The organism is Rhizobium anhuiense (assembly GCF_003985145.1).
Classification (GTDB): domain Bacteria; phylum Pseudomonadota; class Alphaproteobacteria; order Rhizobiales; family Rhizobiaceae; genus Rhizobium; species Rhizobium anhuiense.
Window position 1 is genome coordinate 170,240 of the sequence record NZ_ML133528.1, and the last position, 87,921, is coordinate 258,160.

At 62.2% G+C, this 87,921-nt stretch carries 92 protein-coding genes, 1 tRNA gene and 1 pseudogene (1 of these 94 running past the window's edge); 54 read left to right on the forward strand and 40 right to left on the reverse strand.

Going from position 1 to position 87,921, the window contains the following annotated elements; all coding sequences use genetic code 11:
- Together EEQ99_RS20735 and EEQ99_RS20740 are read left to right on the forward strand one after the other, a co-directional pair.
- Positions 1-21: the 3' end of a nuclear transport factor 2 family protein gene (locus EEQ99_RS20735; RefSeq protein WP_028756129.1), read on the forward strand. 342 nt of this gene lie to the left of the window's left edge; only the last 21 of its 363 coding nucleotides appear in the window; its start codon lies beyond the left edge, outside the window; the stop codon is at positions 19-21.
- On the forward strand, positions 14-394 hold the full coding sequence (locus EEQ99_RS20740) for a TfoX/Sxy family protein (protein ID WP_127431013.1): 381 nt from the start codon (positions 14-16) through the stop codon (positions 392-394). The genes EEQ99_RS20735 and EEQ99_RS20740 overlap by 8 nt, the downstream gene beginning before the upstream one ends.
- A gap of 42 nt (positions 395-436) precedes the next feature.
- Here the strand turns inward: EEQ99_RS20740 and EEQ99_RS20745 are convergent, their stop codons facing one another.
- The 3 genes from EEQ99_RS20745 to EEQ99_RS20755 form a co-directional block, all read right to left on the reverse strand.
- Positions 437-1,474 carry a 4-hydroxyproline epimerase gene (locus EEQ99_RS20745; protein WP_028756127.1) on the reverse strand — a complete coding sequence of 346 codons (1,038 nt, stop codon included), beginning with the start codon at positions 1,472-1,474 and terminating at the stop codon, positions 437-439.
- 60 nt (positions 1,475-1,534) lie between these two features.
- Positions 1,535-2,785, reverse strand: coding sequence for an NAD(P)/FAD-dependent oxidoreductase (locus EEQ99_RS20750; protein ID WP_127431014.1), 1,251 nt, complete (start codon positions 2,783-2,785; stop codon positions 1,535-1,537).
- Positions 2,786-2,864: 79 nt separating this feature from the next.
- Positions 2,865-4,142 (reverse strand): alpha/beta hydrolase, encoded by a 1,278-nt coding sequence (locus EEQ99_RS20755; protein WP_127431015.1) that lies wholly within the window; start codon positions 4,140-4,142, stop codon positions 2,865-2,867.
- Positions 4,143-4,350: 208 nt separating this feature from the next.
- On the opposite strand from EEQ99_RS20755, the gene EEQ99_RS20760 reads away from it, so the two are divergent.
- Positions 4,351-4,734, forward strand: coding sequence for a hypothetical protein (locus EEQ99_RS20760; protein WP_028755437.1), 384 nt, complete (start codon positions 4,351-4,353; stop codon positions 4,732-4,734).
- 504 nt (positions 4,735-5,238) lie between these two features.
- Here the strand turns inward: EEQ99_RS20760 and EEQ99_RS20765 are convergent.
- The 6 genes from EEQ99_RS20765 to EEQ99_RS20790 all read right to left on the reverse strand — a co-directional run bounded on the left by EEQ99_RS20765 (position 5,239) and on the right by EEQ99_RS20790 (position 9,485).
- A complete protein-coding gene (locus tag EEQ99_RS20765; protein WP_048338230.1) occupies positions 5,239-6,120 on the reverse strand; it encodes an aldo/keto reductase in 882 nt (293 codons plus the stop codon).
- 272 nt (positions 6,121-6,392) lie between these two features.
- A complete protein-coding gene (locus tag EEQ99_RS20770) occupies positions 6,393-7,028 on the reverse strand; it encodes a TetR family transcriptional regulator (RefSeq protein ID WP_127431016.1) in 636 nt (211 codons plus the stop codon).
- 19 nt (positions 7,029-7,047) lie between these two features.
- The gene (locus EEQ99_RS20775; RefSeq protein WP_127431017.1) at positions 7,048-7,719 is read right to left on the reverse strand and encodes a class I SAM-dependent methyltransferase; all 672 of its coding nucleotides are present in this window, start codon (positions 7,717-7,719) and stop codon (positions 7,048-7,050) included.
- Between the two features lie 425 nt (positions 7,720-8,144).
- Positions 8,145-8,447 (reverse strand): hypothetical protein, encoded by a 303-nt coding sequence (locus EEQ99_RS20780; RefSeq protein ID WP_127431018.1) that lies wholly within the window; start codon positions 8,445-8,447, stop codon positions 8,145-8,147.
- 154 nt (positions 8,448-8,601) lie between these two features.
- A complete protein-coding gene (locus tag EEQ99_RS20785; RefSeq protein ID WP_127431019.1) occupies positions 8,602-8,973 on the reverse strand; it encodes a cell surface protein in 372 nt (123 codons plus the stop codon).
- A gap of 191 nt (positions 8,974-9,164) precedes the next feature.
- Positions 9,165-9,485, reverse strand: coding sequence for a hypothetical protein (locus tag EEQ99_RS20790; RefSeq protein WP_127431020.1), 321 nt, complete (start codon positions 9,483-9,485; stop codon positions 9,165-9,167).
- Positions 9,486-9,713: 228 nt separating this feature from the next.
- Here EEQ99_RS20790 and EEQ99_RS20795 point away from each other — a divergent pair, with 228 nt between their 5' ends.
- Complete coding sequence (locus EEQ99_RS20795; RefSeq protein ID WP_028755443.1) at positions 9,714-10,415, forward strand: class I SAM-dependent methyltransferase; 702 nt, start codon at positions 9,714-9,716, stop codon at positions 10,413-10,415.
- A gap of 86 nt (positions 10,416-10,501) precedes the next feature.
- Here EEQ99_RS20795 and EEQ99_RS20800 read toward each other — a convergent pair whose 3' ends face one another.
- On the reverse strand, positions 10,502-11,089 hold the full coding sequence (locus EEQ99_RS20800; RefSeq protein WP_127431021.1) for a hypothetical protein: 588 nt from the start codon (positions 11,087-11,089) through the stop codon (positions 10,502-10,504).
- Between the two features lie 280 nt (positions 11,090-11,369).
- On the opposite strand from EEQ99_RS20800, the gene EEQ99_RS20805 reads away from it, so the two are divergent.
- Complete coding sequence (locus EEQ99_RS20805) at positions 11,370-11,795, forward strand: hypothetical protein (RefSeq protein WP_127431022.1); 426 nt, start codon at positions 11,370-11,372, stop codon at positions 11,793-11,795.
- Positions 11,796-12,028: 233 nt separating this feature from the next.
- Entirely contained in the window at positions 12,029-13,513 is a 1,485-nt protein-coding gene (locus EEQ99_RS20810; protein WP_127431023.1) for a SecDF P1 head subdomain-containing protein, read from the forward strand.
- A 124-nt stretch (positions 13,514-13,637) separates the two neighbouring features.
- Here EEQ99_RS20810 and EEQ99_RS20815 read toward each other — a convergent pair whose 3' ends face one another.
- Positions 13,638-13,934 (reverse strand): eukaryotic translation initiation factor eIF-2-beta/eIF-5 family protein, encoded by a 297-nt coding sequence (locus tag EEQ99_RS20815; protein ID WP_127431024.1) that lies wholly within the window; start codon positions 13,932-13,934, stop codon positions 13,638-13,640.
- 11 nt (positions 13,935-13,945) lie between these two features.
- The gene (locus EEQ99_RS20820; protein ID WP_127431025.1) at positions 13,946-14,128 is read right to left on the reverse strand and encodes a hypothetical protein; all 183 of its coding nucleotides are present in this window, start codon (positions 14,126-14,128) and stop codon (positions 13,946-13,948) included.
- A 201-nt stretch (positions 14,129-14,329) separates the two neighbouring features.
- Here EEQ99_RS20820 and EEQ99_RS20825 point away from each other — a divergent pair, with 201 nt between their 5' ends.
- Positions 14,330-14,851 carry a hypothetical protein gene (locus tag EEQ99_RS20825; protein ID WP_127431026.1) on the forward strand — a complete coding sequence of 174 codons (522 nt, stop codon included), beginning with the start codon at positions 14,330-14,332 and terminating at the stop codon, positions 14,849-14,851.
- Positions 14,852-15,181: 330 nt separating this feature from the next.
- On the opposite strand, the gene EEQ99_RS20835 is transcribed toward EEQ99_RS20825, so the two are convergent.
- The 3 genes from EEQ99_RS20835 to EEQ99_RS20845 form a co-directional block, all read right to left on the reverse strand.
- Positions 15,182-15,258: transfer RNA gene (locus EEQ99_RS20835), tRNA-Arg, on the reverse strand.
- Between the two features lie 122 nt (positions 15,259-15,380).
- Positions 15,381-16,901 carry an ATP-binding protein gene (locus EEQ99_RS20840; protein WP_028755455.1) on the reverse strand — a complete coding sequence of 507 codons (1,521 nt, stop codon included), beginning with the start codon at positions 16,899-16,901 and terminating at the stop codon, positions 15,381-15,383.
- Between the two features lie 345 nt (positions 16,902-17,246).
- Complete coding sequence (locus tag EEQ99_RS20845) at positions 17,247-19,244, reverse strand: methyl-accepting chemotaxis protein (protein WP_127431027.1); 1,998 nt, start codon at positions 19,242-19,244, stop codon at positions 17,247-17,249.
- Between the two features lie 417 nt (positions 19,245-19,661).
- Between EEQ99_RS20845 and rpmH the strand changes: the two genes are divergently transcribed.
- From rpmH to EEQ99_RS20885, 8 genes are all read left to right on the forward strand, one after another.
- Complete coding sequence (rpmH, locus tag EEQ99_RS20850; RefSeq protein WP_008524438.1) at positions 19,662-19,796, forward strand: 50S ribosomal protein L34; 135 nt, start codon at positions 19,662-19,664, stop codon at positions 19,794-19,796.
- A 21-nt stretch (positions 19,797-19,817) separates the two neighbouring features.
- A complete protein-coding gene (rnpA, locus tag EEQ99_RS20855) occupies positions 19,818-20,219 on the forward strand; it encodes a ribonuclease P protein component (RefSeq protein WP_028755457.1) in 402 nt (133 codons plus the stop codon).
- Entirely contained in the window at positions 20,219-22,012 is a 1,794-nt protein-coding gene (gene yidC, locus EEQ99_RS20860; RefSeq protein WP_047617137.1) for a membrane protein insertase YidC, read from the forward strand. Before rnpA ends, yidC begins: the two co-directional genes overlap by 1 nt.
- A 154-nt stretch (positions 22,013-22,166) precedes the next feature.
- Positions 22,167-22,820, forward strand: coding sequence for a ribosome biogenesis GTP-binding protein YihA/YsxC (yihA, locus tag EEQ99_RS20865; RefSeq protein WP_028755459.1), 654 nt, complete (start codon positions 22,167-22,169; stop codon positions 22,818-22,820).
- Between the two features lie 267 nt (positions 22,821-23,087).
- Positions 23,088-23,297: a cold-shock protein gene (locus EEQ99_RS20870; protein ID WP_003545000.1), complete on the forward strand. Its 210-nt coding sequence runs from the start codon at positions 23,088-23,090 to the stop codon at positions 23,295-23,297.
- A gap of 133 nt (positions 23,298-23,430) precedes the next feature.
- On the forward strand, positions 23,431-23,655 hold the full coding sequence (locus tag EEQ99_RS20875; protein WP_047617282.1) for a hypothetical protein: 225 nt from the start codon (positions 23,431-23,433) through the stop codon (positions 23,653-23,655).
- A 120-nt stretch (positions 23,656-23,775) separates the two neighbouring features.
- Positions 23,776-24,051 carry a hypothetical protein gene (locus tag EEQ99_RS20880; RefSeq protein ID WP_024323874.1) on the forward strand — a complete coding sequence of 92 codons (276 nt, stop codon included), beginning with the start codon at positions 23,776-23,778 and terminating at the stop codon, positions 24,049-24,051.
- A 121-nt stretch (positions 24,052-24,172) separates the two neighbouring features.
- Positions 24,173-25,249, forward strand: coding sequence for a sensor histidine kinase (locus tag EEQ99_RS20885; RefSeq protein ID WP_047617141.1), 1,077 nt, complete (start codon positions 24,173-24,175; stop codon positions 25,247-25,249).
- 63 nt (positions 25,250-25,312) lie between these two features.
- Here the strand turns inward: EEQ99_RS20885 and EEQ99_RS20890 are convergent, their stop codons facing one another.
- From EEQ99_RS20890 to EEQ99_RS20900, 3 genes are all read right to left on the reverse strand, one after another.
- Entirely contained in the window at positions 25,313-25,867 is a 555-nt protein-coding gene (locus EEQ99_RS20890; protein WP_028755461.1) for a fasciclin domain-containing protein, read from the reverse strand.
- A 127-nt stretch (positions 25,868-25,994) separates the two neighbouring features.
- Positions 25,995-26,714 (reverse strand): anti-sigma factor, encoded by a 720-nt coding sequence (locus EEQ99_RS20895; RefSeq protein WP_127431028.1) that lies wholly within the window; start codon positions 26,712-26,714, stop codon positions 25,995-25,997.
- Positions 26,711-27,250, reverse strand: a complete 540-nt coding sequence (locus EEQ99_RS20900) for a sigma-70 family RNA polymerase sigma factor (RefSeq protein WP_025554809.1) — start codon at positions 27,248-27,250, stop codon at positions 26,711-26,713. The genes EEQ99_RS20895 and EEQ99_RS20900 overlap by 4 nt, the downstream gene beginning before the upstream one ends.
- Before the next feature lie 143 nt (positions 27,251-27,393).
- Here EEQ99_RS20900 and argB point away from each other — a divergent pair, with 143 nt between their 5' ends.
- A complete protein-coding gene (gene argB / locus EEQ99_RS20905; protein ID WP_025554810.1) occupies positions 27,394-28,281 on the forward strand; it encodes an acetylglutamate kinase in 888 nt (295 codons plus the stop codon).
- A 71-nt stretch (positions 28,282-28,352) separates the two neighbouring features.
- Here argB and EEQ99_RS20910 read toward each other — a convergent pair whose 3' ends face one another.
- Complete coding sequence (locus tag EEQ99_RS20910) at positions 28,353-29,123, reverse strand: isocitrate lyase/PEP mutase family protein (RefSeq protein ID WP_127431029.1); 771 nt, start codon at positions 29,121-29,123, stop codon at positions 28,353-28,355.
- On the reverse strand, positions 29,120-30,220 hold the full coding sequence (locus tag EEQ99_RS20915) for a bifunctional transcriptional activator/DNA repair enzyme AdaA (RefSeq protein ID WP_127431030.1): 1,101 nt from the start codon (positions 30,218-30,220) through the stop codon (positions 29,120-29,122). The genes EEQ99_RS20910 and EEQ99_RS20915 overlap by 4 nt, the downstream gene beginning before the upstream one ends.
- 102 nt (positions 30,221-30,322) lie before the next feature.
- Here EEQ99_RS20915 and EEQ99_RS20920 point away from each other — a divergent pair, with 102 nt between their 5' ends.
- The gene (locus EEQ99_RS20920) at positions 30,323-31,030 is read left to right on the forward strand and encodes a pyrimidine 5'-nucleotidase (RefSeq protein ID WP_047617147.1); all 708 of its coding nucleotides are present in this window, start codon (positions 30,323-30,325) and stop codon (positions 31,028-31,030) included.
- 169 nt (positions 31,031-31,199) lie between these two features.
- A complete protein-coding gene (locus EEQ99_RS20925) occupies positions 31,200-31,838 on the forward strand; it encodes an EF-hand domain-containing protein (RefSeq protein WP_025554967.1) in 639 nt (212 codons plus the stop codon).
- A 78-nt stretch (positions 31,839-31,916) separates the two neighbouring features.
- On the opposite strand, the gene EEQ99_RS20930 is transcribed toward EEQ99_RS20925, so the two are convergent.
- Entirely contained in the window at positions 31,917-32,783 is an 867-nt protein-coding gene (locus tag EEQ99_RS20930; RefSeq protein WP_047617285.1) for an LOG family protein, read from the reverse strand.
- 194 nt (positions 32,784-32,977) lie between these two features.
- Between EEQ99_RS20930 and dapD the strand changes: the two genes are divergently transcribed.
- The 3 genes from dapD (at position 32,978) to EEQ99_RS20945 (ending at position 35,716) form a co-directional block, all read left to right on the forward strand.
- Positions 32,978-33,838: a 2,3,4,5-tetrahydropyridine-2,6-dicarboxylate N-succinyltransferase gene (gene dapD, locus EEQ99_RS20935; RefSeq protein WP_047617151.1), complete on the forward strand. Its 861-nt coding sequence runs from the start codon at positions 32,978-32,980 to the stop codon at positions 33,836-33,838.
- A gap of 101 nt (positions 33,839-33,939) precedes the next feature.
- Positions 33,940-35,133: a succinyl-diaminopimelate desuccinylase gene (gene dapE, locus EEQ99_RS20940; RefSeq protein ID WP_047617153.1), complete on the forward strand. Its 1,194-nt coding sequence runs from the start codon at positions 33,940-33,942 to the stop codon at positions 35,131-35,133.
- Positions 35,120-35,716: a hypothetical protein gene (locus tag EEQ99_RS20945; protein ID WP_047617155.1), complete on the forward strand. Its 597-nt coding sequence runs from the start codon at positions 35,120-35,122 to the stop codon at positions 35,714-35,716. Before dapE ends, EEQ99_RS20945 begins: the two co-directional genes overlap by 14 nt.
- 6 nt (positions 35,717-35,722) lie before the next feature.
- Here EEQ99_RS20945 and truA read toward each other — a convergent pair whose 3' ends face one another.
- The 6 genes from truA to EEQ99_RS20975 form a co-directional block, all read right to left on the reverse strand.
- Complete coding sequence (gene truA / locus EEQ99_RS20950) at positions 35,723-36,529, reverse strand: tRNA pseudouridine(38-40) synthase TruA (protein ID WP_127431031.1); 807 nt, start codon at positions 36,527-36,529, stop codon at positions 35,723-35,725.
- A complete protein-coding gene (gene fmt / locus EEQ99_RS20955; RefSeq protein WP_127431032.1) occupies positions 36,529-37,464 on the reverse strand; it encodes a methionyl-tRNA formyltransferase in 936 nt (311 codons plus the stop codon). The genes truA and fmt overlap by 1 nt, the downstream gene beginning before the upstream one ends.
- Positions 37,465-37,484: 20 nt before the next feature.
- On the reverse strand, positions 37,485-37,907 hold the full coding sequence (locus tag EEQ99_RS20960) for a type II toxin-antitoxin system VapC family toxin (protein ID WP_025554650.1): 423 nt from the start codon (positions 37,905-37,907) through the stop codon (positions 37,485-37,487).
- Positions 37,904-38,188, reverse strand: a complete 285-nt coding sequence (locus EEQ99_RS20965; protein ID WP_127431033.1) for a FitA-like ribbon-helix-helix domain-containing protein — start codon at positions 38,186-38,188, stop codon at positions 37,904-37,906. The genes EEQ99_RS20960 and EEQ99_RS20965 overlap by 4 nt, the downstream gene beginning before the upstream one ends.
- 65 nt (positions 38,189-38,253) lie before the next feature.
- Positions 38,254-38,769, reverse strand: a complete 516-nt coding sequence (def, locus tag EEQ99_RS20970) for a peptide deformylase (protein ID WP_025554647.1) — start codon at positions 38,767-38,769, stop codon at positions 38,254-38,256.
- A gap of 97 nt (positions 38,770-38,866) precedes the next feature.
- Complete coding sequence (locus tag EEQ99_RS20975; protein ID WP_127431034.1) at positions 38,867-40,363, reverse strand: globin-coupled sensor protein; 1,497 nt, start codon at positions 40,361-40,363, stop codon at positions 38,867-38,869.
- 205 nt (positions 40,364-40,568) lie between these two features.
- Here EEQ99_RS20975 and EEQ99_RS20980 point away from each other — a divergent pair, with 205 nt between their 5' ends.
- The 3 genes from EEQ99_RS20980 (at position 40,569) to EEQ99_RS20990 (ending at position 45,383) form a co-directional block, all read left to right on the forward strand.
- Complete coding sequence (locus EEQ99_RS20980) at positions 40,569-41,795, forward strand: DNA recombination protein RmuC (protein ID WP_127431035.1); 1,227 nt, start codon at positions 40,569-40,571, stop codon at positions 41,793-41,795.
- 115 nt (positions 41,796-41,910) lie between these two features.
- Positions 41,911-42,810 (forward strand): ribokinase, encoded by a 900-nt coding sequence (locus EEQ99_RS20985; RefSeq protein WP_025554389.1) that lies wholly within the window; start codon positions 41,911-41,913, stop codon positions 42,808-42,810.
- 242 nt (positions 42,811-43,052) lie between these two features.
- Complete coding sequence (locus EEQ99_RS20990) at positions 43,053-45,383, forward strand: methyl-accepting chemotaxis protein (RefSeq protein WP_127431036.1); 2,331 nt, start codon at positions 43,053-43,055, stop codon at positions 45,381-45,383.
- Between the two features lie 79 nt (positions 45,384-45,462).
- Here the strand turns inward: EEQ99_RS20990 and ptsN are convergent, their stop codons facing one another.
- The 7 genes from ptsN to lptC form a co-directional block, all read right to left on the reverse strand.
- On the reverse strand, positions 45,463-45,927 hold the full coding sequence (gene ptsN / locus EEQ99_RS20995; protein ID WP_003570770.1) for a PTS IIA-like nitrogen regulatory protein PtsN: 465 nt from the start codon (positions 45,925-45,927) through the stop codon (positions 45,463-45,465).
- Between the two features lie 73 nt (positions 45,928-46,000).
- Positions 46,001-46,576 carry a ribosome hibernation-promoting factor, HPF/YfiA family gene (hpf, locus tag EEQ99_RS21000; RefSeq protein WP_025554397.1) on the reverse strand — a complete coding sequence of 192 codons (576 nt, stop codon included), beginning with the start codon at positions 46,574-46,576 and terminating at the stop codon, positions 46,001-46,003.
- Between the two features lie 291 nt (positions 46,577-46,867).
- Positions 46,868-47,791, reverse strand: a complete 924-nt coding sequence (locus EEQ99_RS21005; RefSeq protein ID WP_127431037.1) for a DMT family transporter — start codon at positions 47,789-47,791, stop codon at positions 46,868-46,870.
- A 78-nt stretch (positions 47,792-47,869) separates the two neighbouring features.
- Positions 47,870-49,429, reverse strand: coding sequence for an RNA polymerase factor sigma-54 (gene rpoN / locus EEQ99_RS21010; RefSeq protein WP_047617170.1), 1,560 nt, complete (start codon positions 49,427-49,429; stop codon positions 47,870-47,872).
- 315 nt (positions 49,430-49,744) lie between these two features.
- Positions 49,745-50,521: an LPS export ABC transporter ATP-binding protein gene (lptB, locus tag EEQ99_RS21015; RefSeq protein ID WP_003556077.1), complete on the reverse strand. Its 777-nt coding sequence runs from the start codon at positions 50,519-50,521 to the stop codon at positions 49,745-49,747.
- 40 nt (positions 50,522-50,561) lie between these two features.
- A complete protein-coding gene (locus EEQ99_RS21020) occupies positions 50,562-51,197 on the reverse strand; it encodes an LptA/OstA family protein (protein WP_047617172.1) in 636 nt (211 codons plus the stop codon).
- Positions 51,198-51,211: 14 nt separating this feature from the next.
- A complete protein-coding gene (lptC, locus tag EEQ99_RS21025; protein WP_025554407.1) occupies positions 51,212-51,877 on the reverse strand; it encodes an LPS export ABC transporter periplasmic protein LptC in 666 nt (221 codons plus the stop codon).
- 224 nt (positions 51,878-52,101) lie between these two features.
- Between lptC and sppA the strand changes: the two genes are divergently transcribed.
- The 3 genes from sppA (at position 52,102) to EEQ99_RS21040 (ending at position 53,833) form a co-directional block, all read left to right on the forward strand.
- Positions 52,102-53,052, forward strand: a complete 951-nt coding sequence (sppA, locus tag EEQ99_RS21030) for a signal peptide peptidase SppA (protein WP_028755465.1) — start codon at positions 52,102-52,104, stop codon at positions 53,050-53,052.
- 29 nt (positions 53,053-53,081) lie between these two features.
- Positions 53,082-53,381, forward strand: coding sequence for an integration host factor subunit beta (locus tag EEQ99_RS21035; protein WP_003544934.1), 300 nt, complete (start codon positions 53,082-53,084; stop codon positions 53,379-53,381).
- 119 nt (positions 53,382-53,500) lie between these two features.
- Complete coding sequence (locus tag EEQ99_RS21040) at positions 53,501-53,833, forward strand: LapA family protein (protein ID WP_127431038.1); 333 nt, start codon at positions 53,501-53,503, stop codon at positions 53,831-53,833.
- A gap of 13 nt (positions 53,834-53,846) precedes the next feature.
- On the opposite strand, the gene EEQ99_RS21045 is transcribed toward EEQ99_RS21040, so the two are convergent.
- Together EEQ99_RS21045 and EEQ99_RS21050 are read right to left on the reverse strand one after the other, a co-directional pair.
- The gene (locus EEQ99_RS21045; RefSeq protein ID WP_127431039.1) at positions 53,847-54,299 is read right to left on the reverse strand and encodes a GNAT family N-acetyltransferase; all 453 of its coding nucleotides are present in this window, start codon (positions 54,297-54,299) and stop codon (positions 53,847-53,849) included.
- Positions 54,300-54,336: 37 nt separating this feature from the next.
- On the reverse strand, positions 54,337-54,792 hold the full coding sequence (locus EEQ99_RS21050) for an SRPBCC family protein (RefSeq protein ID WP_127431040.1): 456 nt from the start codon (positions 54,790-54,792) through the stop codon (positions 54,337-54,339).
- Between the two features lie 106 nt (positions 54,793-54,898).
- Between EEQ99_RS21050 and EEQ99_RS21055 the strand changes: the two genes are divergently transcribed.
- The 6 genes from EEQ99_RS21055 to olsB all read left to right on the forward strand — a co-directional run bounded on the left by EEQ99_RS21055 (position 54,899) and on the right by olsB (position 61,400).
- A complete protein-coding gene (locus EEQ99_RS21055) occupies positions 54,899-55,501 on the forward strand; it encodes an NUDIX hydrolase (protein WP_097543232.1) in 603 nt (200 codons plus the stop codon).
- 121 nt (positions 55,502-55,622) lie between these two features.
- Positions 55,623-56,720: a class I SAM-dependent methyltransferase gene (locus EEQ99_RS21060; RefSeq protein WP_047617178.1), complete on the forward strand. Its 1,098-nt coding sequence runs from the start codon at positions 55,623-55,625 to the stop codon at positions 56,718-56,720.
- A complete protein-coding gene (locus EEQ99_RS21065) occupies positions 56,717-57,577 on the forward strand; it encodes a TrmH family RNA methyltransferase (RefSeq protein ID WP_028755471.1) in 861 nt (286 codons plus the stop codon). Before EEQ99_RS21060 ends, EEQ99_RS21065 begins: the two co-directional genes overlap by 4 nt.
- Entirely contained in the window at positions 57,574-58,077 is a 504-nt protein-coding gene (lspA, locus tag EEQ99_RS21070; RefSeq protein ID WP_047617180.1) for a signal peptidase II, read from the forward strand. Before EEQ99_RS21065 ends, lspA begins: the two co-directional genes overlap by 4 nt.
- A 55-nt stretch (positions 58,078-58,132) precedes the next feature.
- Positions 58,133-60,412, forward strand: coding sequence for a PAS domain-containing hybrid sensor histidine kinase/response regulator (locus EEQ99_RS21075; protein WP_127431041.1), 2,280 nt, complete (start codon positions 58,133-58,135; stop codon positions 60,410-60,412).
- Positions 60,413-60,521: 109 nt separating this feature from the next.
- The gene (olsB, locus tag EEQ99_RS21080) at positions 60,522-61,400 is read left to right on the forward strand and encodes a l-ornithine N(alpha)-acyltransferase (RefSeq protein ID WP_028755474.1); all 879 of its coding nucleotides are present in this window, start codon (positions 60,522-60,524) and stop codon (positions 61,398-61,400) included.
- Positions 61,401-61,429: 29 nt separating this feature from the next.
- Here the strand turns inward: olsB and EEQ99_RS21085 are convergent, their stop codons facing one another.
- Together EEQ99_RS21085 and EEQ99_RS21090 are read right to left on the reverse strand one after the other, a co-directional pair.
- Positions 61,430-62,419 (reverse strand): helix-turn-helix transcriptional regulator, encoded by a 990-nt coding sequence (locus EEQ99_RS21085; protein WP_047617183.1) that lies wholly within the window; start codon positions 62,417-62,419, stop codon positions 61,430-61,432.
- A 229-nt stretch (positions 62,420-62,648) separates the two neighbouring features.
- The gene (locus EEQ99_RS21090; protein WP_028755476.1) at positions 62,649-64,934 is read right to left on the reverse strand and encodes an NADP-dependent malic enzyme; all 2,286 of its coding nucleotides are present in this window, start codon (positions 64,932-64,934) and stop codon (positions 62,649-62,651) included.
- A 113-nt stretch (positions 64,935-65,047) separates the two neighbouring features.
- Between EEQ99_RS21090 and mutS the strand changes: the two genes are divergently transcribed.
- From mutS to murJ, 4 genes are all read left to right on the forward strand, one after another.
- Positions 65,048-67,774, forward strand: a complete 2,727-nt coding sequence (gene mutS, locus EEQ99_RS21095) for a DNA mismatch repair protein MutS (protein WP_127431042.1) — start codon at positions 65,048-65,050, stop codon at positions 67,772-67,774.
- Between the two features lie 12 nt (positions 67,775-67,786).
- On the forward strand, positions 67,787-68,062 hold the full coding sequence (locus tag EEQ99_RS21100) for a hypothetical protein (RefSeq protein WP_047617185.1): 276 nt from the start codon (positions 67,787-67,789) through the stop codon (positions 68,060-68,062).
- Positions 68,063-68,197: 135 nt separating this feature from the next.
- Positions 68,198-71,104, forward strand: coding sequence for a [protein-PII] uridylyltransferase (locus EEQ99_RS21105; RefSeq protein ID WP_127431043.1), 2,907 nt, complete (start codon positions 68,198-68,200; stop codon positions 71,102-71,104).
- Positions 71,105-71,120: 16 nt separating this feature from the next.
- Positions 71,121-72,701 carry a murein biosynthesis integral membrane protein MurJ gene (gene murJ / locus EEQ99_RS21110; RefSeq protein WP_127431044.1) on the forward strand — a complete coding sequence of 527 codons (1,581 nt, stop codon included), beginning with the start codon at positions 71,121-71,123 and terminating at the stop codon, positions 72,699-72,701.
- 110 nt (positions 72,702-72,811) lie between these two features.
- Here the strand turns inward: murJ and EEQ99_RS21115 are convergent.
- Positions 72,812-73,240 (reverse strand): annotated as a pseudogene (locus EEQ99_RS21115) (YcbK family protein).
- On the opposite strand from EEQ99_RS21115, the gene EEQ99_RS34665 reads away from it, so the two are divergent.
- The 17 genes from EEQ99_RS34665 (at position 73,215) to trmB (ending at position 87,630) form a co-directional block, all read left to right on the forward strand.
- Positions 73,215-73,376, forward strand: coding sequence for a hypothetical protein (locus EEQ99_RS34665; RefSeq protein WP_164735948.1), 162 nt, complete (start codon positions 73,215-73,217; stop codon positions 73,374-73,376). The pseudogene EEQ99_RS21115 and the gene EEQ99_RS34665 sit on opposite strands and share 26 nt — an antisense overlap.
- Positions 73,377-73,426: 50 nt before the next feature.
- A complete protein-coding gene (locus tag EEQ99_RS21120; protein WP_028755482.1) occupies positions 73,427-73,825 on the forward strand; it encodes a VOC family protein in 399 nt (132 codons plus the stop codon).
- Between the two features lie 162 nt (positions 73,826-73,987).
- Positions 73,988-75,052 carry a tryptophan--tRNA ligase gene (trpS, locus tag EEQ99_RS21125; protein WP_127431045.1) on the forward strand — a complete coding sequence of 355 codons (1,065 nt, stop codon included), beginning with the start codon at positions 73,988-73,990 and terminating at the stop codon, positions 75,050-75,052.
- Positions 75,053-75,160: 108 nt separating this feature from the next.
- Positions 75,161-75,652, forward strand: a complete 492-nt coding sequence (locus tag EEQ99_RS21130; RefSeq protein ID WP_028755484.1) for a universal stress protein — start codon at positions 75,161-75,163, stop codon at positions 75,650-75,652.
- A gap of 106 nt (positions 75,653-75,758) precedes the next feature.
- The gene (locus EEQ99_RS21135) at positions 75,759-76,325 is read left to right on the forward strand and encodes a NifU family protein (protein WP_028755485.1); all 567 of its coding nucleotides are present in this window, start codon (positions 75,759-75,761) and stop codon (positions 76,323-76,325) included.
- An 89-nt stretch (positions 76,326-76,414) separates the two neighbouring features.
- Entirely contained in the window at positions 76,415-77,077 is a 663-nt protein-coding gene (gene tsaB, locus EEQ99_RS21140; protein WP_127431046.1) for a tRNA (adenosine(37)-N6)-threonylcarbamoyltransferase complex dimerization subunit type 1 TsaB, read from the forward strand.
- Positions 77,074-77,574, forward strand: coding sequence for a GNAT family N-acetyltransferase (locus EEQ99_RS21145; protein ID WP_174824480.1), 501 nt, complete (start codon positions 77,074-77,076; stop codon positions 77,572-77,574). The genes tsaB and EEQ99_RS21145 overlap by 4 nt, the downstream gene beginning before the upstream one ends.
- Positions 77,575-77,656: 82 nt before the next feature.
- The gene (locus EEQ99_RS21150) at positions 77,657-78,085 is read left to right on the forward strand and encodes a Fur family transcriptional regulator (protein WP_127431047.1); all 429 of its coding nucleotides are present in this window, start codon (positions 77,657-77,659) and stop codon (positions 78,083-78,085) included.
- 27 nt (positions 78,086-78,112) lie between these two features.
- Entirely contained in the window at positions 78,113-78,910 is a 798-nt protein-coding gene (olsA, locus tag EEQ99_RS21155) for a lyso-ornithine lipid O-acyltransferase (RefSeq protein ID WP_127431048.1), read from the forward strand.
- A gap of 49 nt (positions 78,911-78,959) precedes the next feature.
- A complete protein-coding gene (gene miaB, locus EEQ99_RS21160; protein ID WP_047617196.1) occupies positions 78,960-80,366 on the forward strand; it encodes a tRNA (N6-isopentenyl adenosine(37)-C2)-methylthiotransferase MiaB in 1,407 nt (468 codons plus the stop codon).
- A gap of 18 nt (positions 80,367-80,384) precedes the next feature.
- On the forward strand, positions 80,385-81,437 hold the full coding sequence (locus EEQ99_RS21165; RefSeq protein ID WP_028757284.1) for a PhoH family protein: 1,053 nt from the start codon (positions 80,385-80,387) through the stop codon (positions 81,435-81,437).
- Positions 81,437-81,952, forward strand: coding sequence for an rRNA maturation RNase YbeY (gene ybeY, locus EEQ99_RS21170; protein ID WP_028757285.1), 516 nt, complete (start codon positions 81,437-81,439; stop codon positions 81,950-81,952). The genes EEQ99_RS21165 and ybeY overlap by 1 nt, the downstream gene beginning before the upstream one ends.
- Positions 81,949-83,094 (forward strand): hemolysin family protein, encoded by a 1,146-nt coding sequence (locus EEQ99_RS21175; protein ID WP_047617198.1) that lies wholly within the window; start codon positions 81,949-81,951, stop codon positions 83,092-83,094. The genes ybeY and EEQ99_RS21175 overlap by 4 nt, the downstream gene beginning before the upstream one ends.
- 234 nt (positions 83,095-83,328) lie before the next feature.
- Positions 83,329-84,933 (forward strand): apolipoprotein N-acyltransferase, encoded by a 1,605-nt coding sequence (gene lnt, locus EEQ99_RS21180; protein WP_028757649.1) that lies wholly within the window; start codon positions 83,329-83,331, stop codon positions 84,931-84,933.
- Between the two features lie 150 nt (positions 84,934-85,083).
- The gene (locus EEQ99_RS21185) at positions 85,084-85,503 is read left to right on the forward strand and encodes a helix-turn-helix domain-containing protein (protein ID WP_028757650.1); all 420 of its coding nucleotides are present in this window, start codon (positions 85,084-85,086) and stop codon (positions 85,501-85,503) included.
- 178 nt (positions 85,504-85,681) lie between these two features.
- Positions 85,682-86,920, forward strand: coding sequence for a methionine adenosyltransferase (gene metK, locus EEQ99_RS21190; protein ID WP_018485328.1), 1,239 nt, complete (start codon positions 85,682-85,684; stop codon positions 86,918-86,920).
- An 8-nt stretch (positions 86,921-86,928) separates the two neighbouring features.
- Positions 86,929-87,630 (forward strand): tRNA (guanine(46)-N(7))-methyltransferase TrmB, encoded by a 702-nt coding sequence (gene trmB, locus EEQ99_RS21195; RefSeq protein WP_097543225.1) that lies wholly within the window; start codon positions 86,929-86,931, stop codon positions 87,628-87,630.
- A gap of 3 nt (positions 87,631-87,633) precedes the next feature.
- Here trmB and EEQ99_RS34915 read toward each other — a convergent pair.
- Positions 87,634-87,921 (reverse strand): hypothetical protein (locus tag EEQ99_RS34915; RefSeq protein WP_210212244.1); only part of this gene is annotated, 288 nt, incomplete at its 5' end.

Here is an 87,921-nt window from a genome sequence, read left to right on the forward strand (position 1 = left end):
GCGCCACAGCCGCATGAGTAGCGAGGCGACACGCAGGCTGGCGCTCGACTTTGCGGGCCAGATCGCTCCAGCCGGCTCCATCGATGTCCGACGCTTCTTCGGCGGATCCGCTCTGGTCCGAAACGGCGCGCAATTCGGATTCGTCATGAAGGGCATCTTGTATCTCCGCGTCGACGATGCGATGCGCGCGGAGTTCGAGGCCGATGGTTCCGAACCGTTCAGCTACCGAGCGGCCGGCCGGGAGGTGACGGTTCGCCGCTACTACGCAGTCCCGGCCCATGTGATCGATGATCCCGCATTGCTGCACGCGTACTCGCAGCGGGCATTGCACGCTACGCCCACGGCCGGCCACAAACTCTCCGACACGATGCTCGCTTTCAACCCATCTGACTAATGCCGATGCCAGGCCCGGCCTTCGCCGGATCGAGCCTGAGCGTCAAATCTCTCCCGCCGAGGGTCCCCAGACATCCGTCAGGGCGAAGCCGTTCGGATGCGGGTCGAAGGGGTCGAGGGCCACCTGGGTCAGGCCGAAGGTGAAGCCGCGGCCGGTGATGGTGGGGATGACCGCCGGGCGGCCGGCCACCTCGGTCACCGCCTGTAGCCCGACCTCGAATTCCGAGCCGATGATCGATTTCGAGGTGAAGGTGTCGCCGACCTTGGCCTTGCCGCGGGCATAAAGGGTGGCAAGATTGGCGGAATTGCCGGTGCCGCAAGGCGAACGGTCGGCCCGGCCGGGCCACATGGTGGTGCAGGTGCGCACCGTGCCGTCGGCTTCGGTATCGCGGAACATGACATAGGCGACGCCTGATATCGCCGGGATCTCGGGATGGACGACCTTGATGTCGCGGTTGATCAGCTCCTTGAGGATCATGCCGGCCTGGACGAGGCCGGCGGCATTGGCCTTCTCGATCGTCAGGCCGATCTGGCCGACATCAACAAGGGCATAGAAAATGCCGCCATAGCAGATATCGGCCTTGATCCTTCCCCAATGCGGCGTGTCGACGCCGACATCGAGCTCATGCACGAAGGAGGGCACCATGGTGAGCTTGACCTTCTCGCAGCGCCCGTCGCGGCAGGTTGCCGTCGCCTTGACGAGGCCGGCGGCGGTTTCGAGCGTGACGATCGTTTCCGGCTCCTGCATCTCGACGATGCCGGATTCGAGCAGGGCGGTGGTGACGCAGATCGAATTCGAGCCGGAGCTCGCATGCGCCTGGTCGGGCTGCAGGATGACGAAGGCGGCATCCGCGTCAGGATGCCGCGCCGGCAGCAGCAGATTGACCGAGCCGATCGGCGCGCCGCGCGGCTCCAGGCAGAGGAAGCGGCGAAGCTCATCGCCCTTCGGATCGGTGTTCAGCCAATGCAGCTGGGCGGCGATGGTGTCGCCCGGGATTTTCGGCACGCCGCCGATCGCCACGCGGCCGATTTCGCCCTCGGCATGGACATCCAGCAGCTGGATTGTGCGCTTCCATCTCATATCGAAAACTCCAGTTCGGACGTGACGGGTGACGCCGCCATCGACGCGGATCGTTCCAAGTTAATACCGGTCTATGCGGAACGGGGTCAAATCGACGGATGGTTTCGCCCCGGTCACCATATCGGCGATCACAAGCGCTGTCGTTGCCGAAAGGGTCAGGCCGAGATGGCCGTGGCCGGTCGCATAGAAAACACCCGGCATCTTCGAGGACGGCGAAATGATCGGGATCGTATCGGGCAGCGCCGGGCGATGACCCATCCATTCCGTCGCCTCCTCGACCTTCAGGCCGGGCAGCGCACGCTGGGCATGGCGCACCAGCACCCGGGGGCGGCGGAAATCCGGAGCCGCGTCGAGACCGGCGAGTTCGACATTGCCGCCGACCCGGATGCCGCCCGCCGTCGGCGTCACCATGAAGGCGCGATGCGGCCAGATCACCGAATAGCGCATGGAGATGCCGGGCTTCATGATCTGGGTGTGATAGCCGCGTTCGGTTTCGAGCGGGATCGGCTCGCCGAGGTTTTCGGCGAGGAAACGGGTGTGGACGCCTGCGGCAAGCACAACCGAACCGGCCTCGATGCGCCTGCCATCCTCGAGGAGAATGACTGATGTGCCATCGCCCCGGCGCTCGATATTCCTCACCCCGCCGGAAACGAAGGCAGCACCGGCGGCCAGGGCGGCCTCGGTCAATTTGACCACCAGCCTGTAGGGATCGCGGATCGACTTATTGTCGGGGAGCAGCACGGCTTTGGCGATCGCCGGTGATAGTGCGGGTTCGTAATATTGGATGGCGCCGTTGCTCAAGACCTCGTATTCGAGGCCGTAGCGCTGCATCATGGCGAGGTGGCCGCGATCGGCTGCAAATTCCGCCTCGGTCTCGTAGATCGCCAGGCATCCTTCCTCGGTCATCAATTCAGGCGCGCCGATCGCCTGCAACATCTGCCTGAAATCGCCGAGCGCACGGTTCGACAGGCTCATGCCGGCATCCTCGATCGCTCTCAGCCGCGAGGGCCGGCCGGCGGCGAGGAAGCGCAGGAACCAGGGCAGCATTTTTGCCGCATAGGAGGGCCGCAGCCAGACCGGGCCTTCCGGATCGAGCAGCCAGCCGGGGATCTTCTTCCAGGTCGAGGGGCCGGAACCGGCGGCAAAATCCAGCGCGATGCTCGCCATATTGCCGAAAGAGGTGCCGCGTCCCGGCTCGCCCTTGTCGATCAGCGTCACCGCCAGGCCCCGCCGCTGCAGCTCGAAGGCGATCGAGGCGCCGATCACGCCCGCGCCGACGACAACCACGCTCTTCTTCGTCTCATCCGCCATGAATCAACCCATCGCACGGCAGACAGGATTGCCGTCGCGACTCTGATATATCAGATCTTCGATGATGCCTATGGAATTTTTACTGGCTTTCGGGGAGACCGGCACCGACGCTGTCGCCGACCGAACCGACGGTATTGTTCATCGACTGGCCGAGACGTTTCAGCTGGGCGTCGTAGTTGCGCCGGGTGCGCGGATCGAAGATCGCGATCGGCGTGCTGACGGCGACGCTGACGGCACTTCCGGCGGTCTGGGCAGCGCCCATCGCCACCGCGCCGACGGCTTCGCCGAGCCCGACATTGGAATCGGTGATCGTCTGGCCGGCAATCAGCCGGTCGCCGATCAGCTTTACCACTTCGGGGCTTTCGGCGAACTTGCCGTGGTTCAGCCGGTCGCCGCCCTTGAGCTTGGTGAGGTCGAGCACGGTGATGCCGGCCGCCTCGAGCTTGCTGCGATAGGGCTCGGCGGAGGGATCGATCTGGCCGAGGCGATCGACATTGCCGGAGATGCGCCGCGACAGCGCCAGAGCCCGGTCGTCCTGCGAGACGAAGATGGTGAAGTGCGGCTTCTCCTTGCCGAGACTTGCGAACTGGCGGCCGAAGACGTCGACATCGAGATCGGGCGAAGCGAGGATGACGTTGTTGATCTTCGAAGCGACGTGACCGTTGCGGATCGCCATCTGCCTGAGCGCCTCGACGGTGAGCCACGTGCCCATCGAATGGGCCATGATGGTGACGTCGCTGACGGCGGGATTGGCGGCGGTGCGGGTCAGCAGCTCCTCCAGCGCGTCGCGGGAATAATTGGTGCTTTCCTTGTCGTAATTATAATCAAAGATGCTGGCGCGCGACGGCCAGGTGAAGACGACCGGCGCGACGTCGGCATGCGAATCATGGACGATCTGTGCGAAGCGGTAGACGGCGTCCTCATACCGATTGTTGAAGCCGTGGACGAAGACCAGCACCCGCCGGCTCTTCGGCATGTGGCTCTTCAGCCAGGTCTCGCCTGCCCGCTCGCCTTCCAGCGGATCGACGGAAACGGTGACGAAATCGCGCAGCGGATCGGCCGGCAGCCGATTTGGCCATTGCACCTGGCCGACCTTGCGATTGGCGTCCGGCGGAATGGAGACGTCGACGGCATTGACGGCGAGCCCGGTGCCGCGTTCGCCGGAGAACAGCACGGCGGGATTGTCATCGGCAGCCCGCGTCGTCGCGACGAGCAGATCGACCTTCGAGGTGCCCGGCGGCACGCTGCCGGCCGCCTGCATGACACCGACCGGCCTGCCGCCGCAGCCGGAAAGCGCCATGATTGCCACCAGAAGACCTGTCAGAGCCGCACGCGAGCCGCGCCTTTTGCCGATCATGACCAAACTCCAATCGGTTCACGCACCGGACAGGCGGCGCCCGTTCAAATAGTCCGACGAGGCTTGCCGAGTCAAACCGCGCGGGCTGGAAGCCTTTTGTTTGCGCAATCCCGGACCCGGACCGCGGCGCAGTTTTGCGGGCTTGCTCTTGAACTTTCTGCCGTCCACGGCGTTTTTCCCGATCGCATTCAATCGATGGATCACGGTGATGAAATTGCTCGGGATCACATGCTTATCGACGTTGGTGCTGATGCCTTCGCTCGGCTCGACCGAGACGCTCGGCGAGGCCGAGATCCGCCGCGATATCATCGGCAGGACGGTCTACCTCTCCACCCCGCTCGGCGGCGAACTGCCGCTGATCTTCCGCTCCTCCGGCAAGGTCGACGGCAACGGCAAGGCGATCGGTCTCGGCCGCTATTTCAAGCCCAGCGATAGCGGCAGATGGTGGATCGACGCCAACCGCCTCTGCCAGAAATTCCAGAGCTGGAATAAGGGCAGGCCGATGTGCTTCGCACTCGAACGCACTGGCGCCAACAAGGTCAAATGGACCCGGGATAACGGCAGGACCGGCGTGGCACGGATCGGCAATTGATCGATTTCGATGGGGAAACGAAAAAAGCCCGACGCGGGAGGAGGTGCGCCGGGCTCTTGATCCTGACTGACAACTGGGAGGAGGAGTGTTGTCAGTCCGATGTAAGAGCGCTGGGAGGAGGAGTGCGCTGCTTACGAAGATAGTAATACCCAATTCTTTTGATCGGGAATAGCGAAAATACCGCAATGCAGCAATGCAATCAGCGCATGGCTTGCCTCTAAAATAACAGGCCAGCGCCTCATTTTACGGCATGTTTGACCATGTGGTCAAAATTCTGCCGAAAATTGCGGCCTGGGAGATCGGCGAGGCTGGACCCTCATCCGCCTGCCGGCACCGACCGGGGTCGAGCCACTGGTCTCGACCCGTCCTTCGGACCCCCCGCAAACGGGGCGAAGGGGATATACCGCGCCCTCTCCATTCCCACCTCGGCTCTCGCATGGCAGGTCCCCTCGCCCCGTTTTTACGGGGAGAGGGTTACGGTGAGTGGCAGCCACCGGGTGCAAATCAAGCCGCCTTGAACACCCTCCGACCCTCGGCATCGAGAGCCGAGAATTCCTCGTCCGACAGCGTGATATCAACCGCCGCAACGTTTTCCTCGAGATGCTTGACCTTTGAGGTGCCGGGGATCGGCAGCATGACCGGGCTGCGCTTCAGCACCCAGGCGAGCGCGATCTGGCTGGGGGCGGCATTGTGCTTTCTGGCGATCGTATCGAGCAGCGAACCCGGCTTGGCGAGATCGCCGGCGGCGAGCGGATACCACGGGATGAAACCGATATTGTGCTTGGCGCAATAATCGAGCACGTCCTCGCTGGTGCGGTCGACGAGATTGTAGCGGTTCTGGACGGTCGCGACCTTGAAGTGCTTCGACGCCGCTTCGATGTCGGCAACCGACACTTCGCTCAGCCCCGCATGGCGGATGAGGCCGGCATCGAGCAGCGATTTGATCGCGTCGAACTGTTCCTTGGCCGGCACTTTCGGATCGATGCGGTGCAACTGCCAGAGATCGATCTGCTCGACACCGAGATTACGCAGGCTCTTATGCGCCTGCTGGATCAGATATTCCGGACGTCCGACGGGCAGCCAGATGTTCGGGCCGTGGCGGGTGAGCCCGCCCTTGGTGGCGACGACGGACTTGGCGGCATAGGGATGCAGTGCCTCCTTGATCAGCCATTCGGAAATATCGGGGCCGTAGGAATCGGCCGTATCGATGAAGTTGACGCCAAGCTCCGGCAGCCGCTTCAGCGTGCGGATAGATTCGGCATGATCGGCGGGCTCGCCCCAGATTCCGTCACCGGTGACGCGCATGGCGCCGTATCCGAGACGGTTGACCTCGATCTCGCCGCCGATCTTGAAGGTGCCTGACTTGGCTGCGTTGTAACTGGACATGGTCTTTCCTCTCTTGGGTCAATAGATCACTGAAAGTCGATGAAACGGTCGGAGATGCCTGGGCTTTTGGGATGCCTTCGAGCGCGAATGCGCCCTGATCGAAAGGAATGCCGGCATGGTGATGACCCGCCCATCGAGATGATGAATGAGAATGTGGTCGCTGCGACGCTTGCACATATAGGATGGCACTGCAGGGATAACAGTGACGGCGATGAAAACATTGCCGTCGGACGGACGCGCAGCGCGTACAGGCGACTGCGAGGCGCCCTACGTCAAAGCCTGGTCTTCGCCTGGTCGCCGAACTCCGCCAGCATTTTCCAAAGCTCGGCGAAGATCTCATGCGCGAAATCCTGCGGCGAGGCGCCTGCCGGGCGCTGCTGCCAGAGTTCGCCGCCGACGCGCAGCGCGCCGATGACGATTGCCGCCAGGACGCGCATCCGCGACCGCTGCTCCGAGTCATTTCCCCTGCGCAGCAGCAGCGCCTCGGCGAGCTTCTGTTCGAGCTTGGCGTATTTCAGCTGGTCGCGGGCTTTCAGCGCCGGCGTGCAACGGATGAGTTCGCCGAGCGCCAGGCCACGCTCGTCGACGGAAGCGATGACGGTTGTGGTGATCGCGGCCTCGACCGCCTCGACGGAGGATTCCTCTGCAGGCCTTGCGGCGATTTCCGCCATCAGCCGATCGGCAAAGCTATCCTGCCAGGCGAAAACCACCTCTTCCTTGGAGGGGAAATAGTCGAAGAAACTGCGCTTGGAGACATCAGCCGCCTCGGTGATGTCTTCGATCGTCGTGGCGTCGAAGCCGCGCTGGAGAAAGAGGGCCATCGCCGCGTTTTCGATGCGCTCGCGCGTCTGCCGCCGCTTGCGTTCCCGCCGGCCCTCCCCTGTCTCCGTCCGCTTGCTCTCAGCCATTCCTGCCCGGCATCACAGCTCAGCCGCCGGTTTCGTTGGAAAAAGCGGCGACATCGTCGATTTCGGTCTCGCTGTTGCGATAGCTGAAGCGCTCGCGCGACAGTTCCAGCGGCTTACGGCGCGAAATCCTGTAAACGGAGGCCGGCGGCAGGTTGCGTACCGTGCCGCCGATGCGCACCGCCTTCAGGCCGAGACGGTCGAGGATCGGCCGCGGCACCGGGCAGCGCGGACCGTAGGTAAATTGATAGACCGCCCCGCCCGGCCGCATATAGGCGAAGGCGCCGGCCATGATCGAGGCGATCTTGCGCGGCGACATGGAGAGCAGCGGCAGGCCGCTGACGACAGCGCCAACCGGTTCGCCGTCGAAAATATCGGCATGAGCGAGCTGGGCCGCGTCCATCTGCAACACACGCGCCGTGGGGAAACGCGCCTGCAGAGAGTTTATGAACTCCGGACCGTATTCGATCAGCGTCAGATCCGCCTCACTGACGCCGCGCGCCAAAAGCGCCCGGGTGAAGACGCCGGTGCCCGGGCCGAGCTCGATGATCGGCCCGTCGAGTGCGGCAATTTCACTGGTCATGATCCTGGCCAGCGAATCGCCCGACGGCGCGATGGCCGCGACGCGAAGCGGATTGCTGATCCAGGAGCGGAAAAAATGCAGGAAATCGGAGCATGCGGCCTTTGCGGTCATGACTATCCCACCTGTCTGAAATTCGATTGATTATGAAAAGCGACCATCGCGGCGAGCATGGCAATTCCAAGGCAGACAGGTCAATCGCTCTTCGATGCGGCTTATTGCAGCGCCGGCATCCAATATTGTTTGATTCTGTACTTATTGCATTTTTGCATTTGATGCAAGATATGGGCGTGACCGTTGCGGAAGGCCATGTCGTGGGCTGGGGTCCCGCCCCTCATCCGCCTGCCGGCACCGACCGGGGTCGAGCCACGGGTCTCGACCCGTCCTTCGGACCCCCGCAAACGGGGCGAAGGGACCATGCCGCGACCTCTCCGTTCCCACTAACCTTTCGCGGGGCACGTCCCCTCGCCCCGCGAGCGGCGAGAGGGTTGGGGTGAGGGGCAGCCACAAGCGCGAACAGGAGGACTACCGCACTGGCCTCAGTAGTTGCAACTGGAACTGCTCGTCGGGTTGAAGCCGAGCTTGCAATCCATGTTCAACGGCTTCTTCGGGTTCATCATATAATGGGTCGAGCCCGTGGTGTCCGAGGCGCGCGCGCCGATCGAACCGGTCGTGCGCCGGTCGCGCTCAACCCTGGTTTCCTGGCCGGCAACCGGACGCGTGGCTGCACCCTGCTCCGTCGCGCTCGACTGGAGGGGAGCTGCCGTGACCGAGAAAGCGGAAAGGCCGAGCATTGCGCCGAAGGCAGCGGCCATCAGGCAGTTCTTGAACGTGGTGGTCATCATCGTCTCCTTGGGAGGATTCAGGGAATTTGCGCCCCGGAGTTAGGAAGGCGATCTGTCACATACTACGGCGCCGAAACAGAGGTCACGGATATGTGAGTGGCACGCCGAGCAAGAAAAAGGCGGCTCGTCGCCGCCTCTTTCCTGTGCCGGCTCAATAGCCGTTATCACACGGCATGCTGCCGGGGCCGATCGATCCAGAAAACTTAGGGTTGCACATTTCCGGGGCTGCCGGCCTGTTCACCGGCTCGCGGATAATGGAGCCCGTGGTGCCGGCTTCGACGCCGAAGGCGGCCAGCGGATACCAATAGCCATCGGAATGGCGGCGGGTGCCGGGGCGTTCGGTGCGGAAGCCCTGATAACCATGCCAGGATCCGGCATGTGGTTTATATTGCACCGTTTTTACCTCCGAAATACCGGGCGGGAAAGCCGTCTGGACGGGAGCCGCCTGCACTGATGCAATCGAGGCGACGGCGAGAAGGGTGGCGAGCGCGGCGGTGGAAGGGGCAAGTCTGAGCATTTTCATGATAAACCCTCCTTACTGGATTTATCTCGGGAGAATGCCTTCCCCACCGGCGGAGTTCCGTGGCTCACATGCAATTCCAAAACTCGTGATTGCAGGCGATCCGGCGTGACTAAATCGCCGAAAAACGTGAAAAGTCGCGATCAGAAGAGGAGCTCAAAGAGCAGCCGGGCTGCAACGTGAATTCTCTGTTCTCAATTCGCGTATAATGTCCGGTAGCCCTGGCCGGAGAGGCAGGCGACATATTGACGATGGGCGGCGGCGCGCGCCGTGGTTTCCGCCTCAAGTTCATCGGCCCCGGCATAACCGGTCAGCTGGGCGCGCAGCTGATACTGCTTCCGCGCCTCGTTATACATAGCGTTGCCGTCGGTCATGCAAATGCCGTGCGCAACAGAAGGCGGGTTGACCGGCACGCCGACTGCCAGGAGCACGGGATCATTGGCATGGTCGACACAGCCGGCAAGCGCCGTCATCATCGCCAGGGCAGCCAGAGCCCGAAAAATTCCCACCATCATGCATTCCTCCGGCCGAAGCGCCTCTGAGATCATCAGAGCTGCGGATACATCAGGAAGGTTGCGCGAAACTAGGCAAATCACCCTTTCAGACAAAAGCCGCCGCTTGTCTATTTCGGGCATGCGGGCCAAGAATGGCGGGCGCCCCGAATATGTTTAAAATATTGCTAAATTATTACATTGATGCTTACTTACAATAGTAGACACTAATCTCTCCGGGGGAGGAAGATTATGGCTTCGCCGTGGGTAAACGACGCACTGTCACATGCACAATCAGCGTTTTCCAGCAAGATCAACACGGATATCCTTGAGGTTGGGGGCGGCTCTCGCACGCATATCCCACTAAAAGGCGCGCGATATACGGTCCTGGACATCTCCAAGGAGCAGCTCGAGAAGAACAAGGACGCCGCGGAAAGGATCCTCGGCGATGCTCAAACCATCGACTATGGAGATCGCCGCTTCGACGCCTGCGTGTTCTGGGACGTTCTCGAGCATTTGGAAAACCCGCGCTCCGCCTTGTTGAGAGCCCATGATACCTTGTCTCCCGGCGGTCTGGTGTTCGTCAAAGGTCCGATCCTCAGTTCCGCCAAGGGGATCTTCACCGATCTCACACCCTGGTGGAGCCATGTCCTGTTCTATCGCTACGTGCTGCGGCAGAAAAACGCGGGGAAGCCGGGCTATGCGCCGTTTCGCGTCGAGCACGCCGCCGAGGCATCCCATTCGGAGATTGCCCAGACATTGAAGGAACTCGGCATGGATATCGTCTTCGTCGGCGAATATGTGTCGACCCAGGTGCATGCGCTCAAGGACAGAATTCCCCCGCTTTATTGGCTCTATGAGGCTTTCGGCCTTCTGCTGCGCGCAGTTTCGGCCGGAAGGATCGGGGGACGGGAGACGGAGTTCCTGATCGTCGCCAAGTGCCTTCGACAGTAACTCCCCACCAAAATCTATATAGCACTGCGGAATCCCGAAATTGGCTGCACTATTGAAATCATTCCATATTTCCTGATGCCGACGCCTCACGAAGCGCGGCGAATTTCGGAATCCCGAAGTGGGGGAATTTCGGGATCCCGAAGTGGCGTTTTTTTCTTCCTGCCGAGGCGCCCGCGTTTGTCGGCGGCAATCTTGCGGTCGGTCTCGGACCATTTCCGGCATCTTTCGGCCGTGCACCGCTTCCACTCGTCGGTGGGCGGCGCGCCTTCATGATCACCGACAAAGGTGAGCGTGAACCGGTTGGGATGCGCGACCCCGCTGCCCGCCCGGCCGCGGCGAACTTTTATCAGCCCCTTATATTCCAGCTCATCGAGCGCATCGGCCACATATTCGCCGGTCACGCCGTAGGAAACGAACTGCGGATGGGTCACGACAAGCTTGCCGTTTTCCAAGGCGGCGTGCGACGTGTGCTCGATGACGATGCGGAAAAAGGCGCGGCAGGCATTCGCGCTCAATGTCGTGAAGGCCGCAGATTCCAGCAACTGAATGGTGAACCATTGCCAGCGAAGGCACCCGTTATCCGTGCCGCTTGGCGGAGCAGTATGCTTGCGCACCATCGCCCGCGTCTTTCCCTGACTGGTTCGGCTTTTGTCGCGAGGGTTGAATTTGACCATCAGCCCCTCGCCCGCGTTGCCGGTCGATCCTTCGGCAATCTACTCACCCTGCGAGACCGGGAATTCTGTTCATAAAGCGGGCGACGGCCCAGGCTCGTCCCGGCGACCAACTCGCCGATAAGGAAAAATTTGCTCGACATCCGGCATTCCATGGTTGCAATCACGGCAACCTAGCGCAAGAACGATCCATGAACTAGGAAAATATTCTTAGTTTCGATCTTACATCGTTCGGTTGCGTCTGCTAGGATCAGGGCGCTGAATCTCGAAGGGTAGGAGCGCGATGCGAATGATCGGCATGGGAAAAAAGAGCGTGGTGGTTTGCGGCAAGCGATTGCTGGTCTTGTTTTCGATCTTGCTGGCAAGCGCCGTCCAGGCCTTTCCCTGCGATCAGCCGGTCGTGATCTCGAATTGGTCGTTCTGTGCGACCGGCAATGTGAGCGCTGAGGGCGGCGCCGCTGATTGGAAAATCGTTCCCGCATGGACTCACCAGGACGCCATAAGCGCGTATTTCGGAAACGATCCGCGGCTCCTGGCAAACCACGGGCTTTGCAACGCCAAATTCCGTCGCGTCGTCCTCTGCCAGCCGGGATGGCAAACGGGCAACCCGGATGAGTGCTCATACCTGGTTTGCAGCGGCTATTACTCATCCTTGTTCGGGAAGGAAGAAAGGGAAGCCTATATGAAAGACCATCCGGACGAGCAATAGTTTTTCGATTCGCTGTCTTGGGGGCCTTTCGCTTCGCTGTCTTGGGGCAGAGACCGGAGCGGCCGCTGAGAAGTTAACCTTAATCTCCCGATCTCGATGTTGAAAACCTGAAGCGGCTTCGCGCAAAACGATTATTGCGACAGGGGTACTACCCATCCTCTTCATCGGCAAATATGCTCGCTACCCGCAGCCGGAAGATGCCGCAACCTTCAATGTTCAGAGGCCTTGCCAGCATGACGTCATTGTACAGGAAGAGTTTTGTCTGGTTTTTCCTGTGCCTCACACTCTCCCATCCAGCATGGTCCGCCGACGGCATCGAGATCCCGGGCTACGCGCCGGCGACGGGCGTCGAGCGCAGCTACCACGTTCAAAAAGCAACTGAGACCGATATGTCGTTCTGGTTCGACAAGCCAGGCGCCTCGGCCATGACGATGCGCGGCGCGTTTCGCCGGCGTATGACGATGCCGTCGCGGGATGAAGACGGCATGCGGGTCCGCTGGTCCCTCAGCGCCGATTTGCCGGCAGGCACCGCTGGCCTTGCCGATAGTTATCAGATGAACCTGCTCTATCGGACTTCCCTCACAGCCTATGGCACCGCCACGCTCGAATTCGAAACCGACCTGAACGGCAACCCGCGCACTCTCTCCGATGCCGATCAGATCGTGGCGCATATGCGGGAGATGGCCGCCGGCGGCGCTCCCGCAGCCGGCGGCTCCGCGGCACGGGAAAGCGGGGGCTATGACATCATCGCCAAGATAGAGGCGAACCCTCTGCTGATTGTTGCCGCCCTGGTGCCGGAGGCGCAACTGCTTGCCACAGGGCAATCCTATCAGGCGGAGACGATGGAAATGGGACAGGCCTCGGTGGCATCCCGAGACGAGGACTATGGCGGCGTCAATGTCCCGGTGACCTCGACCTGGACCCTGAAATCGACCGACGCAACCGCAGGCACGGCAACCCTTTCGCTGTCGGAGGAAGCCGATGCCGCAGCGTTCAGCCAGTCGCAGCAGCCGGTGATCGCAAATTTGATGAGCAGCTTTGCCGAGCGGGCAAAGAGCCTGACGGCCGATCAGCTGGCTTCCGTCAAACGCGCCAGCAAGAACCGAAGCGTCGAACTCGTGGTGTCCCTGAACGATGGCTCGACGCTCGAAGCGTCGGAGATCGTGACCGTTACGACGGGAGACGCAACGTTTCGCACATACACCCATATCCAACGCGAGGACATGCCGGCCAAGCTGCCGCTGCCTGCCGTGCTGACGGCAAAAGACTTGCAGACGCCTGATTTGGGCATCGAGCCGCTGCCATCGGCCAAGACCGGGCCGGGCATCCTGGATGAGCTTTCGACACCTCCTGCGCCGCCAACGGCATCACAAGATATGGCCGCTGCCGCAGATGATGACGGGGCCAAGGCAATCGCACCTGTCTCGCTTGCGGTGAAGAGTGCGGAGGTAGCTCTGTCCCCCGTGTCCTACGACCACGGACTGAATATCATGCTCACCCCGGAAGGCGCTGCCGCATTCCGCGATTTCACCCAGGCGGCATTGGGGCGACAAACGCAGATGCTGATCAACGACAATGTCGTCATGGAACCCTGGATGAGGGAGCCGATCATGGATGGCCGCATTGTTCTGTCGGGAACGGATCGGAAAGATTTGGAAGCGCTGGCGGAACAGCTGAAGGCTCCCGGCGCCAAGATTGTCGTCCGGCTACGCCCATGAAGGCGCCACCTGTGCAGTCTGCCTTCCCGGCGGCATCATCGGCCGCGCCCTGGTCAGCTGCCCCTCACTTCAGCCGCCGGGTCAATCGCCGATGGCAAAGTGAACGGGGGAACGACGCGGGGCTTCAATCCTTTGCTTCGGGGATCAGACGTATCAAAGTTCCATCCCTCGCCGCAGCACTGATTGCCGTTGCGATCTGCCGGAGCGGTCCATCGGCGACGAGCATATCTGGCGCAGGGTGTTTTCCGGGACCCGGATCGATAAAGGCCGAACACCGGTGATCCGAGTCGAGCATCGCCATGAACGATGTCGCGACGATTGCTTCGCCGCAGGCGGCGCATCGAAGAATGTACGAACCGCCATGGACGATCGATTCGGTTTCATCCAATCCGCAGGACGGGCAGGCCAACATATTGTTCATTGCGGGTGAGACTACGAGGCTGCGGCTAGAATGATGGCGATCACGAGCAGCAAAGGACCCATCCACTTGAAGTGACGAACCACCGGCGGCCGGCTGGCCGGATTGCCGGGAAAGGGCAGATAACCAAAGCCGACGGACGCCATCCACAGGCCGGCGCAAAACATGATGATTTCATCGATATAGGCTGCGATCATTGCCTCTCTTGCCTCTGGATCGGCGCTGCGATTTCCGTCTCCACGCCCGATGCCACTCATCCTACCCATGCGAACGGCCAGACGGAAGAGAAGAGTGGAGCCCAGAGATTAAACTTGGGGTAGCATAGTTGCTTCGAATCCCCTAGGCATTCGAACTCGCAACACACGAATCCGCTACAGCCACTTTCTCGGGAATGATCCATGCACAACGCCAAATTTATTCGCTCCGCCGCCTTCTCTGTGTGCGTCGCTTTTGCGGCATTTCAGGCCGGACAGGTTCTGGCCGAGTCGGCCAATGACAAGTTCTTTGACGCAGCCCTTTGCAATCCACCCTATACGATGACATCGGCAATGAAGATCTATGATGTCGTGGAAGCTTTGGCCAAGCCGGACACGTCGTCTCTGGGTGCGGCGATCTACAAACTCCCGAACCAGATAGTCCGCGACGGCTTTAAGTCGACCGAGGTTTTCTTTGCAAGCAACGCGGTTGGAATACTGGTCGAAGGTGAACGCGCCGACGATCTGGCCGCAAAATACGGCTTGAAGCGCGAGACCTCGGACCTGCTGGGGACATCCACCAAGGGCTATTCGCGCGAGCTGCCGGCAGATCTGCAGCCGGAACCGGGAATGGCCGGACCCGGAAAGGTCTCCATCATTGCCCGCCAAGGCAACGCCCTGCCAGGCAAAACCTTGCTGGCGTGTGAATTCGTTCAGGAATTTTAAGAAGCGCATAAGCGCGTAAAACAGCGGCACCAACCCCCTTTCGAAATGCACATACCGCCAGTTCGCTGATCGAGAAGAGCATCTCGGCCATGCCGCACGCCACGCGGATGAATCGCCCTTGAGGGCCCGGATCAGTGGGTGGTTATTCAGGCGACCCAGGCCGCAACATGAGCGTTGGTCAAAGACTGGCCGACCGGGGCGCGGCAGGCGTTCATCGACGCTGCGATCGAAGCCGGAGGAATGAAGCCAAGGGTTCTGGCACATGATGCCGCCCGTGTGCACCCAGTCATACTGGGTGCCTGCGGCTCTGGGCTAAGTAATTGGGAAGAATGGCGCACCCGAAGAGATTCGAACTCCTGACCCCCAGATTCGTAGTCTGGTGCTCTATCCAGCTGAGCTACGGGTGCGTGCAAAATGCGGCGGTGCCGCTTGCGTGGCGATCCTCTAAAACGTCCTTCGGGACAATGCAAGAGCATTTCTGAAAAAATCGCGTCTTTGCCTGTTCGCGGCTGTGCCTTGCCGGGCGAGGTCACTTTTCCAAATGCGTCCGGCTGCGGTAATCCTCCAGCGAAACCGGGCGATCGGGGATCTCGATGCGGAACTGGGTGCCGACCGTCGGCTTTTCCACCAGCGCGATCGTGCCGCCATGGGCCAGCACCAGCTCGCGGGCGATGGTGAGGCCGAGGCCCGTGCCGCCGGAGCGGGCGGAACCGCGGAAGGCGGCAAAGAGGTTTTGGCGGGCCTTCAGCGGCATGCCCGGACCGGTATCGTCGACCGTGATGCTGACGACGCTGCCGACGCGCTGGGCGGCGACGGTGATGCGCCTCAAGGTACCCGGGGCGCCCTCGCCCGGCGCGGTCAGCGCCTGCAGCGCGTTGCGGCAGAGATTGTGGATGACGCGGAAGAGCTGTTCACCATCGGCATCGACCTTGAGCTCGGCGCCGATCTGCTCGACGAATTCGATGCCGCTCTGCGGATCGATCGCCAGTATGTCCTTGACCTCCTGGGTCAGTTCCAAAAGCAGGATATGGCGACGGCGCGGCGCCGATTCGCTCGCCTTGCCGTAAGACAGCACCTCGGTGGTATAGCCGACGGCGCGGTCGATGGTGCGCAGCAGCTTCGGGGCGAAGCTCTTGACCATCGGATCGTCGACATCGACGAGACGGTCCGACATCAGCTGCGCCGACGCCAGGATATTGCGCATGTCGTGATTGATCTTGGAGACGGCAAGGCCGAGAGCGGCGAGGTTCTTCTGCTGCTTCAGCGTCTTCTGCAGCTCCATCTGCATCGAGGTGAGGTTGCGGCCGGCGACCGCCAGTTCGTCGCGGCCGCCGTCGCCGATATAGATATGGGCCGGGTTTTCCGGATCGGAGGAGAATTGCTGCATGCTGCCGGTCAGCCGGCGGATCGGGCCGATCAGGATGCGGTTGATCGCAAAGAAGATCAGCGTCGCGGTGAAGACGGAGATCAGCACCGACAGAAGGAGGACGTTGCGGGAATAGGCGAACATCGCCGTGCGCAACTGCCTGTCCCTCATCACCACCTCGACGCCGGTGTTGGTGTCGCCGACGGGGCCATAGACGCGGATCATCCTGCTGCCGCCGAAGATCAGCGTGTCGAGCGCATCGCGTATCGCCGTCATTGGCGGCACGTCGGTGAGATCATAGGCTTCATCGACGGAGGTCGGCATATCGGTGGTCGCCAGCAGCCGCGAGGTGCCGTCCTTTCGCAGCACGATCGCCTTGGTGCCGGTTGCCTCCAGCGTTTCCTTCTGCAGCGCTCGCGGCAGCTCGACCGGCTGCAGCCCGTCGATGACGATGGCGGCGGCGGCGGCCGTGTTCAGCCTGTCTTCCAGCCAGCGTATGCGCATGCTGGCAACCGAGGGGAAGAAGATCAGGATTTCGGCGAGCATGATGAAGAAGACGGTGAGCCAGAGCAGCTTGCCGGAGAGCCCGCCGAACATGCGGGCAGACGGGCACGGCGCCCTCGCAGCCTCGCCGGCCGCAGGGGTCTCCGCCGAAGGATTGTCACCCTGGTCTTTCATCGGCATTCGTGTCTCGCCCGATCGGCAGCATTTGCGCCGCCCTTACCGCTGGAGCTTTATATTAGACCAAGATGCTCCGCTTTCAAATCTTTGCGAGCAGCGTCACGTCGTCACAAAGAAGCGTCCAGCTTGGAGAAGGAAGGCCCTTCCCCAACCTTTGCCCACAAGAGGGAGGGACCAATTTGCGGCGCCCACGCGGCAAATATCAGCCTTTCCGCGGGTGAAACGACGAAGTGGGAAGCGCCGGTGCGACAGGTTAGGTTTGGGGCGAGGTCTTTGCCCGGCGCGGGCCGGGCAGAAAAAACCAACGCCGCCCGGAGGCGGCGTTAAAAGGCGCGTGATCAGTAAAGCTTAGAACTCTTCCCAGCTCTGTTCGGCGGGCGCCGCGTTGCCGCCGAAAGCGCGGGTGACCTTGGCGATCGCCCGGCGGGCAGGCGAGGCGACCGGCCGGTGCGGCTCGTTGCGGACGAGCGCCACAGGCGCCGGCGCACCGTCCGACAGTTTGAAGCGGGCAATGAGGCTCACCAGCCCATTGGCTTCGGCCGACAGCCTGTGCGTGGCGGCGGAGGTCTCTTCGACCATCGCGGCATTCTGCTGGGTTACCTGGTCCATCTGGTTGACGGCGGTATTGACTTCCTTGAGGCCGGTCGACTGTTCGGTCGCGGCTGTCGCGATCGAATGGATATGGTCGTTGATGGCGATGACGCGGGTGCCGATTTCGGCGAGCGCCTCGCCGGTCGCCTGCACCAGCTTGACGCCGACCTGCACCTCGTCGCCCGACTTGGTGATCAGCGCCTTGATGTCCTTGGCCGCGGTTGCCGAACGCTGGGCCAGTTCGCGCACTTCCTGGGCGACCACCGCGAAGCCCTTTCCGGCCTCGCCGGCGCGGGCGGCCTCGACGCCGGCATTCAGCGCCAGCAGGTTGGTCTGGAAGGCGATCTCGTCGATGACGTTGATGATCTGGCTGATTTCGCGCGACGCCTGCTCGATGCGGCCCATGGCCTCGACGGCATTGCGCACGACGACGCCGGAGCGGCCGGCATTCTCCTTGGCTTCGGACACCATGATGGTTGCTTCATGCGCCCGCTCGGTGGAATTCTGGACGACAGCGGTGATCTCATCGAGGGCGGCCGAAGTCTGTTCGAGGGCAGCCGCCTGCTGCTCGGTGCGCTTCGACAGGTCGTCGCTGGCATTGCGCAGTTCGGCGGTGTTGCCGTTCATCGCTTCCGTCGTCTCGCGCACTTCGCGCATCGTCGCCTGCAGGGTGACGAAGGTATTGTTGACGTTCTGCTGCAATTCGGCGAAGGCGCCCTGGAAGCTGCCGCGCATCGTCTGGGTGAGGTCGCCTTCGGCAAGGCTTGCGATGACGCGGCGGGTCTCGCCGATGCCGGCATCGACGCTCGCCAGCAGCGTGTTGATGTTGCCGGCGAACTGGTTGAGGTTCTCGTCCTCGTAGTCCTTATCGATGCGGTGGCCGAAATCGCCGGCCGCGGCCGCAGCCACGACGACGGACATGCTCGACTGCAGGTCGTCGCTCTTGGCGCGCATCGCCGCCTCCTGAGCGTTCAGGCGCTTGATGGCAAGGCCGTTCGCCTTGAAGACGGCGACCGCTGCGGCCATCTCGCCGATTTCATCCTGGCGTCCGGCGAAAGGAACCTCGGCCTCGAAATTGCCGTCGGCAACCTCCTTGATCGCATGGGTGACGCGCTTGATCGGGCGGCTCAGATGGCTGGTGCCGATGTAGAAGCCCATGCCGATGCCGGCCGAAATGCCGATGCCGGTGATGCTGAGGACGAGCATCAGCACCCAGGAGCGGAAGCTTTCGATCTCGGCGTTGACGGTCTGCAGCGCGGCCTTGTCGATGGCGACGACCGCGTCGATTTCCGCCTGGAACGCCTTGCGGTTGGCGCGGTTGGCCTCATTGTTGCCCTGTTGGCTGGCGGCCTCGGGGCCGACCTCGGTACCGAGGCGGGCCGTTTCCGCGCGGAAGGTGCGGAATTCCGCAGCGCGGGCGACAAGCTTGGCAAAACTGTCCTTCTCATCCTCGGGAACGAGCGGCGCCCAGCCCGCGATGACCTTGTCGATCTCGTCGAGGCCGGCCAGCAGGCCCTTGGCAAAATTCGGCGTATCCTTGATCGTCTTGGCGGCATAAATGCCGCGCGATTCCATCACCACCGCCGTCACGAAACGGTTGAGACGTTCGCCGGCATAGGCGCGGGTGGCGGCCTGTTCGTAAGCCGTCAGGTTGCGACTGTATTCGTGCATCGCGGACAATGCCGTTGCGCCGATCAGAAGCGCGACCGCGCCCATCACGCACACCAGCAGATTAATTTTGCCACGGATCTTCAATGCAATGCCCTCCTAGCTACGCCACTGCCTGGAAAGCAAATTCCAGCCCATGCGCTGAATATCGGCGACATTTATTAAAGTTAGATTTCCAATATTTACGATTATGCCGAGGGAAAATTATCCCTGTTGGACGCGGTCGCGGGACGTAACCCCCTGCAAACCAGGCTTATCGATCGCTTGCGGCACCAAATTACAACCGCTCGGAGCAAGCGGAAATTCTTAACACCAGAGTGCGAAAATTACTTCGGGCCGACGGCGCAAAGTGAAATTATCGGGTATAATTGACTTTCTAAGCCTTCATCCGTATAAGCCGCCGCACGTCCGGTCACTCAGCCTTTTTGGCTCGCCCGTTCGAAAAACAACGCTCCTTGCATTATGCAAATTCAAGAAGGGCCGCACTCCGCGGTATTCAAATAAATGAAGCGTACCTACCAACCATCCAAGCTTGTTCGCAAGCGTCGCCACGGCTTCCGTGCGCGCATGTCCACGAAGGGTGGCCGCAAGGTCATCGCTGCCCGCCGCGCGCAGGGCCGCAAGCGTCTTTCGGCTTAAGGCCGGATTGCCCGGTAAGAGATGGCGGGCGAATTGACGACCAGTGAGAAGAAACACACTGTCGGGCGGCTGAAGAGCCGCCCGCAGTTTCTTGCCGCGCGCGAGGGCGAAAAACGCCGGGGCGGCCTCTTCCTTCTCGAAGTCCTCGACCGGAAGGAACCCGACAGCCAAGCCCGTGTCGGTTTTACAGTCACCAAAAAACATGGCAACGCGGTCGAACGGAACCGTATGCGCCGCCGCCTGAAAGAGGCGGTGCGGCTTCATGCGGGGTTTGCAATGCAGCCCGGACACGACTATGTGGTTGTCGCGCGCAGGGACGTGCTTCAGGCGTCCTTCAAAGAATTGGCCGCGGAACTGAAATCCCGCGTGGAAACCAGGCCGAAACACCGGCGCTCCGGAGACGGACGCCCCAGGAACGTATGATGGAAAACAACCGCAATTACTTCATTGCGATCGCTCTCTCGGTGCTGATCGTCCTCGGCTGGCAGTTTCTCTATATGAATCCGCGCATCGAGACCCAGCGCAAGGCGCAGGAAGCCCAGAAGGCGCAGCAGCAGACCGAGCAGGCGCAGCAGCCCGCAGCAAGCGGTCAGGCGCCGGCCCAGCCGAGCGGTGCGGCCCCTTCCAGCCAGGCGGCCGCGACGGCGACGCTCGAGCAAGCGCTGCAGAAGTCGCCGCGCATTGTCATCGATACCCCGGCACTTTCCGGTTCGATCAACCTTGCCGGCGCCCGCCTCGACGATCTGAAGCTCAAGGGCTATCACGAGACCGTCGACGACTCGAGCCCGATCATCACGCTGTTCAGCCCGGCCGAAACCAAGGACGGCTATTTCACCGAACTCGGCTATATCGGCAGCGATGCGACGGGCAGCGTTCCCGGTCCCTCGACGCTCTGGACCGCACCTGAGGGCGCCAAGCTCACCGAAAAGACGCCGGTGACGCTGACCTATACGAACGACAAGGGCCTGACCTTCACCCGCACCATCTCCGTCGATGAACGCTACATGTTCACCGTCGCCGACAAGATCCAGAATGCCGGCCAGGCGCCCGCTTCGCTGAATTCCTACGGCCGCGTCACGCGCTACAACAAGCCGACGACGCCATCGGTCTACGTCCTGCATGAAGGCTTCATCGGCGTCATCGGCGATGACGGCCTGGTGGAAACCAAATATACCGCCGCCGAGAAGGAAGCCGTGAAGCCGGCCAAATCCACCGGCGGCTGGCTCGGCATCACCGACAAATACTGGGCCGCGACGATCGTCCCGCCGCAGGCCAGTCCCTATGAGGCAAGCTTCTCGCATTTTCCCGACGGTCAGCCGCGCTATCAGGCCGACTACAAGGAAGATGCCTTCACCGTTGCGCCGGGCCAATCGATCGAGCTGAAGAACCTCGTCTTTGCCGGCGCCAAGGAAGTGCCCGTCATCGACGGCTATGAGGCGAGCTACTCGATTCCGAAGTTCGACCGTCTGATCGACTGGGGCTGGTTCTATTTCATCACCAAGCCGATGTTCAAGCTGATGGACTTCTTCTTCCGCTACTTCGGCAATTTCGGCGTGGCGATCCTGTGCACCACCATCGTCGTCAAGCTCCTGTTCTTCCCGCTCGCCAGCAAGCAATATGCTTCGATGGCCAACATGAAGCGCATGCAGCCGAAGATGGAGGAGTTGAAGGCGAAATTCGCCGACGACCGCATGGGGCTGCAGCAGGCGACGATGCAGCTCTACAAGGACGAGAAGATCAATCCGATCGCCGGCTGCTGGCCGGTGGCGCTGCAGATCCCGATCTTCTTCTCGCTCTACAAGGTGATCTACATCACCATCGAGATGCGGCATGCGCCCTTCTTCGGCTGGATCAAGGATCTTTCGGCGCCCGATCCGACGACGATCGTCAATCTGTTCGGCCTGCTGCCCTTCGAGGCCCCGACCTTGCTGCATCTCGGCGTCTGGCCGCTGATCATGGGCATCACCATGTTCGTGCAGATGCGCATGAACCCGACCCCGCCCGATCCGACCCAGGCGATGATCTTCAACTGGATGCCGCTGGTGTTCATGTTCATGCTGGCAAGCTTCCCGGCCGGCCTCGTCATCTACTGGGCCTGGAACAACACGCTCTCGGTGCTGCAGCAGTCGGTGATCATGAGGCGCCACGGCGTCAAGGTCGAACTCTTCGACAATCTGAAGGGCCTGTTCCGACGAAAAGAAGCGCCATCGAAATGACGCCTGCCAAGCCCCGCTCCGGCGGGGCTTTTCTTTTCCGGGCGTCGGAGAAGGACGCAGGGTAAGACCCTGCAAGCCGCCTCTAAAGCTTGACATCTGCCCGCAAAACCATGAAGCCCGGTAAGACACCCAACCCAGAGATTGCAGAGCCCGCATGCCCGACACCGAAAAGCCGCTCTTCGGCCACCCATGGATCTTCATCCGCGGCGTGCCATCCCTGAACTTCCTGCCGCCGGAAGGGCCGCTGGAGGTGGCCTTCGCCGGGCGCTCGAATGTCGGCAAATCCTCGCTGATCAACGCACTGGTCGGCCAGAAGGGCCTGGCGCGCACCTCGAACACGCCGGGACGCACGCAGGAACTCAACTATTTCGTTCCCGACGGCTATTCCGGCGAAGGCGGCGACCTGCCGCCGATGGCGATCGTCGACATGCCGGGCTATGGTTATGCGCAGGCGCCGAAGGAGCAGGTCGACAAGTGGACCAAGCTGGTTTTCGATTATCTGCGCGGCCGCGCGACGCTGAAGCGCGTCTACGTGCTGATCGACAGCCGCCACGGCATCAAGAAGAATGACGACGACGTGCTTGACCTGCTCGACAAGGCTGCCGTCTCCTACCAGATCGTGCTGACCAAGACCGACAAGATCAAGGCGGCCGGCGTGCCGAAGCTGCTGGCCGAAACAGCCGACAAGATCCGCAAGCGCCCGGCCGCCTATCCCGGCGTGCTCTCCACCTCCTCGGAAAAGGGCGATGGGTTGGACGATCTGCGCCAGGCGATTGGCGAAACCGTCGGCATCGCCCGCTGGAAGTAGAAGGCGCACGCGCCCCGGACGCGGAGCCCTGTTTGGTGTAAAGGTCTCCGCGGCACCCATAAGTTGAAGACAGCGCAATCGGAAAACTAACGGTTGACGACGCAAGCTTGATGAGCTAGATAGCGAGCATCGAATTTTGCTTGCTGGCTTGGTTATCGCGCGATTGGCACCGCGCTCTGAACGAACTTCCTTTCAAAAATCGCTATCATCATCCGCATCGCCTTGGCGTTACGGTTCTTCAATATTGCTATGAAAGGGTTCATCATCATGGCCACTGGCACAGTTAAATGGTTCAACTCCACCAAAGGCTTCGGCTTCATTCAGCCTGACAATGGCGGCGATGACGCCTTCGTTCACATCTCCGCCGTCGAGCGCGCCGGAATGCGCGAACTCGTCGAAGGCCAGAAGATCGGCTTCGATCTCGAGCGCGACAACAAGTCGGGCAAGATGTCCGCCTGCAATCTCCAGAACGCTTAATTCGGTATCTGCTTCCCTTTGACCACGGATGTACTGGCACTGCCGGAAGCACGTTATCAATCCAAGGCCAGGCGATTTGCCTGGCCTTTTTTGTTTTCGCTCGCGCGTCGAGCCCTCCAATATCGGAGCCAACATGACTGAGACATACAGCAAATCTCGCCAGCGGGCGGAGATTGCCTTCGGCAACGTCCATACCCAATTCTTCGCGAAGAACCAGGCGGCCGAAGAGCTTGAATCCGACGCCCAATCGCAACAGGCGAAGACGTTGCGGCTTCGGGAAGCCCGGCTTGCTAGGGAACAGAGTGACCGGGTATCGGCAACCTCGGCCCTCATTGCCAAACGCGCCAGGGCCCGCTGAGATCACAACCCGATCGACAAGGCTCGGGATTTAAACCGCATCTGAAATGACGGGCTTGCAGATCGCGCGCTGCAGCATGCCGAAGGCGTGCTGGCATTCACTCGCACCAAGGAAGCGTCAATGGCAGAGACTGCGAACGAACTTCAATCGATCAATACGGCCTGGCAGATCGCCATTCAGGAGATCCTGCGCATGGTGATCAGAGACATGTATCACGGCGGCGGCGAAGCGTCGTTCAGGACCCATATCAAGCGTATCGAAGAAGCGGCCGTCGACAGCATCTACACGGATTTGCGGCTGCGCGGGACAGATGAATGGACGGAAGTGCTGGTCAAGGAAAGGGCGAGCAATTTCGTCACGACCCTGCTGACGTCATTTACCTATGACCGGGCCTAAATCATCCTGTGGCCGGCAATCGGCGGACGTGCCGCCGATCAACGCTTGCGTCCCCGCAGGTTTTAAAGCAACCCTAGTTCTCCTGCTGTGCGGGAGCAGCCGCGTCCAAGAGTAAGATTTGATGACCGATAGCAAAGACCAGCCGATTTCGCCGGAAGGCGTCGGCAACTTGCCCCATCTTGCCGAAGCCCTTGATGACGACCGGTTTCGACACTTTCTCGATCATGTGCCATTCGCAGTGGCTGTCTCCCAACTCAGTGGCGACGAGCTGCTGATTTACGTCAACCTCGAATTCGAACGGCTGACGGCGCTTGAGGCAATCGAGGTCCAGGGAAAACCTTGGCCGGAAATTAAACTGAACTCCACCGCTGTCTCCGGAGAGGCGTCGCTCACGGCCGCTGTGACAACTGCGGAGGATTATATTGGCGCCTTCTCGCTGGTGGCCGAACCCGACAGCACCGTCATTGTCGATGTCTGGTCGAATACGATCGTCGACGATGACGACACGCCACTCTTCCGATTGGTGGCCTTTGCTGCCCGCAATGAGGCGACGGCCGCTGAGAGCTTCAGCGAACTGCTGACGGAGAAAGATGTCCTTCTGCGGGAACTTCAGCATCGCGTGAAGAACAATCTTCAGATGATCACGGCGCTCATCCGAATGGAGGCGCGCAACGCTCAACAGAATGAGGAAAGCGAGAGGTTTGCACGGCTTGCCGGGCGGATTGAAGCCTTGGCCCTGCTCTATCGCTCGCTGTCAGACGAAGAGAAAGGCGCCACTGTCGATCTTGGCACCTATGTCAGCCAGATTGCCGCCTCGGTGATGGCGGCCCACGCGGTGGAAGGGATCCGGCTGGACATGAAGGTCGATACCTGGCCGGTTTCGGTCGATGTCGCCATGCCGGCCGGCCTCGTCATCAACGAACTCCTCACCAATACGCTGAAGCATGCCTTCGTGGGGCGTGATGGCGGCGAAATCACGCTCCGCTGTGTCGTCAGCGATACCGGGTGCAGGATCACCGTTGCTGATAACGGGGTCGGCCTTCCCCAAGATGTGACCTGGCCGCAGCCGGGAAAACTGAGCGCGATGATCGTACAGTCGCTGAAACAGAATGCCCGCGCCGAGGTTGAAGTAAGCTCGTCCCCTGGCACCGGCATGAGTGTCTCCCTCGTCTTCCCGAGAGCGGAAGCGGCCCAATAGCCACCTCGTCAATTTGCGTTAGGGGCGCCTCAACAGCGCCCCATGCCTTCGTCGATACGAGACTTACATCTTCGGCAGCAGCACCTTGTCGACGACGTGGATGACGCCGTTCGACTGTTTGACGTCGGCGATGGTCACATGGGAAACGCCGCCGTTTTCATCGGTCAGCGTGATCTTGCCCTTGCTTTCGCGGGCTTTCAGCACGCAGCCGCCGACGGTCTTGATGTCGTGCTCGCCGCCGTCATCCTTGATCATCTTGGCAACGGTCTTGGCCATCGCATCGGCGGCAACGACGTGGCAGGTCAGAACCTTGGTGAGCGTCGCCTTGTTTTCCGGCTTCAGCAGCGTTTCGACGGTACCCTTCGGCAGGGCGGCGAAAGCTTCGTTGGTCGGCGCGAAGACGGTGAAGGGACCCTTGCCCTCGAGCGTGCCGACGAGGCCGGCGGCCTTGACGGCTGCGACCAGCGTCGTGTGATCCTTGGAATTCACGGCGTTCTCGATGATGTTCTTGCTGTCGAACATTGCAGCACCGCCGACCATCGGGTTCTTGGCGGCAGCAAAGGCGACAGCCGACATGGCGGTGGCGAGCGCGAAGCCGCGCAATACGGACTTGATCATGATTTTCTCCTCACCGGACCCCATCCGCCGGCTTTATGCCTGAGCGTCGTCCGGACATTTCGAACTACGACGGTCCGCGCCGAAGAGTTTCAGACAGGAGAAAATGATTTTTACGGCCGGCGTGATTTTACGGCCGGTGCAGGGGGCCGCTTGCGATCACCGGGCCGGTCGCCTGGCCGGTCGGCGAGCCGCCGAAGGGCTCGAGGCTGACGGCGAGCGTTGCACCATCGGCGATATGGCTGCGCAGATCGGCGGGAATGACCAGTTCGCCGCTTTCGCCCGGCTGGAAGACGCCGAGCGATTTCGGCAGGCCGCTGCCGGGCACCAGCCAGAGTTCCAGCGACTTCTCTTCCGGCTTGCCGGCCGCGACCGGCACGATCTTCAGCCGGCCGCTCTGCAGCTCATAGGAGGCAAGAAGATTGATGGCGTTGTTCTGGCCCGAAAGCGACGCCACCAAAGGCGCCGGCCCCTGCGGCTGCGGCACCACGCCGGAGGCGAAGATGACGGCACTGACGGCGACGATGACGCAAGCAAAGCTCAGCGAGCGCCAGAAAACGGCGGAATTCCAGAGCCCATGCGAAAAGGATGCGGCCTTTTGGCTATCGCCGAAAAGCCGCGCCTCGATCTGCTTGAAGGTTTCCCGGTTCGGAGCAACACCTTCATACTCGTCATTGAAGGCGGAAAGATTGGTTTCCCAGCGGCTGACGATCGCCGCGAAAGGCCGATCGTGGCGCATGCGCTCTTCCACCACCCGGCGGTCCTGCAGCGACAGGACGCCAAGCACATATTCGCCGGCGAGAACCTCGTCGCGGGAGCGGTCTCCCTTGCTTTTGTCGGGCGATGTCATCGTTCCATGCACTCTCTCAGTTTCAAGAGGCTGCGCCTGAGCCAGGTCCGCATCGTGTTCAGCGGGACACCAAACTGATCGGCCAGTTCCTGATAGCTCAGCCCTTCGACATAAGCCCGTTTCACCGCGACCGCACGATCAGCTTCCAACTCTTCCATGCAGGTGTCAATCCGCCTTCCTTCATCCTTCGTCACCGTCTGCATTTCCGGGTCGGGTCCGGCATCGGCAAGATCGTAGGCACTGTCGAGTTCGTCGGCGACAGGCTTGCGCGCCCGCAGCGCATCGATCGACCGGTTGCGGGCGATTGCGGCCAGCCACGCCGACGACGAACCCGTGGCAGCCTGGAAGCTCCGAGCCCGTTGCCAGATGCTGATATAGACTTCCTGCAGGGCTTCTTCGGCTTCCGTGCGATCCTTCAAGATACGCAGGCAGACCGCAAAAAGTTTCGGTCCGGTTTGGTTGTAGAGGGCCACGAAAGCCCTGCGGTCGCCGAGTGCGACGCGGCCGATCAGGTCTGCGATCTCATCGCCTTGCATGGCGTTCCTCATCTCAAGCTTGCGTGCGCCGGGCGGCGAAGTGCTCCGGCTCCGCGCCAGATACGAAAAACTATTACCCTCTGGATTATTCCCTCTGTCAGAAACTTGCGATAAAAGGCCGCGATCAATTCTGCGGGGTTCCCATGAACGAAACCGAAAGCGAACTGCAGGCACGGCTTTTGGCCAAGGCGCTGCCCTTCATGCAGCGTTACGAGAACAAGACGATTGTCGTGAAATATGGCGGCCACGCCATGGGCAATCCCGAGCTCGGCAAGGCCTTTGCCAGCGACATCGCGCTGTTGAAGCAATCGGGCGTCAACCCGATCGTCGTTCACGGCGGCGGCCCGCAGATCGGCGCCATGCTGAACAAGATGGGCATCGAATCGAAATTCGAAGGCGGGCTTCGCGTCACCGACCAGAAGACGGTCGAGATCGTCGAGATGGTGCTCGCCGGCTCGATCAACAAGGAAATCGTCGCGCTGATCAACCAGACGGGCGAATGGGCGATCGGCCTTTGCGGCAAGGACGGCAACATGGTCTTCGCCGAAAAGGCACGCAAGACCGTGAAGGATCCGGATTCGAACATCGAGCGCGTGCTCGATCTCGGCTTCGTCGGCGAAGTGGTCGAGGTCGACCGCACGCTGCTCGATCTGCTCGCCCGCTCCGAGATGATCCCGGTCATCGCGCCGGTGGCGCCTGGCCGCGACGGCGCGACCTACAATATCAATGCCGATACCTTCGCCGGCGCCATCGCCGGCGCGCTGAACGCCACCCGGCTGCTCTTCCTGACCGATGTGCCCGGCGTGCTCGACAAGAACGGCCAGCTCATCAAGGAGCTTTCCGTCGCCGAGGCGCATGCGCTGATCGCCGACGGCACGATTTCAGGCGGCATGATCCCGAAGGTCGAGACCTGCATCGATGCGATCAAGGCCGGCGTCCAGGGTGTCGTCATCCTGAACGGCAAGACCGCGCATTCCGTGCTGCTCGAGATCTTCACCGAGCACGGCATCGGAACGCTGATCGTTCCCTGATCGAGGCTTGCGCCCTTCGCTGCGAAGGGCGCATCGTCCTGATCTCGCGACTATCGCCAGGGATATCGGCGTCAAAGCTGGCTATAGATCGCCGCCGCTTCCTGCTTCAGCTTGTCCATCATCGACCGGTAAGGTCCCGGACCATAGCTGATGCGGCCGACGCCGAGCCCAGCCAACGTTTTCACGTCAGGGACGCCCGTCCTCATCATGACGTTGACCGGCAGCGGCGATGCCGCACAGATTTTCTCGATCAAGGCGGGATCGATCAGACCCGGCACGAAGAAGCCGCTGCCGCCGGCCGCCGCATAGGCCCTGCCGCGCTCGATCGCCTCATCCACCAGACCGGCATGTTTGGCAAGATCGCTCTCGGCGAGGAAGAGGTCGGTGCGGGCGTTGATGAAGAAAGCGATGCCTTTGGCTTCGGCCATGGCGCGAATGGCGCGGATGCGGGCCGCCTGCCTGTCGATGGGATAGAGCCCGCTGCCGGCGACCACCTGATCCTCGAAATTGATGCCGACCGCACCGACCTCCACCAGTTTTGCCACATTGGCCGCAGCCCCCTCAGGCTCGGCCGAATAGGCGCCCTCGAAATCGACCGAAAGCGGCAGGTCGATGACCGAGGTGATGGATTTCGCGGTCTCGACCAGCACCGACATCGGCAACTTCTCGCCATCGCCATAGCCATGGGCAGCAGCGACCGACCAGCTTCCCGTCGCCAGCGCCTTGGCGCCGGCATCGGCAACCGCCTTGGCCGACCCGGCATCCCAGATATTGTAGAGAACGACCGGGTCGCCCTTCCGATGCAATGTGCCGAATGCCTTGGCCTTTTCGTTCTGGTTCATGCTGTCTCCTCCATATCAGGTACTTGATCAGGTGCCTGGTCAGCTGCTTGCGCGCTGATTTTCTGTTCATGCCGCAGCAGCCATTGCTTGCGCCATAGTCCGCCGCCATATCCCGTCAGCGATCCGTCCGCGCCGAGGATGCGATGGCATGGCACGATGATGGCGAGCTGGTTGGCGCCATTGGCACGGCCGACGGCGCGCACCACTTCCGGCCGTTCCATCTCTCTTGCGAGATCGCCATAGGCGCGCGTCTGGCCGGCAGGGATATCGATGAGCTTTGCCCAGACATGTTTTTCGAAGGCCGTGCCGCCAAGCGCCAACGGCGTCTTGAAGACCGTCAGCCGCCCCTCGAAATAGTCCCTGATCTCAGCCTCGATCTGGTCGATAACAGGCGTGCGGCCGATTGCGACCGAGGAGCGGACGCGCTTTTGCAACGCCTCGAGCTCGGTCGGCAGCGCCTTACGGTCATGAAATTCGAGGAGATGCAGGTGCGTCTTGTCGGCAACCGCGATCATCGGGCCGAGCGGCGTGTCGAACCAGTCGGCAAAAAGCAGTTCGCGGTTCTGCGACAGCGCCGGCGCCTTGCCGATGAGCCGCTGAAAAGCCGCTCGAAAACCACTTGGGGATTCATATCCCGCATCGAGCTGCGCATCGATGACACGCGCGCCGTCGGCCAGTTGCCGCGCCGCCTCGCCGAGCCTGATATAGCGGACGATATCGTGGAAGGTCATGCCGAGCGCCCGTTTGAAGGCGCGGCGCACGGTCGAGGGATCGTGACCCCGGCGCACGAGTTCATCCTCGCTCCAGCGCAGTTGCGGCGCGCGATCGAGCTCTGCCAGCAGTGCGTCGACGATCGGCTCCCTGCCCGGCTGCTCCAGCGGCCTGCAACGACGGCAGGGGCGGAAGCCGGAATGCATGCAGGCGGCGATCGTGTCGAAAAAGATGGTATTTTCCCGCTTCGGCTTGCGTGCCGGGCAGGTCAGCCGGCAGAAGATGCCCGTCGTCTTCACGCAGACATAGGCCTGGCCCTCATAATCGGCGCTGCGCGCGATCAGGGCGTCATAAAGCGTATCGTCATCGGGGCGTTCGAAAAGCATGCCGGCTTTCTAGCATCCTCGGCCGCGGCCGTCCGCCGAAAATCGGGCGTCTATTTCTTCTTGTCGATTTCCTTGGGCGAACAGCCGTGCCATAAGACCGCCATGACAAAGATCGACCGCAAACCTGATAAAGCCGATTTCGCGCACGTCACAGATTGGGTCTTCGACCTCGACAACACGCTCTATCCGCATCATGTCAATCTGTTCGCGCAGATCGACAAGAACATGACGGCCTATGTCGCGGCGCTCCTGCAGATGGAGCGGGAAGAGGCGCGCAAGCTGCAGAAGCAATATTACCTCGACCACGGCACGACGCTGCAGGGCCTGATGATCCATCACGGCATCGACCCGAACGACTTCCTCGAAAAGGCGCATGCGATCGACTATTCGGCGCTGACGCCGCAGCCGGAACTCGGCGAGGCGATCAAGGCGCTGCCGGGGCGCAAGTTCATCTTCACCAATGGCAGCGTCAGGCATGCCGAAATGACGGCGGAGGCGCTCGGCATTCTCGAGCATTTCGACGATATCTTCGACATCGTCGCCGCCGACTACGTGCCGAAGCCGGCGCAGGCGACCTACGACAAGTTCACGGCGTTGAAGCGCGTCGAAACCGGCAAGGCGGCCATGTTCGAGGATCTGCCGCGCAACCTGACGGTGCCCAAAGCGCTCGGCATGCAGACCGTGCTGCTGGTGCCGCGCAATCTCGAAGAGACGGTCGTCGAATGGTGGGAAAAGACCAGCGGCGAAGAGGATCATATCGATTTCGTCACCGACGACCTCGCCGCCTTCCTCGGCAAGATTACCGGCTGACAGCCAGTCTTTATTTGATCCATGTCGTTGTCCCAAAACCGCTGCACAGTTTTGGCCGACCTGCATTGATTACGAAGTTTTCACTTAGCTTACCGATGTTTAACTGGGTCTTTCGGGGCTGCTGCCGTAGCTTCTTTCGTGAGGGGACACCTTACGAAAGGCAAACACGATGTACCGCAACAAGCTGATACTGGCAGCGCTTTCCTCCACCCTCATCTTCGGCGCAGCCGCCGGAGCAGGCTATGCCGCACCCGGTGACGGGCCGCGTCAGCATCCCGGCAGGCACGGTCCCATGCACGGTGGGGGACCTGCCGCCTTCCGCGAAATCACCTATGTCCGCATGCTCAAGCAGTTCGACACCAACAAGGACGGACAGATCTCCAAGGACGAGGCGACCGCCGGCATCGACAAGGTCTTCGCTGCGATCGACACCAATAATGACGGCTCGCTGACCCCGGGCGAAATCCAAGCGTACCAGAAAGCGCAGATGCAGGCGATGAGAGATCAGCGCAAGCAGGAGGCTGGGGAAAACAAGGATGCGAACGCCGCAGCCGAGACGGCGGACAATGACGACCAGGGACGGCCGCCTCGCGAAGGCCACGAGGGTCGCGACGGACATCGCTGGATGCGCCATGGCGGCAACATCATGCGTGCCTCGATCATGATGCACCGGGTCGACACCGATCAGAACGGCCAGATCTCCAAACAGGAAGCCGAAGCCGCCATCGACAAGCTGTTCACCCGGATGGACCGCAACAAGGACGGCGTCATCTCGATCGACGACATGCCGGACCGGCCGCTTCTGTAAGGCCGGACAAACCGATATCTTTCCCCGCTCCGGCGGGGAAAGAGTGGGAGGTTCGGCGAAACGCCGCGTTTCTTGTCCTTATTCGCGGTGTTCGTAGAAATCCTGGATGATCTTCCATGCGGCTTCGGCCGTATCGACGAAGCTGATCAGCTTGACGTCGTCGGGCGCGATCGTGCCGAATTCGGCCAAAGCATCGAAATTGATGATGCTTCGCCAGAAGGTCTCGCCGAAGAGGATCAGCGGCAGGCGCTCCATGCGGCCGGTCTGGATCAGTGTCAGGCATTCGAAGAATTCGTCGAGCGTGCCGAAGCCGCCGGGAAAGACCGCGATCGCCTTGGCGCGCACCATGAAATGCATCTTGCGGATGGCGAAATAGTGGAAGTTGAAGCTGAGCTCCGGCGTCACATAGACGTTCGGCGCCTGCTCGTGCGGCAGCACGATGTTGAGGCCGATCGACGGGGCGCCTTCGTCGGCGGCGCCGCGATTGCCGGCCTCCATCACGCCGGGGCCGCCGCCGGTGACGATGACATATTCGTGGAAATTCAATTTGGCAGAATATTTCGAGCAGAGCCGGGCGAATTTGCGCGCCTCGTCATAATAGACGGAGGCCGCCTCCAGGTTGACGCGCTGGATATCGTTGCGGGCTGCCCAGGCGCTCTGGCCGGGGGCGGGAATGCGGGCGCCGCCGAACATGACGACGGTCGACTTGATGCCGCGTTCGGTCAGCATCATCTCCGTCTTCAGCAACTCCAGCTGCAGGCGGATCGGCCGCAATTCCTCGCGGCAAAGGAAATCCTCGTCGACATAGGCAAGGCGGTAGGCCGGCGACATCGTCTGCGGCGTCTTCGGCACGGCTTCGGCACGCTGCCTGTCGGTCGAGCTGCTCTTCAGCGGGTCCCATACGCCATCCTTGCGCCGCGAACCGCCGTTTCGTCCCTTCGCCATATCGTAATGCCTTTCAGTATTGCCGGCCAAGAAGCCGGATATGTCGCTATAACGCCTTGAATCCAGATATGATCTTGTCGGAAAAATCATTCCGTTCTACGGGTTCATGCTGTAGAGCAGGATTGACCCCCGCCAACCGCAATTCCGGAGACTTCGCCGTCTCCACGATAAAGATCGAAGTTTAAGGAATTCTCATGAGCGCCACCGACCTCGCATCCCTCGAAAAGACCATCGAAGCCGCCTTCGACAATCGCGACAATGTGAACATGTCGACGAAGGGCGAGGTTCGCGATGCGGTCGAGGCAGCACTCAATCTGCTCGATGCCGGCACGGTCCGTGTCGCGACGCGCGGTGCCGACGGCGCCTGGACGGTCAATCAGTGGCTGAAGAAGGCCGTGCTCTTGTCCTTCCGCCTCAACGACATGGAAGTGGTCAAGGGCGGCTCGGGCAATTCCACCTGGTGGGACAAGGTTCCTTCGAAATTTGAAGGCTGGGGCGAGAATCATTTCCGCGCCGCCGGCTTCCGCGCCGTGCCGAACTGCGTCGTGCGCCGCTCGGCCTATATCGCCCCGAATGCGATCCTGATGCCCTCCTTCGTCAATCTCGGCGCCTATGTCGGCGAAGGCACGATGGTCGACACCTGGGCGACGGTCGGTTCCTGCGCGCAGATCGGCAAGCATGTGCATCTCTCCGGCGGCGTCGGCATCGGCGGCGTCCTGGAACCGATGCAGGCCGGCCCGACGATCATCGAGGACAATTGCTTCATCGGCGCCCGTTCGGAAGTGGTCGAAGGCTGCATCATCCGCGAAGGCTCGGTGCTCGGCATGGGTGTCTATATCGGCAAGTCGACCAAGATCGTCGATCGCGCCACCGGCGAGGTGACCTACGGCGAAGTGCCGCCCTATTCCGTCGTCGTCGCCGGCTCGATGCCGTCAGGCAATGCGACGATGGGCAACGGCAAGCCGGCGCCGCATCTCTACTGCGCCGTCATCGTCAAGCGCGTCGATGAACAGACCCGCTCGAAGACCGGCATCAACGAGCTGCTCAGAGATTGATGACACCGGGACATTGATCCGGTAAACAGACGGCGTCTTTTTACGCGAGGCAGCCCTGCCTTGCCATGTCTTTGCCATTCCCGCCGGATAGTTCGACCGCCATGACCGCTACCGATCCCGTCGCCAATCTCCAGACGCTGATTCGCTGCCCTTCCGTGACGCCCGCCGAAGGCGGCGCGCTCACGGCGCTGGAGGCTATGCTTGCGCCGCTCGGCTTTGCCGTCGACAAGGTGAAGGCGAGCGAAGAGGGAACAGCCGATATCGAAAACCTCTATGCCCGCCTCGGCAAGGACGGCCCGCATCTGATGTTTGCCGGCCATACCGATGTCGTGCCGGTCGGCGACGAAGCCGCCTGGACGCATCCGCCCTTTGCCGCCGAGATTTCGAAAGGCGAGCTTTTCGGCCGCGGCGCCGTCGACATGAAGGGCGGCATCGCCTGTTTCGTCGCCGCCGTCGCCCGTCATATCGAGAAAAACGGGCCGCCGGCCGGCTCGATCTCCTTCCTGATCACCGGCGACGAAGAAGGGCCGGCGATCAACGGCACGGTCAAGCTGCTGCAATGGGCCGCCGAACGCGGCGAGCGCTGGGATGCCTGCCTGGTCGGCGAGCCGACCAATCCGGACAGGCTCGGCGACATGATCAAGATCGGCCGGCGCGGCTCGCTGTCGGGCAAGATCACCGTGCATGGCGTCCAGGGCCATGCCGCCTATCCGCATCTTGCCGACAATCCGGTGCGCGGCATGCTGCAGCTGACGCAGGCACTGATGGATCCGGCCTTCGATGGCGGCACCGACGACTTCCAGCCGTCGAACCTCGAGGTGACCACGGTCGATGTCGGCAATCCGGCGACCAACGTCATTCCCGCCAAGGCGTCGGCGAGCTTCAATATCCGCTTCAACGACAGCTGGACGGTCGAGACGCTGCGGGCCGAAATCCTGCGCCGGCTGGAAGCCGCCGCCGGGGACGGGGCGCTGCGACCGGGCCGCCAACCGGTGAAATACGACATCGTCTGGGCCGACCGGCCGAGCCATGTCTTCCTGACGCGCAACAATGCGCTGATCGCCTCGCTGTCCTCGGCCGTCGAAAGCGTTGCCGGCCAGTCGCCGAAGCTTTCGACCACCGGCGGCACATCGGATGCGCGCTTCATCAAGGATTATTGCCCGGTCGTCGAATTCGGCCTTGTCGGCCAGACGATGCACATGGTCGACGAGCGCGTCGCGGTCGCCGATCTGGAGATGCTGACGGCGATCTACGAGACCTTCATCGCCCGCTGGTTCGCCAATGCCGGGCTTTAGAGAAGTTCAATATTATCTGGCCGGCCTCTGGTTGCTGATCCGGCTGGATCCGCGCGGCTTCCGCTACCTCGACATGTCCGAGCGCGGCGTCAACCGCTCGTTCTGGGCAATAGCCTGGTGCCTGCCGCCGATGGGGATTTCCTGGCTCTGGTGGCGGCAGGCCTTCCTGCGGTCGATGCCGCCGGAAACCGATGTCGATGTTGCCTTCTATCTCAGGCTCGGCCTCGTCGAGATCGCCAACTGGTTCGTGCCATTGGTCTTTGCCGGGCTGCTCTTGCTTGCTTTCCGCATGGGCGAGCGTTTTGCCCCCGTCGTCGTCAGCGTCAACTGGCTCGGCGTGCCGCTCTCCTACATCAACGGGCTGCTGCTGGCGATGGTGGTGTTCCTGCCCGGCTCCGTCGGCCTCGTCTCGCTGCTGCTGCTGGCCTTCATGCTGGCGCAGGTCTTCGCACTGGCGCGCATTCTGCGGATGATCTGCCACGGTCACGCGCTGATGGTCGGGGCGATGACGCTGGTGCTGCTGGTGCCATCGATGATCCTTTCGGAATATCTTCAGCACTTCCTCGGCATCTATCCCGCCTGATCAGGCCTACGAAAGATCGGCATCATCATCGGTATCGCTGAGCGGCCGGCGGCGGTCGATGATGACGTCGGGATAATCCACCTGCATGAAATAGAGCCCGTCGGGCGGCGCCACCGGGCCGCAGGCCTTGCGATCCCGCGCCTGAAGCGCCGCCTCGACATCGTCGGGCGTCCATTTGCCTTCGCCGGCGAGCTTCAGCGTGCCGGCGAAGGAACGGATCTGGTTGTGGAGGAAACTCTGCGCCGTGGCGCGGATCTCGATCAATTCGCCATTGCGGGTCACATCCAGCCGGTCGAGCGTGCGCACCGGGCTGTTTGCCTGGCAATGGGCGGCGCGGAAAGTGGAGAAATCGTGCCGGCCGACCAGCCTCTGAGCGGCGGCGTGCATGACCTCGTGGTCGAGCCCTTTCGGCACCCACCAGGCCTTGCCGGCGTCGAGCGCCAGCGGCGCCCGGCGGCTGACGATGCGGTAGAGATAATGGCGCCGCAGCGCCGAGAACCGAGCATCGAAGAATTCGGGAACCGCCTCGACGTCGAGAATGGAGACGCGCTCGCCGGCCAGCCGCAGATGCGCGTTCAAGGCATTCTGCAGCTTGTAGGGCGACCAGTCCTTCGAAAGATCGGCATGGATGACCTGGCCCATCGCATGGACGCCGGAATCGGTGCGGCCGGCGCCGCGCACCGACACCGACTCGCCGGTCAGCGACAGCACCGCCGCTTCGATAGCGCCCTGCACCGAGGGACCATTTTCCTGGCGTTGCCAGCCGACATAGGGGCCGCCGTCATATTCGACGGTCATGCGGAAACGCGGCATCAGCTAAGCCTCGTGCCGGCCGCAAGCGGCGTGCCTCTCAAGAAATCGTCCGCGGCCAGCGGCTTGCCGCCGGCCTTCTGCAGCCTGGTCAGCCGCACCGCGCCCGAACCGCAGGCGACCACGAGATCGTCCGTCAGCAATTCGCCTGATGCGCCTTGCCCTTCGGCCAGCTCGGAGGCCAGCACCTTCACCCGCTCCGGCTTGCCGCCAATCGCAAGCTCGAACCAGACGCCCGGAAACGGCGCCAGGCCGCGGATGTGATTGTGCACGTCCCTGGCGTTTCTGGCGAAATCGATGCGGGTCTCGGCCTTGTCGATCTTGGCGGCATAGAGCACGCCCTCTTCCGGCTGCGGCGTCAGCGGCAGATCGTTCATCTCCAACTTCACCATGGCTTCCGCCATCGCCTTGGCGCCTACGAGCATCAGCCGGTCGTGCAACTCACCAGCCGTCATGTTCGGGCCGATCTCGACTTCGCGGGTCAGCGCCACGGCGCCGGTATCGAGACCCTTGTCCATCTTCATCACCATCATGCCGGTCTTTGCATCGCCCGCCATGATCGCCCGCTGGATGGGTGCGGCACCCCGCCAGCGCGGCAGCAGCGAGGCATGGCCGTTGTAGCAGCCATCCCTCGTGCCGTTCAAAATCGCTTCCGGCAGCAACAATCCGTAGGCAACGACGACGCCAACATCGGCATTGAGGGCGCGAAACCTCTCGCGCTCCTCGGGGTCCTTGAAATTCACCGGGGTGAAAACCGGCAGACCGAGCAATTCGGCTGCCTGATGCACCGGCGATTTCTGCAGATCGAGTCCGCGCCGCCCGCCCGGCCGCGGCGGCTGGGTATAGACCGCAACGATCCGGTGGCCGGCATCGACGAGCAGGCGCAAGGTCGGAACCGAGAACTCGGGGGTTCCCATGAAGATGATGCGAAGAGACATTCTATCTCGCCAATTGAGGATCAGCCGTCTTCAAACGGGTTTACGAGCTTGAGATCAAGCCCCTCGAAATCTTTGACATTGCGGGTGGCGAGCGTCGCGCCGTTGGCAAGGCAGATAGCGGCGATCATGGCGTCCTGGACCGAAATCGGCCGCCCGATGCTTTCGCGTTTCGCCCGCAAGCGACCAGTCACTATAGCCGTTTCCAAATCCCAGCCAACGATGCGGTCACGAAATTGGCCTTTCACCAAATTCTCGATAGCCCGGAAGAAGCGGTCCGATCCGGTCTTCAAGAAAACCCTTTCGGCTCCATAAATCTGCTCCATCAAGCCGACCGTGCAAAACCAGATTCGCGAGCTATCCTGCCGCAATATCCAAGCCTTCACCTTTTCACTTGGATATGGCCTGGCGAACTCGGAAACCACATTGGTATCGAGAACGATCATTCGAAATCCTCGAACGGCCGGCCGAAATCCTTTTTCCGCGCGGCCTCGATTTCGTCCATGATTGCAGCAAATTCATCGTCCGCTGCGTTTTCGCTGACAAAAGCGGCGCGTATTGCTTCATAGGCCGACAAAGTCTCGGGCTTTGCTTCGTTTTTCCTTTTCAGCGCTTCCCGCAAAAGTTCCTTGGCCTCGTCAGAAAGGCTGTTTCCGCTCCGCTGCGCCGATTCCGCAATGTCTCGCTTCATCGCATCGGAAATATTTCTGATCAGAAAATCACCCATGCGGCGCCTCCATCATGATATCACTGATATCATAGTGCTTTGCCGATAAGTTTTCAACGTGCTGCTCAGAGCGCCTTGGACTTCGCCGCCTTGGTGAACTTCTTGATGACCATCTCCCGCTTCAGCCGCGAGATGTGATCGATGAAGAGCACGCCGTTCAGGTGGTCGATCTCGTGCTGCAGGCAGGTGGCGAGCAGGCCATCGGCTTCGACCGTCTGTTCCTTGCCGTTGCGGTCGAGATATTTGACCGAGACAACGGCCGGGCGCTCGACCTCGGCATAATAATCCGGAATCGACAGGCAGCCTTCCTCATAGACGGAGCGCTCGTCGGACGATGTGACGATCTCCGGATTGATGAAGACCTGCGGCTGCTTTTCCTCGCCCTCGCGCGAGACGTCGATGACGAGCATGCGGCGCGGCACGCCGATCTGGACTGCGGCAAGGCCGATGCCCGGTGCGTCATACATGGTTTCCAGCATGTCGTCGGCGAGACGCTGCAGGTCGGCATCCACCCGCTCGATCGGCTTGGACAGCTGGCGGAGAATAGGATCGGGAAGAATGATGAGTGGCTTGATGGTCATGGCGTTCCCATAACCCATCTTTTCCGACTATGGAATTATCCGGCAGGCGGGGAATACGCTTTTTTCCATCCCCGCCTGGAATTTTGCCATATTCTCCTCAGGCCGCCCGGCGGGCAGCGAGGGCGGAATGCCCCTCCGGCCGGGCGCGGAAGCGCCGCAGCAGCTCGATCAGCTTCTCCACCTCGTCCTTGAGGCGGCGGGTTTCGGCTGAGGAGTGCTCGACCATGTCCGAATTCTGCTGGGTGATCGCCCCCATGTTGCGGACCGCCACGCTGACCTCGTTGACGCCGGTCGCCTGATCGCGGGCGGCGGCGGCGATATCGGCGACGAAACGGTTGATGATGTCGATACGACTGATCATGTCGTTCAGCGCCTCGCCGGTGCTGGAGACGATGCCGACGCCCTGATTGACCTGGGTCGAGCTCTGCGAGATCAGGTTCTTGACCTCCTTGGCCGCATCCGCCGTGCGCTGGGCGAGCTGGCGGACCTCCTGGGCGACGACGGCAAAACCCTTGCCGGCATCACCGGCACGGGCTGCCTCGACACCGGCGTTCAGCGCCAGGAGGTTGGTCTGGAAGGCGATCTCGTCGATGACGCCGATGATCTTGGAGATCCCGGTCGAGGATTTCTCGATGCCGGCCATCGCCGAAACGGCGCTGGTGACGAGCTCACCGGAATTCTTCGCCTTCTCTTGCGTCTCGCGTACGGCGGCCGAAGCCTTCTCGGCATTGGCGGCCGTCTGGCCGACGCTGACGGAAAGCTGCTGCAGCGCCGCCGAGCTCTCCTCGACACCGGCCGCCTGCTGGGCGGTGCGCAGCGCCAGATCGTTGGTCGCATTGGCAATGACGTCGGCGCCGCTCATGATATGGCCCGAGGTCTCGCGCACGGAGGCGAAGGACTGGCTTAGCGCCCTGACGGCGCGGTTGTAATCCTCGGCCATCTGCCTGAAATTGCCCGGCAGGTCGGACGGCAGGGTGGCTTCGAGATCGCCGCGCGACAGCGCTTCCAAGCCGCGGCGCAGCTGTTCCAGCGCGACTGCCTGGTCGGATTCGGCCCGGGTGCGCTCCTCTTCCAGGGCCCGGCGCTTGGCTTCGAGCGTCTCGAGATAGACCGAGATGGAATAATCCATGTCGAGCATGCCGGCCTTGATGACGGCCGACAGCTTCTCGGCCAGCTGCTTGCCTTGCCGGCGCGCGAAGACCGACGGCCACTGTTTCTCCATGATGCCCTTGACGAGTTCGGACATGACGATGGCGTAACCGCCGATATACCAGCGCGGCTCCAGCCCGATGCGGGCATGCGTCCGCCCGACCGCCGTGACCCCGTCGACATAGCTCTCGTCGAATGCACCGCCGGCAAGATTGGCCCAATGATCCTGCTGGCGCTTCTTGGCATGGCCGACGTGGTTCTTATCGGCGAAAAAGCCTGCGACCGCAGGGGTCCTGGCGATCTTGGCGTAGAATTTATCGAGGGCGCCGCCGATCAGTTCCGATATGACGGGGCGCAGATCCCGCATCGACCTGCGCGCCGCCTCATCCAGTTCGATGAAATCGAGGCGCTGCCTGAGGGCACTGTCGGTCTGCTGGGATGTCATGGAGGGTCTCTGTACTTGGCGCAAGGCGCGGGAAGGAATTTCTGCGCCACAGGTTTTGGCGAATATGGTTGAGCAATCGTTAAATCGGCCGGCGATTTCTTCTTCATCAGCTGGGAAGAGCAGCAGCCTGTGAAGATCGTAAGGGCCGGCAATTCTGTTCACGTTTTGATCTATATATTGCCGTGTCTTCTGTTATGCTCGCGGTATGACCGTCCATTCCGAATCGCTCGCCCTTTCCCTTGCCTCGATCAGTCCGGCCATGCTGGCGCTTGGCGGCGGGGTTCTCGCCGCCCTCGTCCTGCTGGTGATCGTGCTTCTGCTGCGCGGCGCCAGCCTTCGCCGCGAACAGGCCGAGGAGGCGAGCTTCCGCGCCGGGGAAACCGAAGCGCGCATGGCCGAGCTTTTGAAGATCCAGGCGGAGATGCAGGGCCGCATCGCGGCGATGACCGAGGTCTTCGGCGCGCGGCAGAGCGAACTCAACCAGACGATCAGCCAACGCCTCGACGGCATGTCGCAGCGCGTCAGCTCGACGATCACCGAACAGACGAAATCGACGCATGAGAACCTGCGGCGGCTGCAGGAGCGGCTGGCGGTCATCGATGCGGCGCAGAACAATATCCAGAGCCTCGCCAAGGATGTCGTCGGGCTGCAGGCCATTCTGTCCAACAAGCAGACGCGCGGCGCCTTCGGGCAGTCGAGGATGGAAACGATCGTCGCCGACGGCCTGCCGATGGGCGCCTACACCTTCCAGCAGACGCTCTCCAACGGCTCACGGCCGGACTGCACGATCCGCATGCCGAACGACGCGCCGCCGCTTGTCATCGACGCGAAATTTCCGCTCGAAGCCTGGAACGCGATCCGCGACGCCGGCAGCCCCGAGGCCGGCAAGATCGCCGGCCAGCAGTTCCGCCGCGACATGGAGATCCATATCCGGGACATTTCCGAGAAATATCTGATCCAGGGCGAAACCCAGGATACGGCCTTTCTCTTCGTGCCCTCGGAATCGATCTTCGCCGAGATCCACGAGCACTTCGAGGCCGTGGTGCAGAAGGCGCACCGGGCGCGCATCGTCATTGTCTCGCCGTCGCTGCTGATGCTGTCGATCCAGGTCATCCAGGCCGTGCTCAAGGACCAGCGCATGCGGGCGCAGGCGCATCTGATCCAGGGCGAGGTGGCGATACTGATGGACGATCTCGGCCGGCTCGACGAGCGGGTGCGCAAGCTGCAGGGCCATTTCGCCATGGCGCAGAAGGATATCGACATGGTGGTCACGTCAGCCGACAAGCTCACCAAGCGCGGCGCCAGGATCGAAGCGCTGGAATTCGAGGCGGGCGGCGGCGAGGCAAAGCCTGCCCGCGACAGCGAAGCCGCGGCCAAATCGGTGGAAAGCCGCACCGGTCTTCTGAAGCTCCGGGTGGTTGACGAGGAGTGACCGCTTCGGGCAGTGTCTCGCCCGCATGAAACAGCGGGAGCATGACGCCGTCCGAAAACCGCGCCTAGTTTTCGCCATGACGTCGCTTGCAGGCTCCAAAAGACGGGACACCCTGATGATCACAGTTTTCGGGTCCATCAACATGGATCTCATCGCCACGACCGAGCGCCTGCCGAAGCCCGGCGAGACGGTGGCCGGCAACGGCTTTGCCACGGCCGCCGGCGGCAAGGGCGCCAACCAGGCGCTGGCAGCGCGCCGCGCCGGCCGCTATGTGCATATGGCCGGCGCCGTCGGCAAGGATGGCTTCGCCGCGGATGCGCTGGCCCTGCTCGATGATGCCGGCACCGACCTTTCTCTCGTCAAGCATGTCGACGGCCCCACGGGCACGGCGCTGATCCTTGTCGGCGGCGACGGCGAAAACATGATTGCCGTCGTTCCCGGCGCCAACGGCCTGGTCACGCCTGCCGATGCCGAGAAAGCGGTCGGCCGCATGAACGAAGGCGATCTCCTGATGCTGCAGCTCGAAGTGCCGGCGGCCGCCGTCGAACGCGCGCTGTCGGCAGCCCGCGCCAAGGGCGTCACCAGCATCCTCAACCTTGCGCCGCTCATCCCCGATGCGGCCCAACTCGGCCGGCTCGCCGATATCGTCATTGCCAACGAGACCGAGTTCGAGCGGCTGGCCGGCCAGGAGGGCATGGACGCTGAAGCGCGCGAGGCCGCCCTTACCCGCCTGCATGCGGAGACGGGCCAGACGCTGATCGTGACGCTCGGCGGCGATGGCGTCATCGCCATTCGCGACGGGGCAATTTCACGGGCACAGGGCCTCAAGATCGAACCCGTCGATACGGTCGGCGCGGGAGATACCTTCTGCGGCTATTTCACTGCCAGCCTCGACGACGGCCTCGATTTTGCCTCGGCGCTGCGCCGTGCGGCCGTCGCCGGTTCGCTCGCGTGCCTGAAGGCCGGCGCGCAACCTTCGATCCCCTGGAGCGAGGAAGTCGCAGACAGAATATAGGAAGCGTCCCTTTGCGAAGCCGCCGGCAAAACCCCCGGTAATTCAGGGTGTTCCGGCGGTTTTCCTTGCCTTGATCAAGCAAGTTTCATTCAAATTTAAGAGATCTCCGGCGATGTTGCCCGCGGTCGCAGGTTCCTCGCGCTTTCAGGAATCGGCAACCACGCGGCGGCTCCATGACGGGGCGATGCCTTCGCTCCTGCGCCGGAGAATGCCCGTTCGGCGCATCCTTGTCCGAGGACCTCATGTTCGTTTTTCGAATGAAATCGCTTGCGGCGAAACTCATCGTCATCACCGGCATCGCCATCGCGCTTGTTCTCATCGTTTCGAATTTTTTCCTCATCGGTCAGACCCGGGATCGGGTCCAGATCCTGACGATGGATCAGGCCAACCTCGAGGCAAAATCGATCGCCAATGAAATCGCCGCCAATGTCGGCGAACTCGCCAGCGCCGCGCGCACCATGTCGGGCGTCGTCGGCCGCGGCCATGAAGGCAAGTCGCTCGATCGCAAGGGCATGATCAACGTGCTGAAGGCCAATCTCGAACAGAACGCCTTCGCCTTCGGCAGCTGGTTCTGCGAGCAGCTCGGCGCGCTGGATGGCAAGACCACCGAGATCGCCAACAATAATGACGAAGGCACGAACAAGAACGGCGCCTTCACGCCCTACTGGTCGAAGACCAAGGATGGCGACATCCAGTATTCGACCTTCGACAATGACTATACCGCCGAATGGTGGAAGCTCGCCGCCGACAGCGGCAAGGGCGCGATCACGACGCCCTATATGGCCGAAGGAACGGATGTTCCGACGCTGCTGACCTCGATCGCCTATCCGGTCATGTCGGGTGGCAAGATGATCGGCGTCGCCGGCGTCGACATTTCGCTGAAGTCGCTCACCGACAAGCTGCAGGCGCTGCATCCTTTCGGCTCGGGCCGCGTCACGCTGCTGTCGCAGGCCGGCAACTGGATCGTCGCGCCGATCCCCGACCTGATGACCAAGGAATATAGCGGCGAAGGCGCCGACATCGCGGCGCTGTCGAGCAAGCAGCCCGGCCTCGTCAGCAACCTCACCTATGACGGCCTCGCTCCCTTCGACCGCGTCGTCTATCCCTTCGCGGTTCCCGGCGTCAACGCCACCTGGGTCGTGCTCGTCGACGTCCCGCACACGGCGATCAACGCCCCGGTGCAGGACCAGACCTACATGATGATCGTCAATGGCCTGATCGTGCTCGGCGCGGTCATGCTGGCGCTCTATTTCGCCGTCCGCTCTTTCGTGCAGCGGCCGCTCGGCGGTCTCGTCGCCAGCGTCAAGGCGCTCAGCGACGGCCAATATGCCGAACCGGTCGCCGCCCAGGAGCGCAGCGACGAAATCGGCTCGGTCGCCAAGGCGCTCGAAGGTTTCCGCTTCAAGCTCGCCGACAGCCGGCGCCTTGAGGACGAGGCGGCCCGAGAGCGTCAGGCTGCGGAAGCCGAGCGCGGCCGCTCGGAATCGGAACGCCAGGAATCGTTATCGCTGCAGCGCCATATCGTTTCGATCGTCGGCGCCGGCCTTTCCGAGCTGTCGCAGGGCAATCTCGCTCACCGCATCACCGACGACTTCCCCGGCGAATACGGCAAGCTGAAACAGGATTTCAACGCCGCCCTGGCGAGCCTGGAAGAGACCATCAACACGATGAACCTCAGCGTCGCCAATATCGGCTCCGGCACCGGTGAGATCAGCAGCAGCGCTTCCGACCTCGCCAAGCGCACCGAACAGCAGGCGGCAAGCCTGGAAGAGACGGCGGCCGCGCTCAACGAGCTCACCGCGCAGGTCGATTCCAGCGCCGAGAATGCGCGCACGGCTGCCGACAACGTCAACCTCGCCTGCCAGGATGCGGAAAAATCCGGCGAAGTGGTGCAGAAGGCGATTGCCTCGATGCAAGGGATCGAACAGTCTTCGACGGAGGTTTCGCGGATCATCGGCGTCATCGACGAGATCGCCTTCCAGACCAACCTCCTGGCACTCAACGCCGGCGTCGAGGCCGCGCGTGCCGGAGAGGCCGGCAAGGGTTTTGCCGTCGTCGCCCAGGAGGTGCGCGAACTCGCGCAACGGTCGGCCAATGCCGCCAAGGAAATCAAGACGCTGATCAACACCTCGGCTGTCCAGGTCAAGGAAGGCGTCGATCTCGTCGGGCGCGCCGGCGGCACGCTGCACAAGATCGCCGAACAGGTGATGGGCATCAACGACCTCATCCGGCAAATCTCGGCATCGGCCAGCGAACAGGCTGTCGGCCTGAAGGAAATCAACCAGGCCATGAACCAGATGGACCAGGTGACGCAGCAGAATGCGGCCATGGTGGAGGAAGCGACCGCCGCCAGCATGGTCCTCAATGACGAAGCGCAGACGCTGAAGACGCTCGCCACCCGCTTCAGCGTCTCGGGGGGTAACTCCGCCGCACTCGCCTCCGTCGCGCAAAGGATGCGTGCCCCTGTTGCCGCGGCCTCTTCGCATCGGGTGGCCGCGCCTGCGGTTCGCCACGCAGCCGCCCCGTCGCGCGGTTCGGCGGCCGTCGCCCAGGACAGCTGGGAAGAATTCTGATCGTTTCAGCCGCTCATCCTGAAAAAGGCGCCTGGGGAACCCGGCGCCTTTTCACATGTCAGCGTTCATCGATACGGCGTTAAGCGGCGTTCGACGTCTGCTCTTCGTTGAGGAAGGCATAGATCGCCGAGGCGGAATCGGTTGCGCGGAGCTTGGCGACCAGATCGTGATCGCGCAGGACGCGGGCGATACGCGACAGAGCCTTGAGATGGTCGGCGCCCGCGCCCTCCGGCGCCAGCAGCAGGAATACGAGATCGACAGGCTGGTCATCCAGCGCCTCGAAATCGACCGGCTGCTCCAGCCGGGCGAAGATGCCGACGATCGAATGGATGTTGACCAGCTTGCCGTGGGGAATGGCGATACCGTTGCCGACGCCGGTGGAGCCCAGGCGTTCGCGCTGCAGGATGACGTCGAAGATCTCCCGCTCGGAAAGCCCGGTGATCCTGGCGGCTCTTGCAGCCAATTCCTGAAGCAACTGTTTCTTGGAATTTACTCTGAGGGCGGGAATGATCGCATCCTGATGGAGCAAATCTGCCAATGCCATTTCTTTTTCCTTCTGTCGCCGGGATCAGATGATGCAAGGAGCGGCGGCAACACCGCCGCTCATCACCCTGATCTCAGCCTTTGATATTGGCTGAATCGATCCAGCCAATATTTCCGTCGTGCCGACGGTAAACGATGTTCAGATGTTCCTTGCCGGGGCTGCGGAACAGGAGAAGCGGCTCATCGGTCATGTCGAGCGCCATTACGGCGGTGGCGACCGACATGGTCTTCAGCTGCTTCGTGCTTTCGGCGACGATCGCCGGAGCGAAATCGTCGGCAATTTCATCTTCGTGATCAGGAACAGAATCCATGACCGTGTAGGCGACTTCTGCAAAACCATTCAGGTGGTTTCCGGCGTGATGGTCCTTCAGTTTGCGCTTGTAGCGGCGCAGGCGCTTTTCGATGCGCTCCGAAGCGGCGTCGAAAGCAAGCTGCGGATCGGTCGCCTCGCCGGCTGCATGCAGCACCACCCCGCTGTCGAGATGAAGCTTGCAGTCTGCGGAGAAACGAGAACTCGCTTTTTCCACGGTCACTTGGCCGGAATACCCCCCGTCGAAGTATTTCGTGATGGCCATACCAATTTGGTCCTCGATCTTTTGACGGAAGGATTCACCAATTTCCATATGTTTCCCGGATACACGCACACTCATGGAGTTTCCCTTCTTATGGTCGTTTGCGGGTATCAGTTTACGCCAAGCCTCAGGTTCATCCAAGCACTTCGCGCAATCTCAAGCAAGATCGGCTTAGGCCTGCGGGTCCTTGGTGCCTTGGGGATGATGGGGATAACTCCAGACGCCGTTCACGGCATCGATTGCGGCGCGCTTCTAGCCAGAGGTTACCAAAAAGTCAATAGCGTGGAAATTCCCGATAAGTGATGCTCGATAAACGTGCATGGAAGGCGCGGTGAGGCAGGTCCATCGCGAATCGCCATCTGATCGGCTTTAAGCACTTCGCGCTTTCGTTGTGCCCGCCTTTGCGGGGACCGTCATGGCGGCCACACCGGACATGACGCAGACGAGGCCGATCCAGGCCGTCGGGCTGAGGCTTTCGCCGAGGAAGACCAGGCCGATCGCAACACCGATCGGCACTCTGAGATAGGCTTGCGAGGTGGTCCCGACCGAACCCAGCGTCTGGACGAGGCGGAAATAGATCACAAAAGCCAGCGCCGTCGAAAAGGCGGAGAGGCCAAGCAGCGCCAGCATCGATGCCGCCGACGGATCGAGTTCCCACGGCCGGTCGACGACGAGGCTGACGGGCAAGAGGATGACCGCGCCTGAGATCAACGAGCCGGCGGCCGGCACGGCGGGATCGAGCCCCTTGAAGTTTCTGCCGAATATCGCGGCACCTGCATAACAAATGGTCGCCAGGATGATGGCAAGCTGCGCCATCAGGTTTTCGCCGAGACCGCCGAGCGCTTCGATGCCGATGACCAGGCAGATGCCGGCGAGCCCGGCCATGACCCCGCAAAGTTTTCGCGACGTCACCTGCTCATGGCGGGTAATCAGCACGGTCAACAGGAAGGTGAAGATCGGCGTTGCCGAATTCAGGATCACCGCCAATCCGGCATCGACGGATTGTTCCGCCCAGGCGATCAGCGTGAAGGGGACGACGCTGTTCAGGCAGGCCTGAAGCAGGAACCGGCGCCATGTCGCGTGATCGCGCGGCAGGCGGACACGCCGGTAGCGGAGGACGGCCAGCAGAAGACCGCCGGCAATCAGCGTGCGTGCGGCGATCAACGTCACGGGCGGAATCGTCTCGACGCCGATCTTGATGAAGGTATAGGAGGAACCCCAGAGGGTCGCCAGCACCAGCAGCAGGACAAGCTCTCTGGCAAAGCTGGAATTTTGCGGCTGCATGGTCGGCATTCGATGTTGGTTCAAGACATCAGCGTAATAGTGGGGATTTGGAGATGGATGCTTCGATCAAGCTCGAAGTATGCCGCCTCAGAAGCCAGCGACCTTGGCGAGCGCCCGCTTCTCGCGGCGACGCTGGACCGAGGAGGCGATGTTCATCGCTTCCCGGTATTTGGCAACCGTGCGGCGGGCGAGATCGACGCCGCCCTTCTTCAGCATGTCGACGATATCGTCGTCGGAAAGCACCGCGTCCGGGCTCTCCTGCATGATCAGCGCGCGGATCTTGTGGCGGACGGCCTCGGCCGAATGGCTGTCGCCGCCCTCGACGGCGCTGATCGAGACGGTGAAGAAATATTTGAGTTCGAAGAGGCCGCGCGGCGTCAGCATATATTTGTTCGATGTGACGCGGCTGACGGTGGATTCATGCATCTTGATCGCCTCGGCGACCGTCTTCAGGTTCAGCGGCCGCAGGTGGTCGACGCCGTGCAGCAGGAAGGCGTCCTGCTGGCGAACGATTTCGCTTGCCACCTTCATGATGGTTTTTGCCCGCTGGTCGAGGCTGCGCGTCAGCCAATTGGCGCTCTGCAGGCAATCGGCGAGAAAGGCGTGATCCTCGCCGTTCTTTGTCACGCGGGAAAAATAGGACTGGTTGACCAGAACGCGCGGCAGCGTATCCGGATTGAGCTCGACCAGCCAGCCGCCCTCCGAGGAGGACCTGACGACCACATCCGGCATGATCGCTTCGGAAACACCCGCCTCGAAACCGCTGCCGGGCTTGGGATTGAGCTGGCGGATCTCGCCGAGCATGTCGAGAAGATCTTCCTCGTCGACGCCGCATATCCGCTTCAGCGTGGCGAAATCGCGCCGCGCCAGAAGTTCGAGGTTTTCGACCAGCGCCTGCATGGCGGGATCGTACCGGTCCTTCTGTCTGAGCTGGATCGCCAGGCATTCGGCAAGGCTGCGGGCGAAAACACCCGGCGGATCGAGCGTCTGCAGGGCGGCAAGCACGCGCTCGGCCTGCGTGACGCTGGTGCCGAGCCTCTCGCCCGCCTCGACGATATCGGCGTGCAGGTAACCGGCGTCGTCGAGCTGGTCGACGAAATTCTGCGCGATCAGCCGGTCGGCCATGTCAGGCAGGACAAAGGGGATCTGCTGGCCGAGATGATCGCGCAGCGACACCTGGCCGGCGACGAAATCGTCGAGATCGTAATCGGCGCCCTCGCCGCTGCCCGGCATCGATTTCCACTGGCTGACGAGCTCCGGCGCATCGAGGCGCTGCGGGGCACCGTCATCGGGAAAGACATTGGTGTAGTTGGCGTCGAGTTCGTCGTTCAGCCGGCTGGTGCTGGCGCTGCCGCCATTGTCGTACCAGTCGCTGGAGAGCGCGTCGGTGCGGTTGTCGTAGCCGTCGTCGGAACCGGCATCCTCCGGCTGATGAGCATACTGCTCGTCTTCGCTTTCGCCGCGTTCGCCGCCCGCCTCGCCGTCATTCGACGGGAATTCGAGCAGCGGATTCTTCTCCACTTCCTGGGCAATGAACTGGTTGAGTTCAAAATGCGTCATCTGCAGCAACTGGATGGATTGCATCAGTTGCGGTGTCATCACCAGGGACTGGGTCTGGCGCAGGAAAAGATTGGCGGACAGTGCCATGACGGACGCGAAACTCCCCTCAATTCCTCCGGGAAACCGCGTCTGATCAAGGCCTCAGGCCACGGAAATCCAAGTTGGCCCAAAAATTGCTTTTTTATTCTATTTGGTCAAGCGGAACTATGCCAACAAGGTGAATTTCTGCGGCTGGAGACTTTCCTGGTCAGATTGAAGCAATCTGTTGGCTCAAACCGAGTCGCATGGGCGAGCGGCCGGGGCGTGTGAGCCGTTTTCGAACGACATCATACTCTCATTCCTGGATTTCGATCCAGATCCAGATTTCAGGCCGATCCGGGCCAAAATCATCCGGATCTGGCGTCAGAGGCTGAAATTGTCGCCGAGGTAAAGCCGCCGCACTTCCGGATTGTTGACGATGTCGTTGGCCCGGCCATGGGTCAGCACCTCACCGGCATGGATGATATAGGCCCGGTCGATGAGTCCCAGCGTCTCGCGCACATTGTGGTCGGTGATGAGAACGCCGATGCCGCGCGCCGTCAGGTGGTGAACGAGGTTCTGGATGTCGGCGACAGAGATCGGGTCGACGCCGGCGAAAGGTTCGTCGAGCAGCATGAAGGTCGGATCGGTCGCAAGCGCACGCGCGATTTCAAGGCGGCGGCGCTCACCGCCCGACAGGGCGACGGCGGCACTCTTGCGCAGCTTCTGGATATGGAATTCCTCCAGAAGCTCGTTCAACTTCTGCTCGCGCTCGGCCTTGTCCTTCACATGCACTTCGAGGACGGCGCGGATATTCTCCTCCACCGTCAGGCCGCGGAAGATCGAGGCTTCCTGCGGCAAGTAACCGACGCCGAGGCGCGAGCGGCGATACATCGGCATGGTCGTGACATCGTTGCCGTCGATCTCGATCGTGCCTTCATCCACCGGCACTAGGCCGGTGATCATGTAAAAACAGGTGGTCTTGCCGGCGCCGTTCGGGCCGAGCAGGCCGACGGCCTCGCCGCGGCGCACCACCAGCGAGACGCCGTTGACGACGCGTCGCGTCGCATAGGTCTTCGTCAGACCGCGCGCGATCAGCGTTCCTTGATAGCGGCTCTTGTCGGCGGCACCCGCAGCTTGTGGCCCGGGCTTGCCGAACATGGTGGATAGCGATGATAATTTCACGTGGGAGGCCGGCTTCTCAGTTCTGCTTCTGCTGCGTACTCGGCTGCGACTTCGGATCGAGCTGAATCTGGACACGCCCGCCGCAGCTTTCAAGCTCCGCCTGGCCGGTTTGCATGTGAACCGTGAGTTTGCAGCCGGTAAAGACGTTCGGCCCGTCCGACAGAATGACCTTATTCCCCTCATCCGCGGTGAGGATGAAGGTCTGCGAGGCCATGTCGAAATTGCCGTCATCGGCAGTCGCCGTCTGCGTGCCCGAGGTCAGGAGGACCTTGTCGGTCACCAGGATCTTGTCGATATCAGCACTTCCCGATGCAAGCGAGCCCGACTGCTGCGGCTGGGCCGCAGGTTGCGCCCCGTCAGCGGCCGGCTTTGCCGCCTTGTCCTTGTAATAGACGGTCATCTTGCCGGACTGCATCGTCGTCGTGCCCTGGACGACCTTGACCTTGCCGGTGAAGAGCGCGGTGTGCTCCTGGTCGTGGATCTCCAGCTTGTCGCTTTCGATCTGGATCGGCTGGTCGTTGGAAAGCTTCATGCCCGACATCGTGGCCGCCTGCTGCGCGGGCGCGCCCGAAGCCGTCAGGATAAGGGCAAATGCGCCGGCAATGAATGCCATGCCAGTCTTGCAAGTGGATATGCGACAATCTTTTGTCATGGTGACCCGGCTGGTTAAGTGCCCTGTTTATGGATGGTGGATGGATCGACATTCATGCGAACATTCCCCTCGAATGTGATCACCCGCCCCTTATCGGTTATCTCCATCGTCCGCGCAACAATGGAGGCATTGTCCTTGGTGATGGTGACGGGATCGTCGCTCCGCATGTTTCCGCCCTTGATGTCGAGCCGGGCGGACTGGAACTGCGCATTGAGGCCACTGCTCAGCACGAGGGTGAAGGGGGCCGTCATATGCAGATTGTCGGTGGCGCGATTGTAATCGGCGGTCGAGGCGACGACGCGCGCGATCAGCCCGTCATTCATCGGCACGGCGGCCTTGATGGTCTCGAGCGTGATTAGATCGGGATTGCGGATATCCTGCAGCGCCCTTTCGGCCAACATCGAATAGTTGATGCCGTCTGAATTGCGTCCTGATATCGCCGGCTTCTCCATCACGACCTTGCCGTTTTCGATCTTGGCGCCTTCCATCTTGATGTTCTCGGGCAGATAGATGCTGATCAACGCCACCGCGGTGAGGCCTGCGGCGACGATGAGGGCGGCCACCGGCAGCAATATCTTCAGCCGGCGCACGCGGGCAGAATGGAACAACGCGTCGCCATAGGCGCTTCTGCCGGACCCTGTAAAGGCGGCATTTCCGTTGTTCTTCAGGGTGTCGAGCATAGGCCTCGTCCATGTGCGGTGATCGCCGCGCCTCTCTAACAAAGCCGGCCGCCAATCACAGTTCGTTTCGCATTATTACATTGGCTTGCCAATATGGAATTTTTTCTGCAACAAGCAACAAAACGGAAAAACATCAAAAAGTGGCATTCGTACGCGCCGCGGCCGCCTTATTTTACCGGACCTTTCGGCGGCATGCCGAAGCCGGGCCAGCGCTGGAGGTTTCTATGGACAGTTCGATCATCGCGGATCGCCGGCGGTTGCGCCGCAAGCTCGGCTTCTGGCGCCTCATTGCCGTTGCCCTCATCGTGGCGCTTGGTTTCGCCTTCTACCACTTCGCCGTCGGCGATGCCGGGACGCAGCGCCCACATATTGCCCATGTGACGATATCGGGACTGATCGTCGACGACGACGAGCTTCTGGAGCGGCTGAAGAAGGTCGAGACCAGCGACCAGGTGAAGGCGGCGGTGATTTCGATCTCCTCGCCCGGCGGCACGACCTATGGCGGCGAAAAAATCTTCAACGCCATCCGGGCAATATCAGCCAAGAAGCCTGTGGTCTCCGACGTGCGCACGCTTGCCGCCTCCGCCGGCTACATGATCGCCACCGCCGGCGATACGATCATTGCCGGCGACAGCTCGATCACGGGCTCGATCGGCGTCATCTTCCAGTATCCGCAGATCCAGCCGCTGCTCGACAAGATCGGCGTCTCGCTGCAGGAGATCAAGTCCTCGCCGCTGAAGGCCGAGCCCTCGCCCTTCCATGAGGCGAGCGAAGAGGCCAAGGCGATGATCCGCAACATGGTGGTCGACAGCTATAACTGGTTCGTCGACCTGGTCGCCGACCGGCGCAAGCTGCCGCGCGACGAGGTGCTGAAACTCGCCGACGGCACGATCTACACCGGCCGCCAGGCGCTGAAGGTGAAACTCGTCGATACGATCGGCGGCGAGCCCGAAATCCGCGCCTATCTCAAATCGCGCGGCGTCGATGCCGACCTGCCGATGGTCGACTGGGACAAGAAGAGCAATACGCCCTTTCTGCTCGCTGGGGCTGTTTCGCGGTTGATTACGATCTTCGGTTATGATGATCTCATGAAAACCCAGGATATTAATGGAATCCTGCCCCCAAAGTTGCTTCTTGACGGGCTGCTTTCAGTTTGGCAGGTTGGCCGCGATTGATAAGAAATCAATAATTTAAGGGGGCGACTGTGATCAAGTCCGAATTGGTGCAGATAGTTGCGGCACGCAACCCGCATCTCTATCATCGCGACGTCGAAAATATCGTCAACGCGGTTCTCGACGAGATCACGGATGCACTGGCTGCGGGTAACCGAGTCGAATTGCGCGGCTTTGGGGCCTTTTCGGTCAAGAATCGCCCTTCCCGCTCCGGCCGCAATCCGCGGACCGGTGATACGGTGTTCGTCGAGGAGAAGTGGGTTCCCTTCTTCAAGACCGGCAAGGAGCTGCGTGAGCGGCTCAATCCCGGCCAGGCCGACGAAGAGGATTGAGCGGCGGCTGCCGCCTGCGGCGAAACCGCACTTGAATTCGAGAGCCGTTTTCCTATCCTGCCAAGCATCAAACGCGCCCTTCAAAAAAACCGGCGCAATATGCCGCGTGGAGACCTCAAATGGCCAAGAAGATCGTCAACCTGCTGATTCTACTGCCGCTCGGCGTCATCCTCATCGTCTTCTGCGTCGCCAACCGGCAGAGCGTCACGCTCGCCTTCAATCCGTTCCGGCCGGAGGACAAGGTGCTTGCGGTTTCCGCGCCCTTCTTCGTCTTCCTGTTCATCGCGCTGATATCAGGCATGCTGATCGGCTCGGCCGCCACCTGGTTCAGCCAGGGCAAACACCGCAAGCGCGCCCGCACCGAGGCCAAGGAAGCCATCCGCTGGCAGGGTGAGGCCGATCGTCACAAGAACCGCGCCGAAGAAATCGCCGGGCAGCTGCCGTCGCGGTAAGATCGGCTCGATTTCAACGGCTTTGGGCGCCGTCAAACCGGAAAAAACTCAGTTCCTCATAGTCGCCTTCCGGCGAGGCGCCATTGCCGGTCACCTGGAAGCCGTGGGAGAGGTAGAACGCCTTCGCCCGCCGGTTCTTCACCAGGCATTTCAGCCGGTACCGGTGCTGCGGCCATTCCGGCAGCGCCTGCAGCAGCGCCGTGCCGGCGCCCTTCCCTTGGAATTCCGGTCTCAGGTAGAGCATGTGGATGAAATCGTCCTCCGGCCAGAGCGACAGGAAGCCGGCGACACTGCCATCCGCATGCTCGCAGACCAAGACCGTCTCGCCGTTGGTATGGGCGGCGAAATCCTCGCGATGGAACTTGCCGGGATCGACCCAGACAAATGTTTCGCGGCGCACGGAAAGATAGATCTCCGCGAGCATTTCCTGGTCTTCCGCCCGCGGCGGCCTGATGGTCCACGTCATGACGTCGATTTAAACAAACCCTGTGCTCGCGCCAAGCCTACCCCGCCGTCATCTTCGCGACGACAGCGGCGTTGAAATCCGAAAAGAACCCTTCGGCGAGCTTCTGCGAGGTCGAATCGAGCAGGCGGGCACCGAACTGGGCAAGCCTTCCGCCGAGCTCGGCCCTCGCCCGATAGTGCAGGATGGTCTCGACGCCGCTTTGCTCGAGTACGACATCGGCGCTGCCCCTGGCGAAACCGGCAAGACCGCCCTTGCCTTCGGCCGACAGCGTATAGCTCCTCGGCGCATCGACATTGGAAAGCGTCAGCAAGCCGTGGAAGGTGGCCGACAGCAGGCTGAACTTGACCTTGATCGTCGCCTCGAAGACATCAGGCGACAGCCGCTCGATGCCCTGGCAGCCTGGAATGCAGCCGCGCATGATCTCGGGATCGTTGAGCGCTGCCCAGACGACGTCCCGCGGTGCGGCGATGCGTTCTTCGCCGGTGAAATCCATTCGGCAGCCCCATCTTCGATTCGCTCAACTTATCCAGCGGGAAAGCGCTTTGCCAAGGCGGAGGGGAATGTTATCTGCGTGACGATCCCGAGCGAGGAATTGGCCGATGAACGAACTGAAGCCCTGGAGCGTGACGGCAAGCCGCATCACCTATGAGGACCGCTGGATCCGGGTGCGGAGCGACGATTGTGTCACCGCCGACGGAATCGTCATCGCGCCATTCCATGTGCTCGATTATCCCGACTGGATCAACGTCATCCCTGTCATGCCCGACGGGCGGGTGCTGCTGACGCGGGAATACCGGCACGGCCGCGGCGAGATCGTGCTCGGCCTCGTCGCCGGCGGCGTCGAACCAGACGATGGCAAGACTGGCCACGGCGAGACCGGCGACGCGGCGTTGGCGGCGGCACAGCGCGAACTGCGGGAAGAGACCGGCTATGAAGCCTCGACCTTCGTCAAGCTGCTCACCTCCTATCCGAATGCGGCCAGCCACAGCAACGCGGTGACGAGCTGGCTGGCGCTCGGTCTGAGCCGGGCCGGCGAACCGCGTTTCGACCCTGGCGAGAAGGTCGAGCTGCTGTTTGCCGATCTCGCCGCCATCCTCAGCGACCTGCAATCCGGCGCCGTCATCATGCAGTCGATGCATGTCGCTGCACTTTATGCGGCGGAAAGCTGGCTTCGAAGAGAGGCGTCCGAGGGCTTGAAATAGGCACTGTGCCCGCAGAACCCGCCCTCTCGCGGGGGCCGGCCAGCGCGCAGTTGATCCGGCACGGTCTTCTGGGCTACTGCATAGCCTATAAGACACCCCGACAGAGACGCGGAAGAGCACGTTGAAACAAAGAGAACGCCGGCCGGGCCAGAAGAAGACATCCGGTCCCTCCGGTGAAAGCCGCAGGGACGATCGGGCCGGCCGGCCGGCAAAGCCGGTCGCGCGGCCACCGGCGACCCGCGAGACTGTGCGCGAGGCTGCCGCGCAGGCTGCCGTCATGCGCCCCCTGATGACGCGCAGCGGCGAGCGTCCGGCTGAGCGCGTGCCTGTCATCCTCGAATCGCTCGGCGCCGGCGACTTTCACCTGATCGACAGCGGCAATGGCGAAAAGCTGGAGCAATACGGCCCTTACCGCATCATCCGTCCCGAGGCCCAAGCGCTGTGGCGGCCATCGTTGCCGGCCCATGTCTGGGAAAAGGTCGATGCCGTCTTCACCGGCGATACCGACGAGGAAGGCACCGGCCGCTGGCGCTTTCCGAAAGAAGCGCTCGGCGAGACGTGGCCGCTCAATCTGCTCGGCGTCGATTTTCTCGGCCGCTTCACCTCCTTCCGTCATGTCGGCGTCTTCCCCGAGCAGATCGTGCACTGGAGCTGGATGAAGGAGCAGGTCGAAAAGGCGGGCCGGCCGTTGAAGGTGCTGAATCTCTTCGGTTATACCGGCGTCGCCTCGCTGGTTGCCGCCGCTGCCGGCGCCGAGGTCACCCATGTCGACGCCTCGAAGAAGGCGATCGGCTGGGCGCGCGAAAACCAGGCGCTCGGGCGGATGGAGAAGCTGCCGATCCGCTGGATCTGCGAGGATGCGATGAAATTCATCCTGCGCGAGGAACGCCGCGGCAGCCAATACGACATCATCCTCACCGATCCGCCGAAATTCGGCCGCGGCCCGAATGGCGAGGTCTGGCATCTGTTCGAGCATCTGCCATTGATGCTCGACATCTGCCGCGAGATCCTGTCGCCGAAGGCGGTGGGCCTGGTGCTGACGGCCTATTCGATCCGCGCCAGCTTCTATTCGATCCACGAGCTGATGCGCGAGACGATGCGCGGCGCCGGCGGCGTGGTCGAATCCGGCGAGCTGGTGATTCGCGAAGCCGGCACTGACGGCAAGACTGAGGGCCGCGCCCTTTCCACTTCCCTCTTTTCCCGCTGGGTGCCGAAATGAGCAAGGACTTCCACGATCAGGGACCGCGCAGGGTCGGACAGGTGAAGGAAGTCACCTCGCTCGCCAATCCGATCATCAAGGACATCAAGGCGCTGACGAACAAGAAGTCGCGCGAGGAAAGCGGTACTTTCCTCGCCGAAGGACTGAAGCTCGTCATCGATGCGATCGAACTCGGCTGGACGATCCGCACGCTGGTCTATGCCAAGGCCGCCAAGGGCAAGCCGCTGGTCGAGCAGATGGCGGCCAGGACCGTCGCCTCGGGCGGGCTGGTGCTCGAAGTCAGCGAAAAGGTGATCGCCTCGATCACCCGCCGCGACAATCCGCAGATGGTCGTCGGCATTTTCGAGCAGCGCTGGAAGCCGCTGCGGGATATTCGGCCAAGGGATGGCGAGACCTGGGTGGCGCTCGACCGGGTGCGCGACCCCGGCAACCTCGGCACGATCATCCGGACAGCGGATGCGGCCGGCGCTTCCGGCATCATTCTGCTGGGAGAAACGACCGATCCCTTCTCGCTCGAAACGGTGCGGGCCACCATGGGCTCGGTCTTTGCCGTTCCGGTGGCGCGGGCGACCCCCGAGGAATTCATCGCCTGGCGGAAATCGGCCGGAGTTTCCATCGTCGCGACGCATCTGGCCGGCGCGGTCGATTACCGCACGATCGACTACCGGAAAAAGCCCGTCGTGCTCCTGATGGGCAATGAACAATCCGGCCTGCCGGACCAGTTGGCGAGGGAAGCCGATGCGCTTGCCCGCATTCCGCAGCAGGGCCGCGCCGATTCCCTGAACCTCGCCGTCGCCACAGCCGTCATGCTTTTCGAGGCGCGCCGCCATCTCCTCTCACTTGCCGAGGGCAAATGACCGAACAGACGCTTGCACGCCCCGCGCTGTTTTCGCGCCCGGCGCCGATTCTTTTCTTCATCGTCGTCGCCGTTCTTATCGACCAGATCGTCAAGATCGCCGTCGATCACACCCTGCCGCTGCAGGAGGTCGTGCCGGTCGTTCCGATGCTGGCGCTCTACCGCACCTACAATCTCGGCGTCGCCTTTTCGATGCTGTCGGGCATGGACGGCTGGTTCATCGTCGGCATGCGGCTCGTCATCGTCGCCTTCGTTATCTGGCTGTGGTATCGCACGGCGAAGGACCGCTGGCTCGCCCATCTCGGTTATGCGCTGATCATCGCCGGGGCGATCGGCAATCTCGTCGACCGCTTCGCCTATGGGCATGTGATCGATTACATTCTTTTTTACACCGAAAGCTGGTCCTTCGCGGTGTTCAATCTCGCCGACAGTTTCATCACCATCGGCGCCGGTTGTGTCATTCTCGATGAGTTGCTGCTGCCGAAAAAGACCGGCCGCTAAAATCTTATCGAATTCCTGAAGGCATTCGGAAGAGGCCTCATGTTATCCAGGTACCATGCACAACCTGGGACAGTTGCACGAAAGATTGTCCGCCGCCTTCGGTGGACCCGCCGCCAAGCCGCATGAAGAGCGGATCGGGGCCATCTTTTCACGACCGAAAGCATCGGCACCCCGGGGAACCGAAGACCGCCAGAACGGGCCTGCCGCGACGCGGCGCCTGCTGTTCTACTGGCTGGGCGGCGCCGGCCTGCTTGCCGCAACGATCCTGATGCTGCTTGCCCATGCCGGCGATCCGCTGCTGCTTTCGGGCGGTCTCGTCGTTCTTGGCCTTGCCGTCATCGCCAGCTACGCCCTGCTGATGGTACGGTCGCGCACGGCCGGACGGCGCAACGGCAAATCCACGGATTCGAACGATGGCGCAAAGCTGTTTGCCGACGTGCACGACGTGCTCGGCGACATCACCCTCGGCCGCACCATGGACCGGCGCATCATCTCCGCCAACGACACGTTTCGCCGCCTGACCGGGCGGCTGCGTCCGGAGGGCAAAACCTGTGAGGAGATCGGGCTTGCCTTCCGCCCCGGCCCGATCCCGCACTGCTACGATGTCGAGATCTCGACGCCGGAGGGCCAGCGCATCTTCCTCTGGCGCGACGTCGTCACCCGTGACCCGGCAAACGGTCGCCTGCTGCTGCAGAGCGTTGCCCGCGACGTCACCGACGAGCGGCTGATCGCACAGGGCCGCGAGGAGGCGCGGCAGAAGGCCGAATATAACAGCGCCGCCAAATCCAGGCTGCTTGCCACCGTCAGCCACGAGGTGCGCACCCCGCTTTCCGGCATTCTCGGCATGACGCATCTGATCGCCGAGACGCGGCTGACCCAGGAGCAGCAGGACTATCTGGCGAACATCCGCCAGTCTGGCCACGCGCTGACCCAGCTGGTCGAGGACCTGCTCGATTTCTCCACCATCGAAGTCGGCCGCTTCGCGCTGCACCCGCGCTCGGAATCGCTGCGCAAGCTTCTGGAAAGCGTCGTCGAGATGCTCGCCCACCGGGCGCATGAAAAGGGTATCGAGATCGGCGCCACCGTATCGTCCGACGTGCCGGAGAATATGAGCTTCGATCCGGCGCGGCTGCGCCAGGTTCTCTTCAACGTCATCGGCAATGCCGTGAAATTCACCCAGGTCGGCGGCGTTTTCATCCGCGTGTCGCTCGACGCCGGCGATCTGCTGATCACCGTGACCGACAGCGGTCCCGGCATGACGGCCGAGGAACAGGCGCGCGTCTTCGGCGAATTCGAGCAGGGCGGGACCTTTGCCGACAAGAGCAGCGGCACCGGGCTCGGCCTTGCCATCTCCGCTCGCATCATGCGCGAATTCAACGGCGCGCTGACGGTTGCCAGCGAAAAGGGCAGAGGCAGCGAATTCACCATCCGCTTCCCCGTCGACATCGGCAGCGAGCGCCCCGACCGGCGAAACACGCTGCTTGCCGGCAACAGCGTCGTGCTGCTGGCGCCGGCAGGTGCGGCCCGCACCGCCATTGCCGAGACGATCAGCACACTCGGCGGCTTCTGCCATCTCGTCGGCGATGGCGAAACAGCGCGGGCAACGCTGCTCGGCTTGGCAAAGAGCGGAAAGCGGCCGACGGATATCATCATCGACCACCGGATGTCGGCGGAATTTTCCGCCCATCTTGCCGACCGCGCCGACATCGCCGCTCTTGGCCTGCGCAAGGTCCTGCTCGTCAATCCGGAAGAGCGCAGCGCCCATCCGCTCGACCTCTTCGACGCCTGGCTGATCCGGCCGCTGCGCGAGCAGTCGCTGATCGACGTGCTGCGCGGGCGCATGCGCGGCATGGAGAAACGCGACGCGCTGAACGACAACCAGCCGGGCTTCGGCCTTTCGCTGACGGAGACGCTGGTTGCGGCGAGCGGGCTCAGCATCCTGCTCGGCGAGGATGATCCGATCAATGCCATGCTGGTGCGCGTCGTCCTGGAAAAGGGCGGGCACAAGGTGCGCCATGTCGAGGATTTCGAGTCGCTGCTCGACTATGCGCTCTGCGATGCGAATGCCCGGCCCGACATCATCATCAGCGACCTGTCGATGCCGGGCGGGAACGGCATCGACATGCTGGGGCGCCTGCGCGGCCATGAAAGACGGCTCGATCTTGCCCCGGTGCCGGTGATCGTTCTCACCGCCGACAAGAGCGACGAATCACGCCGGCAGGTCTTGCTCAACGGCGCCAACCGCGTCATGGTTAAGCCGGTCGACCCGGTGCGGCTGCTGACCGAAGTTCAGGCTGTCGCCGCACTTTCCGCCCGCCGTGCTGAGGCGCGGTAAGGCGCGTCGAAACCGGTACGCTCCTTGCGTTTGGGAAATTCAAAATGTCACTTTCCTGTCGTATAGAAGTGTTTTATGGCGTCGATAAGCCGGCAACGGGAGAATCGCCATGTCCGCCATCGACATCCTGAATCGTGACACCACGGCGGAGGCTGCGCGACCTTCGACGGCTGCTGCACAGAAGGACGGCGACATTCTCGGCCGCATCGGCAATCTGGAGACTCGCCTGGCCCGCACGGCACGAGAGATCGATGCCGCCCAGGCTGTGCGCTACCGCGTCTTCGTCGACGAAATGAAGGCGCAGCTGCCGCTGGAGGCCATGCGCCGCCAGCGCGACGTCGACGCCTATGACGCTTTCTGCGACCATCTTCTCGTTCTCGACCGTGCAATCGAGGGCGATCCGGAAGACCAGATCGTCGGCACCTACCGGCTGTTGCGCCAGGATGTCGCCATCGCCAATGGCGGTTTTTACTCGGCTTCCGAATTCGAGATCGAGGGCCTCATTGCCAAACATCCGGATAAGCGCTTCATGGAACTCGGCCGTTCCTGTGTGCTGCCGGAATATCGCACCAAGCGCACCGTCGAACTTCTGTGGCAGGGCAACTGGGCCTATGCGCTGAAGCACGGCGTGAGCGCCATGTTCGGCTGCGCTTCCTTCCCCGGCGTCTATCTGGAAAGCCATGCGCTGGCACTGTCCTTCCTCTACCACAATGTGCTGGCGAAGAACGAATGGGCCGTCGGCGCCCTACCGGACCTCGCCCGCAACATGGACCTGATGCCGGTCGAAGCCATCAACCCGAAGCGGGCGCTGATGGCCCTGCCGCCGCTGATCAAGGGCTATCTGCGCCTCGGCGCCATGGTCGGCTCCAGCGCGGTCATCGACCATGCCTTCAACACGACCGACGTGCTGATCGTGCTGCCGATCGCCAGCATTTCCGACCGCTACCTGAATTATTACGGCGCCGACGCCGGCCGCTTCGCGAGCTAAATTGGTCTACTTCGAGTGACGATCGTCCGTCACAGATCGGCTCGCCTTCTGGTGTCCGACGGGTTCTCTCCGTAGGCCGCCCGATAGGTTGCCGCAAAGCGGCCAAAGTGAAAGAATCCCCACTTCAAGCAGATGTCCCGCAACGGCTGCCGGTTTGAAGGATCGCGCAGATCCTCTCGCACCGCCTGCAAGCGGATCGTCCTGAGGTAGGCAGCCGGTGTGGTTTCCTTGAAGGCACGAAAACCGCTTTCAAGCGCGCGAATAGAAATGCCGGCCGCCTCCGCGACGCTCTGCATCGTCAACGGCTGTGCGATGTTCGCATGCATGAATTCAACTGCCCGACGGACATGCCGGGGTGCGATCAGGTGGATTTTCCTGTCGAGAAGGTGCGAGAGCCGATGAGGAACCGAGCGCACCAGCAGATCGGCAAACCCCTGGGTCAGGTTCAACATGGCGATTGGCGAGTGAAGGAGCGGCCCGTTGTTGCGCATGCCGATGATGATCGTTTGGGCGAGGCTGCCGATCAACTGTCCGGCTGCGGTGGAAAGATCGACGAGCGGCGCCAGGTCCATTGGCCCGGTCAGGGGTGTCTCCAGTATGGAGGCGACGGTTTGAGCGATGATCGTCCAGTTCAGGCTCAGTGTATCCGACCGGTGAGGCGCTGCCCGTACGGAAACCCGTTCCGGCTCGAGATTGTTCATCAACAAGAGCCGCCCAGGTGTCCCTTGGATCACGTTCCGACCCAGCGTTACATCCAGAGCGCCCCTCCGCGGCATGATGATTGCCAGCGTTTCCGGCGTTCCATGGGCCGTTCTTGCACCCCAGCCGCCGGAATCCTGGTTGCTGACCAGCGACAATCTTTCATCACCCCAGAAGCCAACCTTCCAGTCGAGCGGTTTCTCCCGACCATTGCGCCATGCATCGAACGAACCGAACCCCCTGGTCAGAGCCTCGACCATATCGTCGAAGGTTGCCCCCTGAAATCGGGCGATGAAATTGGCGGATGCGTTTTCTGGCATGGGACACCAACCGGCTGATATCAAACAACTGAGCTGCAAAACCGCATCGATTGCCCGCGGTCTTTCAATGTCCCTGCGGGCAAATTATGCCGCCCCCTACAGGCCTATTGTATCAAAAGTATGACTTATCGGAAGAGCAGACTTCATCAGCTGCCACGAAAACTTGTGCCCGGCCGACGGGCAGTCGGCCGGGCACGGAATGCCGTCTCATATGTCGCAAGAGGCGCGTTTACGAACCCGCCCCATAGGCGGCGATCGCCGCCATGTTGACGATGTCGGAATCCTTGGCGCCCATCGCGGTGATCTGCACCGGCTTGTCGACGCCGACGAGGATCGGACCGATCACCGTGGAGCCGCCAAGTTCTTGCAGCATCTTGGTCGAGATCGAGGCCGAGTGGAAAGCCGGCATGACGAGCACGTTGGCCGGGCCGGACAGGCGGCAGAAAGGATATTGCTCCATCACCTTGCGGTTCAGAGCGACGTCGGCCGCCATCTCGCCGTCATATTCGAAATCGACGCGACGCTTGTCGAGGATCTTCACAGCCTCGCGCACCCGCTCGGAGCGTTCGCCCGAGGGATGGCCGAAGGTGGAATAGGCAAGCAGGGCGACGCGTGGCGAATAACCCATGCGCCGCGCCAGACCCGCGGCCTCCTCGGCAATATCGGCAAGCTGCTCGGCCGTCGGCATGTCGTGCACCGCCGTATCGGCCACGAAGACCGTGCGGCCGCGGCAGAGCGCCAGCGACACGCCGATGATGCGGTGGCCGGGCTTCTCGTCGATGCAGCGGCGTACATCCTCGAGCGCCGTCGAATAATTGCGGGTGATGCCCGTCACCATGCCGTCGGCGTCGCCGAGCGCCACCATGGTGGCGGCGAAGTGGTTGCGGTCGTTGTGGATCAACCGCTGGGCATCGCGATAGAGATAACCGTGCCGCTGCAGCCTCGCATAGAGATAATCGACATAGGCCTCAATGCGGGTGGAGATACGGGCATTGACGATCTCGAGGCCGGGCCGGTTGAGATCGATGCCGGCGCGTTCCGCCGTCGCCCGGATCAGATCCTCACGGCCGAGCAGGATGGCGGTGCCGAGCTGCTGGTTGGCATAGGAAAGAGCTGCGCGCAGGACCTGTTCTTCCTCGGCCTCGGCAAAGACGATCCGCTTCGGGCGGCGGCGGACACGCTCGTAGAGGCTGGCGAGCGTCGAGGCGATCGGATCGCGGCGTGCCGACAGCTCGCGGGCATAACCCGCCATGTCGGTGATGACCTTGCGGGCGACGCCGCTTTCGATCGCAGCCTGCGCGACTGCCACCGGGATCGCCGAGATCAGGCGGGGATCGAAGGGAACGGGAATGATGTATTGCGACCCGAAACGCGGCCGGTTGCCCTGATAGGCGGCGACAACGTCATCGGGCACGTCCTCGCGGGCCAGGTTTGCCAGCGCATTGACAGCGGCGATCTTCATCGCATCGTTGATTGTCGAGGCACGGACATCGAGAGCGCCGCGGAAGATATAGGGAAAGCCGAGGACGTTGTTGACCTGGTTCGGATAGTCCGACCGGCCCGTCGCCATGATGGCGTCGTCGCGGATGCGGGCGACCTCTTCCGGCGTGATCTCGGGATCGGGATTGGCCATGGCGAAGATGATCGGCCGCTCGGCCATCGAGCGGATCATCTCGGCCGAAAACGCACCTTTCTGCGACAGGCCGAAAACGACGTCCGCGCCCTGCATCGCCTCTTCCAGCGTGCGTGCGTCGGTCTTTGCCGCATGCGCCGATTTCCACTGGTTCATACCCTCGGTGCGACCCTGGTAGATGACGCCCTTGGTGTCGCAGAGGATGACATTGTCAGGGGCAAACCCCATCGCCTTGATGAGTTCGACGCAGGCGATCGCCGCAGCACCGGCACCATTGCAGACGAGCTTTGTCGTCTTCAGGTCGCGGCCGGTCAGCTCCAGCGCGTTGATCAGGCCGGCAGCGGCGATGATGGCCGTTCCATGCTGGTCGTCATGGAAGACGGGAATGTCCATCAGCTCGCGCAGCCGGCTTTCGATGACGAAACAATCCGGTGCCTTGATATCCTCGAGGTTGATGCCGCCGAAGGAAGGACCGAGGAAGCGCACGCAGTTGATGAACTCGTCGACATTTTCCGTATCGATCTCGAGGTCGATGGAATCGACGTCGGCGAAGCGCTTGAAGAGCACCGCCTTGCCTTCCATGACGGGCTTGGAAGCCAGCGCGCCGAGATTGCCGAGACCGAGGATTGCCGTGCCGTTGGATATGACGGCGACCATATTGCCGCGCGCCGTGTAATCATAGGCCGTCTGCGGATCAGCGGCGATCGCCTTCACCGGCACGGCAACACCCGGCGAATAGGCCAGCGAGAGATCGCGTTGCGTCGCCATCGGCTTGGTCGGGTTGATCTCCAGCTTGCCGGGCCGGCCCATGGCGTGAAATTCGAGCGCCTCCTGGTCGGTAACAGAGGTCACCGGCCGGTCCTTCTTATCGATATCGGGCATAAATCCTCCAACGTCCTGTGGGCGACGCTTTGCTCTTCCTCAAATGCTGTTGTCATCTATAGCGGCGGGCGGATAGGGTTGGCACCTGTTTTTTTGGGAAAAACTCCACCTCCGTGAACGCACGAATAGACACAGGGAATGAAGCCTTTTCGGCTGCCGAGCTCGCCACGGCGGAAAGCCGTGCCTCGGCGACGCCGATGATGGAGCAATATATCGAGATCAAGGCGAACAATCCGGGTTCGCTGCTCTTCTACCGGATGGGCGATTTCTACGAGCTGTTCTTCGAGGACGCGCTGGAAGCGTCGCGCGCGCTCGGCATCACGCTGACGAAGCGCGGCCAGCACATGGGCCAGGATATCCCGATGTGCGGCGTTCCGGTGCATGCGGCCGACGATTATCTGCAGAAGCTGATCTCGCTCGGCTTCCGCGTCGCCGTCTGCGAGCAGATCGAGGATCCGGCCGAAGCGAAAAAACGCGGCGCGAAATCCGTCGTCAAGCGCGACGTCATCCGCCTCGTCACCCCCGGCACGATCACCGAGGAAAAGCTGCTTTCGCCCTCGGAGTCCAACTATCTGATGGCGCTGACCCGCATTCGCGGCGGGGCCGAGCCCTTGCTGGCGCTTGCCTGGATCGATATTTCCACGGGCGTCTTCCGGCTTGCCGAAACCGAAGCCTCTCGGCTGCTGGCCGATATCCTGCGCATCGATCCGCGCGAACTCATCCTGCCCGACACGATCTTCCACGATCCAGAGCTCAAGCCGGTCTTCGACGTGCTCGGCCGGACAGCCGTACCGCAGCCTTCCGTGCTCTTCGACAGCGCCAGCGCCGAGGGCCGGATTGCCCGTTATTTCGGCGTCGCGACGCTCGACGGCTTCGGCACCTTCTCGCGCGCCGAACTCGCGGCAGCGGCAGCTGCCGTCGCCTATGTCGAGAAGACGCAGATCGCCGAGCGCCCGCCGCTTGGAAAACCGGAGCGGGAAAGTGCGGCTTCGACGCTGTTCATCGACCCCGCCACGCGCGCCAATCTGGAACTTGCCCGCACGCTTTCGGGTGATCGCAACGGTTCGCTCTTGAAAGCGATCGACCGCACCGTCACCGGCGGCGGCGCCAGGCTTCTCGCCGAGCGGCTAATGTCGCCGCTGACCGACCCTGCCCGTATCAATGCGCGGCTCGATTCGATCGGCTTCCTGATCGACGAACCCTTGCTCTGCGGCAACCTGCGCGACACGCTGAAACATGTGCCCGACATGCCGCGTGCGCTGTCGCGCCTCGCACTCGACCGCGGCGGCCCGCGCGATCTCTGGGCGATCCGCCAGGGCCTGGAAGCGGCGGCGGGACTTGCAGGCCTGCTCGACAAGGCGATGCTGCCCGAAGAGCTCGGCCAGGCATTGTCCGGGCTGCAGGCGCTTCCCGCAGCCTTGGAAAAGCTGCTTGCCGAAACGCTTGCCGACGAATTGCCGCTGTTGAAACGCGACGGCGGTTTTCTGCGCGACGGCGCCAGCGCCGAACTCGACGAGGTCCGGGCGCTGCGCGACCAGTCGCGCCGGGTCATCGCCGGCCTGCAATTGCAATATGCCGAGGAAACCGGCATCCGGTCGCTGAAGATCAAGCACAACAATATCCTCGGCTATTTCATCGAGGTCACCGCCGGCAATGCCTCGCCGATGACCGATACGGCGGAGGCCAAGGCGCGCTTCATCCACCGCCAGACGATGGCGAGCGCGATGCGCTTCACCACCACCGAACTTGCCGATCTGGAAAGCCGCATCGCCAACGCCGCCGACCGGGCGCTTTCGATCGAACTCGCAGCCTTCGACAGGATGACGGCGGCCGTGGTTGCGGAAGCCGAGGCGATCAAATCGGGCGCGAAGGCGCTTGCCGTCATCGACGTCGCCGCGGGCCTGGCCCTTCTCGCCGAAGAGCAGGCCTATTGCCGCCCGCAGGTCGACGGCTCGAAGATGTTTGCCATCGAGGGCGGGCGCCATCCGGTCGTCGAGCAGGCGCTGCGGCGGCAGGCGGGCGGGCCCTTCGTCGCCAATCATTGCGATCTGTCGCCGAAGACCGGCGACCGGGACGGGGCGATCTGGCTCCTGACCGGCCCGAACATGGGCGGCAAGTCGACCTTTCTGCGCCAGAACGCGCTGATCGCTATCCTGGCGCAGATGGGCTCCTTCGTGCCGGCGACATCAGCCCATATCGGCATCGTCGACCGGCTTTTCTCCCGTGTCGGCGCCTCCGACGATCTGGCGCGCGGGCGCTCCACCTTCATGGTCGAGATGGTGGAAACGGCTGCGATCCTCAACCAGGCGAGCGACCGTTCGCTCGTCATCCTCGACGAGATCGGCCGCGGTACCGCCACCTTTGACGGCCTGTCGATCGCCTGGGCCGCCGTCGAACACCTGCATGAGGCCAATCGCTGCCGCGGCCTCTTCGCCACGCATTTCCATGAACTGACCGTGCTTTCGGAAAAACTTGGCCGGCTATCGAACGCCACGATGCGCGTCAAGGAATGGGACGGCGACGTCATCTTCCTGCACGAGGTCGGGCCGGGGGCGGCGGATCGCTCCTACGGCATCCAGGTCGCGCGCCTTGCCGGGCTTCCGGCCTCGGTCGTGGCGCGAGCCCGCGATGTGCTCACCCGTCTGGAAGATGCCGACCGCAAGAACCCGGCGAGCCAGCTGATCGACGACCTGCCGCTCTTCCAGGTGGCGGTGCGCCGCGAGGACACGGCCCGCGGCCCGTCCAAGGTCGAGGAGGCGCTGAAGGCGATGAGCCTTGACGACATGACGCCGCGCGAGGCAATGGACGCACTTTACGACCTCAAGAAGAAGCTGAAATAGGAGCGGCGCGCCATGTTCATGGAAAAACTGGTTCGCGAAACCGAGCGCCTCTCGCTCATCTGCTCCATGCTCGACACGATGCGGCGCGCAGATAAGGACCGCAACGCGCGTGGCTGGACCTCACCGATCGGCATGCTGAAAATCACCCGCTGCTGCGCCGTGATCTGCGAGCTCGGCTCCGCGATCGCCAAGGCGGGTTATCGCGAATGCGACAGGCAGACGATCGAGGAGATCATGGGCGAGACACGCCAGGTGCTGCATTTGCTGAATGCGCGGGCCGCCGGCTGAAGTTTTCGCAAAAAGCCCGCGCCTTGCGTCAAAGCGCCCTCGCCTCTTGCCGCGAGCCAACACCATTTCGCCAAATTTAAAGGTTCTTGCAGTATGAAAGCCCGTGTCAATCGCCGGGCAAAGGGGCTATAGCGCATGCAGACGAAACAAGCGGCAGGCCGTGAACCGGCAGTCCGGCATGAACAGGAAACCGCCCCGGCGACAGCGATGCGCGACCTCGATTTCTCCAATATCCTCGATGTCGAATTGCTGCAGAAGCAGTGCGACGCCGTTGCCGAGGCCAACAGCAACCGGCCCGACCTCCTGCGCGCCGATCTTCTGGCGGTGCTGAAAAAGGCGAGCGCGGAAGGCCGGCAGAAGGCGCGCGCCGCCCTCTTGGCCGACGGCGGCGGGCTCAATTGCGCCTACCGGATTTCCTGGCTGCAGGACCAGATCATCACCGTCCTCTACAATTTTGCCACCGCCCATATCTTTCCGCGGCAGAAGGACAAATTCGCGGTCACCGCCGTTGGCGGCTATGGCCGCGACACGCTGGCGCCGGGTTCGGATATCGACCTGCTCTTCCTCTTCCTGCCGAGACCGGCCGAAGAGACGCACAAGGCGGTCGAGTTCATGCTCTACGTGCTCTGGGACATGGGCTTCAAGGTCGGCCACGCCACCCGCACGGTGGAGGAATGCATCGCGCTTTCCAAATCCGACATGACGATCCGCACCGCCATCCTCGAGATGCGCTACATCTGCGGCCTGCAGCGGCTGGAAACCGAGCTCGAGACCCGCTTCGACAAGGAGATCGTCACCGGCACCGGCCCGGAATTCATCGCCGCCAAGCTTGCCGAGCGCGACGAGCGCCACCGCAAGGCCGGCGACACACGTTATCTCGTCGAACCGAATGTCAAGGAAGGCAAGGGCGGGCTTCGCGACCTGCACACGCTGTTCTGGATCTCGAAATATTATTATCACGTGCGCGACCAGGCGGAGTTGGTCAAGCTCGGCGTGCTGTCCAAACACGAATACCGCCTGCTCGAGAAAGCCGACGATTTTCTCTGGGCGGTGCGTTGCCATATGCACTTCCTGACCGGCAAGGCCGAGGAACGCCTGTCCTTCGACATCCAGCGCGAGATCGCCGAAGCCTTCGGCTACCACACCCGCCCGGGCCTTTCGGCCGTCGAGCGCTTCATGAAGCACTATTTCCTGGTCGCCAAGGATGTCGGCGATCTCACGCGCATCCTCTGCGCCGCGCTCGAAGACCAGCAGGCGAAGACGATCCCCGGCCTGACCGGCGTCATCAGCCGCTTCACCCATCGCAACCGCAAGATCGCCGGCAGCGTCGAATTCGTCGAAGACCGCGGCCGCATTACGCTCGCCGATCCGGAAGTCTTCAAGCGCGATCCGGTCAACATCATCCGGCTCTTCCACGTCGCCGACATCAACGGGCTGGAATTCCATCCGGACGCGCTGAAACGCGTCACCCGTTCGCTTGCCCTGATCGACAACAGCCTGCGGGAAAACGACGAGGCGAACCGCCTGTTCATGTCGATCCTGACGTCGAAGCGCGATCCGGCGCTCATCCTGCGCCGCATGAACGAGGCCGGCGTGCTCGGCCGCTTCATCCCCGAATTCGGCAAGATCGTCGCGATGATGCAGTTCAACATGTATCACCACTATACGGTCGACGAACATCTGATCCGCACCGTCGACATTCTCTCCGAGATCGACAAGGGGCGCGCCGAGGAGCTGCATCCGCTTGCCAACAAGCTGATCTCGGGCATCGAGGACCGCGAGGCGCTTTATCTCGCCGTTCTTCTCCACGACATCGCCAAGGGCCGCCAGGAGGATCATTCGATCGCCGGCGCCCGCGTCGCCCGCAAACTCTGCGCCCGCTTCGCCCTGTCGCAGAAGCAGACCGAAATCGTCGTCTGGCTGATCGAGGAACATCTGACGATGTCGATGGTGGCGCAGACCCGCGACCTCACCGACCGCAAGACGATCACCGATTTCGCCGACCGGGTGCAGTCGCTCGAGCGGCTGAAGATGCTGTTGATCCTGACGATCTGCGATATCCGCGCCGTCGGTCCGGGCGTCTGGAACGGCTGGAAGGGCCAGCTGCTGCGCACCCTCTATTATGAAACCGAATTGCTGCTCGCCGGCGGCTTTTCCGAGGTTTCCCGCAAGGAGCGGGCCAATGCCGCCGCCGAGGCGCTGCATGCGGCCCTTGCCGACTGGAGCCAGAAGGACCGCAACACCTATACGAAGCTGCACTACCAGCCCTATCTGCTCTCCGTGCCGCTGGAAGACCAGATTCGCCACGCGAATTTCATCCGTCAGGCCGACAAAGCGGGCCAGGCGCTCGCCACCACGGTGCGGACCGACAGTTTCCATGCGATCACCGAGATCACCGTGCTGTCGCCCGACCATCCGCGGCTGCTCGCCGTCATCGCGGGCGCCTGTGCCGCGGCCGGCGCCAACATCGTCGACGCGCAGATCTTCACGACATCGGACGGGCGGGCGCTCGACACCATCCATGTCAGCCGCGAATTTCCCGACGATGCCGACGAGCTGCGCCGGGCCGCGACGATCGGCCGGATGATCGAGGATGTGCTTTCCGGCCGCAAGCGGCTGCCCGAGGTCATCGCCACGCGCACGCGCAACCGCAAGAAAAGCAAGGCCTTCGTCATTCCGCCGTCGGTCAACATCACCAACAGCCTGTCGAACAAGTTCACGGTCATCGAGGTCGAATGCCTCGACCGGCCGGGATTGCTGTCGGAAATCACCGCCGTGCTCTCCGATCTGTCGCTCGACATCCAGTCGGCCCGCATCACCACCTTCGGCGAGAAGGTGATCGACACCTTCTACGTCACCGATCTGGTCGGCCAGAAAATCTCCGGCGACAGCAAGCGCGCCAACATCACCGCCCGGATGAAGGCGGTCATGGCCGAGGAGGAAGACGAGCTGCGCGAGCGCATGCCTTCCGGCATCATCGCGCCGGCCGCCACCGCCCGGACCCCGACTTCCGCCGAAAAGAAAGCCGGTTCCCCCATATGAGCATGAGCCCCAACGCATGAGCCTCGTCAAGAAATTCGCGACCGTCGGCGGCGCCACCCTCGGCAGCCGCATCTTCGGCTTCGCCCGTGAAACGCTGATGGCGGCGGCGCTGGGCACCGGACCGATGGCCGACGTCTTCTACGCCGCCTTCCGCTTTCCGAACCTCTTCCGCCGGCTGTTTGCCGAGGGCGCTTTCAACGCCGCCTTCGTGCCGCTCTTTGCCAAGGAGATCGAGGCGAACGGCACGGAGGGCGCCAAGCGCTTTTCGGAAGAAGTCTTCGGCGTGTTGTTTTCGGTGCTGCTGCTCATCACCATCGTGATGGAGCTTGCCATGCCGCTCTTGGTGCGCTTCGTCATCGCGCCGGGTTTTGCCGACGATCCCGACAAATTCTCGATCACCATCCGCATGGCTGCGGTGATGTTTCCCTATCTGATGTGCATGTCGCTGACGGCGATGATGAGCGGCATGCTGAATTCACTGCATCATTTCTTCGCCGCCGCCATCGCGCCGGTTTTCCTCAACGTGGTGATGATCGGGGCGCTGTTTTATGCGCTCTATACCGGCGCCGATCCGCTGGCGACGGCCTGGTATCTCTCCTGGGGCGTTCTTGCCGCCGGCGTGCTGCAGCTCGCCGTCGTCTATGTCGGCGTGCTTGCGGCCGGCATGAGCATCGGCTTCCGCTTCCCGAAGATGACGCCCAACGTCAAACGGCTGCTGATCCTGGCGGTGCCGGCCGCGGTGACCGGCGGCATCACCCAGATCAACCAGCTGATCGGCCAGGCGATCGCCTCCTCGCGCGACGGCGCCATCGCAGCGCTGCAATATGCCGACCGCATCTACCAGCTGCCGCTCGGCGTCGTCGGTGTGGCCGTCGGCGTCGTGCTTCTGCCGGAGCTTGCCCGGGCGCTGAAGGGCGGCAATTTGCGCGAGGCTGGAAACCTGCAGAACCGCTCGATCGAATTCGTGCTGTTCCTGACGATTCCCGCCGCCTTCGCGCTCTGGATCCTCTCCGACGAGATCATCCGCGTGCTCTATGAGCGCGGCGCCTTCCATCAGGAAAACACCGCCGTCGTCGGCGCGATCCTGGCGATTTACGGCATCGGCCTGCCGGCCTTCGTGCTGATCAAGGCGCTGCAGCCGGGGTTTTATGCCCGCGAGGACACCAAGACGCCGATGCGCTTTTCGGCCATCGCAGTCGCCACCAACTGCGCCACGGCGCTGACCCTCTTCCCCTATATGGGCGCGCCCGGCATCGCCGTTGCCGAAGCCACCGCCGGCTGGATCAGCACCGTGCTGCTGTTCACCACGCTGTTGCGCCGCGGCCATCTGACATGGGAATGGGCGCTGGCAAAACGCGCCGCCCTGTTGATCGTCGCCGCAGCCGTCATGGGGGCGGCCATCGTCTTCCTCAAGCAATATTGGGCGCCGTGGCTCGCCTCCGGCGCGCCGCTTCTTACCAAGATCGGCGCCCTCGGACTGCTGATTGCGATCGCCATGCTGGTCTATTTTGCCGCCGCCTTCCTGATCGGCGGGGCAGATCTCGGCATGATAAGGCGCAATCTGAACCGCAAGCCGGCCCCGGCAGAAGACGCGTAATCGCGCTGTAGCGCATCGGCCCGAAAATCGGAATCGATTTTCGGAAAGCGCGATGCGAAGATTGAAAGTGTTAGAGCGTCCTTTGTGCGTCCGAAAGGACGCACGGCGCTCTAGCAGTCGACCCAGCGCCTTTGCGGTCCGACGTCGACATGGACGATGCCATTGCAATAGGTGCCGATGCCGCCGATGCCGGGCGCACTTCTTGCCGCCGCGATGATGGTGCGTTACGAGAGACCGGGCATCCTGATATCGGCCGCCAGGCATTTCCCATGTAGGGAGCCATGGCGGCGGGGATGCGGTCTGTGGCCAGAGGTTATTACCGGGCGTCGCCCGGTCTTTGCGGCAATATGCGACAAGATCGCCCGCAGCCGTTCGGGAAAGCAGCCGGCCCGGACGCTGACGGTCTGCACTGTGTAGGCGGTGCGCGCCTCATGTTTGGGAAGATGGACAGCGTGCCTTTTGATCTCTTGACCGACAGCACCCGTTGCTGATTGTAGGGCGAAAAGGCCTGCCATGGCGAGCAAAGTTGCGTTCTGCATGGTCGCTCCGATCGGCTATCCGGCGACCCCAACGGCACCGGCATCAGGCGGAGGATTTTCAGTTCAAAAAAAGCTTTTCTGTGAAATTTTATACTCAATTGTGAGTAAACAGCTTGATCAATTCGGCTTAAAATAACGGATATTTCCGATCCAAAATGGAATAAACGTCTCAATCGGGAGATAGACATGACGATCCAGTCGCTTTTCCTCGTCACCCTCGTGGTCGACGACTACGACCGCGCCAAGACCTTTTATTGCGATGCCCTCGGCTTCGACTGCCTGCAGGATGAGCGACAGCCAGAGGGCAAACGTTGGGTGGTGGTGAAGCCCAAGGGCGAAGACGGAGCGGCGTTTCTGCTGGCGCAGGCGGCAAATGCGGCGCAGCGGGCGGCAATCGGCAATCAAACGGGCGGGCGTGTCGGCTTCTTTCTGAAGACCGACGATTTCATGCGCGACCATGCCGCGATGCTGGCCGCCGGCGTGCGTTTTCTGGAGGCGCCGCGCCATGAGCTCTACGGCACGGTCGCGGTCTTTGCGGATCCCTACGGCAACACCTTCGATCTGATCCAGCATCACGCGGCCTGAACCCCTTGATTGCGACCGGGCGGCCGTGCATAAGCCGCGGCGTTAGCAACATGGGTGAAAACCCTGCCGCATAACGCAGCAATTTGAACTGTTACAGCGTCCTTTGCGCGCCTGAAAAGACGCGCGGCGCTGTGGGCCCTCCACCAGCCTATTGAGGACGACATGAGCGAATTCAAGAAACTCGTATTCTCCGGCGTGCAGCCGACCGGCAATCTGCATCTCGGCAATTATCTCGGCGCGATCCGCCGGTTCGTGGCGCTGCAGGAAGGCAATGACTGCATCTATTGCGTCGTCGACATGCATGCGCTCACCGCCCAACTCGTGCATGAGGACATGCCGAGCCAGACGCGCTCGATCGCCGCCGCCTTCATCGCCGCCGGCATCGATCCGGAAAAACATATCGTCTTCAACCAGTCGGCCGTGCCGCAGCATGCCGAACTCGCCTGGATCTTCAACTGCGTCGCCCGCATCGGCTGGATGAACCGCATGACGCAGTTCAAGGATAAGGCCGGCAAGGACCGCGAGCAGGCCTCGCTCGGGCTTTACGCCTATCCGAGCCTGATGGCGGCCGACATTCTCGTCTATCGCGCCACCCATGTGCCAGTCGGTGAGGACCAGAAGCAGCATCTGGAGCTTGCCCGCGACATCGCGATGAAGTTCAACCTCGATTATGTCGAGCATATCGGCAGGACCGACTACGGCATCGACATCACCGTCGGCAACGAGCCGGTGCATGCCTATTTCCCGATGGTCGAGCCGCTGATCGGCGGACCGGCGCCGCGGGTCATGTCGCTGCGCGACGGCACCAAGAAAATGTCGAAATCCGATCCTTCCGACCTGTCGCGCATCAACCTGATGGACGACGAGGACGCGATCTCGAAGAAGATCCGCAAGGCAAAGACCGATCCGGACGGTTTGCCGAGCGAGGTCGACGGGCTGCAGGGCCGTCCGGAAGCCGACAATCTGGTGGCGATCTATGCAGCACTTGCCGACAAGTCGAAGGCGGATGTGCTGGCCGAATTCGGTGGCCAGCAATTCTCCGTCTTCAAGCCGGCGCTGGTCGACCTCGCCATCCAGGTACTGGCGCCGATCACCGGCGAAATGCGCCGGCTGATGGACGACACCAGCCACATCGACGCCATCCTGCGCCAGGGCGGCGAGCGCGCCAGGGCCCGCGCCGAGGTGACGATGCGCCAGGTGCGCGACGTCATCGGCTTCCTCTACTGAGATAGATCTCCTCTTCTCCCCGCCGCGGGAGAAGAGGATTTTCTTCTCGGACATCAGGGCAAAAACTGGGCTTGCAAATTTCCCGCTTCGGGTGTCAGAGTCCGCGCCATGGTATCGAAACGACTCTCACGGCTCGAAGGTCATCGCCGCAAATTCATGGCGGTGATCGACGGTACACCCGAATGCCAACGCGCCGTTCATTATGCCGGCCGGCGCGCGAAGAATTCCAATGGCGGGCTGGTGCTGCTCTACGTCATCCCCGACGGGGATTTCCAGCAATGGCTTGGAGTCGAGGAGATCATGCGGGCGGAAGCGCGCGAGGAGGCCGAGGCGGTCGTTGCCAAGATCGCCCAGATCGTGCGCGAAACGATCGGTATCGAGCCCGAGATCGTCATCCGCGAGGGCAGTGCCGCCGAACAGATCAATACCGTGATCGAGGAAGACCGCGACGTGGCGATCCTGGTCCTGGCCGCCGGTTCGGCCAAGGAAGGCCCGGGGCCGCTGGTCTCGTCGGTCGCCGGCCGCGCCGCCGCCTTTCCGATCCCGGTCACCGTGCTGCCGGATACGCTGACCAACGAGGAAATCGACGCCCTCTGCTAGCTTTTCTTGAGTACAAGTCTCTTGATTAGCTCAGGCAATGGGCTTATCTTCTTTTGAAGAATTCTAAAGACGGCGGAGCCGACGGGCCGTCCGCATGGAGAACCAGATGTTCATTCAGACCGAAGCCACGCCGAACCCCGCCACGCAGAAGTTCCTGCCGGGCAAGGTGGTGATGGAAAACGGCACGGCCGAGTTCCGCAGCGCGCAAGAAGCTGAAGCGTCGCCGCTCGCCGCCCGCCTGTTCGAAATCCCCGGCGTCACCGGCGTCTATTTCGGCTATGATTTCATATCCGTCTCCAAGGACAATGCCGAATGGCAGCATCTTAAGCCGGCTATATTGGGCTCGATCATGGAGCACTTCATGTCCGGCAAGCCGGTTATGGGCGATGCCTCCATCCTCTCCGAAGACGCCGATGCCGGCGACGAATTCTTCGACGAAGGCGATGAATCGATCGTGCTGACCATCAAGGAGCTTCTGGAGACCCGCGTGCGCCCGGCCGTTGCCCAGGACGGCGGCGACATCACCTTCCGCGGCTTCAAGGACGGCAAGGTCTATTTGAACATGAAGGGTTCTTGCGCCGGCTGCCCATCCTCGACGGCAACGCTGAAGCACGGCGTGCAGAACCTGCTGCGCCATTTCGTTCCGGAAGTGCAGGAAGTGATTGCCGCTTAAAAATCTTGAATTCGTCCCTGTCGTTCATCTCAGGTTCGGCCAGGCGAATTTATCGATAGGCGACACTGGTTTATTCGGAAATTGATGGCATGATCATTCTGGCGCTCGACACGGCAGGTGTAGATTGCGCTGCCGGCGTCTACGACAGCGGCAGGAATACGATGCTGGGGGAGGCATCGGACATGATCGGCAAGGGGCATGCTGAACATCTGATTGGTATCGTCGATCGCGCGCTGGATCAGGCGGGACTTGCCCTTTCTGATATCGACCGGCTTGCCGTCACCATCGGTCCCGGCTCCTTTACCGGTATCCGCGTCGGTGTTGCCGCAGCCCGCGGTTTTGCGCTTTCCCTCAATGTGCCGGCCGTCGGCGTTACCACGCTCGAAGTCATGGCCGCTGCCCAGCGCGACAAGACGCCTGATCGCGCGGTGCTCGCGGCAATGGACGCCAAGCGGGACGAAATCTATCTCCAATCCTTTGCAGCCGACGGTTCTCCGCTCGACGCCCCCCGGGCGGTCAGCATTGGGGAGGCCCAGGCTTTTGCCGCCGGCTTCGACGGCGAGATCACCGGTTCGGCAACACCGCTGCTGAAGGCGGATGCCGGCGGCGATCACGCCAACCGATTCCCGATCTCCATGGTGGCGCGCCTCGGTGCTGCCGCCTCCCCCGATTCCGGAAAGCCGAAGCCCCTTTATCTGCGCGGACCCGATGCCAAGCCGCAGGCCGGGTATGCGATTGCCCGACGAGTATGACGATGCTGGAAGCCTATCTGACGCTGAAACCGGAATTCGAAATCATCGCCATGGAGCGCGAGGATTGCCGCGATGTCGCCATCCTGCACGGCGAGCGCTTCGCCCGGCCCTGGGGCGACGGTGAATTTCACGGCCTGCTGATGCAGGACACCGTGTTCGGCTTCGTCGCGCGCCAGACCAACGCCATCCTGAAAAAGCCGCTTCCGGGGTTCATTCTTGCCCGCCATGTCGCCGGCGAGGCGGAGATCCTGACGATCGCCGTGCAGGCGAAGGTCGCCCGCGCCGGGCTTGGCTGGCGGCTGATGCAGGCGGCGATGCGCGAGGCGCGCGCCCGCGGCGGCGAGAGCATGTTTCTCGAGGTCGACAACGGCAACACGGCAGCGCTTGGCCTCTACCGCAAGCTCGGCTTCGAAAAAGTCGGCGAGCGCCAGGGTTACTACAAGCAGGAAAACGGCGCCCTCTCCACGGCGCTTGTCATGAAGCGCGTTCTTCGGTAGTTCCCTGTCAGCGAGATGACATGCAGGCCGGCGCGAACGCCGTGCGGCGTTGTCGAAACACGAATTTCTTTAAAGGCGGGCCATGTCTGATGTAGCCAAGACCCTTGAGGAGCTTTGCACCGAACGCGGCATGCGCATGACCGAGCAGCGCCGCGTGATCGCGCGCATCCTGGAAGACTCGGAAGACCATCCCGACGTCGAAGAGCTCTACCGCCGCTCGGTGAAGGTCGATGCGAAGATCTCGATCTCGACCGTCTACCGCACCGTGAAACTGTTCGAGGACGCGGGCATCATCGCCCGCCACGATTTCCGCGACGGGCGCTCGCGCTACGAAACGGTGCCGGAAGAACATCACGACCACCTGATCGACCTGAAGACCGGCACGGTGATCGAATTCCGTTCGCCCGAGATCGAGGCGTTGCAGGAGCGTATTGCCCGCGAGCATGGGTTCCGGCTGGTCGATCATCGTCTGGAGCTCTACGGCGTTCCGTTCAAAAAGGAAGACCTCTGAAGCAATGGCAGCCCGGGAGACCAGTATTTGATCGCCTGGCTGCGCATCGCCTTGGCCGCTGTCGTCATTCTCGCGGCCAGCATCGTGCTGATGCCGCTGCAGCTGCTGGCGCTCTATTTCGACTGGCGGCTGCGCCGCAGGCTTCCACGCGTCTGGCACCGCATCGTCTGCTATTGCCTCGGCATCCGCGTCCGCGTGACCGGCAGGCTGGAAGACCGCCGGCCGCTGATGCTCTGTTCCAACCATTCGTCCTGGATGGATATCATGGTGATGTCGGCCGTTGCCGACGTCGCCTTCATCGCCAAGATCGAGGTGCGCGACTGGCCGATCTTCGGCACGCTCGCCAAGCTGCAGAAGAGCGTCTTCGTCGTGCGCGAGGAGAGGCGCAAGACCGGTCACCAGGCAAACGAGATCGCCGGGCGCATGGCCGACGGCGAGATCGTCGTGCTCTTCCCCGAGGGCACGACCTCGGACGGCAACCGGCTGCTGGAGGTCAAGTCTTCGCTGTTCGGCGCCGCCGCGATGGCCGTGCCCTATTCGCCAACGGGAACCGTCGTGGTGCAGCCGGTGGCGGTTGCCTATACCCGCGTGCACGGTATCGCCATGGGCCGCTATCACAGGCCGCTCGCCGCCTGGCCGGGTGATATCGAACTCCTGCCGCATCTCCTCGATATCGTCCGATGCGGCGCCATCGACGCCGAGGTTTCCTTCGGCGAGGCGGTGGATTACCGCACCGAGACCAATCGCAAGGAGGTGAGCGCGACGATCGCCTTGCGCATCCGCAACCTCCTGAACAGCCGCCTGCGCGGGAGGGAAATCTCCTGAAACAAGATTTCGATTTTCTCGGGCGGCAAAAACCACTAAATAGCGCGCCATGACACAGGACAGCGCCCTTCTCCAGGCCCCGGAGGCAATCCCCGACGGCAGCAACAGCCGCAAGGTCTTCATCAAGACCTATGGCTGCCAGATGAACGTCTACGATTCGACGCGCATGAGCGATGCGCTCGCCCGTGACGGCTATGAGCCGACCGAAGACATGGAAGAGGCGGACCTCGTTCTGCTCAACACCTGTCACATCAGAGAGAAGGCGGCCGAGAAAGTCTATTCGGCGCTGGGGCGGCTGCGCGAGATGAAAAAGAAGAAGGCGGCGGATGGCCGGGAGATGATGATCGGCGTTGCCGGCTGCGTCGCCCAGGCCGAAGGCGAGGAGATCCTGCGCCGGGCGCCTGCCGTCGACGTCGTCATCGGCCCGCAGACCTATCACCGCCTGCCGGAGGCGCTGCGCCGGGCCAAGCAGGGTCAACGCGTCGTCGATACGGAATATGCGATCGAGGACAAGTTCGAGCATCTGCCGATCCCCGAGAGCCGAAAGATCCGCGCCCGCGGCGTCACCGCTTTCCTGACGGTGCAGGAGGGCTGCGACAAGTTCTGCACGTTCTGCGTCGTGCCCTATACGCGCGGCTCGGAAGTATCGCGGCCGGTTTCCCAGATCGTCGAGGAAGCCGAAAAGCTCGTTGAGGGCGGGGTGCGCGAGATCACCCTGCTCGGGCAGAACGTCAATGCCTGGCACGGCGCCGGGCCGCGTGGCGAGGCGTGGAGCCTCGGCGACCTGCTCTACCGCCTTGCCGAGATCCCCGGCCTGGCGCGGCTGCGCTATACCACCAGCCATCCGCGCGACATGGACGACCGGCTGATTGACGCCCATCGCGACTTGAGAGCGCTGATGCCCTATCTGCACCTGCCGGTGCAATCGGGCTCGGACCGTATCCTGAAAGCGATGAACCGACGCCACACGGCAGCCGAATATCTGACGCTGATCGAGCGCATCCGCACGGTGCGGCCCGACATCGCGCTGTCTGGCGATTTCATCACCGGCTTTCCGGGGGAGACAGACAAGGATTTTGAGGATACACTCAGGCTTGTGGAGGAGGTTCGTTATGCACAGGCCTTCTCGTTCAAATACTCGACACGGCCGGGCACTCCCGGCGCGGAACTGAAGGACCAGGTGCCGGAAGAGATCAAGGCAGAACGGCTGGAACGCCTGCAAACGCTTCTCCTGAAGCAGCAGCAGGAATTTGCCGAATCCTGCATCGGCAAAGAGATCGACCTGTTGCTCGAAAAGCCCGGTCGCATGCCGGAACAACTGATCGGACGTTCTCCCTGGCTTCAATCCGTGAATGTTGATGCAAAAGCATCGCAAATCGGTGACATTATTAAAGTGCGAATCACCGGAACCGGAACGAACAGCCTGTTTGCCGAACGCGCAGAGGCTGCGGTTTAACCCAAGGAGCCCGACCGCTTGAACGGACAAGAATTGGTTTCTTCTTCACCGCGCCACCCCCGCACGCCGAGCGATACCAATCACTTCGTCCTGACGTTCGAGAACAACCGCTTCGCTAGCGAGCTCTTCGGTCAATTCGACCAGAACCTCAAGCTGCTCGAGGAACGGCTCAATATCGATGCGCGGGCGCGGGGCAATTCGGTCGTCATCACAGGCGATATCGTGACAACCAACCAGGCGCGGCGCACGCTCGACTATCTCTATGAAAAGCTTCAGAAAGGCGGCAGCGTGGAAAGATCCGACGTCGAGGGCGCAATCCGCATGGCGGTCGCCGCCGACGATCAGCTCAGCCTGCCCACAATGGAGCGCAAGGCAAAGCTGACGATGGCACAGGTTTCCACCCGCAAGAAAACGATCATCGCCCGCACCCCGACCCAGGACGCCTATATCAGGGCGCTGGAGCGTGCCGAGCTGGTCTTCGGCGTCGGCCCGGCCGGCACCGGCAAGACCTATCTCGCCGTCGCCCATGCCGCCCAGCTCCTGGAGCGCGGGGCGGTCGAAAAGATCATCCTGTCGCGTCCGGCGGTCGAAGCCGGAGAGCGCCTCGGCTTCCTGCCCGGCGACATGAAGGAAAAGGTCGATCCCTATCTTCGCCCGCTCTATGATGCGCTCTATGACATGATCCCGGCCGACAAGGTCGATCGGGCGATCACCGCCGGCGTCATCGAAATCGCGCCGCTCGCTTTCATGCGCGGCCGGACGCTGGCCAACGCCGCCATCATCCTCGACGAAGCGCAGAACACGACGTCGATGCAGATGAAGATGTTCCTGACGCGTCTCGGCGAAAATGCGCGCATGATCGTCACCGGCGACCCGAGCCAGATCGACCTGCCGCGCGGTGTCAAATCCGGCCTCGTCGAGGCGCTGCAGCTTCTGAACGGCGTCGAGGGCATCTCGATCGTGCGCTTCAAGGATACCGATGTCGTGCGCCATCCGCTGGTCGGGCGCATCGTCAGGGCCTATGATTCCACCTATGCCGTCGAAGCCGAAGACGTCAGCCGGCAGGACTGATGGCCGAACTCGACATCCAGATCAGCGTCGAGGATATCGGCTGGCCCGGCGAGGAGACGCTGCTGTCGTTTTGCGAACGCGTGCTCAGCGCCGCGGCAATCTATCTCCGCGACAGCGAGAAGCAGCCCTTCCCCAAGATGCCGCCCGAGGTTTCGCTCGTCTTTACCGACGATGCCTCGATCCAGGACATCAACGCCGAATGGCGCGGCAAGGACAAGGCGACCAATGTGCTGTCGTTTCCGGCCTTTCCGGTGCAGCCCGGCAAAATGCCCGGTCCGATGCTCGGCGACATCATCATCGCCCGGGAGACGGTGGAGCGGGAAGCCCACGAGCTCGAAAAGAGTTTCGACGACCACCTGACCCATCTTCTGGTGCACGGTTTCTTGCATCTTCTCGGCTACGACCATATGAATAGTGCTGAAGCCGAAATTATGGAGGGGCTGGAGACTCGCATTTTGGCGCAGCTCGGCCTATCTGATCCCTACGAGGGTCAAGACCTTAAAATGGAACCATGAGCGACTTTACGACGAAGCCGGCGGCAGACGCCAAGGACTCCGAGCCATCCTCCTCTTCGGACGAGGCGGGCAGTAGTAGTCGGCCATCCGGCCGATCCCAATCCTTCTGGTCGCGCGCCGCGCGCATCCTCCGCCCGCAGCAGGGCTCGCGACTGCGCGAGGATCTCGCCGACGCGCTGATGACCGATGCGGCCGGCGACGACGCCTTTTCGCCCGACGAACGGGCGATGCTGCACAATATCCTGCGCTTCCGCGAGGTGCGCGTCGCCGACGTGATGGTGCCGCGCGCCGATATCGAGGCGGTCGACCAGAACATCACCATCGGCGAATTGATGATCCTGTTCGAGGAATCCGGCCGCTCGCGCATGCCCGTCTATGCCGATACGCTCGACGATCCGCGCGGCATGGTGCATATCCGCGACCTGCTCTCCTATGTCGCCAAGCAGGCGCGCAACAAGCGCCGCGGCCCGGCGAAACCGGCCGCTGGCGTACCGGCGATCGAGGTTGCGCCTGAGAACATCCAGAAGCCCACGCGTTCGGCCAAGCCAAATTTCGATCTCGCCCGCGTCGACCTGCAGAAGACGCTGGCCGAGGCCGGCATCATTCGCAAGATCCTGTTCGTGCCGCCGTCGATGCTGGCGTCCGACCTGTTGCGCCGCATGCAGGTGAACCGCACCCAGATGGCGCTGGTCATCGACGAATATGGCGGCACCGACGGGCTCGCCTCGCACGAGGACATCGTCGAAATGGTGGTCGGCGACATCGACGACGAACATGACGACGAAGAGGTAATGTTCAAGCGCGTCGCCGAAGACGTCTTCATCGCCGACGCCCGCGTCGAACTGGAAGAGATCGCCGAAGCGATCGGGCCGGATTTCGACATCAGCGAGCAGGTCGACGAGGTCGATACGCTGGGCGGGCTGATCTTCTCGGCACTTGGCCGCATCCCGGTGCGCGGCGAGGTCGTCCAGGCGCTGCCTGGCTTCGAATTCCACATTCTCGACGCCGATCCGCGCCGCATCAAGCGGCTGCGCATCACCCGCAAGCGCCATGCGATGCGCCGCCGCGCCAAGGCGGATGGCGACTCCACTCCCGGCTCCGAGACCGGCGACGACCGGCCGGCGGAATCGGCTGCCAATTAGCGCTTCGGCACGAAAATTGGAATCGATTTTCGGAAAGCACGATGCGTGAAGGTTGGAGCGCCGCATTCAATTTGATTGATGCGATGCGCTTCAGCTGTTGGTTTTTGTGCCTGTCGTTGTCCCGGCACCGCCGCACATCTCCGGGCGACATGCATTAACATCCATTAACAGGACAAAGAGCCGCTTTTTTGAAAGACTGCGAACGGGTTGATTCGCGGTTTGATGGGAGTGCGCATGGAGCGGCTTGCGGACAGGGTTATCCTCGTCTGGGGTTTCAAACGGTCGCTGCTGGCCATCGCCGCCGGAGCATTTGCGGTTCTGGCGCTGCCGCCCATCGGCTTTTTCGCGGCAATGTTCATCTCCTTCACGCTGCTCGTCTGGCTGATCGACGGGGCGGCGGCTTCGCCTGAAAGCGGCCTGGTCGGCAGGCTGTGGCCGGCATTCGCCACCGGCTGGCTGTTCGGCTTCGGCTATTTCGTCGCGGGCCTGTGGTGGCTCGGCCATGCACTGCTGGTCGATCAGGAGGAATTCGCCTGGGCGCTGCCCTTGGCCATCCTCGGGCTGCCGGCCTGTCTGGCTATCTTCTACGGGCTGGCGACTGCCCTTGCCCGCATCTTCTGGTCGGATGGCATGGGGCGGATCGCCGCACTGGCGGCCTGCTTCGGGCTGATGGAATGGCTGCGAAGCGTGATCCTCACCGGCTTCCCCTGGAACGCCATCGGCTACGGCATGATGCCCGTTCCGCTGATGATGCAGTCGGCGCATGTGATCGGGGCGATGGGGGTGACGGCGCTTGCCGTCTTCATCTTTTCCGCGCCGGCGCTTGCCGGGACACGCCAAGATGCACGCGGCGGCATCGCACTCGCCGTCGCGCTGTTTGCCGCCCATCTCGGTTATGGGGCCTATGCCCTCCATCTCGCGCCGCGGCCGGAAGCCTTGCCCGAGGACAAGCGGCCGGTGGTGCGGCTGGTGCAGCCTGATATCGACCAGGCGGCGAAGATGGACAACGACGCCGACCGCAATGCGATCTTCGAGACGCATCTGAAGCTGTCGGCCGAAGCGCCGAGGAATGGCGCACGCAAGCCCGACATCATCGTCTGGCCGGAAACCTCGATCCCGTTCATCCTGACCGACAATCAGGATGCGCTGACACGGATCGCCGATACGCTCGACGACAACCAGATCCTGATCGCCGGCGCCGTCCGCGCCGAGGAGATGGGACCGGGCACGCCTGCGCGCTACTATAATTCCATCTACGTGATCGACGGCCGCGGCCAGATCATCGCCGCCTCCGACAAGGTGCATCTGGTGCCCTTCGGCGAATATCTGCCCTTCGAGGACGTGCTCACCGAATTCGGCATCCAGAATGTCGTCGAGATACCGGGAGGATTTTCGGCCGCGGCAAGCCGGCACCTGCTGGCGCTGCCCGGCGGGCTCAATCTCTATCCGCTGATCTGCTACGAGATTATTTTCCCCGATGAAATGACCGGCGACATCAAAGACGCCAATGCGATCCTCAATATCACCAATGATGCCTGGTTCGGCGCGACACCCGGCCCCTATCAGCATTTCCAGCAGGCGCGGGTCCGGGCTGTCGAAACCGGGCTGCCGTTGATTCGTGATGCCAATAGCGGCATTTCGGCGCTGGTGAACGCACATGGGGAAATTATCGCCGGTCTCGATCTCGAGCAAACCGGCTTTATCGATGCAACTCTTGATAGGCTCGGCGAAGGGGACGGAACGCCAATCCCCCGGCAAACATACTTCTGGTTGACCGAGGCGCTGCTCATTTTGATTGCGCTAATTTCTCGTAGAGGTTTTATTTCCGGGTTGAATTGACCAAAAACCCCTAAAATTGCATAGTGATGACAATCGGCGTTCTTAGCGTATGTTTGAAGGTGGGTTCTTACCGCCTGCAACGTGGCGTTTTGGGATGGATCAGGGGCATGCCGGTTAGAAACAGTTGAAATTCTTAGCTAGGGCACGACCATGATTGAAAACAAGAAGAAGCCAAATCCCATCGACATCCACGTGGGCAGCCGTATTCGTCTCCGCCGAACGATGCTTGGCATGAGCCAGGAGAAACTGGGCGAAAGTCTCGGCATTACATTCCAGCAGATCCAGAAATACGAGAAGGGAACCAACCGCGTCGGCGCAAGCCGCCTGCAGAACATCTCGAATATTCTCAATGTTCCGGTTTCCTTTTTCTTCGAGGACGCGCCCGGCGAACATACCGGCTCCATGGGCGGCATGGCCGAGGCCTCCAGCTCGAATTACGTCGTCGATTTCCTGTCTTCCTCGGAAGGCCTGCAGCTCAACCGCGCTTTCGTCAAGATTTCCGATCCCAAGGTTCGCCGCAAGGTCGTGGAGCTGGTGAAGGCGCTTGCGGCTGAAGCCGACGCCGACTGAACCACATCAGGCGTGGAATTCGAAAGGCGGTCGAAAGGCCGCCTTTTCTGCGTTTTTGGGGCAAAATTTGTCACTTTGCCGCAGATATAAAGATATATTTATGTCCTTCTGCGCTTGTCATCAAGCCTCGAACTGAGTACCTACTAGCTGGCTTTTATTCTTTGAGGGGAATCCCGAAATGCGCGCGAATTATCTCTTTACCAGCGAATCTGTTGCCGAGGGTCATCCGGACAAAGTCTGTGACCGCATCTCCGACGAGATCGTCGATCTGGTCTACCGCGAAGCGGCCAAGACCGGCGTCAATCCGTGGGGCGTGCGCATTGCCTGCGAAACGCTGGCGACGACCAACCGCGTCGTCATCGCCGGCGAAGTCCGCCTGCCGCCGAGCCTGATGAAGAAGGACAAGGACGGCAAGGACGTCATCAACCCGTCGAAGTTCAAGGCCGCCGCGCGCCGCGCCATCAAGGATATCGGCTACGAGCAGGACGGCTTCCATTGGAAGAAGGCCAAGATCGACGTGCTGCTGCATTCGCAGTCGGCCGACATCGCGCAGGGCGTCGACAGCGCCGCCGACCAGCAGGGCGACGAGGGCGCCGGCGACCAGGGCATCATGTTCGGTTACGCCTGCCGCGAAACGCCGGACCTGATGCCGGCCCCGATCTATTATTCCCACAAGATCCTGCAGCTGCTGGCAGTCGCCCGCAAGAAGGGCGACGGCGAAGTCGCCAAGCTCGGCCCCGACGCCAAGAGCCAGGTGACCGTGCGCTACGTCGACGGCAAGCCGTCGGAAGCAACCTCGATCGTGCTGTCGACCCAGCATCTTGACGAGAGCTGGGATTCGAACAAGGTTCGCGCCGTCGTCGAGCCCTATATCCGCGAAGCGCTGGGCGAGCTGAAGATCGCTGACGATTGCAAGTGGTACATCAATCCGACCGGCAAGTTCGTCATCGGCGGACCGGACGGCGATGCGGGCCTCACCGGCCGCAAGATCATCGTCGACACCTACGGCGGTGCCGCTCCGCATGGCGGCGGCGCATTCTCCGGCAAGGACACGACGAAGGTCGACCGTTCGGCGGCCTATGCCGCCCGTTACCTTGCCAAGAACGTCGTCGCCGCCGGCCTTGCCGACCGCTGCACGATCCAGATCTCCTACGCGATCGGCGTCGCCCAGCCGCTGTCGATCTATGTCGACCTGCACGGCACCGGCAAGGTTACCGAGGATCAGATCGAGGCAGCGATCCGCAAGAACATGGACCTTTCGCCGACCGGTATCCGCCGCCATCTCGACCTCAACAAGCCGATCTACGCCAAGACCTCCGCTTACGGCCATTTCGGCCGCAAGGCCGGCCGCGACGGCTCGTTCTCCTGGGAGCGCACCGACCTCGTGAAGGCGCTCAAGGAAAGCGTAAAGGCCTGAGATAAAGCATGACGGATATGGAACGTCGCGGCCGGGCGACCGAAGCCTTTTTCGGTCGCCGCAAAGGCAAGGCTCTGCGCGAACAGCAGGCCGAGACGCTGAACAGCCTGCTGCCGGCATTCCTGATCGATCTCTCGGCGGCGCCCCCGGCGCCGCTGACGTCCCTCTTCCCGGTTCCGGTCGAGCGCTTGCGGCTGGAAATCGGTTTCGGCGGCGGCGAACATCTGATCCACCGCGCCCTGGAGACGCCGTCGACCGGCTTCATCGGCGTCGAGCCCTTCGTCAATTCCATGCAGAAGCTGCTGTCGCGCATCGGCGAGACCGGCACCTCCAATATCCGCGTTTATAATGACGACGCGACACAGCTGCTCGACTGGCTGCCGGACGCCTCGCTCGATCAGATCGATCTGCTCTATCCCGATCCCTGGCCGAAGCGGAAGCACTGGAAGCGGCGCTTCGTCTCGAAGACCAATCTCGACCGCTTTCATCGCGTGCTGAAGCCCGGCGGCCTGTTCTGCTTCGCCTCCGACATCGACACCTATGTGAACTGGACGCTGCTCAAATGCCGCGACCATGGCGGCTTCGACTGGGTGGCCGAGAATGCAGCGGATTGGCTCACCCCCTATGCGGGCTGGCCGAGCACACGCTACGAGGCCAAGGCCCGGCGCGAGGGCCGCTCTTCGGCCTATCTGACGTTCAGGAAGATCTGAGGCTCAAGGAAAGTCGGCGGACAGACGCAATGTTCGGCGGCGCGAAGGATTGCCCGGGGCTGCTGGAACTTTCTGGTATTCCGTCATAAGTGGCACCAATGACTGCTGATGGCTCTCAGCTGCCGTTTGGCGCTCTCTGCATTCATGACCGCTTTGCGCCTCACGCACGAACCCGCTTCGCGGGAGGGTGCGCGCGGTGAGGTTGGTGTGATTATCTGAAGTTCTAGGCAGGCAGAGGCTGTTGCCAGACGATTGAGTTCCCTTCAACGAGAGGAACTTTCCATGGCCAGC

Bases quoted from the DNA above. Each gene is read 5' to 3' on its own strand.
- lptC (WP_025554407.1), bottom strand. From the start codon at position 51,877: ATGCTCGACACCCTGAAGAACAACGGAAATGCCGCCTTTACAGGGTCC.
- EEQ99_RS20805 (WP_127431022.1), top strand. From the start codon at position 11,370: ATGCGAATGATCGGCATGGGAAAAAAGAGCGTGGTGGTTTGCGGCAAG.
- EEQ99_RS21040 (WP_127431038.1), top strand. From the start codon at position 53,501: ATGGCCAAGAAGATCGTCAACCTGCTGATTCTACTGCCGCTCGGCGTC.
- tsaB (WP_127431046.1), top strand. From the start codon at position 76,415: ATGATCATTCTGGCGCTCGACACGGCAGGTGTAGATTGCGCTGCCGGC.
- EEQ99_RS20775 (WP_127431017.1), bottom strand. From the start codon at position 7,719: ATGACCGCAAAGGCCGCATGCTCCGATTTCCTGCATTTTTTCCGCTCC.
- ybeY (WP_028757285.1), top strand. From the start codon at position 81,437: ATGGCCGAACTCGACATCCAGATCAGCGTCGAGGATATCGGCTGGCCC.
- dapD (WP_047617151.1), top strand. From the start codon at position 32,978: ATGAGCGCCACCGACCTCGCATCCCTCGAAAAGACCATCGAAGCCGCC.
- EEQ99_RS21105 (WP_127431043.1), top strand. From the start codon at position 68,198: ATGCAGACGAAACAAGCGGCAGGCCGTGAACCGGCAGTCCGGCATGAA.
- EEQ99_RS20790 (WP_127431020.1), bottom strand. From the start codon at position 9,485: ATGATGGTGGGAATTTTTCGGGCTCTGGCTGCCCTGGCGATGATGACG.
- EEQ99_RS21020 (WP_047617172.1), bottom strand. From the start codon at position 51,197: ATGACAAAAGATTGTCGCATATCCACTTGCAAGACTGGCATGGCATTC.
- EEQ99_RS21100 (WP_047617185.1), top strand. From the start codon at position 67,787: ATGTTCATGGAAAAACTGGTTCGCGAAACCGAGCGCCTCTCGCTCATC.
- yidC (WP_047617137.1), top strand. From the start codon at position 20,219: ATGGAAAACAACCGCAATTACTTCATTGCGATCGCTCTCTCGGTGCTG.
- EEQ99_RS20925 (WP_025554967.1), top strand. From the start codon at position 31,200: ATGTACCGCAACAAGCTGATACTGGCAGCGCTTTCCTCCACCCTCATC.
- EEQ99_RS20740 (WP_127431013.1), top strand. From the start codon at position 14: ATGAGTAGCGAGGCGACACGCAGGCTGGCGCTCGACTTTGCGGGCCAG.
- EEQ99_RS20895 (WP_127431028.1), bottom strand. From the start codon at position 26,714: ATGACATCGCCCGACAAAAGCAAGGGAGACCGCTCCCGCGACGAGGTT.
- EEQ99_RS21050 (WP_127431040.1), bottom strand. From the start codon at position 54,792: ATGGATTTCACCGGCGAAGAACGCATCGCCGCACCGCGGGACGTCGTC.
- EEQ99_RS21130 (WP_028755484.1), top strand. From the start codon at position 75,161: ATGGTATCGAAACGACTCTCACGGCTCGAAGGTCATCGCCGCAAATTC.
- lspA (WP_047617180.1), top strand. From the start codon at position 57,574: ATGACCGAACAGACGCTTGCACGCCCCGCGCTGTTTTCGCGCCCGGCG.
- EEQ99_RS20795 (WP_028755443.1), top strand. From the start codon at position 9,714: ATGGCTTCGCCGTGGGTAAACGACGCACTGTCACATGCACAATCAGCG.
- EEQ99_RS20885 (WP_047617141.1), top strand. From the start codon at position 24,173: ATGACCGATAGCAAAGACCAGCCGATTTCGCCGGAAGGCGTCGGCAAC.
- EEQ99_RS20750 (WP_127431014.1), bottom strand. From the start codon at position 2,785: ATGGCGGATGAGACGAAGAAGAGCGTGGTTGTCGTCGGCGCGGGCGTG.
- EEQ99_RS21075 (WP_127431041.1), top strand. From the start codon at position 58,133: ATGCACAACCTGGGACAGTTGCACGAAAGATTGTCCGCCGCCTTCGGT.
- EEQ99_RS20985 (WP_025554389.1), top strand. From the start codon at position 41,911: ATGATCACAGTTTTCGGGTCCATCAACATGGATCTCATCGCCACGACC.
- dapE (WP_047617153.1), top strand. From the start codon at position 33,940: ATGACCGCTACCGATCCCGTCGCCAATCTCCAGACGCTGATTCGCTGC.
- EEQ99_RS20930 (WP_047617285.1), bottom strand. From the start codon at position 32,783: ATGGCGAAGGGACGAAACGGCGGTTCGCGGCGCAAGGATGGCGTATGG.
- EEQ99_RS20745 (WP_028756127.1), bottom strand. From the start codon at position 1,474: ATGAGATGGAAGCGCACAATCCAGCTGCTGGATGTCCATGCCGAGGGC.
- EEQ99_RS21135 (WP_028755485.1), top strand. From the start codon at position 75,759: ATGTTCATTCAGACCGAAGCCACGCCGAACCCCGCCACGCAGAAGTTC.
- truA (WP_127431031.1), bottom strand. From the start codon at position 36,529: ATGCCGCGTTTCCGCATGACCGTCGAATATGACGGCGGCCCCTATGTC.
- EEQ99_RS21145 (WP_174824480.1), top strand. From the start codon at position 77,074: ATGACGATGCTGGAAGCCTATCTGACGCTGAAACCGGAATTCGAAATC.
- murJ (WP_127431044.1), top strand. From the start codon at position 71,121: ATGAGCCTCGTCAAGAAATTCGCGACCGTCGGCGGCGCCACCCTCGGC.
- EEQ99_RS21005 (WP_127431037.1), bottom strand. From the start codon at position 47,791: ATGCCGACCATGCAGCCGCAAAATTCCAGCTTTGCCAGAGAGCTTGTC.
- EEQ99_RS20765 (WP_048338230.1), bottom strand. From the start codon at position 6,120: ATGTCCAGTTACAACGCAGCCAAGTCAGGCACCTTCAAGATCGGCGGC.
- EEQ99_RS21090 (WP_028755476.1), bottom strand. From the start codon at position 64,934: ATGCCCGATATCGATAAGAAGGACCGGCCGGTGACCTCTGTTACCGAC.
- EEQ99_RS20825 (WP_127431026.1), top strand. From the start codon at position 14,330: ATGCACAACGCCAAATTTATTCGCTCCGCCGCCTTCTCTGTGTGCGTC.
- EEQ99_RS20990 (WP_127431036.1), top strand. From the start codon at position 43,053: ATGTTCGTTTTTCGAATGAAATCGCTTGCGGCGAAACTCATCGTCATC.
- olsB (WP_028755474.1), top strand. From the start codon at position 60,522: ATGTCCGCCATCGACATCCTGAATCGTGACACCACGGCGGAGGCTGCG.
- EEQ99_RS21055 (WP_097543232.1), top strand. From the start codon at position 54,899: ATGAACGAACTGAAGCCCTGGAGCGTGACGGCAAGCCGCATCACCTAT.
- lnt (WP_028757649.1), top strand. From the start codon at position 83,329: ATGGAGCGGCTTGCGGACAGGGTTATCCTCGTCTGGGGTTTCAAACGG.
- EEQ99_RS20915 (WP_127431030.1), bottom strand. From the start codon at position 30,220: ATGCTTTTCGAACGCCCCGATGACGATACGCTTTATGACGCCCTGATC.
- EEQ99_RS20800 (WP_127431021.1), bottom strand. From the start codon at position 11,089: ATGGTCAAATTCAACCCTCGCGACAAAAGCCGAACCAGTCAGGGAAAG.
- EEQ99_RS21085 (WP_047617183.1), bottom strand. From the start codon at position 62,419: ATGCCAGAAAACGCATCCGCCAATTTCATCGCCCGATTTCAGGGGGCA.
- rpmH (WP_008524438.1), top strand. From the start codon at position 19,662: ATGAAGCGTACCTACCAACCATCCAAGCTTGTTCGCAAGCGTCGCCAC.
- hpf (WP_025554397.1), bottom strand. From the start codon at position 46,576: ATGAGTGTGCGTGTATCCGGGAAACATATGGAAATTGGTGAATCCTTC.
- argB (WP_025554810.1), top strand. From the start codon at position 27,394: ATGAACGAAACCGAAAGCGAACTGCAGGCACGGCTTTTGGCCAAGGCG.
- rnpA (WP_028755457.1), top strand. From the start codon at position 19,818: ATGGCGGGCGAATTGACGACCAGTGAGAAGAAACACACTGTCGGGCGG.
- EEQ99_RS21185 (WP_028757650.1), top strand. From the start codon at position 85,084: ATGATTGAAAACAAGAAGAAGCCAAATCCCATCGACATCCACGTGGGC.
- def (WP_025554647.1), bottom strand. From the start codon at position 38,769: ATGACCATCAAGCCACTCATCATTCTTCCCGATCCTATTCTCCGCCAG.
- EEQ99_RS20840 (WP_028755455.1), bottom strand. From the start codon at position 16,901: ATGCCGATGAAAGACCAGGGTGACAATCCTTCGGCGGAGACCCCTGCG.
- EEQ99_RS20900 (WP_025554809.1), bottom strand. From the start codon at position 27,250: ATGCAAGGCGATGAGATCGCAGACCTGATCGGCCGCGTCGCACTCGGC.
- EEQ99_RS21045 (WP_127431039.1), bottom strand. From the start codon at position 54,299: ATGACGTGGACCATCAGGCCGCCGCGGGCGGAAGACCAGGAAATGCTC.
- EEQ99_RS20870 (WP_003545000.1), top strand. From the start codon at position 23,088: ATGGCCACTGGCACAGTTAAATGGTTCAACTCCACCAAAGGCTTCGGC.
- fmt (WP_127431032.1), bottom strand. From the start codon at position 37,464: ATGTCTCTTCGCATCATCTTCATGGGAACCCCCGAGTTCTCGGTTCCG.
- EEQ99_RS21120 (WP_028755482.1), top strand. From the start codon at position 73,427: ATGACGATCCAGTCGCTTTTCCTCGTCACCCTCGTGGTCGACGACTAC.
- EEQ99_RS20975 (WP_127431034.1), bottom strand. From the start codon at position 40,363: ATGACATCCCAGCAGACCGACAGTGCCCTCAGGCAGCGCCTCGATTTC.
- EEQ99_RS20890 (WP_028755461.1), bottom strand. From the start codon at position 25,867: ATGATCAAGTCCGTATTGCGCGGCTTCGCGCTCGCCACCGCCATGTCG.
- EEQ99_RS21065 (WP_028755471.1), top strand. From the start codon at position 56,717: ATGAGCAAGGACTTCCACGATCAGGGACCGCGCAGGGTCGGACAGGTG.
- trpS (WP_127431045.1), top strand. From the start codon at position 73,988: ATGAGCGAATTCAAGAAACTCGTATTCTCCGGCGTGCAGCCGACCGGC.
- EEQ99_RS20815 (WP_127431024.1), bottom strand. From the start codon at position 13,934: ATGAACAATATGTTGGCCTGCCCGTCCTGCGGATTGGATGAAACCGAA.
- EEQ99_RS20760 (WP_028755437.1), top strand. From the start codon at position 4,351: ATGAAATTGCTCGGGATCACATGCTTATCGACGTTGGTGCTGATGCCT.
- yihA (WP_028755459.1), top strand. From the start codon at position 22,167: ATGCCCGACACCGAAAAGCCGCTCTTCGGCCACCCATGGATCTTCATC.
- EEQ99_RS20770 (WP_127431016.1), bottom strand. From the start codon at position 7,028: ATGGCTGAGAGCAAGCGGACGGAGACAGGGGAGGGCCGGCGGGAACGC.
- EEQ99_RS34665 (WP_164735948.1), top strand. From the start codon at position 73,215: ATGGCGAGCAAAGTTGCGTTCTGCATGGTCGCTCCGATCGGCTATCCG.
- miaB (WP_047617196.1), top strand. From the start codon at position 78,960: ATGACACAGGACAGCGCCCTTCTCCAGGCCCCGGAGGCAATCCCCGAC.
- trmB (WP_097543225.1), top strand. From the start codon at position 86,929: ATGACGGATATGGAACGTCGCGGCCGGGCGACCGAAGCCTTTTTCGGT.
- ptsN (WP_003570770.1), bottom strand. From the start codon at position 45,927: ATGGCATTGGCAGATTTGCTCCATCAGGATGCGATCATTCCCGCCCTC.
- EEQ99_RS20880 (WP_024323874.1), top strand. From the start codon at position 23,776: ATGGCAGAGACTGCGAACGAACTTCAATCGATCAATACGGCCTGGCAG.
- sppA (WP_028755465.1), top strand. From the start codon at position 52,102: ATGGACAGTTCGATCATCGCGGATCGCCGGCGGTTGCGCCGCAAGCTC.
- EEQ99_RS20785 (WP_127431019.1), bottom strand. From the start codon at position 8,973: ATGAAAATGCTCAGACTTGCCCCTTCCACCGCCGCGCTCGCCACCCTT.
- EEQ99_RS20980 (WP_127431035.1), top strand. From the start codon at position 40,569: ATGACCGTCCATTCCGAATCGCTCGCCCTTTCCCTTGCCTCGATCAGT.
- EEQ99_RS20810 (WP_127431023.1), top strand. From the start codon at position 12,029: ATGACGTCATTGTACAGGAAGAGTTTTGTCTGGTTTTTCCTGTGCCTC.
- lptB (WP_003556077.1), bottom strand. From the start codon at position 50,521: ATGTTCGGCAAGCCCGGGCCACAAGCTGCGGGTGCCGCCGACAAGAGC.
- EEQ99_RS21175 (WP_047617198.1), top strand. From the start codon at position 81,949: ATGAGCGACTTTACGACGAAGCCGGCGGCAGACGCCAAGGACTCCGAG.
- EEQ99_RS20820 (WP_127431025.1), bottom strand. From the start codon at position 14,128: ATGATCGCAGCCTATATCGATGAAATCATCATGTTTTGCGCCGGCCTG.
- EEQ99_RS20960 (WP_025554650.1), bottom strand. From the start codon at position 37,907: ATGATCGTTCTCGATACCAATGTGGTTTCCGAGTTCGCCAGGCCATAT.
- EEQ99_RS20780 (WP_127431018.1), bottom strand. From the start codon at position 8,447: ATGACCACCACGTTCAAGAACTGCCTGATGGCCGCTGCCTTCGGCGCA.
- EEQ99_RS20910 (WP_127431029.1), bottom strand. From the start codon at position 29,123: ATGAACCAGAACGAAAAGGCCAAGGCATTCGGCACATTGCATCGGAAG.
- metK (WP_018485328.1), top strand. From the start codon at position 85,682: ATGCGCGCGAATTATCTCTTTACCAGCGAATCTGTTGCCGAGGGTCAT.
- EEQ99_RS20920 (WP_047617147.1), top strand. From the start codon at position 30,323: ATGACAAAGATCGACCGCAAACCTGATAAAGCCGATTTCGCGCACGTC.
- EEQ99_RS20875 (WP_047617282.1), top strand. From the start codon at position 23,431: ATGACTGAGACATACAGCAAATCTCGCCAGCGGGCGGAGATTGCCTTC.
- EEQ99_RS20945 (WP_047617155.1), top strand. From the start codon at position 35,120: ATGCCGGGCTTTAGAGAAGTTCAATATTATCTGGCCGGCCTCTGGTTG.
- EEQ99_RS20965 (WP_127431033.1), bottom strand. From the start codon at position 38,188: ATGGGTGATTTTCTGATCAGAAATATTTCCGATGCGATGAAGCGAGAC.
- EEQ99_RS20755 (WP_127431015.1), bottom strand. From the start codon at position 4,142: ATGATCGGCAAAAGGCGCGGCTCGCGTGCGGCTCTGACAGGTCTTCTG.
- EEQ99_RS21150 (WP_127431047.1), top strand. From the start codon at position 77,657: ATGTCTGATGTAGCCAAGACCCTTGAGGAGCTTTGCACCGAACGCGGC.
- rpoN (WP_047617170.1), bottom strand. From the start codon at position 49,429: ATGGCACTGTCCGCCAATCTTTTCCTGCGCCAGACCCAGTCCCTGGTG.